This is a genomic window from Paenibacillus tepidiphilus (genome assembly GCF_008635795.1).
Classification (GTDB): Bacteria; Bacillota; Bacilli; order Paenibacillales; family Paenibacillaceae; genus Paenibacillus_AQ; species Paenibacillus_AQ tepidiphilus.
The window spans coordinates 115,017-230,359 of the sequence record NZ_VWRQ01000003.1 but is presented as its reverse complement, the minus strand read 5'-3'; the positions used below and the strand labels follow the sequence as shown (position 1 = coordinate 230,359).

Annotated in this window: 79 protein-coding genes (2 of these 79 cut by a window edge); 65 read left to right on the top strand and 14 right to left on the bottom strand. The window is 54.3% G+C overall.

The features are described from left to right. From F1379_RS05150 to F1379_RS05115, 8 genes are all read left to right on the top strand, one after another. Positions 1 to 1,298: the 3' portion of an ABC transporter ATP-binding protein gene (locus tag F1379_RS05150; RefSeq protein WP_150267077.1), read on the top strand. It extends 490 nt beyond the left edge of the window; 1,298 of the gene's 1,788 nt are visible here — the last part of the coding sequence; its start codon lies off the left edge, out of view; it ends in the stop codon at positions 1,296 to 1,298. 21 nt (positions 1,299 to 1,319) lie between these two features. Further along, the gene (locus F1379_RS05145) at positions 1,320 to 2,000 is read left to right on the top strand and encodes a thioesterase II family protein (RefSeq protein WP_150267075.1); all 681 of its coding nucleotides are present in this window, start codon (positions 1,320 to 1,322) and stop codon (positions 1,998 to 2,000) included. 42 nt (positions 2,001 to 2,042) lie between these two features. Beyond that, on the top strand, positions 2,043 to 2,726 hold the full coding sequence (locus F1379_RS05140; RefSeq protein ID WP_150267073.1) for an HAD family hydrolase: 684 nt from the start codon (positions 2,043 to 2,045) through the stop codon (positions 2,724 to 2,726). A gap of 3 nt (positions 2,727 to 2,729) precedes the next feature. Then, entirely contained in the window at positions 2,730 to 3,836 is a 1,107-nt protein-coding gene (locus F1379_RS05135) for a Gfo/Idh/MocA family protein (RefSeq protein ID WP_150267071.1), read from the top strand. Positions 3,837 to 3,840: 4 nt separating this feature from the next. Continuing rightward, positions 3,841 to 4,794, top strand: coding sequence for an ROK family protein (locus F1379_RS05130; protein ID WP_150267069.1), 954 nt, complete (start codon positions 3,841 to 3,843; stop codon positions 4,792 to 4,794). Between the two features lie 34 nt (positions 4,795 to 4,828). Next, the gene (locus tag F1379_RS05125; protein ID WP_150267067.1) at positions 4,829 to 6,034 is read left to right on the top strand and encodes a DegT/DnrJ/EryC1/StrS family aminotransferase; all 1,206 of its coding nucleotides are present in this window, start codon (positions 4,829 to 4,831) and stop codon (positions 6,032 to 6,034) included. A 9-nt stretch (positions 6,035 to 6,043) separates the two neighbouring features. Next, positions 6,044 to 7,126, top strand: a complete 1,083-nt coding sequence (gene aroB / locus F1379_RS05120) for a 3-dehydroquinate synthase (RefSeq protein ID WP_150267064.1) — start codon at positions 6,044 to 6,046, stop codon at positions 7,124 to 7,126. A gap of 122 nt (positions 7,127 to 7,248) precedes the next feature. Then, positions 7,249 to 9,153: a hypothetical protein gene (locus tag F1379_RS05115; RefSeq protein ID WP_150267062.1), complete on the top strand. Its 1,905-nt coding sequence runs from the start codon at positions 7,249 to 7,251 to the stop codon at positions 9,151 to 9,153. Between the two features lie 42 nt (positions 9,154 to 9,195). On the opposite strand, the gene F1379_RS05110 is transcribed toward F1379_RS05115, so the two are convergent. The 3 genes from F1379_RS05110 to F1379_RS05100 all read right to left on the bottom strand — a co-directional run bounded on the left by F1379_RS05110 (position 9,196) and on the right by F1379_RS05100 (position 12,197). Next, positions 9,196 to 10,188: a DUF4003 family protein gene (locus F1379_RS05110; RefSeq protein WP_150267059.1), complete on the bottom strand. Its 993-nt coding sequence runs from the start codon at positions 10,186 to 10,188 to the stop codon at positions 9,196 to 9,198. A gap of 129 nt (positions 10,189 to 10,317) precedes the next feature. After that, positions 10,318 to 11,091, bottom strand: a complete 774-nt coding sequence (locus F1379_RS05105) for an ABC transporter ATP-binding protein (RefSeq protein ID WP_150267057.1) — start codon at positions 11,089 to 11,091, stop codon at positions 10,318 to 10,320. Beyond that, positions 11,091 to 12,197 (bottom strand): FecCD family ABC transporter permease, encoded by a 1,107-nt coding sequence (locus F1379_RS05100; RefSeq protein WP_150267055.1) that lies wholly within the window; start codon positions 12,195 to 12,197, stop codon positions 11,091 to 11,093. Before F1379_RS05100 ends, F1379_RS05105 begins: the two co-directional genes overlap by 1 nt. A 193-nt stretch (positions 12,198 to 12,390) precedes the next feature. Here F1379_RS05100 and F1379_RS05095 point away from each other — a divergent pair, with 193 nt between their 5' ends. Beyond that, positions 12,391 to 13,476 carry an ABC transporter substrate-binding protein gene (locus F1379_RS05095; protein ID WP_150267053.1) on the top strand — a complete coding sequence of 362 codons (1,086 nt, stop codon included), beginning with the start codon at positions 12,391 to 12,393 and terminating at the stop codon, positions 13,474 to 13,476. Between the two features lie 284 nt (positions 13,477 to 13,760). Then, positions 13,761 to 14,816, top strand: coding sequence for an LLM class flavin-dependent oxidoreductase (locus F1379_RS05090; RefSeq protein ID WP_150267051.1), 1,056 nt, complete (start codon positions 13,761 to 13,763; stop codon positions 14,814 to 14,816). A gap of 887 nt (positions 14,817 to 15,703) precedes the next feature. Here F1379_RS05090 and F1379_RS05085 read toward each other — a convergent pair. Further along, entirely contained in the window at positions 15,704 to 17,692 is a 1,989-nt protein-coding gene (locus F1379_RS05085; RefSeq protein ID WP_150267049.1) for a beta-galactosidase, read from the bottom strand. Positions 17,693 to 17,924: 232 nt separating this feature from the next. Between F1379_RS05085 and F1379_RS05080 the strand changes: the two genes are divergently transcribed. The 10 genes from F1379_RS05080 (at position 17,925) to F1379_RS05035 (ending at position 32,420) form a co-directional block, all read left to right on the top strand. Further along, the gene (locus F1379_RS05080; protein ID WP_150267046.1) at positions 17,925 to 18,890 is read left to right on the top strand and encodes an ABC transporter permease; all 966 of its coding nucleotides are present in this window, start codon (positions 17,925 to 17,927) and stop codon (positions 18,888 to 18,890) included. Between the two features lie 33 nt (positions 18,891 to 18,923). Continuing rightward, a complete protein-coding gene (locus F1379_RS05075) occupies positions 18,924 to 19,808 on the top strand; it encodes a carbohydrate ABC transporter permease (RefSeq protein ID WP_150267044.1) in 885 nt (294 codons plus the stop codon). A gap of 61 nt (positions 19,809 to 19,869) precedes the next feature. After that, positions 19,870 to 21,486 carry an extracellular solute-binding protein gene (locus F1379_RS05070; RefSeq protein ID WP_150267042.1) on the top strand — a complete coding sequence of 539 codons (1,617 nt, stop codon included), beginning with the start codon at positions 19,870 to 19,872 and terminating at the stop codon, positions 21,484 to 21,486. Positions 21,487 to 21,591: 105 nt separating this feature from the next. Next, positions 21,592 to 23,955 carry a helix-turn-helix domain-containing protein gene (locus F1379_RS05065; protein ID WP_338046058.1) on the top strand — a complete coding sequence of 788 codons (2,364 nt, stop codon included), beginning with the start codon at positions 21,592 to 21,594 and terminating at the stop codon, positions 23,953 to 23,955. A gap of 109 nt (positions 23,956 to 24,064) precedes the next feature. Then, positions 24,065 to 26,749 (top strand): exo-rhamnogalacturonan lyase family protein, encoded by a 2,685-nt coding sequence (locus F1379_RS05060; RefSeq protein WP_239004563.1) that lies wholly within the window; start codon positions 24,065 to 24,067, stop codon positions 26,747 to 26,749. Continuing rightward, positions 26,730 to 27,494: a DUF1961 family protein gene (locus F1379_RS05055; protein ID WP_150267038.1), complete on the top strand. Its 765-nt coding sequence runs from the start codon at positions 26,730 to 26,732 to the stop codon at positions 27,492 to 27,494. Before F1379_RS05060 ends, F1379_RS05055 begins: the two co-directional genes overlap by 20 nt. Positions 27,495 to 27,689: 195 nt before the next feature. Further along, positions 27,690 to 28,490 carry a polysaccharide deacetylase family protein gene (locus F1379_RS05050; protein ID WP_150267036.1) on the top strand — a complete coding sequence of 267 codons (801 nt, stop codon included), beginning with the start codon at positions 27,690 to 27,692 and terminating at the stop codon, positions 28,488 to 28,490. A gap of 124 nt (positions 28,491 to 28,614) precedes the next feature. Next, positions 28,615 to 29,814, top strand: a complete 1,200-nt coding sequence (locus F1379_RS05045) for a hypothetical protein (protein WP_239004575.1) — start codon at positions 28,615 to 28,617, stop codon at positions 29,812 to 29,814. 317 nt (positions 29,815 to 30,131) lie between these two features. Continuing rightward, entirely contained in the window at positions 30,132 to 31,559 is a 1,428-nt protein-coding gene (locus F1379_RS05040; protein ID WP_162551079.1) for an RCC1 domain-containing protein, read from the top strand. 201 nt (positions 31,560 to 31,760) lie between these two features. Continuing rightward, positions 31,761 to 32,420, top strand: a complete 660-nt coding sequence (locus F1379_RS05035) for a hypothetical protein (protein WP_150267024.1) — start codon at positions 31,761 to 31,763, stop codon at positions 32,418 to 32,420. 152 nt (positions 32,421 to 32,572) lie between these two features. Here the strand turns inward: F1379_RS05035 and F1379_RS05030 are convergent, their stop codons facing one another. Next, on the bottom strand, positions 32,573 to 33,097 hold the full coding sequence (locus F1379_RS05030; RefSeq protein ID WP_150267022.1) for a hypothetical protein: 525 nt from the start codon (positions 33,095 to 33,097) through the stop codon (positions 32,573 to 32,575). Between the two features lie 284 nt (positions 33,098 to 33,381). Here F1379_RS05030 and F1379_RS05025 point away from each other — a divergent pair, with 284 nt between their 5' ends. The 8 genes from F1379_RS05025 (at position 33,382) to F1379_RS04990 (ending at position 39,759) form a co-directional block, all read left to right on the top strand. Next, positions 33,382 to 34,095: a glycosyltransferase family 2 protein gene (locus tag F1379_RS05025; RefSeq protein ID WP_239004562.1), complete on the top strand. Its 714-nt coding sequence runs from the start codon at positions 33,382 to 33,384 to the stop codon at positions 34,093 to 34,095. Positions 34,096 to 34,238: 143 nt separating this feature from the next. After that, a complete protein-coding gene (locus F1379_RS05020; protein WP_150267017.1) occupies positions 34,239 to 34,631 on the top strand; it encodes an iron chaperone in 393 nt (130 codons plus the stop codon). 177 nt (positions 34,632 to 34,808) lie between these two features. Continuing rightward, on the top strand, positions 34,809 to 35,597 hold the full coding sequence (locus tag F1379_RS05015) for a helix-turn-helix transcriptional regulator (protein ID WP_203457041.1): 789 nt from the start codon (positions 34,809 to 34,811) through the stop codon (positions 35,595 to 35,597). A gap of 110 nt (positions 35,598 to 35,707) precedes the next feature. Next, complete coding sequence (locus F1379_RS05010; protein ID WP_150267014.1) at positions 35,708 to 36,157, top strand: DUF1801 domain-containing protein; 450 nt, start codon at positions 35,708 to 35,710, stop codon at positions 36,155 to 36,157. A gap of 319 nt (positions 36,158 to 36,476) precedes the next feature. Further along, complete coding sequence (locus F1379_RS05005; protein WP_150267011.1) at positions 36,477 to 36,743, top strand: CD3324 family protein; 267 nt, start codon at positions 36,477 to 36,479, stop codon at positions 36,741 to 36,743. 228 nt (positions 36,744 to 36,971) lie between these two features. Further along, positions 36,972 to 37,868, top strand: a complete 897-nt coding sequence (locus tag F1379_RS05000) for a GNAT family N-acetyltransferase (RefSeq protein ID WP_150267010.1) — start codon at positions 36,972 to 36,974, stop codon at positions 37,866 to 37,868. A 145-nt stretch (positions 37,869 to 38,013) separates the two neighbouring features. Beyond that, positions 38,014 to 38,784, top strand: a complete 771-nt coding sequence (locus F1379_RS04995; protein ID WP_150267007.1) for a MerR family transcriptional regulator — start codon at positions 38,014 to 38,016, stop codon at positions 38,782 to 38,784. A gap of 84 nt (positions 38,785 to 38,868) precedes the next feature. Beyond that, positions 38,869 to 39,759 (top strand): diguanylate cyclase domain-containing protein, encoded by an 891-nt coding sequence (locus tag F1379_RS04990; RefSeq protein ID WP_162551078.1) that lies wholly within the window; start codon positions 38,869 to 38,871, stop codon positions 39,757 to 39,759. Between the two features lie 79 nt (positions 39,760 to 39,838). Here the strand turns inward: F1379_RS04990 and F1379_RS04985 are convergent, their stop codons facing one another. Beyond that, on the bottom strand, positions 39,839 to 40,732 hold the full coding sequence (locus F1379_RS04985) for a helix-turn-helix domain-containing protein (RefSeq protein WP_150267003.1): 894 nt from the start codon (positions 40,730 to 40,732) through the stop codon (positions 39,839 to 39,841). A 117-nt stretch (positions 40,733 to 40,849) separates the two neighbouring features. Here F1379_RS04985 and F1379_RS04980 point away from each other — a divergent pair, with 117 nt between their 5' ends. The 5 genes from F1379_RS04980 (at position 40,850) to F1379_RS04960 (ending at position 47,544) form a co-directional block, all read left to right on the top strand. Further along, positions 40,850 to 41,755: a nucleotidyltransferase domain-containing protein gene (locus tag F1379_RS04980; protein ID WP_150267001.1), complete on the top strand. Its 906-nt coding sequence runs from the start codon at positions 40,850 to 40,852 to the stop codon at positions 41,753 to 41,755. Positions 41,756 to 41,776: 21 nt separating this feature from the next. Next, positions 41,777 to 44,650 carry an excinuclease ABC subunit UvrA gene (uvrA, locus tag F1379_RS04975; RefSeq protein WP_150266999.1) on the top strand — a complete coding sequence of 958 codons (2,874 nt, stop codon included), beginning with the start codon at positions 41,777 to 41,779 and terminating at the stop codon, positions 44,648 to 44,650. A gap of 72 nt (positions 44,651 to 44,722) precedes the next feature. Then, complete coding sequence (locus F1379_RS04970) at positions 44,723 to 45,661, top strand: aminoglycoside phosphotransferase family protein (RefSeq protein ID WP_162551077.1); 939 nt, start codon at positions 44,723 to 44,725, stop codon at positions 45,659 to 45,661. 503 nt (positions 45,662 to 46,164) lie between these two features. Beyond that, complete coding sequence (locus F1379_RS04965) at positions 46,165 to 46,950, top strand: nucleotidyltransferase domain-containing protein (RefSeq protein ID WP_150266995.1); 786 nt, start codon at positions 46,165 to 46,167, stop codon at positions 46,948 to 46,950. 144 nt (positions 46,951 to 47,094) lie between these two features. After that, positions 47,095 to 47,544: a GNAT family N-acetyltransferase gene (locus F1379_RS04960; protein ID WP_150266993.1), complete on the top strand. Its 450-nt coding sequence runs from the start codon at positions 47,095 to 47,097 to the stop codon at positions 47,542 to 47,544. Between the two features lie 58 nt (positions 47,545 to 47,602). Here the strand turns inward: F1379_RS04960 and F1379_RS04955 are convergent, their stop codons facing one another. Then, complete coding sequence (locus F1379_RS04955; RefSeq protein ID WP_150266991.1) at positions 47,603 to 48,859, bottom strand: S8 family peptidase; 1,257 nt, start codon at positions 48,857 to 48,859, stop codon at positions 47,603 to 47,605. Between the two features lie 163 nt (positions 48,860 to 49,022). On the opposite strand from F1379_RS04955, the gene F1379_RS04950 reads away from it, so the two are divergent. From F1379_RS04950 to F1379_RS04915, 8 genes are all read left to right on the top strand, one after another. Next, positions 49,023 to 49,436, top strand: a complete 414-nt coding sequence (locus F1379_RS04950; RefSeq protein ID WP_150266988.1) for a hypothetical protein — start codon at positions 49,023 to 49,025, stop codon at positions 49,434 to 49,436. A 1,140-nt stretch (positions 49,437 to 50,576) separates the two neighbouring features. Continuing rightward, positions 50,577 to 51,464 carry a phosphotransferase enzyme family protein gene (locus tag F1379_RS04945; protein WP_150266986.1) on the top strand — a complete coding sequence of 296 codons (888 nt, stop codon included), beginning with the start codon at positions 50,577 to 50,579 and terminating at the stop codon, positions 51,462 to 51,464. 103 nt (positions 51,465 to 51,567) lie between these two features. Continuing rightward, entirely contained in the window at positions 51,568 to 51,816 is a 249-nt protein-coding gene (locus F1379_RS04940) for a hypothetical protein (RefSeq protein ID WP_150266984.1), read from the top strand. Positions 51,817 to 51,889: 73 nt separating this feature from the next. After that, positions 51,890 to 52,282: a hypothetical protein gene (locus tag F1379_RS04935; RefSeq protein WP_150266982.1), complete on the top strand. Its 393-nt coding sequence runs from the start codon at positions 51,890 to 51,892 to the stop codon at positions 52,280 to 52,282. 214 nt (positions 52,283 to 52,496) lie between these two features. Next, positions 52,497 to 53,918, top strand: a complete 1,422-nt coding sequence (locus tag F1379_RS04930; RefSeq protein ID WP_150266980.1) for a flavin-containing monooxygenase — start codon at positions 52,497 to 52,499, stop codon at positions 53,916 to 53,918. A 1,083-nt stretch (positions 53,919 to 55,001) separates the two neighbouring features. Next, entirely contained in the window at positions 55,002 to 56,837 is a 1,836-nt protein-coding gene (locus tag F1379_RS04925) for a UbiD family decarboxylase (protein WP_150266978.1), read from the top strand. A 112-nt stretch (positions 56,838 to 56,949) separates the two neighbouring features. Further along, positions 56,950 to 57,507: a GNAT family N-acetyltransferase gene (locus F1379_RS04920; protein ID WP_239004561.1), complete on the top strand. Its 558-nt coding sequence runs from the start codon at positions 56,950 to 56,952 to the stop codon at positions 57,505 to 57,507. Positions 57,508 to 57,609: 102 nt separating this feature from the next. Then, the gene (locus F1379_RS04915) at positions 57,610 to 58,113 is read left to right on the top strand and encodes a GNAT family N-acetyltransferase (RefSeq protein ID WP_150266976.1); all 504 of its coding nucleotides are present in this window, start codon (positions 57,610 to 57,612) and stop codon (positions 58,111 to 58,113) included. Positions 58,114 to 58,269: 156 nt separating this feature from the next. On the opposite strand, the gene F1379_RS04910 is transcribed toward F1379_RS04915, so the two are convergent. Both F1379_RS04910 and F1379_RS04905 read right to left on the bottom strand, forming a co-directional pair. Continuing rightward, entirely contained in the window at positions 58,270 to 59,436 is a 1,167-nt protein-coding gene (locus F1379_RS04910) for a glycosyltransferase family 4 protein (protein ID WP_150266974.1), read from the bottom strand. A 395-nt stretch (positions 59,437 to 59,831) separates the two neighbouring features. Further along, entirely contained in the window at positions 59,832 to 60,812 is a 981-nt protein-coding gene (locus tag F1379_RS04905; RefSeq protein WP_150266972.1) for a zinc dependent phospholipase C family protein, read from the bottom strand. Between the two features lie 539 nt (positions 60,813 to 61,351). Between F1379_RS04905 and F1379_RS04900 the strand changes: the two genes are divergently transcribed. From F1379_RS04900 to F1379_RS04870, 7 genes are all read left to right on the top strand, one after another. After that, positions 61,352 to 62,428 carry a zinc-dependent alcohol dehydrogenase gene (locus tag F1379_RS04900; protein WP_239004560.1) on the top strand — a complete coding sequence of 359 codons (1,077 nt, stop codon included), beginning with the start codon at positions 61,352 to 61,354 and terminating at the stop codon, positions 62,426 to 62,428. Positions 62,429 to 62,457: 29 nt separating this feature from the next. After that, positions 62,458 to 64,395, top strand: a complete 1,938-nt coding sequence (locus F1379_RS04895; RefSeq protein WP_150266970.1) for an alpha-amylase family protein — start codon at positions 62,458 to 62,460, stop codon at positions 64,393 to 64,395. A gap of 43 nt (positions 64,396 to 64,438) precedes the next feature. Next, the gene (locus tag F1379_RS04890; protein ID WP_150266968.1) at positions 64,439 to 65,602 is read left to right on the top strand and encodes a sugar ABC transporter substrate-binding protein; all 1,164 of its coding nucleotides are present in this window, start codon (positions 64,439 to 64,441) and stop codon (positions 65,600 to 65,602) included. 15 nt (positions 65,603 to 65,617) lie between these two features. Next, a complete protein-coding gene (locus tag F1379_RS04885) occupies positions 65,618 to 66,277 on the top strand; it encodes a RibD family protein (RefSeq protein WP_150266965.1) in 660 nt (219 codons plus the stop codon). An 18-nt stretch (positions 66,278 to 66,295) separates the two neighbouring features. Further along, entirely contained in the window at positions 66,296 to 67,657 is a 1,362-nt protein-coding gene (locus F1379_RS04880; protein WP_150266964.1) for an MATE family efflux transporter, read from the top strand. A gap of 319 nt (positions 67,658 to 67,976) precedes the next feature. Further along, positions 67,977 to 68,381, top strand: coding sequence for a VOC family protein (locus F1379_RS04875; protein WP_150266961.1), 405 nt, complete (start codon positions 67,977 to 67,979; stop codon positions 68,379 to 68,381). A gap of 191 nt (positions 68,382 to 68,572) precedes the next feature. Continuing rightward, positions 68,573 to 70,387: a methyl-accepting chemotaxis protein gene (locus tag F1379_RS04870; protein WP_150266959.1), complete on the top strand. Its 1,815-nt coding sequence runs from the start codon at positions 68,573 to 68,575 to the stop codon at positions 70,385 to 70,387. Here F1379_RS04870 and F1379_RS04865 read toward each other — a convergent pair. Together F1379_RS04865 and F1379_RS04860 are read right to left on the bottom strand one after the other, a co-directional pair. Next, a complete protein-coding gene (locus tag F1379_RS04865; RefSeq protein ID WP_150266957.1) occupies positions 70,370 to 71,260 on the bottom strand; it encodes an NAD-dependent epimerase/dehydratase family protein in 891 nt (296 codons plus the stop codon). The two genes, F1379_RS04870 and F1379_RS04865, sit on opposite strands and share 18 nt — an antisense overlap. A gap of 111 nt (positions 71,261 to 71,371) precedes the next feature. Further along, positions 71,372 to 72,118: an RNA polymerase sigma factor gene (locus tag F1379_RS04860; protein WP_162551076.1), complete on the bottom strand. Its 747-nt coding sequence runs from the start codon at positions 72,116 to 72,118 to the stop codon at positions 71,372 to 71,374. 153 nt (positions 72,119 to 72,271) lie between these two features. On the opposite strand from F1379_RS04860, the gene clpP reads away from it, so the two are divergent. Continuing rightward, positions 72,272 to 72,874, top strand: coding sequence for an ATP-dependent Clp endopeptidase proteolytic subunit ClpP (gene clpP / locus F1379_RS04855; protein ID WP_150266953.1), 603 nt, complete (start codon positions 72,272 to 72,274; stop codon positions 72,872 to 72,874). Between the two features lie 84 nt (positions 72,875 to 72,958). Beyond that, on the top strand, positions 72,959 to 73,174 hold the full coding sequence (locus F1379_RS04850) for a PhzF family phenazine biosynthesis protein (RefSeq protein WP_150266950.1): 216 nt from the start codon (positions 72,959 to 72,961) through the stop codon (positions 73,172 to 73,174). Between the two features lie 665 nt (positions 73,175 to 73,839). On the opposite strand, the gene F1379_RS04845 is transcribed toward F1379_RS04850, so the two are convergent. Further along, a complete protein-coding gene (locus F1379_RS04845; RefSeq protein ID WP_150266948.1) occupies positions 73,840 to 74,316 on the bottom strand; it encodes a DUF5680 domain-containing protein in 477 nt (158 codons plus the stop codon). 327 nt (positions 74,317 to 74,643) lie between these two features. Here F1379_RS04845 and F1379_RS04840 point away from each other — a divergent pair, with 327 nt between their 5' ends. From F1379_RS04840 to F1379_RS04800, 9 genes are all read left to right on the top strand, one after another. Further along, a complete protein-coding gene (locus F1379_RS04840) occupies positions 74,644 to 75,264 on the top strand; it encodes a TetR/AcrR family transcriptional regulator (protein WP_239004558.1) in 621 nt (206 codons plus the stop codon). A 45-nt stretch (positions 75,265 to 75,309) separates the two neighbouring features. After that, positions 75,310 to 77,859 (top strand): MMPL family transporter, encoded by a 2,550-nt coding sequence (locus F1379_RS04835; RefSeq protein ID WP_239004557.1) that lies wholly within the window; start codon positions 75,310 to 75,312, stop codon positions 77,857 to 77,859. 452 nt (positions 77,860 to 78,311) lie between these two features. Continuing rightward, a complete protein-coding gene (locus F1379_RS04830) occupies positions 78,312 to 79,958 on the top strand; it encodes a helix-turn-helix domain-containing protein (protein ID WP_239004556.1) in 1,647 nt (548 codons plus the stop codon). A gap of 148 nt (positions 79,959 to 80,106) precedes the next feature. After that, complete coding sequence (locus F1379_RS04825) at positions 80,107 to 81,114, top strand: FecCD family ABC transporter permease (protein ID WP_150266946.1); 1,008 nt, start codon at positions 80,107 to 80,109, stop codon at positions 81,112 to 81,114. Beyond that, entirely contained in the window at positions 81,111 to 82,154 is a 1,044-nt protein-coding gene (locus tag F1379_RS04820; protein WP_150266944.1) for a FecCD family ABC transporter permease, read from the top strand. Before F1379_RS04825 ends, F1379_RS04820 begins: the two co-directional genes overlap by 4 nt. 46 nt (positions 82,155 to 82,200) lie before the next feature. Then, positions 82,201 to 82,995, top strand: a complete 795-nt coding sequence (locus F1379_RS04815; RefSeq protein WP_150266942.1) for an alpha/beta hydrolase — start codon at positions 82,201 to 82,203, stop codon at positions 82,993 to 82,995. Positions 82,996 to 83,550: 555 nt separating this feature from the next. After that, positions 83,551 to 84,750 (top strand): saccharopine dehydrogenase family protein, encoded by a 1,200-nt coding sequence (locus tag F1379_RS04810; protein ID WP_150266940.1) that lies wholly within the window; start codon positions 83,551 to 83,553, stop codon positions 84,748 to 84,750. Between the two features lie 19 nt (positions 84,751 to 84,769). Next, positions 84,770 to 85,906, top strand: a complete 1,137-nt coding sequence (gene nspC, locus F1379_RS04805) for a carboxynorspermidine decarboxylase (RefSeq protein ID WP_420850476.1) — start codon at positions 84,770 to 84,772, stop codon at positions 85,904 to 85,906. 348 nt (positions 85,907 to 86,254) lie between these two features. Continuing rightward, positions 86,255 to 87,253: a phosphotransferase enzyme family protein gene (locus F1379_RS04800; RefSeq protein ID WP_150266936.1), complete on the top strand. Its 999-nt coding sequence runs from the start codon at positions 86,255 to 86,257 to the stop codon at positions 87,251 to 87,253. 559 nt (positions 87,254 to 87,812) lie between these two features. Here F1379_RS04800 and F1379_RS04795 read toward each other — a convergent pair. Together F1379_RS04795 and F1379_RS04790 are read right to left on the bottom strand one after the other, a co-directional pair. After that, the gene (locus F1379_RS04795) at positions 87,813 to 88,358 is read right to left on the bottom strand and encodes a dihydrofolate reductase family protein (protein WP_150266933.1); all 546 of its coding nucleotides are present in this window, start codon (positions 88,356 to 88,358) and stop codon (positions 87,813 to 87,815) included. Between the two features lie 136 nt (positions 88,359 to 88,494). Then, positions 88,495 to 90,126 (bottom strand): stalk domain-containing protein, encoded by a 1,632-nt coding sequence (locus F1379_RS04790; protein WP_162551075.1) that lies wholly within the window; start codon positions 90,124 to 90,126, stop codon positions 88,495 to 88,497. A 220-nt stretch (positions 90,127 to 90,346) separates the two neighbouring features. Between F1379_RS04790 and F1379_RS04785 the strand changes: the two genes are divergently transcribed. From F1379_RS04785 to F1379_RS04760, 6 genes are all read left to right on the top strand, one after another. Then, positions 90,347 to 90,970: a deoxynucleoside kinase gene (locus F1379_RS04785; protein ID WP_150266928.1), complete on the top strand. Its 624-nt coding sequence runs from the start codon at positions 90,347 to 90,349 to the stop codon at positions 90,968 to 90,970. Next, a complete protein-coding gene (locus F1379_RS04780) occupies positions 90,967 to 91,605 on the top strand; it encodes a deoxynucleoside kinase (RefSeq protein WP_150266926.1) in 639 nt (212 codons plus the stop codon). The genes F1379_RS04785 and F1379_RS04780 overlap by 4 nt, the downstream gene beginning before the upstream one ends. Positions 91,606 to 91,850: 245 nt before the next feature. Then, positions 91,851 to 92,285, top strand: coding sequence for an immunity 26/phosphotriesterase HocA family protein (locus F1379_RS04775; protein ID WP_150266924.1), 435 nt, complete (start codon positions 91,851 to 91,853; stop codon positions 92,283 to 92,285). Between the two features lie 987 nt (positions 92,286 to 93,272). After that, the gene (locus tag F1379_RS04770) at positions 93,273 to 98,330 is read left to right on the top strand and encodes a DUF5011 domain-containing protein (protein WP_150266922.1); all 5,058 of its coding nucleotides are present in this window, start codon (positions 93,273 to 93,275) and stop codon (positions 98,328 to 98,330) included. Positions 98,331 to 98,360: 30 nt separating this feature from the next. Then, positions 98,361 to 106,085, top strand: coding sequence for an S-layer homology domain-containing protein (locus F1379_RS04765; RefSeq protein ID WP_150266920.1), 7,725 nt, complete (start codon positions 98,361 to 98,363; stop codon positions 106,083 to 106,085). An 83-nt stretch (positions 106,086 to 106,168) separates the two neighbouring features. Continuing rightward, positions 106,169 to 115,343, top strand: the 5' portion of a protein-coding gene (locus tag F1379_RS04760) for a chitobiase/beta-hexosaminidase C-terminal domain-containing protein (RefSeq protein ID WP_150266918.1). It continues 92 nt past the right edge of the window; only the first 9,175 of its 9,267 coding nucleotides appear in the window; it begins with the start codon at positions 106,169 to 106,171; its stop codon lies beyond the right edge, outside the window.

The window sequence follows — 115,343 nt, the reverse complement described above, 5'->3', positions numbered from 1 at the left end:
TGGTGATATGCTCGCTTGTTTTTTCCAGTGTCATTTTTTTTAGCAATGCGGCCTTTACCAACATCTTAAGAGCTCTCAGTCAGAAGAATCAGGAGCAGCTGTCGAAGGTAACTCAGGCTTTTGTGAATGTTTACAACGGCGCTGCAACTGCCAAGATTTTTGCTAAACAAGAGAATCTTATGTCACAGTTCCAGCGCGAGAATTCGTTATTGGCCGGTGTGGCCAAGAAAACGGCAAATACAAACGTAAAGAAAAGCTCCTTGAATTATGCTATTTCCTTCGGAAGCCGGGTAGGCGTGTTGTTGATTGGACTAATCCTGGTCTCCCGTAATCAGCTTGACATTGGTTCGGTTATAGGAATTGTAACGCTGCAGACAGGTGTGACCAATATGTTTGTTTCGATTGGAGGATTCCTGGCTACAATGCAAGGAAATCTGGCCGGTGTTTCACGGATTTTTGAAATATTAGATACGAAAGCAGAACAAGAACGATATGCAATACAGGCGGCTTCTGACCCGGAAAAGGATGACATGATCGTCTATGAAAATGTTTGTTTTTCATATGATCATGAGAACTATGTGCTGAATCATATCAACCTGAGCATGAAAAAGAATAATGTATATGCCTTAGTGGGGACGAATGGAAGCGGCAAGTCAACATTAATGAAGCTGTTATTGGGCTTTTACGAGCCCGAGGGCAGAGTCAGCCTGTTGGGGAGAGCCTTCGGTGATTATTCCTTGCAGGAAATACGAGACCGGATTACTTATGTAGAACAGCATCCTGTCTTGTTCAGTACAAGTATATTAGAGAACATCCGGTACGGGAAATTAGACGCTTCTGAGACGGAAGTAATGGAGGCCGCTAAGCTTGCGGGGATTCATGAGTATATCGTTAGCTTACCTGACGGATATGGCACATTTGTAGGTGATAACGGAGCCTTTTTATCAGGTGGACAGAGACAGCGGATAGTTATTGCCAGAGCATTGATCAAAAATGCGCCTGTCATTATCCTTGACGAAGCTACTTCATCATTGGATACGGAGAATGAGCTGGATATCATTAAATCGCTGCAGCAACTCGCCGACAATCGGATTGTTATTATTATCGGCCACCGGCTGAGTTCGATTCAGAACTCCGACTGGATTTATGTATTGGACCGCGGACAGATCAAGGAGCAGGGCACTCATGGACAGTTGATGGAGAAGCAAGGTTTATACTGCAAATTATATAGGCTTCAGCTGACGGAATCAGACACAATAAGCTTGGGTTACGGACAGCCCCTGGGAGAGCTGATATAAAGAGTTGGAGAGGTCTTGGACATGAAACTGCTGTGTATCCCCTATGCCGGGAGTTCTGCCTACCATTACTGGGTATGGAAAAGGCATTTGCAGACCGACATTGAGCTTGTTCCCTTGGAATTAGCCGGACGCGGAAGCAGGTACGGAGAACCGTTCTATACAACCTTTGCCGATGCGGTGAATGACCTTTACCAACAAGCAACAGAATGTGTACAAGGGTCGGAATATATTTTGTTTGGTCATAGTATGGGAGCCTTACTGGCTTACGAGTTGGCTGTCATGCTGCATAATCAGCAGCTGCAGCTTCCTGTAAAGCTTATTCTGTCAGGGAAAACACCCCCTATTTATGCACACTCTCCAGTGCCTGTTGACGAGATTGTCAGTAGAACGAGAGAATTGGGGGCTACACCTCCGGAGGTATTAGATGATTCTGAATTATTTAGAATATTCATGCCGATTCTGGAGGCGGACTACAGAATACTTAATGATTATAAGTTCAATGTAATGAATGAAAGACTGGATGTTGACTTCTCTATTTTCTACGGTACCCGGGATAAAAGCACACCACCTGAGCATATGGCGAACTGGAAGACGTTAACCCGCAGATCCTGTGAGCTTTATTCATTTCAAAGCGGTCACTTCTTCATCAATGATGACATCAAGCAAACGGTTCAATGCGTACAACAGGTAATTTTCTCTTGAGCAGGGTACAAAGGACAGATCCGGGAGGTAGAATACAATAATATGGAAAAAAACGTAATCTTCGATTTCGACGGAGTCATCATTAACTCTCATGAGGTGCAGGTTAAAGCTTTACAGCAATCATACAGGTTAATATGCGGAGAAGGAGAGCCGCCGTTTCAGGAATTTTTCCGCAATAGCGGCGATAGCCTGCAAAGAATTTTTGCCAAGCTGGATTTACCGTTATCCATGATACCGATCTATCAGCAAGTCAGCAGGGAGAATATCGCATCCATCCAAATTTATCCCGGGATGAGAGAGCTGCTGCAGGAAATCCGAAATTATGGTATTCCTTGTGCTTTATGTACCGGAAAGGACCGCAGCAGAACCTTGGAAATATTAAAACACCACCGGCTCGGAGAATACTTTGATTTTATTGTATGTTCTGATGATGTTCATCATCCTAAGCCCCACCGGGAAAGTATAGATCTGATTCTGACACACTTGCAGCTCGCCGGACAGGATTCAGTTATGATCGGTGATGGAATTAACGATATTGTATGTGCAAGGAATGCCGGAATTCAGTCGATTGCAGTTTCATGGGGGGATGTTTCAAAGGAAGAACTTCGGCTTCAGCAGCCAACGCTTCTGGTTGAGACGGTAGAGGAACTTAGAGATGCCATTTTTAATGGCGGTTGTCTGCCTGAAAGAATCCCTGTAAAGAATTCTGTCCTAAGGAATGTGTGATCTATGAATACTATTAATATCGGTCTTATCGGGTGTGGCTGGATTATGGAAAAAGCGCATGTTCCGGTGCTTGCAAGCATTGAAGGAGTAGAGATTAAGGCGGTCTACGATATCCCTGATACTAACGCAGCGGAGTTTGGCAATAAACATGGAATTCCACATGTCTTTACAGATTTCGATGAATTTTTGGATTCCGATATCACTGCTGTGATTATTGCGTCACCTAATTATACGCATGTTGACTACACAAGACAGGCATTGCTAAAAGGAAAGCATGTATTATGCGAAAAGCCGGTTGCCTTCCTAGAAGCGGAAATCAGAGAAATCGTTGAACTGGCTGAGCAGAATGGCCTGATTTATTTGCCGGGCTTTGTAAACAGGTTTCGCTTAGACGTTAAGAAGTTTTATCAATTATTTACGGAGGGAAAAGCAGGGGAGCTGGCACATATTGAAGCTTCTTGGATCAGAAAGTCGGGTGTTCCAAACCCGGGAAGCTGGTTTACTAACCGCAAGTTTTCTGGAGGCGGAGTATTGACCGATTTAGGTTCTCACATCGTTGATATATGTACTATGTTTACGCAAGGAAAGGAAGTTTCGGAAGCTTCGCTGACTACCGTTAGGACCGGAGGGGGGGAGGCAAAGGACAGTGCCGGATGGTTTCAAACCAGCTCAAGCGTTCTTAAGGCTGAAATAGATGTCGAACGAACGGCCGTAGGCCAGGTTAAACATAGCGATGGGACTACAATGATTGTTAAGGTCAGCTGGGCGGAGGATGTAGAAAATGATTATACCCATATCGTGTTAACCGGTACAAAAGGAAGGTTGGAGATGAAAACGCTTTTTGGATTCAGCAATCAACGCTTATGGGATAAGGATGAAATAATGCTCATGGATGACCGGAACAGTGAAACTTTAGTCCTGAATAGAGAAACTAACCATGCCTTCCAGGCCTTCTATGCTTTGGGGCAATATTTCATTGACCAGATCAGAGACCGGTCGGGTACATATCTTTCAGCGAAGGATGCCATAGCTTCGGTCGCATTGATAGAGAAAATGTACAGCAACGAAACTGTGGTCGAGTGCTTTCCGGCCGGTTATTTTGACAGGTGAAGCTATGAGTGAATTTATTCTGGGTGTAGACATCGGGGGAACATCAATAAGATTTTGTATTTATAATGTTGCTCAGGATTGTGTCGAAGGGTCTCTTGTAAAAAGGACGTTTATCCATCTGGAGCATGCCGCAGCAGAAGTTGAGGCGAATTTATTTCAACCGATTGATCAAATTGTGCAATCTTATGAGACTGCCGGAATAAGGTTAAGGGCTATAGGCGTTTCTTCAGCTGCCCTATTTGACCGTAAGCATGGAGTGATCACTGTATGGCCCAATAATCCACTATGGAACGGATTTCCTTTACGGACCTGCCTCGAGCAGCGCTATCATGTCAATGTGTATATGGAAGATGATTCCAACTGTGCGGCATTAGGGGAACAATGGAAAGGAAGGGGCGCCAGGCTTCACTCCTTCATCTATATTACCTTAAGCACAGGAATCAGCTGCGGCATCATTACTGATGACCAATTATATCCGGGAAAGCACGGGTGGGCTGGTGAGATTGGCCATATTGCAATGCTGGAGAACGGGCCTACATGTGTCTGCGGAAAAAAAGGCTGCCTGCAAGCGCTCGCCTCCGGGCCTGCTATCGTATCTGCATACTGTGAGCAATCAGGTATTGATCCCGCGTTGATTTCCTTGGAGGAGCTGGCCAAACGCGCATCCGCAAACGATATCGCGGCCTTAGAGGCATTCCGGAAAGCGGGACACTACGTTGCGAGAATGATAGAAATACTGGTTGCTGTGTTAGATATAGATTCGATAGTGATAGGGGGCGGGGTTCTGAAGGCTGGGGAATTTTATAAGGCTATCCTTGAAGAAGCTACAGATAACTTATTAGGAAACACCAGAAAAGTGGATATATTATTCTCGGAGCTTCAGGATCTTAACGGCATTTACGGTGCCGTAAAACTGTGCATGGATAAGGATATAAATATTAATCACTATCAAGATTAATATTTTTTATATTAATAATATGGAGGTTACGCAAATGAGTGAGACATTGGTAATTAATGGAGGAAGTCCTTACAAAACCAAACCCTTTCCGCAGTGGCCCATTTCCGGAGAAAGAGAGCTTGAGCTGATCACTGAAGTAGTGAAAAGCGGGAATTGGTGGAGAATGACCGGGACAATGGTCGATGAATTTGAAGAGAAATTTGCCAAAATGCACGATACTGAATATTGTCTGGCCGTCACAAACGGAACACATGCCATAGAGTTAAGCCTATCTGTTTTGGACATAGGAAGAGGTGATGAGGTAATCGTTCCGGCGCTTACATTTATCTCCACAGGCTCCGCGGTTATTTATTGCAATGCAACTCCAGTATTAGTGGATGTTGATCCGGAGACTTTCTGCATGAGTCCTGAAGCATTTGAGAAGGCGATAACCCCAAGAACGAAAGCCGTTATTCCAGTCCATATGGCTGGACATGCCTGTGATATGGATCGGATTTGTGAGATAGCCCGGAAGCATAATATTAAAGTAATTGAAGACGCTGCCCATGGACACGGAGGAGAATGGAAGAATAAAAGAATTGGCAGTATGGGAGATATTGCGATATTCAGTTTTCAGAATGGGAAATTAATGACCTGCGGTGAAGGCGGGTGCATTGTAACGAACAGCAAAGAATTCTATGATACCGCATATTTGATGCATGGAGTTGGCAGACCGAAGAATGATAGAACCTATCAGCATCTGGTTATGGGCTCCAATTACCGGATGAGTGAATTTCATGCCGCAATCCTGCTGGCCCAACTGGAGCGGATTGAGCATTTGAACGAAGTACGGGAGAAACACGCTTTGTTTCTGGATAACCTTCTGGAAGATGTCGAGGGCATTACGCCTCAGGGCCGCAAGGAAGGCTCCACCCTTAATCCGCATTATATGTATATGTTCTACTATGATTCACTGTATTTCAACGGAATGAGCAGACAACAATTTGTAGATGCTTTGATTGCGGAGGGCATTCCCAGCTTTATATCGTTTCCTGTCTTATCCGATACGAAGTTTTTTAAGGAGCAGAAATTCGGTAGACGGATTGAGGGGTACGACTACTCACAAGAAGCGGATTTAAGTAATGCCAGAAAAATTGCCAGCGATGTGATTTGGTTACCACATTATACCCTTGAAGGGGATACAGAAGATTTAAAGGACATTGCCGGTGCGATCAATAAAATTAAAAATGCGGGTCGATAAGGTGAAGAGATGCATTCATTAACGGTGGAATTAAAGGAAAGGCAATACCCTATTGTCATATCGGATGATATCAATGATTTCACCTCGTATATTCAAAGCGCATGCCCCGGGACAAGAGTGGTGATTGTTACAGATAGCACGGTATCGGAGCTGTATCTTGATGCTTGGATGCAAATGTTCTCCAGGCTTGGTTATTCTGTTCTTCATTATGTATTTCCGGAAGGGGAGCAGTCTAAAAATCTAAAGACAGTGGAAGCGATATACGGGTTCTTGTGCAGCCATAAAGTTCAAAGGCATGATGTAATGATAGCTCTGGGCGGAGGCGTCGTGGGAGATGTAACCGGATTCGTGGCCTCCACTTATCTGCGGGGAATTGGATTCATACAGTGCCCTACAACATTGTTGGCACAGGTGGACAGCAGTGTGGGAGGCAAGGTTGGAATCAATTATCAGAACATAAAAAACAATATAGGCTCTTTTTATCAGCCGGATCTGGTGATCATTAATCCGGGATTTATCAGGACGCTGCCACGGAGATATATCAACGCAGGGATTGTGGAAATTCTTGTACATTGTATCATTGCCGATAACAAGCTGTTTGAATATGTGTCTGCTCATATTGAAGATATATATTCCTTTGATAATGATGTTCTAGAATATTTGATCCATGAAAACTGCACAATTAAAAGTGAGATTGTATGCAGTGATGAGTTTGACCGCGGAATAAGAGCCGTCTTGAATTTCGGCCACACTATCGGACATGCCGTTGAATCCGTATCCGGGTTTTCGTTATCTCACGGGGAGGCTGTTTCGATAGGCATCGCGGGTGCTTTTAGATTGGGTGAAGCCCTCGGTCTGACGCAACAAGGAGAGAAGGAGAAAGTTGTAGCTTTACTGGTAAGCATCGGTTTACCTGTTACACTGGATGGATTCGATATCGACCAGGTTTTTGAAAAAATCCTTTTGGATAAAAAAAGCCGGGGAAATGAAATTGAGTTTATCATCCCTATCGCTGTCGGCCATGTCGAGCGGACCTCTATCAGTGATAATGGGCTGATCTACTCCGTCTTGAAGGAGCTTTACACTCATTAATGAAATATACCATAGCGGGTACTTCCAATAAGGATAACGTCACTGCAGTGTGAAGGATTCCTGCTGGAATACCCGTTTTTTTAGTAGAAGCAAGAAAATTTAACTGAAAGGAGAAAGTATGATTGAAGAAAATACTGGAGTATAACCCTTCAACGGTGACCTCCTATCCCCATACGGCTGTAATTATGTCCCTATTGGAATCCCGTAAGCCACTACTGCCCCGGCTGCTCACACACTATATTCAGTTGGCCTATTATAGAGCGGAGCGGCTGGACTTTAATATATGCTGGGATATTACCGAATTCATCAAAAATTACCCGCTCGTTGAGTACAATAAAATTCATCGGGGCATAATTCATAAATTGGGAATCAGCCCCGAAAAATTCATTACATCATCCATTGATCTCGGCTATTACGTTTATCTGTTAGTTGATCATTTTAATATAAAGCTCTCTAGCGAGAATTATAAACAAAAGCATCTTTACCACGATCTTCTAATATTCGGATATGACTCGGAGAGAAAAGTATTTTATATTGGTGAGTTTTTCAATGAAAACCCTTATTCTGTATTTGAAGTTTCATTTGAAGAGATTCTGGGCAGTTTTGAACATCCGTTTTTTGACTGGTTTGAAGGTGTGCATTTAATAAAATTAAAAGACGACATCTTTGATGAAGTTAACTATAATACTTTCTTTATAAAAAATCAGCTGTATGATTATGTTCATTCAATCCATACGTACAACGTTTCAATGCATGATATGAACAGAAGGAATGTATACGCTGCTGAGTTTGTCTATGGAATATCCATATATGATGTAATGATAACTATGATGAATAATGCGGGAACAAACGACGGTTATTTGGATATCAGAGCGTTTTATATCATATATGAGCATAAATTGATCCTTCTGAAGCTGGTGCAGGATTTATATCTTATCGGAAAATTAAAGAGGGCAAATCATTATTACATTCTGCTGTCAGAACTAAAGCAAGAAATACTGGCGTTCAGAAACTTGGCGGTAAAATATAACGTTGCGAAGAAGCCTTTAACTCTGGACAGGTTAATTGCAAAATGCCCCGAAATAAAAGAGCGGGAATATGAGCTGTTCGTTGAACTGGAGCGTGACATATTAGATCATTCCCAGGCTGAAGTCGTACATAATCAAAGCAAAATTAAGGCTGGTGATATAAACATTGAATCTGTACAGGGCGAATATGCCCTTGTACAAGACCGGTATGGTGGATATATTGGAGTGTTAAAGAAGCATTCAGAGATGCAATTTATTTTTTTCGGAACGGACCTCAGGATTGTTTTGAGGGAAACTAGCACGGATCAGGACTTTGAAATATATATTGATAATAAGCTGCAGCCTAAGCGGATTGAGGCTGACCAAGGCGTTACGGAAATATGCTTCGAAGAATTGGAGCGGGGTTACCATCTCTTCAGAATATGTACTCATTATGATGAACTGAAATTTCAGTACTGTGAAGTAAAGGTTCGTAAGGATGCCAAGAATATTGGGACAAGTGCAGCCTTATCGGGGACTGATTTAGTTACTCAGGGGGAATGGAAAGAAAGTTACGGCAGATGTGGCTATTATATCCCGGGAAGCACAGAGAAAATGCCCCCCTATTTAGTGAGGCAGGGAATGATCGTTAGAGACGCGGATATGGTCGTTCTATCGTATTGCTATTCCGATGACCGTGCGCTTGCGCCTGTACAAAGCAATAACAGACTGGGCTCCTATCTTTTACATACAGAAAAATTTGAAATTGAATTATTTATAACGGGAAACGAAGCCAGGAAGGTTTCTTTTTATTTTGTAGATTATGAGAAATTCGGACGAAGATTCACCATTGGAGTCTGTGACGCTGAGAACGGGAGTATTCTTACTGAATGTCATTTCAATGAGTATGAAACGGAAACGGGAATTTACGTAAGCCTATATTTAAAGGGTCATATCAAGGTGAAATTTGTTAAAAATTCAGGTCCTGATGTTACATTATCCGGAGTGTTTTTTGATTAATGGAAAAGGGCAGCGGAAGCCCGGGAGCCGCTGCCCCAACCCTTAATCCGAAGAGGATGAAGATGCCGCAGCGGCTGCAGAGGCCGCTGCGGCGGCGCTTGCAGATTGCTGGGCTATGACGATGCTGGTTAGGCTGGTGGAGAGTGAGGCGGTCAGCAGGCCCTTCTGAATATCCTCAATTTGCTTGTAGGCTGCCAGCGCAGCCGAGTACAGCAGGACTTCCTGCTTGGTGAGCCAGAAGCTGCCGAATCCTTTCTGTTCCCGCAAAAACTCGTATGTCTCTTCCACCGTACGCACAACTGTCTCCCGTTCAGCGGGCAGCAGCGACAGAATACCAAGCGAGGTTAAGGTATATTCCTTGTCCAGCCGGAGGCCCCGTCGGCGGAAATCCTCCTGCAGCAGCAGCAGCCGGCTTGCCGTTTCCGTGCTGTCTTCCCCTAGCACCAGTACCTGCGTCAACGCCTGCAGACGGTTACTGGCCCCGAACTCCGGCTTCAGCAACGAATAGAGCTGCTCCATACGTTCTACACTGCTCTCGACATCCAGCGAGGATAAGCCGAGCAGTGCAGCGTAAATATAATCATCCTGCCCCGTAAGAAAGTAATGCCGGGACTTCATCCGGTCGTAAAAGATTTTGGCCCGTTCAATGGCTGTACCGTAATTTCCGTCTGCCGAATGGGCAGCAATCTGGTGGGCGGCAATAACCAAGTAGTCGGAGGCTCTGAATTTGGCTTCCTTCATCTGTTCATAGACGGAGAGGGTATCGTTAAGCTGCTTGGAGGGATCGCCGGAGAGGGCCAGCAGAGCCGCGATGCAGACACCCAGATTTCCTCTGAACTGCGAGAAGAACCCTGTCTTCTCCTTAAGCAGATCGTAGCAGTAGCGGATTGCCTGCGCGTCCGCATTCCGGTTCTCCGCCGTATACAGCAATGCTGCAAGCCGGTTGATCTGGGCGTTGTGCCAGCTGAACTCTGATTTGACGTTCTGGGCATTGGCGGCGAACAGTTCGAGCTTTGCCTGGTAGGCTGTTTCCATTGCATTCTCTCCCATCTGCTGCGTATCAGCATGTACTCAGTTGTCTTGCTCCTACAAGTGTACTATGGATTGCAAGAAAAAAAGGGGTGAGCCAGATTTGCGTCTGTTCACCCCTGCAAATATTCTATTCTACATCCCGCCTGCCTGCAGATAGGCAATGCCCAGTCCGCCGGTGACGGGATTGCGGTAAATCTCGCAGTCGACGTCGAATACCTCGGCGATCAGCTCCTTGGTCAGAATCTGCTCCGGTTCACCCTTGGCCACGACCCGGCCTTCCTTCATGACATACAGGTAGTCGCAGTATTCGGCAGCCAGTGTCAGGTCATGGAGCGCGGCGAGAATGCCGATGTCCAGCTTACGCACGATGCTGAGAATCTGCAGCTGGTATTTAATGTCCAGATGGTTGGTTGGCTCATCAAGGATCATGAACTCCGGCTGCTGTGCCAGGGTGCGGGCCAGGATGACCCGCTGCTTCTCGCCGCCTGACAAGGAATTATAGCTGCGGTTCGCGTAGGAGGCCAGATTGACCTTGGCCAAAGCGGCCTCGACAATGCGGTAATCGTCGCTGCTGTCGGTTTCCAGCAAGCCCTTATGCGGAGTGCGGCCCATCATGACCATCTCCTGCACCGTGAAGTCAAAGCTCAGTTCATTGAACTGGCCGACTACCCCCAGCTTGCGCGAGACCTGCTTGGGATTCGCTTTGATGACATTGATATCGCCGAGAAGTACCTCGCCCTCGCGGGGTTTGATTACTTTGTAGATACTCTTGAGCAGGGTGGACTTGCCGCAGCCGTTGGGACCGATCAGGCCGACAAATTGCTTGTTCTTCACCTGGACGGATACTTCATTCACGATATGGGCATCGGCGAAAGAGACACATAACCGGTCGACATTTAAATTCATCAGGATTTCCCTCCAAACGCGTAGCCTTTTTTGACAAGCATATACATGAACAGCGGTGCACCGATCAGAGCGGTGATAATACCGATAGGAAGCTCTACATTCGGCACAATGGTACGGGCGATCACATCCGTCCAGATCAGGAAGATCGCGCCGCAGAGGACGGAGGTCGGCAGCAGCCGGCGGTGGTCGGAGCCTACGAGCCCGCGGACCATATGGGGGATAATCAACCCCACGAAGCCGATCATACCGCAGCTGGCGACCATTACACCGGTAATCAGTGCAGAGACAACCAGGTAGGCCCGGCGGTACACACTAAGGTTGATCCCCAGTGTAACGGCTGCCTCATCGCCGAGGAGCATGGTGTTAAGCACCCGGGACTGCAGCAGGAAGAAGGCCACGGACAGCACAATAACGATAGAGATCAGCGGCAGCTTGTCCCAGCTGGCAGCGGCCAGACTGCCCATGGTCCAGAACGTAACCGTCTTGATGCCTTCGGCGTTGTTGGCAAAATAAACGATAAAATTGGCGAAGGCCGTACATAACGCATTGATGACCATGCCGGCGAGGACAAGCTTGACGGAGGTCATTTTGCCGCCGGAGCTGGCCAGCATCAGCACGAGCAGCGAGGCGCCGACTGCACCGGCGAACGCCCAGAAGGCGATTCCCGTCTGCCCCAGGAAGCCGATCGACCCGAAGCCGACAAGGATGGCGAAGGTTGCGCCCAGCGAGGCGCCGGAGGAAATGCCAAGAATGTAAGGATCGGCAAGCGGGTTCTGCACAGCGGCCTGCATGATGGTTCCGCACAGCGTCAGTCCGGCGCCGATGAACATGGCGAGCAGGACGCGCGGAAGGCGGATTTTCCAGATGATATCTACGAATGAACCGGAGGCCAGATCCGCTGGGTCGCCGATTTGAATGCCTGTGATTTGATGAAGCAATATGCGGTAGGATTGGGAAATCGGAATTTCCACCTGCCCGAAGGATACGGCGGCGCCGGCCGACAGCAGCATAATGATCAGGAGTACACCGGTCATCGCTAAAAATCCGGAGCGTGTATGTATTAGTGATTTCTTGGGCTCGTTGCCGGTTAAGGTCGCAGTCTGCATGGCGATTATCGATTCTCCTAGCGTGTAAAGTTATTATCTAAATATATTTCTCTTGAGAATGATTGTCAATGATAATAATTCTCATTGACATGACGTTTAAATTTTAATATTCTACGTTTGTACCAGGCAGCACCGTAATAGCATTGCCTGCGGAACAAATTCATAGTTTACATAGAGGAGAGGGTCTGAAATCATGGGTAAAAGATGGAGAGGTTTGTTGCCGCTGCTTGCGGTATTAATGGTGGTATTGATGATTGCCGGCTGTTCTTCTAACAACGCCGGAAATGCAAATAACTCGGGCGGGACAAGCAATGCAGCCAATCAGGCGGCCACTGCAGAGCCTTCGGCTACAGCAGCTGCGGAAGAGACGGCGGCAAGCGCCAAGACGGTATACCCGCTGACGATTGAGAATTATACGAACAATGGAGAAGGAACGGAATGGACGTCTAAGTCACAGACATTTGACCAGGTACCGCAGAAGGTGGTTGCCAATACTCAAGGCGCTGCCGAGCTTATGATCAAGCTGGGTCTGACGGATAAAATTGTCGGGGTAGCAGCACTTTATGGTGACGGGGATCCGGCGGTAGCGGAGGAATTCAAGAAGCTTCCGGTGATTACCGAAAATTACGCCAGCAAGGAACTGGTAGTCGGCGCCAGCCCGGATCTGGTGCTCGGACGGGCGGACCTGTTCGCTGATGCCGATTGGGGTGTCGGAACAGTCGAAGGTCTGAACGGGCTGGGAATCAAGACTTATCTGCAGAATACCAGCGTGAAGGGCGCGACGCTGGACAGCCTGTACAAGGATATCGAGCAGATTGGACAAATTTTTGACGTACAGGAACAGGCGGCTGCCTTTACAGAGGAACTGAAAGCACGTGCCGAAGCGATTAAAGCCAAGTCTAACGGTGAGAAGACCTTCGCGTATGTATCGGACGGCGGAAACGGTGCAATTGCCGTCTACAGCGGAAACATTGACACTTTTGCCGGCGATGTACTGGGATTGCTCGGACTTAAAAACAGCTTCGGCGACATTACCGGCGAAATCAGCAAAGAGCAATTGCTGGCCACGAACCCGGATGTGATGCTGCTGTCCGACTATACAGGAGGCCCTGATCCGCAGGCCACCATCGACACCTTCTATGCCGATCCATCGCTGCAGAGCCTGAATGCGATCAAGAACAAGGAAATCCATGTCATTGATTTCAACCAGTTCTGGGGCTACAGCTACTCCATCTTCGACGGAGCCGAGAAACTGGCTGCTGAGCTGGCAGGGAACTAAGGCGAGAGACTTTGAGGTTTATGGAGTGGGGTTGTAGGAAGATTGGTAGAAGTAGCAGGATGATCGGAACGATATTTTGGCCTACGGAGTCAAGTAGTCGAATGATAGGAAGAGTAACAGGATGATCGGAACAGTATTCAGGCAGCCGGGTAAGCCCGGTTGCCTTTTCTTTTCCTTATGGATCAAAATTAAACCTTTGAATATTTCATATCGAAGATTTAAGATAAATGAATTAGCTTATTATGCATACGAACTATGCAATCCGATTGTAGGAGGAAATAATTGTGGAAATAGGTGTAAGCACCTTTGTCGAGACAACGCCCGATCCGGTAACAGGAGAGACAATGAGTCATGCGCAGCGGCTGCGCGAGGTGGTGGAGGAGATTGTGCTGGCGGATCAGGTGGGGCTTGATGTGTATGGTGTAGGCGAACATCACCGTCCCGATTTTGCCGCGTCTTCGCCTGCGGTAGTGATGGCTGCGGCGGCATCGCGGACAACCCGGATCCGCTTGACCAGTGCGGTGATGATCTTATCGTCCTCCGATCCGGTGCGCGTGTTTCAGGATTTCGCCACGCTGGACGGGCTGTCGGACGGACGGGCCGAAATCATGGTGGGACGGGGGTCTTTTACCGAATCGTTTCCGCTCTTCGGCTACGATCTGAAGGATTATGAAGAACTGTTCGAGGAGAAGCTGGATCTGCTGCTGCAAATCCGCGCTGCGGAGAAGCTCAACTGGAGCGGCAAGTTCAGACCGGCGATACATAACCAGACAATCTATCCGCGTCCGGTGCAGCAGCCGCTGCCCGTATGGATTGCCAGCGCCGGAAGCCATGCATCTGCCGTACGCGCCGGTACACTTGGCTTGCCATTCGCCCTTGCCATTATCGGCAATGTCAATCCTTCGGATTACGCTGAGCATGTTCGGCTCTATAAGGCAGCGGCGGCGAAAGCGGGCCATGATGTATCCAAGCTGCCGGTTGCCACGCATTCGCACGGCTTCGTCGCCGAGACTGAAGCGGCTGCTGCCGAGCGGTTCTTCCCTTCGACCTACGCCCGCACGAATTTCCGGGCCGTCGAGAAGGGATTGCCGCCTTATACCCGTGCAGACTATGACGCGGCTTGCAGCTGGGACGGCGCACTGTATGTCGGCGACCCGGCAACCGTAGCCGCCAAGATCATTCACCTGCGCAAGCATGTGGGGGTTACGCGCTTCCTGCTGCATGTGCCGCACGGAACGATGCCGCATGCGGAGGTCATGGAAGCCATCCGGCTGCTGGGAACCGAAGTGGCACCGCGCGTGCGGGAGGAAGTTGCGCGCTGGGAGAAGAGCGGGGAATAAGTAAGGCACGCTGGGAGAAGAGCAGTGAATAAGTAAGGCAAAGAAGAGCAGGAGTAGGTAAGGCTGTATGATCGAACGCAGAAGCGTAGGTTTAAGTACAAAGCACTAATTAACGTTTGTTCTTGCTCTTGCATATGCGATTCTATGCGTAAGAACGGATTAACAGCGGTTCTCCGATATGAGCAGCGGTTCTCTGTTATTGGAGAACCGCTATTTTTATTTTCGGGTGATGTATTTAGCGTTCTGCCGGTCTAATTGGAAAATCGCAAACTAATTTAGGGTTTTTAGCAGTTTTACAGAATCTAAGTGGAAATGAGCAAACTAATTCGCGGGTTTGGGCCGCCCAACCGCAAAATGGGGCAAATTAGTTTGCTGTTATCCACTTAGATCTCTTCCGCAAGCTTTTTTGGTTAATTTAGTTTGCGAAAATCCACTTAGTACCTTGAGCGTGCCGAGTATTAAAGGTTCCATACATGAACGTAGCCAGCCCTATGACAAGCTAGAAGTTATGCATAGCTGTGTTAGCTGGTAAAAGCAGAGTTAGTTTGGTGTATAGCTGCGTTAGATGTTGTATAGCAGCAGTCAGTTAGTAGCAACAGTTAGTAGGTACATAGCTGTGTTAACTGGCGAACAGCTGCAGTTAGCTGGTGTGTAGCTGAGTTAGTTGGTGTAGGGCTGCGATTAATTGGTGTACGGCTGGGTTAGTTAGTGTATGGCTGCGATAAATTAGTGTAAAGCTGCGTTAGATGTTGTATAGCAGAAGTAAGTAGTGTAGCAGCAGTTAGCTGGTGTAAAGCAGTAGTTAGACGGTAGCAGCAGTTAGTCGGTGCATAGCCGGGTTAGATCGTGCATGGCGAAGCTGCGTTGAGCCGGCACACGGGCAGCGACTACAGTTGAAGCAGCCTGTATTCATAGGCTGCGAGCGTGAAGCGGCCAGCGGGTACCGCGGCGCCGCTCAGCGCGTCCCGGGCGGGGCGCGGCAGGGTAACCGCGCCGCCGCGCCCGTCCATGTTGACGAGGGTCCACACCTCGTCAACCTCGCCGCGCCGCGGGCAGACCAGTGTGCCCGCGCCCGCGTCGGTGCGCAGCGTAACGCCCGCCCGCTGCGCGTAATGATCGATCAGCGCGCGCAGCAGCGCATCGCCGTCTTCGCCGGCCGGCAGCGAGCCGAGCATGACCACCGCGCCGCGGCCGTAAGGCTGCTCGGTGAGGAAGGCAAGGCCCGGTGTCCGGCCCTCCGTGATCTCTCCGATCACGGAAGCGCCCCCGGGCAGCGGCTCGAAGACCGCGCTCCACAAGGACAGAGGCGCGGACAGCCCGAAGGCCGTGCCGATGCTGCCGGTGCCGTCCATGGGGTAGACGAATTTGGTCTTGACCCCGGCGGCATGCTCAAGAGCGCCCAACGCGGCATCCGTATGCAGCGTATGCTCTGCCGTCCGCCCGCCAGTCAGCGGGCCGGCGATCCAGATGCCGCCCGCCTCCGTGAAGGCAAGCGCCTTCGCCAGGAACTCCGGCGATAAATAATGCACGAACGGCGTAAACAGCAGCTTATAGCCGTCCAAAGCGCCGCCCTCGGGCACCAGGTCGCGGTGAATGCCCATGTCCAGGATCCGCTTGTAGAAGTCGCCCAGCAGGCTGCGGTAATTCAGCTTGCGGTGAGGTTCCGTGGCCAGATAGGCCTTGGTGCGGTCCGAATAGGTGATGGCTACCTCCGCCTGCATGGGACGGGTCGCAAGCATCACCGGCTCGATGGCCAGCCGTGCCTGCGAGGCCAGCAGCACCTGATCGTAGCCGAGCGCAGGCTCGCCCCAGGCGCTGAGCACCGAGCCGTGCGGCTGCTCGCTGCCGCTGCGCTGCTGCCGCCACAGCCAGTAACAGAAGGCCCCGGCGCCCAGCGCATACGCAGCGACCGCTTCGGCCGCCACGTAGCCGTCCGGGTGCGGCACGGCATAGCTCTGCAGCGAGCCCGCATACGACGGGCTGGTCTCCATCACCCAGAAATCCTTGCCCGGCTTCAAATTCCGCCATAGGTCGCAGTTCAGCGTGTAGGCATGCATATTGGCCTGCGATGCATAGGTGTCGTAAGCGGCGAAGTCCAGGCCGCGGAACAGCTGCTCGTTGTCGAGATGAAAGGCGACGCTGCTGTTATGCGTAACAGGCGCCAGTGAATACCGCCGCAGAATGGCCGCCTGCTCGTCCGCGAATTCCGCGATCTGCTCCGCCTGGAACAGGCGGTACATGGTCTGCAGCGAAGAATTATGCAGGAAAGGGGTGGCCACAGGCTGCGGCACCTGGTCGAACCGCTGGTAGGTGTGACTCCATACGCCCGTTCCCCATGCTTCATTCAACTGTGCAACCGTTCCGTAACGCCTCTCCAGCCACTCATGCCATAGCGTCCGGCAAGTGCCGCACATACATTCCGCCACATGCGATTTGAATTCGTTGTCGAGCTGCCAGGCAACAAGGCCCGGCAGCCCGCCAAGCCTGCGGCCGAGGTGTCCGGCAAGGAGCGCAGCACGCTCCCGGAAATAAGGATTGTTCGTGCAGACATGCTGCCTTGATCCGTGTCCCATGACGTGCCCGTCCCTATCGACAAAGAGCCGTTCGGGGTGCCCGTGCGTCAGCCATACCGGCGGGGTCGCCGTCGGTGTGCACATAATCGTATCTATTCCATGCTTATGCAGTTCGGCAATGTACTCGGCGAACGGACCGGCGTCGATCCGGCCCTCCTCGGGCTCCAGCACCGACCACACGAACTCGCCCATACGCACCAGGTTAATCCCCGCTTCCTTCATCAGCAGAAGATCCTGACGGCGGACCTCTTCCTCCCACAGCTCGGGATACCAGGCCGTGCCGTGATACAATTTGCTTTTCATTTCGCTCTCCTTCCCGGGGCTACGCTTAAAGGTTATTAAGGCATCATAGGGGCTGTATCTTGCAGGGGCAATAGTAAACTTTTGCCGGCTTTGCACTTTCTTGATCCGGTGTCCAAAGCGGCGGAAAAGGCGCTGCCGCCAAAAAGTCCGATTGCCGGAAAAAACCGGCCGCAGCATAATAGGAATCGCAGCCGGGCTGTCGGGCTGCAAATTACAACGGAGGTGAAACACAATGAAGCAAGGAGCGGCTTTGGAGGCCGGCATCCGCCCCCCTGCGATGAGGGATTCCAGGCGATCACAGGTGCTGCGGCGCCTGAAGCGGGACAAATGGCTTTACATTTTATTGACCCCGGGCCTGCTGTATTTTCTAATCTTTAAATATGTGCCCATGTGGGGCGTGCTGCTTGCTTTTAAAGATTTTCAGCCCTTTGTCGGCTTCTGGAAAAGCGAGTGGGTAGGGCTGGAGCATTTCCGCACGTTTTTCCAGAATCCCGATTTCTTCATGCTGCTGCGCAATACGCTGGTGCTGTCGCTTTATAATCTGGTGTTCTTTTTCCCGGCGCCGATTATTCTGGCACTGCTGCTGAATGAAATCCGCTTGTCCTTCTATAAACGGACGATCCAGACGATGATTTATGTGCCGCACTTTATCTCCATGGTTATTGTGGCCAGTATCACGTACGTGTTCCTGACGACGGAGGGCGGTGCGATCAACGAACTATTGTTCCAGATCACGGGAAGAAAAACCGATTTTCTGGCCAATCCGGACTGGTTCCGTCCGCTGATCATCCTGCAGACCATCTGGAAGGAATGCGGCTGGGGAACGATTATTTTTCTGGCGGCGCTGGCAGGTGTGGATGTGGAGCAGTATGAGGCTGCCGTGGTCGACGGCGCGAGCCGCTGGCGTCAGATTTGGCATATTACGCTGCCGGCGATCCGGAGTACAATTGTCATTCTGCTGATTTTGCGGATGGGGACGATTCTGGATAACGGCTTCGAGCAGATTTATCTGATGATGAATGCGCTTAACCGCGAGGTGGCCGAGGTATTCGATACTTATGTCTATCAGCTGGGAATTACCCAGGGGGCATTCAGCTACAGTACCGCCGTTGGCCTGTTCAAATCGGTAATCGGCGTAATCCTGGTGCTCGGCACGAACTGGCTGGCCAAAAAAACCGGTGAATCCGGATTGTACTAAAAATTCATTTATTGAAGAGGGGAGGAGACAAGGATGACTAAACATTACCGCAGCGCCGGAGAGAAAGCCTTCGATGTGTTCAACTACATATTTCTGGGGATTATCGGCATTGCTGCGATTCTTCCGTTCCTGTTCGTGGTTGCCGGCTCGTTCGCCACGGAGGCGGAAATTACAAAGCGAGCGGTATTTCTGATTCCGACGACGTTTACGCTGGACTCGTACCGCTTTATTTTCTCGACGGATACAATTGTGCGCAGTATCGGGGTATCGCTGTATGTCACAGTGATCGGCACGATCGTCAATCTGTTCTTTACCGTTACGATGGCTTATCCGATGGCCAAGCGCCATTTAATGGGGCGGAATACGATTCTTAACCTGGTTATCTTCACGATGCTCTTCGGGGGCGGGATGATTCCAACCTATCTGGTCATCCGCGACCTGCATCTGCTGGATACCCTCAACGCCTTGATTCTGCCCGGGGCGATCAGCGCGTTCAACCTGATTATCGTCAAGAACTTCTTCCAGGAGATGCCGATTGAGGTCGAGGAGGCTGCCCGCATTGACGGGTGTACCGAACTGGGGCTGCTGTGGCGAATTGTACTACCGCTGTCCAAGCCGGTGCTGGCCACCTTCACACTGTTCTACGCGGTAGGGCACTGGAACAACTTCTTTTCTGCACTGCTCTATATCAACGATCCGACGAAATGGCCTTTGCAGGTTATGCTGCGCCAGATTGTCATGCTGTCCCAGACGGCGGCGGGCGATCTCAGCTCCATGGACCCGAATTTCGTGCAGCCTCCGGAGCAGGCGATCAAGATGGCGGTTATCGTAGTTGGCACACTGCCGATTATGTGCGTATATCCGTTCCTGCAAAAGCACTTTGCCAAAGGGGTGATGCTCGGCTCTGTTAAGGGGTAATTCATTACGCAGGAAGCACCGATGAAGTAGTATTAAAGGGAATATAAAAGGGAGGCACATGATGAATATCCAACGAACACAAGGTGACAAACGTTTGAAACAGTGGTTGATCCTGCCGCTAGCTGCTATTATGGTTGTAAGCGCATTAACCGGCTGCGGGGGCAATAACGGGAACGGCGGGAAGAATACGGCGAATTCCTCCAATGCTCCGGCAACAACGGCAAGCGGCGGGGCGGCGGCCGGGACGGAAGAGCCGCTTGAGCTGACCCTGATGCTGCCGATCTTCAAGACCAATTATCCGAAGGACGGCAGTCCGGTCGCTGCCGAGCTGGAGAAGCTCACGAATACCAAGATTCATTTTGAATGGGTGCCGAACGCATCCTATGCCGATAAATTCAATATCACTCTGGCTTCCGGCAAGCTGCCTGACATTATCTACGTGGGCGGCACCAAGGAGACCAGCTTCGTCAACGCCGTCAAATCCGGTGCCTTCTGGGAGGTCGGACCTTATCTGAAGGATTATCCGAACCTCAGCCAGGCCAATCCGGTGATTCTGGGCAACTCGGCAATCGAAGGCAAGAATTACGGCATTTACCGGGGCAGAGCACTCGGCCGTAACGGGGTAGTCTTCCGCCAGGACTGGCTGGAGAAGGTTGGGCTCCAAACACCGGAAACCGTTGACGATTTCTACAATATGCTGAAAGCGTTTAAAGAGCAGGACCCGGACGGCAACGGCAAGGACGATACCTATGGTATGGTGCTTGTAAAATGGACCGGAGGCTGGGCCAGCGGCTTCGATACGATGAAGCTGTGGTTCGGCGCACCGAACAAATGGGGCATTCAGGACGGCAAGCTGGTGCCGGAGCATGAATATCCGGAGTACTTGGAAGCGCTTAAATTTATGAAAAAGCTGTACGACGAGAAGCTGATCAACTCCGACTTCGCCGTCATGGACAGCTCCAAGTGGAATGATCCGGTTGTCAACAATAAAGCCGGCGTAATCGTCGACGTCGTGGACAATGCAGCGCGTCTTGACGACAAGATTCATGCCGCACTCCAGACCAGCGGCACCGATGAGCCTGACCGCCATTACATGGATGTGATCGGCGGAGTGAAGGGCGCGGACGGACAGCTGCACACACTGCCTACTTCAGGCTTTGCGGGTATGCTGGCCATTCCGAAATCCTCGGTCAAGACCGAAGAGGAACTGAAGCGGGTACTGACCTTCCTGGACCGCCTGAACGAGGAAGACCTGCAGACCATGCTGAACTACGGGCTGGAAGGCAAGCATTATACCCTGGTAGACGGCTATATCGAACGTTCTTCAGATACCGTGCTGCTGGAATCGGAAGTGGAAGGCCTGAACCAGATGCTGCCGTTTATTCCTCAGGACAAAGCAAAGCAAGTGAAGCAGACGCCGCTGCGCGTGAAGCAGCTTGAAGTTCAGAAGGCCAACGAAGCAACGATTGTCGTCAATCCGGCTGAAGCACTGATCTCTACTGTATATACGCAGAAGGGCTCCCAGCTTGATAACGTCATCAACGATGCACGCATCAAATTCATTGTCGGACAGATTGACGAAGACGGCCTGAAGGATGCCTTCAGCGTATGGCGCAAGACCGGCGGCGATGAACTGGTACAGGAAATGAACGAACTTTACGCAGGCACGAGCAAATAGCAGCCGGTCCGCTTCATGCTGATTGCCGGCGCTGACCGTCCGGGGCCGCAAGGGTAAGGTTCCAAACTACGGATGTGGCTGGTGATCATCATGGAAGAGGGTATTGTGGCAAAATGGAACCGGCGGTTAACCGGCTGGAGGGGAAGGAAAGGGAGATATTACCGGAAAAATCTGATTATCGTCCTCATTGTCTCCTCCATCCCGGGTTTTATTATCGGGGCACTGGTCTATTGGATGGCCGGCGGACGGCTGGAAAAGGAGCTGCTCGATATGCACAACCGGCAGATCGAGCAGCGTGCCGCCAATATTAACGAGCAATTGTCCAATCTGGAGCTGATGCTGGCCCATTGGGCTTTTGATCCGAAGTTTGACTACAGCCTGAGCGGCATGGATTTCACGCTGAATCATGAGCGGGCCTGGGATATTACGAAGACTCTGCTCGTCATGCAGGGCTCGAATACGATGCCCCGCAATGTAGAGCTATACCTGTCGGGAGAGCAGCCGGTATTGTTCGGGCCGGAGTACGGTACCGTAACTGTCGGGGAGGCGTCCTTGGTCTATGACAAGCTGCTGGAGACCGAAGCCAGCACCTATTGGACAGAATGGGCCTTTGATTCGGCGGCACCTCAGCACAAGGAGCTGACGCTGGTGCATCAGATTCCGGGCGGCAGCCAGAAGCCGTTCGGGGCGCTGCTGCTGCGGATGGATCCCGAGAAGGTCGGGGCCATGCTGCGCACGATGACGCCGTACGATAGCGGAGAGGTCTTTATGCTGCAAAAAAGCGGCGGCCTCTTCGTTTCCGGCAGCGGCAGCGAAGAGGCTGCGCCGTTTGTCGAGACGCTCCGCCAGGCGATCGCCGGGCGCGGCAGCGGCGGCGGTTCGTTCCTGTACGACTGGGGAGGGGACACCTTTGCGGTCACATACGGTGATTTCTCACGGATTGCCGACGAGTGGATGTATGTATCCGCTTCGCCTATTTCCAGTATTACCGCGCCCGTGGTCGCCATATCGCGTCTGATCTTTCTGGTCAGCTCCTGTGCACTGCTGCTGGCGGCAATCCTGTCCTGGATCGCTTCGCGCAAAATCTACTCGCCTGTCGGACGCCTGATGCAGACGCTGCTGCCCGAGAATTCCGAGTATGGCGGCCGCGAAGATGAGCTGACACTGATCGAACGGCATTGGCAGAATCTGCACGGCCAGCGGCATGCCCTGCAGTATACGCTCACCGAGCAGCTGCCCCATGTGCAGCAGAGCTTCCTGCACCAGTTATTCCAGGGATACTTATACGCTTATTCGGAAGAAGACCTGCTAAGCCGGATGAAGCAGTATCAATGGGAGGCAGAAGGCTGTCTGTACGTGGTTCTGTATATCCAGCTTACCGGCATCTCCAGTCTGGAAGGGAAATTCCGCAGCGGCGACGAGAGCCTGGTATCGTTCGCGGCCGTTAACATTATCGGCGAGCTGGCAGCCGAGCATTTCGAGCAGGCGGAGACGGTCAATATGCATGATCTCAGTGCGGGACTTCTCTTAATGGAGCCCGGTGCAGGTCCCGCTGCGGCAAGAATAGAAGCCTTCTGCGAGGAGCTGGCGGCTACGGTCAACCGGATGCTGAAGCTGCAGGCTACGGTAGCCTACAGTGCTCCGCTGAGCGCCGTTACGGGTATCCCCCGGGCCTTCGAGGCCGCCAAGCAGGCGGTCAGCCACCGGCAATTCGGCGGCGGGAACCAGATTATCAGCCTGGAGCGCCCGGACCGTGAGGGCCAGAGCGGCTGCATCCCGCAATATTCCTTCTCCCTGGAGCGCGGGCTGATTCAGGCGCTGCGCACCGGAGAGACGGAGGAGTCGGAGCGTCTGCTGGAGGAATTCCTGGAGACACTGTGCGAAGGCGGTGCCAAGGTTATCGACGTGCAGCAGGGGATGCTGCAGCTGCTCGGTTCCATACTGCACGCCGTAATGGTGGCCGGGATTCATCCGAACCAGCTGTACCAGGGGCGCAATCTGTACGCCGAGCTGTCGCAGATTCACGAGCCGGGGCTGATTCTCTCCTGGTTCCGCGGCAAGGTCGTCGCACCGTTCCTGGCGGAGCTGTCCGAGCGCTCCGATGCCGGTATCCGGCGCACGATTGAGCAGGCGATGCTCTACATTCAGGAGCACTACATGGACAATATCTCGCTGGACAGCTGTGCGGATTATATCGGCACCAGCCCGTTCCTGCTCAGCAAGTCGTTCAAACGGGTGACGGGCGATAATTTCATTGATTATCTGACCGGGCTGCGGCTCGATAAAGCCAAGGAACTGCTGCGCGATACAGACCTCAAGATGAATGAGGTTGCCCAGCAGGTAGGCTACCAGCAAAGCTATTTCAACCGGATATTCAAAAAACAGGAGGACATTACGCCGACGCGTTACCGCGAGCTGAGCCGGCAGGAGGGCGTGAAGCAGCCGCCGGGCCGGGACGCCGGTCTTTAATGAAATACTGGCTTGCGGCAGGCGGAGTCACCGCCTGCCGCTTGGCGTACGCCAAGCATGGCTTGCGGCTCACGCGCCGGGGATGTCAGCCATTTAGGAGATGAAGGGGATGTCCTCAGTCTTGCCGATTCAACTGCAATGGTTACACCAGCCTGCCCGGGCTGCCGGGGTCACATGGGGTGTACCGTGGCCCAAGGGAGAGCTTATGCGCGGAGCTTTGTCCTCCCTGGCACTGCAAGGAGCGGAGGGCGAACCGCTAATGCCACTGCAGAGCCGTCCGGCTGCATACTGGCCTGACGGCAGTGTGAAATGGTCGTTCCACACAGCGGTCTGCAAGGAACCGGCCGCAGAAGCGTTTGCGCTGGTCCGGGAGGATGAAGCGCCGGCGGCGTTCGCGGATACGCTTGCGGTCCGGGAGACAGATGACGCCTTCCTTGTAGATACCGGCGCCATCCTCTGTACGGTAAGCAAGCGCGGCGGAGACCCGATCTCCCGCATTATCCGCAGGAGATCGGGGCCGTCCGCCGCAGAGGGACTTGCAGAACAGACGGTCTGCTCCGGCAGTGAGCTGGTCTGTCTGCGGGAAGAAAGAGAGACGCTGAACGGCGGACGGACGCTGCGCGAGGAGCGGTTCGCCGGTAACACCCTGCGGGCCTGTCTGGAGCAGGAGGGGCCGCTGCGCGCCGTCATCCGCCTGGAAGGGCGGCACCGGAGCACCGGCGGGACGCGCGAATGGCTTCCTTATACGCTGCGGCTGTATTTCCATGCCGGATTGGAATCCATCCGGCTCGTCCATACGTTCCATTACGACGGCAATCCGCATCAGGACTTCATTAAGGGGCTGGGCATCCGCTTTAAAGTCCCGCTTGCCGGACCGCTTTACAACCGGCATATCCGCTTCGCCGGGGACACGGGCTTCTTCCGCGAATCGCCCAAGACGCTGCATACGCGGCGGACCAAGGGCAGGTACCGCGAAATGTTTGAGCAGCAGCTGGAAGGCCGGCCGCTCGAATTCGATCCGGAGGCAGATGCTTATTTCGAGGGACTCCTGCGCGATTCGGCTGTCTGGAACAGCTTCAAGCTGCATCAGGATTCATCCGAGCATTATACGGTACTGAAGCGGACGGAGGAGGGCTGCGTCTATATCAAAGCGGCGGAAGGCCGGAGGGCCGGAGGCTTCTGCTATATCGGTGACACTGGCGGCGGCTTGGCCGCAGGCGTGCGCAATTTCTGGCGGAAGCATCCCGGCGCCCTGGAGGCGGACGGCATGTCCGGGGAGGAAGCAGCCCTTGCCGTGTGGTTCTGGTCACCGGACGCACCGGCGATGGATCTGCGCCACTATGACACGAAGACGCATGTGGAGTCTTCCTATGAAGGCGCGGCGGAGCTGCGGGCTACGCCGTACGGCATCGCCAACACCAGCGAAGTGACGCTGTGGTGTACGGACCGTACGCCGGACTCAGCTGATCTTGTGCATATGCGTGGGGAAGCCGACGAACCGGCGCTGCTGGTGTGCGAGCCGGAGTATTATCACCACTGCCGGGCATTCGGGCTGTGGAGCCTGCCCGACCGGAGTAGCCCGGCCAGGGCGTACCTGGAGGAGCGGCTCGACGGCATTCTGGAATTCTACCTGGCTGAAATCGAGCAGCGCAAATGGTATGGCCTGTGGGACTACGGCGACTTCATGCACAGCTATGACCCGGTCCGCCATGTGTGGAATTATGACCTGGGCGGCTGCGCCTGGCAGAACGCCGAGCTGGTGCCGAACATGTGGCTGTGGGTCAGCTTCCTGCGCAGCGGGCGGGCCGATGTGTTCCGCCTGGCGGAAGCGATGACCCGGCATACCGGCGAGGTGGATGCGTATCATTTCGGCGAATACGCCGGTCTCGGCTCACGCCACAATGTGGTGCACTGGGGCTGCGGCTGCAAGGAAGCGCGGATCGCCATGGCCGGGCTGCACCGCTATTACTATTACCTGACCGGCGATGAACGGACCGGCGATCTCATGGACGGGGTCGCGGATGCGGACTACGCCACGGTGACGCTGGACCCGATGCGGGCTTATTTTCCGAAGGATGAATTTCCGACGCATGTGCGGGTGGGCCCGGACTGGGCGGCGTTCAGCTCCAACTGGATGACCCGCTGGGAACGGTATGAGGATACGGCCTACCGCGACAAAATCCTCACCGGCATCAATTGCATCAAGCAGGCGAACCTGCGGCTGATCTCCGGACCGACCTACGGGTATGACCCGAAGACGGGCATTCTCACTGGCATGGGCGACGACAACTGGGGCCGGCATCTGGCCATCTGCATGGGCGGTCCCCAGGTCTGGTTCGAGCTGGCCATGATGCTGGAGGACCCCGAATGGGAGGATATGCTGGCGGAATTCGGCGTCTTCTACAATCTGCCGCAGGAGGAGAAGGATGTCCTCAGCGGCGGCGCGATTACCGGGAAGCTGCGCTTTGAGCATCCGGTGCTGAGCGTAGGCATTGCTGCCTTTGGCGCTTGGTACAGAGGGGATGCAGCGACGGCAGCGCGCTGCTGGTCGATTCTGCTGGAGAACCCCTTCGGTCTGGTCGATCTGCAACGGGAGCAGCAGCAGGTGACGTACATGGAAGAATTGAATGAGATCGACTGGATGAACACCAATGAGGCTTCACAGTGGTCGCTGAATACCATCATTGCGCTGGAGCTGATCCCTGAGGATCTGCCGGACCGGCCGGGCAGCGGCACGACAGGGGAAGCGGCCGTTGCGGAAGGAGGTGCGGCGGATGGACTTCCCGCACGATGAGAAGGCGCGGACGTTAAGCGGCTCTGAGCAGAGTGCAGGGGAGCTGGACCCGTCCGCGCAGGGCGAAGCATCGCTTATTCCGGCGGGGTGGACGCCCATTTACCGCAATCCGCTGCAGGCTCCCGGCGATGTTTCCGGGTTCGTCCTGGAAGGCGACGGAGCGGCGACCTTCCCGCAGGGGCGGCTGAGACTGGAAAGTACCCGCAGTCCGGAGGAGGGGCAGAAGGCGAATATCGTCTTCTGGTGCCCTGAGGCGTTCCCCGCCGATCATGCGGTATCCTGGAGCTTCCGGCCGCTGCGCGAGCCGGGCCTGGCCATCCTGTTCTTTGCAGCAGCAGGGAGCGGCGGACGCGATTTGTTCGATCCTTCCCTGCCGCGCCGGACGGGAGAATATGATCAATACCATCACGGGGAGATGGATGCGCTGCATATCTCATATTTCCGCCGGATGTGGGCTGAGGAGCGGTCTTTCCATACCTGCAATCTGCGGAAGAGCTACGGCTTCCATCTCGTCGCCCAGGGAGCGGACCCGCTCCCCGGCGTCATGGACATGACGGAGCCGTACCGGATGCTGCTGGTCAAGCAGGGGACTGACGTCGCTTTCGCCGTCAACGGGCTTCCGGTGCTCCGGTGGGAGGACGACGGCGTGACCTACGGACCGCTGCTTGCAGGCGGGCGGATCGGCTTTCGGCAGATGGCGCCGCTGATCGCAGAGTATAGTGATTTGACCGTATATGCGCTTTAAGGCGGAGACCCGCGCAGGGTATGTAGCAGCGGCTGGTTTAGCTGCAGTCAGATTAGTACGGCAGAATAGGAAAATTTATCCGATATTGTGCCCTTTACTGCCCTTCTACTGTAAGCCCGTCAGAACGACGGAATGGACAGTAAGGGCGGTATGGGCGGCATGGGCGGCATGATGTAATTAGGAGGAGAGTAACCTATGGCAGGTGTGTATTATTGCTATCCGCAGGGAAAGCACAAAGCGCTGACGATGAGCTATGATGACGGCCGGCGGGCGGATGAGCGGCTGGTCGGGATTTTTAATCAGTATGGCATCAGAGGGACCTTCCATATCAACTCCGGCCTGCTGGGGGAAGGCGACCGCATTACGGCGGAGGAATTGCCGCAGCTCTACAAGGGGCATGAGGTAAGCGCGCACACCCGCCGTCATCCGACGATTGCCCGTTGTCCGCAGGAGTATATTGTCGAGGAGGTCATGGAGGACCGTAAGGCGCTGGAGCGGCTGATCCATCAGCCGGTGCGCGGCATGTCCTACCCGAACGGGTCCTACAGCCAGGAGATTATCCGGCTGCTGCCGCATCTGGGCATTGAGTATGCCCGGACGGTGGAGAGTACGGGGGGCTTCGGACTGCCGGAGGACTGGCTGGAATGGCGTGCCACCTGCCATCACAACCGCGGGCTGCTGGAGCACGGGGAACGCTTTATCGGCCTGCATAAGCGGCAGTACCTGTATTTAATGTATGTCTGGGGCCACAGCTATGAATTCGACAATGACGATAACTGGGAGCTGATTGAGAAATTCTGCGCTATGGCCGGCGGCCGTGACGATATCTGGTATGCGACCAATGTGGAAATCGTGCACTATATGAAAGCGTGCGAGCGTCTGGTGTTTGCCGCCTCCCGCGATTTTGTGCATAATCCGGGTGCTGCGTCTGTCTGGCTTGAGGTGGACGGCCGCATCGTTGAAGTGCCCGGAGGCCAGACCGTTGATCTAATATAACACACCGGGGCGGAGAAACTGTCCGGCCGGTGTTCACCCAGGAGGAACAACTGTGCAAACGATAAATCAACAAGTGTACCGGTTGGCCGAAATCGACATTTCGGCCGCCGGTGCCGGCTGCAAAATGCTGATGGGCGATCTGGACGGCGACGGCCGGGCCGAATTGCTGCTGGTGCAGCCGGACAACCGCCAGGATGTCCGCTATATTCCGCATCAGGTGCAGTGCCTGACCGCTTATGACCTGGAGGGAAGATTGCTATGGCAGACCGGGAATCCGGACCCCGGGGCAGGCAGCCAGGGCTCGGATTATCCGGCGCAAATATATGATATTGACGGTGACGGCGCCCTTGAAGTGCTCTGTGTGATGAATGACCGGTTCCACATTCTGGACGGGGCTACCGGCAGTATCAAGCGGGTGCACCCGCTGCCGGACAAGGAAGCGCATGACTGCATTATTATCGCCAATCTGTCCGGGAAGGAGCGGGCCTCGGACATCATACTCAAAGACCGGTATCACCGTCTGTGGGCACTGGACAATGATTTCCGGCTGCTGTGGACCCATGAAGGCAACGTCGGGCATTATCCCTGGGTCTTCGATCTGGACGGTGACGGACGGGATGAGGTTATGGCCGGGTATGATTTGCTGAGTGCGGACGGGAAGCGGCTGTGGAGCTGTCATGATCTGGAAGACCATGCCGATTGCCTGTGGGTCGGAGATGTGAACGGCGACGGAGAGCCGGAGCTGGTTATTGGAGGCAGCGTGACGGTAATGTACGACCGCAGCGGCCGGGAGCTGTGGCGCTATGAAGGCTCTATCGAATCTCAGCATCTGGCGCTGGGCCGTTTTCGTCCCGAGCTGCCGGGGCTGCAGATCGCCGGTCTTGACCGGATGGTCCGCGAGGATGACGGCAAGGGGCTGAAGGGCAAGGATGCCTTGTTCCTGCTGGATCAGTCGGGCCAGGAGCTCTGGAAGGAAGAGCGCACCACGGACGGCTGGCTGACGATTGCCGAGACGGTCAGTAATTTCCGTGCAGATGCTCCGGACTATATTCTTGCCTACCGCCGGGGCGGCGGCGTGCTGCCCGCCTTATATGACGGCTATATGAATACAGCCGTGCAGTTTGATACGGAGGGCTATGCCGTGCACGGCGATCTGCTGGGCACCGGCACCGAACAGGTTGTCATTTATACGCCGGAGACGGCAGTCATATACGGCGGTGAGCCGCTGCCGCTGACTGCGGCGCACCCGGGCCAGCCGCTGCCTCAGCCCAAACGCCTGTACAGCTCGACGCTATATCCCGGAGGAGAAGTATCGCTTCAATGAACCCGCCCCGACACGGGCATATTTATTCATACTGCAACATTATTGGTACCTCAACACACGATTTCGCAAGCCCGCCTGCCGTTAACGAAAGTTACAGTGGGCGGGCTTGCTATGTTCAGGGCCAATAATGCCAGCGGTCTTAAATTGGGAGTTTAGTGCAACTAAATTTATCCAGCTGCGTCAAATTAATAGCATATTCTATGCCTTGTTGAAATTCAGTTGTTAAAACTTATGGCGTTTGGGGGATCAGGAAGATGAAGGCTCTCTCATGGAAAAAAGCAAGAATACAGGCAATCCTTATAGCAATCGGTAGCCTCTTGTTAGTATTGCCGGACATCGGTGCTGCTGCGGAGGGAGCAGGAGCAAGTACGGAGACGGGCGTAGATGAGGTGCGCTATCTGGCAGCAGCCCAGATTGAAGCCGGCGACACCTCGGCGTATGCCATCGGCACAGACGGCACAGTCTGGGCCTGGGGCGGAGGCTACAGCTCACTGGGACATGGAGCGACGACGCCGGCTTTTCTGCCGGTGCGGATAGCTATCGATCATGTCCGGCAAATCTCTGCGGGGTACCGGCACACACTCTTCCTGAAGGAGGACGGGACGGTGTGGTCCGCAGGCGGCAATGAACATGGACAGCTCGGGATCGGCAAGCAAAGCGGCGGCGAAGAAATCTGGACTGCACCGGAGCAGGTGCCGGGACTGACGGATGTCATCCAGGTATCGGCGGGAGACGATCACAGCCTTGCCGTCAAGCGTGACGGGACCGTCTGGGCATGGGGCGGCAATGAGCACGGACAGCTCGGGGACGAGTCCCGCAAGAACGGGCTGCTTCCCAAGCAGGTGGCCGGCTTGCCTTCGGTGAACAAAGTAGCTGCCGGCAAGCATGCCTCGGTTGCACTGGGCAACGGCGGCGAAGTCTGGGTCTGGGGTTACCGGGCGCTCAATAAGGACGATGTTTTTCATGGCTATATCCGCAAGCCGACGCTGCTTCCTGGCGGAAGAGAGTGCCATGACATCGCCGCCGATTCTTACCTGGGAGCTGCGCTTGACTTCAACGGAAAGGTTTGGGTATGGGAGAACTACAGCTACTTCCATACGGAGGGGGTGCTAGTGCCGCACCAGATGCCCAATATCAGTAAGGCGGTCTCTTTTACTACCCACTCTGCGGTGGATGCTGACGGTTCAGCCTGGCAGTGGATATTCGATGACGGTAAGTTCAGCCAAATCAAGGCTCTTGGACTGCCGGTTAAGGTAAAAGCGATCTCCGAGGGAAGCCGCAACCTTTATGTGCTTACCGCGAACGGAGGCGTGTACTCGGCAGGCTACAATCAATTCGGGCAAACCGGCCAAGGCACGACCGCCATTGAGCTGCAGGAATTTAGTCCCGTCCGAAAAGCTGCAACGATCCGACTGAACGGAGTAAAGCTGGAGCCCACCGTGCCGCCGCTTATTGTGAACGGAGCGACCTATGTCCCGCTGCGGGGCGTTCTTGAAGCTATGGGAGCGGATATCCGCTGGGACATCCCCAGCAGATCTGTAATCGCGGTGAAGGACGGCAAGCGCATTGTCTTCAATACGGTAAGCGGGCAAACCACCGTTGACGCCAAAGCCGTAACCCTGGCAGAGAAGCCTTTCTATGCACATAACAGCCTGCTGGTCCCGCTCCGCTTTATATCCGAAACGCTCGGCGCCAAGGTCGAGTGGAACGGTACGGATTATGCGGTGGACATCAGGACACAGTAAATTATTGCTTCCCCCGGTAAGAAGGCAGACGGGCATTATCCATTGAAACCATAGGGTTTCGCAAAAATAGTCTCCTCCCGCGCAAGCTTGGTTCCGCTCACAAATTCGCCGTTTTATGGCTGAAAAAGCGGATCACTATAAATATACATTTTTACCTGAGAGCGCTAGGGTGGTATGATAGGAGTCGGGGTGAATTTAATCATGACAAATGAGACAACCAATGAAACGACGAATGAAGCAACGAATGAAGCGGCGAATGGGCCGGAAACAGCCAATTCGGAAAAGATGACCGAAGAGAACTGGAACGAGCTGATCCGCGCTGTCCACCACAATGGCATGGTGGCTCTAAAAATGAAGTTTGAGAACGTGGAATCGCAGATTCTGAATCTTGCGGCATACGGTCCGATATTTGTATATCATGTACACAATGAGGCGAATGAAGTGTATTCCTGCGGCTTCTTCCTGCGCGAGCTGATCGCCAGATTCCAGTCGGGCAACGATCCGTCGCTCTGGATGTCCTCCTTCTTCTATGAACTGATGAAGACAGAGGGCGGCAAGCCGCTGCCGGATCTGCCGGCCAATGAGGAAGGCGCCAAGAAGGTGGTTGACACGGTGCTGGTGCCGCAGCTGCTGGAAGCGATCCGCGAGGAATTCGCACCTCAAGAGCTGCATGCGGGACTGGCCTTCAACGAAGAGCATGGCCCGGTATTTGAAGCGGGCTTCCGCGAAATTACGGACGGACCGAATGTGTGCGCAGTTCCTCTGCACATGCTGCTGACCCATTTGCAGCTGAACCGTGATCCTTCCGAGCTGATTATTCAAGGGCTGTACAACATCCGCAAGCAGCACGGACTGGAATAGCCAGCAGGCAAACATGAGCCGGGCAGCAATTCTCCAATCTCAGGAGAAACGCTGCCCGGCGTTTATGTTGGGAAGACTGGATTCATTTATTTAGCGAGAGTACGAATAATACCGTTTCAGCTGTCGTATTTACTGGAAAATTTCTCCTAATTTTATGCAGTTATTCCTTGCTTTCTGTTAGCGTCATCTAAGTTATAATCGATGTATATTCTCTGAACCGTCTTATTATCATTACTCATATAGAACTGCAGCTTATGTGTGTCAAGCTCATATATATACGAGTCTTTAATTAATTCACTGTTCCCATATGCCTCAAATAATTGATCAACACTATCCCCTACTTTAATTCCTCTATGAGTAGCTATTTTATTTAGCTGAGTGAAGATGATTTCATCTTCTAAAAAGATTATTGAGATATCAGCGTCTTCCTTATTGGGGTAATTTAGCCCCCACCTGTTATATCCATTTCCTTGGCTGATTAGTCCATAATTATTGTCTTCGAATCCTTTTTCCGTTCCCAATTTATTAATAATGCTATCTGGGGCCAGTTCTGCATTTATGAGCACGTCCTTATATGTCACTTCAAAATCTTGTTCGCTGAGTGGTGGTATTGACTTTATTGGATTACAAGCAACCAGGAAAATACTCATGAGAAATCCTAAATATATAAGACGCAACAAAAAATCCCCCCTCAGATTTCTACAACATCAATATAGCTAATCCTACTAGTACACATCAATAATACCTTTTTAATCCATGTAAGGAGAGGACTTTTCTCTCTCTGATAAATCTTCATTAAGCTAACCTGTTTGTTAGCTTAATGAAGCATCATCTGTCTTCTATTTTAGTATTGATTTGGGAAATTATTTTCCTTTGACAACTTCCTCCTAAGAGGGCAGCCCGCACCGCCGTTTGTCCCTCCTCATATCTTGAAGGGATGACAGGAGAGGAGAGAACGGCTGTGAAGCAGACTGTGGGCGCAAATGGCGTGTCCATTATCGTGTGCACCAACCGACCGCGATTTTTTGACCAGCTGGTCGGCAATTTCCGGAACCAGCAGTATAAACACAAAGAACTGATTATTATTCTGAACAAGGACAGCATGAAGCTCGGGCAATATGCCCGTAAGGTGCGGGCTTATCCGGACATCAGAGTGTTTCAGGTGCCGGAGAAGGTCTCGCTCGGGCAATGTCTGAACTGCGGAATCACCAAGGCGCGTTACCCGCTGATCGCCAAATTCGACGATGATGACTATTATTCGCCGTACTACCTGCGGGAGCAGGTACGCATGCTGAACCGTACAGGCAGCGACATTGTCGGGAAGCATGCCTGCCTGGTCTACCTCACGGCTACCCGGCAGCTCATTATCCGCTCACCGCGGGAAAGAGATAAACCGGTTGTCTTCATACAGGGCGGGACCGTGCTCTTCCGCAGGCAGGTCGCAAAGCAGGTGCTGTTCCCGGACCGTTCCATCGGCGAAGATGTCGCTTTTCTCCGCAGATGCAAACGCAAGGGCTTCAAAGCCTATGCCACTTCTCCTTACAACTACGTTTACATGCGCAGAGCAAACAAGCAGACCCATACATGGAAGGCCGGAGACCAATTTTATCTCAAGGGCAGCATTCCCGTTGCAGTGACGGATGATTACCGGCGTATTGCGACCCGTAAAATGTAAAACGATCAGCAGCCATTCCCGGCAGCGGGAGTGGTTTTTATATCATCAGGGTTGATTATTTCCTGGGTAATGACAGGGCTACTGCACTGGCCTTTAGCGGAGTGGTATGTTATATATGAAGGAAAGAAGTAAAGGAGACTGTCATGGATACCAACAAGCCCGTATTCACTTCGATCAGCGAATATATTGCAGCCGCACCCCCAGAGGTGCAGGAGACGCTGGAAGCAATCCGTTCGGTCATCCGGGAAGCTGCACCGGAGGCCGCCGAGAAAATCAGCTACCAGATGCCGACCTTCGAACTGAACGGCAATCTGGTGCATTTTGCCGCATTCAAGAAGCATATCGGGTTCTATCCTGTACCCAGCGGCATCGAAGCATTCGCCGAGGAACTGTCTCCGTATAAGAGCGCAAAAGGCTCGGTGCAGTTCCCACTCGATAAGCCTATGCCCTATGATCTGATCCGCAGAATTGTTGAATTCCGGGTGGAAGAGAACAAACGCAATGCAGCTGAGAAGAAGGCGGCCAAGAAGAAGTGATCCGGATTGTTGAATCCATATCTGGGATACCCATATTAATCACGGCGCAATCTGCTTTTGCATGCTAGGATAACGTTAGCTTAAAGGCTGATGCAACCTGTAGTTGACAAATTGTCAGCTCTGTTTGGTAGCCGTAGACAAGCCGGTGCGCGTAAGCTTGGCATGAGGTGATGAGAGATGATGGAGTTTGCGGAGAAGCTGCAAGGTTACAGGAGACAAATGGGGATGTCCCAGGAGAAGCTGGCGGAAATGATCGGCGTATCACGGCAGGCGGTCTCGAAATGGGAATCCGGGCAGACCTATCCGGAAATGGATAAAATGCTGTCGTTAAGCCGGTTATTCGGAGTCAGCCTGGACCATCTGGTAATGGATGGCCCGAACCTGGAGGGAGCGGACAGGGCGACGGCTGCACCGGAGAGGGTGGAGCACCGGCCTGCCTATCGTTATGAGTATAAGAGCAGGACTACTTGCTTCGGGCTTCCGCTGGTACACATTAACCTGGGCCGCGGCATATATGTGGCCAAGGGAATTATTGCTGTCGGCACGGTTGCCTTCGGCGTTCTGCCGGTAGGAATCATCGCCATAGGCGGGCTCTGCTTCGGAGCAGTATCGCTGGGACTGATCAGTCTCGCCGGGCTGGCCTTGGGTCTGCTGCTGGCGGTCGGCGGCCTTGCCTGCGGAGCGTTGGCAATCGGAGGAGTGGCTGTGGGGCTTGCGGCCGTTGGCGGATTGGCGTTGGGACTATATTCATTTGGCGGCTGCGCCGTTGCTTCGCACATCGCTATCGGGGGGTATGCCAGCGGGCATATCGCCGTCGGCGACAGTGTTCACGGAGCGTATACCTGGGCGGTCGAGAACGGTTCCTTCGGCAGTATCCCGGGCGATGAACTGAAAGAAGCCATTAACCGTGAATATCCGCGGCTATGGAAGCCGTTACTCCATGTAATCCTGTTTATTTTCAAGTAAGAGAATCTGCTGTACACGCCGCTTTCTGCTGGGAAGCGGTTTCTTCATGTCCATCTCTATCTGTGGTATAGTTGCTGTGTAGTGTGACAAATCACTCCGCAGGAGGCTCTATGAAATACGAAGCGAATACCCCTGAACAGTACATCGCCTTGCTGCCGGAAGAGCGCAGAGCTGCGGTCGCCATGCTTTATGAGACAATCCGGAAGAATCTCCCGGAGGGCTTTGCAGAGACGATGGCCTACGGCATGATCGCCTTTGTTGTTCCGCACAGCCTGTACCCTGCAGGCTATCATGTCAACCCTGCCGAGCCGCTGCCGTTCATCAGCATTGCTTCCCAGAAGAATTACATTGCGCTGTATCACATGGGGCTTTATATGAATCCGGAGCTGCTGGAGTGGTTCAAAGCGCGGTATGCGGAAGAAGTCTCCGGCAGACTGGATATGGGCAAATCATGCATCCGTTTCAAAAAAGCCGCAGCGATTCCTTATCCGCTGATTGGCGAGCTGTCCCGCAGCATCACGGCCGCGGAATACATTGCCGTCTATGAACGCAGCAGGTGAAGGGCTGCTCCGGCGGACGGCTCATCCGGCCGGAAGCTGCCGCAGTACAAATGTCGCAGCCGTATCCGGCGGCTCCGGTTACAATTCATGTTAATGAAATGCGCATATCCGTTCCTCAAGGAACGCTGACCGGGAGGTGGATGAGTGTGTACTGGGTTATTGATTTCGTACTTTCTCCGCTCCATGCAAAGCCTGTGGAATAAACAAGGCGAGGCTTGCATGGAGCAGATTGGAATTCGCCTGATTCTCTGAAACGGGATGTTTCTTTCCCAGGCTTTGCCCTTAAAATATCCAATTTATTTTAAGGAGCGAGCCCAATATGGAATATATTAAAGCGACAGAAGTGTTCCCGGAGGAATTGCTGAAGGAAATTCAGCGTTATGTCCAAGGGGAACTGATCTATATCCCCACACGTACGTCCGAGCGGCGGAAGTGGGGACAGAATTCGGGGGCGGCGGATTATTACCGGACCCGCAACAGCGCCATCCGCGAGGCTTTCCATTTAGGAAGCGGCATCGGGCAGTTGTCCGAGCAGTTCAGCCTGTCTGTGGACAGCATCAAGAAAATTGTCTACTCACGTTCCTGAAGCAGTGACAGTAGGTCGAAGAACACGAATGAACAAGCCGGGCTGTAATTCTACCGTATGGGGGAATTACTGCCCGGTGTTTTTGTCTTCCCGGGAGCAAAAATGAAAAACAACGGCGCCTGAGCCCGTTCAGTTATAGGGAAGACTTTATTATGAAGAGAACTTGGCATATTCCCGGTGCTCCTGAGGCAGTAGTATAAAACTAACAAGAACAGGAGGCTGATATTCATGACCATACGCTGCAGGGCATATACATCGCAGGATTTATTACAAGTACGGGACTACATTTCATATAGCTATTCCAAATTGAACCGGCCGGGCAGCTGGCTGATTGCCCGTTTCGAATTTGAAATTTTCTTCTACCAGCTACGGGCCGGCCTGCTTCCCGGCTGGGAACGCAATATCGGCATCTGGGAGGAGGACGACGGCCAAATTGCCGCGATGGTGCTCCGGGATGGGGACTTTTATTTTCAGTTACATACCGAAGATCCGGAAGAAAGCCTGCTTCAGGAAATGTTTCAGTTCATTGAGAATATAGGCGGACAGGAGGAGCAGCGTGCCTGCAAGCTGGCCATCCCGCAGCATTGGACCAAGGTGGAGGCCATCGCGGCCGGGCGGGGGTATGCGATTGTGCCCGGGGAGAGCGACAATGCGGTATCCATTTCCCTGGATCGCGAGTTCCCGGTGGAGATGCAGGGGGGCTTCCGGATTGCTGCCGGCCGGGAGGTCAGCGATAGGGCCAAGGCGCTGGGGCATATCATGGCTTTTGACTACGCGGGTACGGAGAGAGCGGAGCATATGCTGCGGTTATACGGAGGATTGCGTGAAGCGCCGGATTATCGGTCAGATTTGGACCTGTCGGTCTTGAATGAAGCGGGGGAGGTGGTAGCCTTCTGCAACATTTTTGTGGATGAAGTGAACAGGATCGGAGTGCTGGAGCCGGTCGGTACGCATAAAGATTACCGCTTGCAGGGGCTGGGCAAAGCAGTGATCTACGAGGGATTAAACCGGCTGCGGGAGAAAGGTGCACGGAAAGCCTATGTGGGGCCGATGCAGCCTTTCTATGAACGAATCGGGTTCAGGCTGGAAACCGGATTCTCCGTCTGGCGCAAAGAATTGAAGTGAACGCTAGATGACGAAGCATAGCAGACCGTTCTCTTAGGAGAAGGTCTGCTTGTGTGTGGAAACTATTGTATAAAGAAAACGAAAACGACTATTGACCCTCCTCCATGGGGAGGCCTTACGCTTAGAGCTGAAAGGAGGAGAGAAGATGTTGTATACCGTAAAGGAAGCCGCCGGATTGGCGGGCATTACGGTCAAAACTCTGCATCATTACCACCGCATCGGCCTCCTGCTGCCTGCGGAAATTAGCGGGGCCGGTTACCGCCTGTACGGCGCTCCGGAGCTGGAGCGCCTGCAGCAGATTCTGCTGTACCGGGAGCTGGATTTCCCGCTGGACCAAATCGCACGGCTGCTTGCGAAGGAGCCGGACCGGGAGCGGTTGCTCACCGAGCAGGAGCAGCAGCTGCGGCGGCGGAAAGAGCGGCTGGAGACGATTATTGCAACGATTCACAATACCCTTGCCGGTATGGCGAAAGGAGAACCTATGGAACCGGAAGAATTATTCAGAGGACTGGAAAGTGAAGAGGCGTGGCGGAAGGCGCTGCAGCCGCAGAAGGAATATCTGCGGGAAGCCTATCAATATGAACTGCCGGAGCCGACAGCGGCCGAGGTGCCGCGGCTGAACGAAGCCGCCAGGGAAGCGGCGGCATTCATGGCGGAGATGGCAGAGTTGCTGCGGGAAGGCGTGAGCCATAAGAGTGATGGCGTATTCGGACTGCTCCAGAGACATCTGGCCTTTCTAACCGACTACGGTGCCGCCGTTACGGCAGAAGCTTTTGCAGTGCAGAACCGCTTCCTGCTGGGCGATGAGTTTCACCGGAGCATGCTGGAGAGCCAGCAGACGGGGCTTGCCTACTTTTTGGCGGCGGCAGCAGATGCCTATGCTGCGGAGGGTGGCTACCGGCAAGAAAGGAGTTGACTTTCCCCTTACAGGAAGGTTTATGCTTGATTACGAAGGTTGTTCCGGCCGGATCACTTTGTTGAACATGGAGGACAGATGGGCTTGAAGATCAGTGAATTTGCCGCGCGCCATCAGGTAACGACCAAGATGCTGCGCCACTATGACGAAATAGGCGTGCTTAAGCCGTCGGCCATTGACCCGGTAACCGGGTACAGGCAATATGAAGAACATCAGGCCGCTGTGCTGAACTGGGTGCTGATTCTGAGAAGCCTCGATTTCTCGCTTGCCGAGATTAAGAGCATCGTCAGCGGCCCTGTCCTCAGTGCGGAATTGGCTCAGCGGTTAAGGCGCAAACGTATCGAGATTGTAGCCGGGATGAATGTGCAGCTGCAAAAGAACTATCTGATTAACCGTCTGATTCAGATTGTGGAGCAGGAGGAGTTCAGGATGGAACAGCTTGGTGAGCTGCTGAAGCTGAAGCAGGACAGTGTTCATGAATTGAAAAAGAATATGCCGAATATGGAGGTGTTCCTGGAAACGGCGCTTGAGATTATTTCCGGGAGCACAGAGGCGGAGGAGATTGCGGTCCTGCGCTTTGACATCCGCCATTTTAAGGGAATCAATGACCGGTACGGCTTTGAGACAGGGGACAAGGTGATTTTGGCCTGCTTTGAAATCATCCGGCAGTGTCTGGAGCGTACAAGCTGCAAATCATGTATCGGCAGAGCGCACGGCGATGAATTTGTCGTATGTATCCAGGCCGAGCAAGCGGTGGTGGAAAGATTGGCCGCAGCGGTCCTGGACAGTCTGGAGAATCTGGATTACCGGGCCCTTGGGTGCGGAGAAGCCATCGGCGGGCGAATTGGCTACCTGTATGCAGAGAAGCGCAGAATTGACGACATCCGCAGAATGATTGAGAATTCTATTGAGGCGGTGCATGAGGCGGCAAGACAAGACAGCTGCTATGCGATCTATTCGGAACGCTACGCGTAACGGCAGCTGCTGATGAATGCCAATAACGGGTGCAACAGAACCAGGCTCTTGATGAGGGCCTGGTTTTTTGTATGCTGAATTACAGCCAGGTGATCGGATAATAGAAATCGCATTCGCAATACTGCCTGCTGCATTTGGAATAGTCGATATACTCAAAGCTGAATTTATCCCGCAGCTCCATCTGCACGGTGGGCATCCAGCGGTTGAAGACAACGTTCCAAATGCTCTCCAGGGCTTGCGGCGAGAGCTCCTCGGGGCGGTGGGTGCCTATATATGTAAATACGCCGTACTTATGGGGGCGGACATGGCGCTGCTTCATCTGCGGCGGTACGATGCTGCTCTGGTCAATCTGGAGCGAGGGCTGGTAGCTGGTATAACCGGCATAAGGTTCCGGAACGGACGTGAAGCCGTAGTAGACATTTTTGCGGACCGGGTTGACGATCTCAAGTCTCTGATTAAAAAAGAAATCAACGCCGCGTTTAATCGCTGTCCCGTTTAACTGGTTCTCCTCGGCGTCTATTCTGTATTCCGGCCCGGCCAGCGAGAACGCCGGCAGGATGCGGATGGCGCGGAAGAAGACCAGCCCGTCTCCGGCCGTGCCCATGAAATCCGCATTGAAGCGGTCCAGAATGTTCAGCGGCGAAGGCGTTTTGCGCCATCTGCCCGGTGTACAGCCGAATTCCTCCTTGAAGACGCGGTTATAGCTGCGCTCGCTGCCAAAGCCGTATTTGTCCGAAATCCAGGCAATCCCGCTCCCCGGCCTCAGCAGGTCTCCCAGCGAATCGGCAATCCGCCGCCTGCGCACATACTCCATAATTCCTGTGGAGGTGGCACCCTTCCAGATCCGCAGCAGATGAAATTTGGAGACATTGACATGACGGGCGATTCTGTCCAGGCACAGGTCTTCTGCCAGCAGATGCTCCTCGATAAAGTCGGTCGTGCGTTTAATGGTTTCCAGCAGATAGTGATCCATAGGCCCGCCCTTTTCCGCAATATTTGTCCTATTTAAAACATGGATATCCCGTATAATCTTACCACACGCCCCGGAATCGGCAATGATTTCCATACGGTGGGCAGGGGAGGATACTAAATGGACAACACGGTTAAGCGGGAGCTGCAGGCTCGTTACCACGCGGCGGTGGAGGACTTTGTGGACAAGGTCAGGGATGATCCGAACGTCATCGCCGTTATCATCTGCGGCAGTCTGGCCTATGATCAGGTGTGGGACAAAAGCGATATCGACATGGCGCTGATTGTCAGGGATCAGCCGCTCAAGCTCCATTATTTTCGTCTGATTGAAGACGGAATTACCATCAATGCGGAGCTGTTCACGCGCAGCGGCTTCAAGCGGGGAACGGAGCGGCTGATCGGCGGCTCGCTGCCGCAGTCATATTTCGCCAAAGGGCGCATTGTGTACAGCGCCGATGACAGTCTTTACGAGTACTTCGAAGAATTCAAGCAGCTAGGCGGCCGCGACATTTCGCTGACGCTGCTGACTCTTGCCTGTGAGCTGGTGGATCTCTGCCACAAATGCCAGAAGTGGATGATTTTGCGCAAGGATCTAATGTATGCGCAATACTATCTGCTGAAGGCTGCCGACCTGATTGCCGCCATGGAGCTGTGCGCTTCCGGCGAGCCGCCGATCCGCGAATCGGTGCTGAAGGTGCTGGAGCAGGACCCCGAGCTGCTGGCCCCGTATTATCAGCAGCCGATGTCAGGCCGCCTGGGCGAAGTAGAAATTCGGGAAGCCATTCAGCGGATGGAAGAGACGCTGGACCGTCATATGGACCTGATGAAGTGGCCGGTCCTGGAATTTATGTCCGATCAGGAAGTGAAGACGGTGACACATTTCCTGAAGCATTTTCAGCTGCCGATTGCCGGAATTCTGGAATATATGGCCGATAAGGGCATCATCGAGAAAGTGTCGCAGCCGCTGGGCATCACCCCGAAGAGCAGGCCGGCGGTGCAGGAGATGGCTTTTCTGTATATCCCCTAGTTCACAAGGAGGTCCTTAAATATGACGATTCGTTCAACCATTGAAATCACGGGAGCCAGGCAAAATAACCTGCGCAACATCTCGCTGGAGATTCCGCGGGACAAGCTGACCGTCATCACCGGCGTCTCCGGCTCCGGCAAATCCTCGCTGGCCTTTGATGTGCTCTACGGCGAGGGCCAGCGGCGCTTTCTCGATTCCATCTCCAACTTCGCCAAGAGCCGGATCAGCCAGATCAAGAAGGCGAAGGTCGATGCTGTGCGGGGGCTATCGCCCGTCATCGCCATCGAGCAGAAGAAGGGGAATCACAATCCCCGTTCTACCGTGGGTACCGTAACTGACATTCATGATTATCTGCGCCTCTTGTTCGCCACCGCCGGCACCGGCCACTGCCCGGAGTGCAGCCATCCGCTCCGCCAGCTGTCGGCCGCCCAGATTGCCGAGCAGGTCTCGGCACTGCCTGAAGGCACAGTTATCGAGCTGCGGGCGCCGGTCTATAAAATCTACGGCGAGGATTACAGCTATACCTTCAGCGAGCTGCGCAAGAAAGGCTTCAAACGCCTGCTGATCGACGGCGCACCTGCTGCTCTGTCCGAGGAGCTGGAGCTGGATGAACGGCGTTCATACGTAGTCGAAATCATCATTGACCGGTTCACGCTGAAAGCGGACACGTACATACAGCTTACCAAATCCATTGAAGCCGCAATGCTGGCCCTGGATGAGGATATTATGATCAAAGTAGAAGTGATTGGCGGCGCGCCGCAGGGCTTCTACGAGCGTTTCGGCTGCCCGGAGCATCATGTCTTCCTGTGTGATATGCAGCCCTTCCACTTCTCGTTCAACGCCGCCGGCAGTGCGTGCCATACCTGTCTGGGTGTAGGGATGTCCTATGTGGTAGAGCCGCGCTTCCTGGTTGTAGCACCGGAGCGGAGCATTAATAAAGGCGCCCTGAAGAGTACCGTGTTCAGTCCTGTCAGCAAGGACACCTACCGATCGGTCATTATGTACAGCCTGTCGCAGAAATATGGCTTCAGTCTGGATACCCCGTTTAACGAACTGCCGAGTGAAATTCATGACCTGCTCTTCTATGGCAGCAAAGGTGAGCTAGTCCCGATGGTGCAGCCTCCGGATGCCGGAAAGCGCAACTGGATCACCGGCCGCGACCGGCCGTTCGGCGGGTTCGTGCACGAGCTGGAGAGCTGGTACAAGCACTATATCCGTAAATCCTCCTCCGGCGAAGCATCGGAGCCGACCTTCATCAAGGACTGCATGATTGAGAAGGTATGCCCGGAGTGCAGCGGGGCGCGTCTGAAGCAGCAGCGTCTGCAGGTGACGGTTGGCGGGCGGAACATCGACCAGCTCAGCCGGATGCAGCTGCAGGACCTGCTGGCGTTTCTTGACACGCTTGCCTTTGCCGAGGAGGACCGGGAGGTGGCGGAATCCATTGTCCGTGAGCTGCACGGACGGATCTCCCTCCTGATCGAGATCGGGCTGCATTATATCAGCCTCGGCCGGCGCAGCGACAGTATGTCTGGCGGCGAAATGCAGCGCATCAAGATGTCGACACAGATCAGCAGTGAGCTGATGGGCATGCTCTACATTATGGATGAGCCGAGCATCGGCCTTCATCCACGGGATACCGGGAGAGTGATCGATACGATGAAGAAGCTGCGTGATATCGGGAATACGGTCATCGTGGTTGAGCATGACCTGGAGACCATTGCCAGCGCCGATTATATCGTGGAGATCGGACCGGGTCCAGGCGTACACGGAGGCAATATTGTCGCCAGCGGCACGTATGAGACGCTAATCGGCGATCCGCAGTCGCTGACGGGACGGTATCTGTCCGGCAAGGCGCATATCCCGGTACCGCAGCAGCGCCGCAAGCTTGGAGACACCTTCCTTTCCATTCAGGGCGCACGCGAGAACAATCTTAAGGATGTCGATCTCGACATTCCGCTGGGAGTGTTCATCTGTGTAACCGGCGTATCCGGCTCCGGCAAAAGCTCACTGATCAACGAAATCCTCTCCAAGCAGCTGAGGATCGACAAGACGGGCGCGCGGATCGTGGCGGGTGAGCATGATTTCCTGTTCGGCTCCGATCTCCTGAATTATGTCATCAACATCGACCAGACGCCGATCGGCCGCAACAGCAAATCCAATCCGGCCACCTATATCGGCATTTATGACCGTATCCGCGACCTGTTCGCCGCGCAGCCGGAAGCAGCCGCACGGGGATATCAGGCCATTGACTTCAGCCTGACCCATGCCGGTGGCACCCGCTGCGAGCACTGTGCGGGCGAGGGAATGATGGTTACCAGCCTGCAGTTCATGGCCGATATCGAATCGGTCTGCCCGGTGTGCAAAGGCAGCAGGTTCTCGGAAGAGGGGCTGGAGATCAAGATCCGCGGCAAAAGCATCGGCGATGTGCTGAAAATGACGGTGGAAGAAGCGCGCGAGTTTTTTGCGGACAACAAATATTTGAAGCATAAGCTTGAGATTATGAACGAGCTGGGCCTCAGCTATATGACTCTGGGGCAGAGCTCGACCACGCTCTCAGGCGGGGAAGCGCAGCGGGTGAAGCTGGCCTATGAGCTGGCAAAAATCAAACGGGGCGCACATAACCTCTATATTCTCGATGAGCCGACCACAGGACTTCACCTGGCGGATATCGCGAAGCTGCTGGTGGCGCTGAACAAGCTGGTGGACAGCGGACATTCCGTCATCGTGATCGAACATCATCTGGATGTGATCAAAGGCGCCGACTATATAATCGACATGGGACCGGAGGGCGGCAATGCGGGCGGCTATGTAGTAGCCGAAGGCACTCCAGAACATGTGGCCGGGGTGGAGGCCTCGCTTACCGGACGGTATTTGCGGGACTTGCTTAAGCAGTAAGACGCTGTGGGCCGGATGGAACCGCGATAACGGGCGGACTATATTAAAATCAATGAAAGCGGGGCGTTGACTTTGGAATCAGAACCACTCGTGCCGGAAGCATACTGCGAACCGATCAGGGCGCTGATCGGTCCCTTTCAGGTTCTGCAGGATCATCGAAGGGGCAGCTCCCGGACCGGAGTCTGGAAGCTCCAGGCTCTGGACAGCGGCAGCTGCTACTATGCCAAGATATTCACCCGCAAGCAGAGATGGCACCCGGAAGTCTACGCGTATACCCGCTGGATGCCGGCGCTTAAGCCGCAAGTGCCGGAGCTGGTCGGGGTGTTCGAGGGCGACGGCTGGCAGGGTATCCTGATTACTGCGCTGGAAGGAAGGATTATGAGGGCTGCCGATCTGGAGCCCGCCGCCAGATATGCGGCTTACCGCAAGGCGGGGGAGTGGATCAGGCGGCTGCACGCTTCGGCAACGGGGGAATGGTTCGGGCGTCCGGATAAGGATGGCAACCCGCTGGAGCTGTTCCACCACCGCGACCCGGTGGTGTATATCCGGCACACCCTGGAGGAGCTGGCGGACGGGTGCAGGCAGGAAGAGCTGCTGCAGCCGCAGGAGCAGAAGCTGGCCGATTGGGCGCTCGCCCACGTGGATGTGTTTGCGGGCGCGCAGCCGGTGCCAATCGGCTGGGACTCCACACCCGGTAATTGGCTGGTGGGCAGCAATGGCGAACTGACGGGCATGATCGACTTCGAGAACATGCTCTGGGGCGTTGACGCCGACCATTTCTCGATCTTGTTCGAGCGTTATTTCATCGAAGATCCGCAAGCGGAGCAGGCCTTCTTCGCAGGCTATGGCCCGGACTTTCCGCTGGCGCACCGGGAGCGGCTCCGTATCTGCTGCATCAAGCTGGCGCTAGGCGATATCTATTGGGGCACCCGTCACGGGATGCCCGCCGTCGCTGTGTATGGGCGCAGACTGCTGGCGCAGCTGTGGCGGGAAGATGCCGTGCTGTGCTAAGCACGGCGTCGCGTACGGGAGGGGAAGGGGACGTGTTCGGCAGCAGCCCGGCGGTCGTGCTGCAGGGGTGAAGGGACTGTGCTCGGCAGGAGCCCAGCGGTGCGTGTGCGTGAGGGGAAGAGGCGTGCGGGGCGTAAGCCGTGCTGTGCGCGTGGGAGGCCAAAGGGTCGCAAGAAAAGAGCCGGGCGGCTGAGTGCAAGTGTGCCGGGAGTTAACGCTCCAGCGTCGCATGTAACCCATAACGAGCCGGAGCTTGGAATTCCCGCGTGGGGGCGGCATGCCGGGATAACCCGCAGACATGCCGCCATGACTCGCAGACATGCCGCCAGACTCGCAGACATGCCGCCGGATTTGCGGACTCTGCCAATGATTATGCACAAATATGCTTGCCGTGCAGCGGCAAACGGCCTATTTTCAGACTCGCTGGATTGTGCTATGCTTCGCTTATGTTTATTAATCTATTAATTGATTAATATTTTTGTTAACTAAAGGGGCGAAGCTGGATGTATCAACACCATCAACAAGCGATTGCGGCCATTACTGCCAAGCTGCAGACAAGAGAGGATGTGCTCGGAGTAATCATCGGGGGCTCGGTGGCACACGGATATGCCAGCGAAACTTCCGATCTCGACATTATGCTTGTGCTATCGGAAGCGGATTATGAGCGGGCGCTCGGGAGCTATGAGGTCGGATTTTTTGAAACGGAATCTACGCCTTATGAGGGAGGGTACGTGGACGGAAAATGTGTATCTGTGGATTACATCCGGCAGGTGGCTGCCGCAGGAAGCGAGCCGGCGAAGTTTGCCTTCAAGGATGCCTGGGTGAGCTACTCGCGCATTGAGGGTCTGGATGAACTTGTAGCTGCGGCCTCGGCTTACCCTTCCGCAAGGCAGGATGAGAATCTGGCCAGGTTCTATGCACAATTCGAAACCTGGAAGTGGTACTATTACGAGGGGTTGAAGCGGAACAACCTGCTGCTGATGGATTACTCGCGGACCAATTATGCCTATTTTGCCGGCAGGCTGATTCTGACGTTGAACGGGATGCTGTTTCCATCCTATAAGTGGTTCCTCAAGGAGCTGGAACGGGCTCCCCGCAAGCCGGACGGGTTCATGCAGCTGATGAAGGGCGTCACCGAGCAGAGGACCGCTGAGCCCATCGAGGCTTTATATGCCAGTCTGATGGATTTTCACCGCTGGTCCAGCTCGGACAAGCATTGGTCAGTACAGTTCATGCTCGACAGCCAGCTGAATTGGTTGGACGGCAACGTGCCGATTCTGGATCTTTAAGTCTATGGAAGCCCTCTAACCGGACGTTATGGTGCTGTGGTTGGACGGGAGGATGGCATACTCTGGTTTTTAAGTTAATGCGGTACTCTGTAATGTAGAGCGTTGTTGATTCTTTTCTGTGGCCGCAGAAACGGAGGGTGAAGGATGGAAGTCCGAAAAGCAAATCTGCATGACATGGATCAAATGCTGGAGAACCGGCTGAAATTCCTGGAGGAGTTTAAAGGCGAGCCTGTCCCGGGTCATCTCATAGAGAGCACGCGAAATTATTTACAAGAACATCTCGCCGACGGCACGCTGATCGCCTATCTGGCCGTTGACGGGGGCCAACTCGTATCCAGCGCAATTCTTAGTGTATACGGGGTTCTGCCGACACTCGGAAACCCCGGCGGACGGACCGGTTATCTGTTCAATGTGTACACGCTCTCCGGCTACCGCAGAAGAGGACTGTCCCGGACTGTATTGGAGCAGCTGATCGGCGAAGCCAGAGAGAGTGGACTGGGTAAAATCTATTTGGAATATACGGCCGACGGGCGGCATCTTTATGAGAAGCTGGGCTTTGAGCAGCTTCCCAATGAAATGGTGCTGAAGCTGTAGCAGTCGCAAAATATAGACGCGAGGCCCTGCCTCGCGTCTTCGCTCTTGTTTATGCCATTCACTTGCGGAGCAGAAACCTTACATTAACCTCACCGCTGCCCGCGGTGTTGCGTTTATACCCAAGCCTGAGCGCATTGCGTTGTAATCTTGCTTTGACTTCGCAGGGCTTGAGGCACGGATTGCGCTGCAGCAGCTGTGCGGCGGCGCCGGAAACCACAGGGGCGGAAACGCTGGTACCCGACAGCACAAAATACTGCTTGTCGATCTTCATATACGGATACTGTCTGGCGAGCTCCGAGCGCGGTGCCAGCAGTGAGATCACGGTCTCTCCCGGAGCGACGATATCCGGCTTGGGCCTTCCGCCCGGCGCTGGGCCGCGGCTGGAGTACCATGTGATCCGGTCATCGCTCTGCCGGACGGACCTGCGGTCGTCCACGGCCCCGACTGTAATGGCCAACGGGCTGATGCCGGGGGATTCGACGGTGCGGGGCGACGGGCCGCTGTTTCCGGCGGCGATGACGCAGGTCAGCCCGGCTTTGACGGCCTTCTCTACCGCCTGGCAGAGCGGGTCGTCCGCGCAGGAGGTCACGGCTTCTCCGCCGAAGGACATGGACAGAATCCGCAGCTTCAGCCGCTTGCGGTTGCGGATGCACCATTCAATGCCCTTGATGATGGTGGAGTCGAAGCCGTCGCCATTTGCGTCCAGTACTTTCACACCGACAATTCCCGCCTGCGGGGCAGGTCCACGGTATTTGCCCTTGCTGGCCCAGCCGTTCCCGGCGGCGTCGCCGGCGATATGGGTGCCGTGCCCATTGTCGTCGTAAGGCTTGCAGCGGCCGTTGACCAGATCCTTGAAGGCGACGATCCGGTTCACCGGCCGGGTCAGATCGGGATGGGGATAGACGCCTGTATCCAGCACGGCAATGTTGATTCCCTTACCGGTCAGCCCGCATCGTTTCTGGACGGCAGCGGCTCCGATGGAGGGAGTGACGATATTCAGATTCGCTTTTTTGACAGTGTCCAGATAAATCTTACCGACCTCGCGGCAGCCGCAGAGCTTCTCCAGACAGGCCGGAGACATGGCGGCCGACACCGCGTTAATGAGGGAGAGTCTCTTTTTTACCCGCAGCATATGTCCTCCCCCCAAATGCTTCCGCACATTGGCCAGCCTGGAGGAGGTCACGGGACGCTTTAATTGTACGATGACCGGTATTGCCGCAGCGGTGCCGCCTGTATTGCGGGCGGAGCGGATCTGCCGGGCCAAGGGCAGATTGACGGCAGCCTTATGCGGTTCATTCCGGGACTTTGCTTTCATATGATAGATCACCTCTTGCAGGCAGTGTATGCAGCACCGGGCGTAGGCGTACACCAGAGTAAATCTAGGACACTACCACATTTCTGAATTGATAGGCAAGCATAGTTTCGGTGCAGACCGAACATGCATTTACTGGAGTATCCTATCAGAAAGTGGTGAGTATATGAGAACTGCAAGAATAGCGAAACCTGCAAGAATAGCGAAACCTGCAAAAACCGTAAAAGCCGCAGACCGCAAAACCCTGATGGCCCGCCGTGCCCTGATGCTGAAGAAACAGGCACAGGCTGCCGCTGCCAGACGGAGAAGACGTAGAATCAGACAGACGCTTGACCGCCTGGTGGTCATCGTGACAACAACAGGAGGAGCACCAAGAACTACTGTGGGCTGGACAGCCGTTCTGTCTGGAGGCCCGTCTCCGGTAACAGCTGAATTTGACGATTTCGGTGTAGTCCGCTTCCCGACAATTACAACTTTGACCGATATTGAATATCAGGTCAGAATCAGAGACGGGAACAATAACACGGTCACCACACGCGTCATTCCGGCGAACCGTGAATATTTCATCGTCAGAGCTTAAGGAAAGCAGGTAACGAAGCAGTAAGCAGCGTGCACCGTATCGGCGGTGTACGCTGCTTTGATATGGAACTATATAAGTTGAACTTAAGATTAAGATTAGGCTGAATAAGGCCGGAAAGTGAATTAAAGTTATGGACTCCCGCATCCTGCTCATTCCCGATCTCCATATGAATACCGCTAGTTGCTGTTGAATTCGCTGGCAGCAGGCTCTATCCGGCTCTGTTTAGGTATGATGAACATAGGAACCCCCTATTCAACAAGGATAAATGTATTTCGTACAACTATTTGTTAGGTATGCACCCATCTTTGAAGGATAGATGTATTTTGTGCAACTAAAATCAGCATATAGGGATCAAACTTCCTTAAAGCAAGAAAATAGATGTACGAAATGCAACTATAGCCGGGAAACGGCCTGTTTAGGTGGATATAGTTGTACAAACTGCAATTAGCAGCTTAGCAGCTTAGCAGCGGGTAGTGAGGTCATTAAGAGCAGTAGCTGCTGTCCCCTTTAGTCATGGGTGCTCTTGGCCTTCCTCATCTATTTTATTGATTTGACCTGTGTGGAGGATAATCACGATCTACCTTTCAGCAGCTTAAAACGATGACAGCCCGTGCTTCGCCTATCCGCTTTACTGTGGAAAGCCATCAGGCGGAGGCCGGGACTGCAACAAGCGGTATAAATCAAGAAATCTACGGACGGGAAGTGGCCGGAAGTCCAAATCTTTTCTTGCGTCATGGCTAATCCCAACACAAATATAAGTTGAACAAAAGAAAAAAACAAAGAGATGGAAGTGCGGAGGGGAAGTTTGGAACTGTAGGAGCGATAGCGGTCGCCTTTGTCACCGGATTTCAACCGCTAAGAGCGGTTTGAATTAAGAAATCTGGGGACAATAGCGGCCGGAAGTCCAAACAATCCCTACAGTTACGACCCAATCTATGTGACTTTCAAAAGTTCAACTTATATAGTTAGACTTTTTGCTGAGGAGTGTTTGGATGAAAAGCTATTTTGTACATAATGGCGATGTGGCTTTGCATGTCCCCGATGAAGAGCAGAAGAAGTATATCGAGGAAGTCGAACGCTTTATGAAGCGGTTCTCGAAATAAACAGGCGCAAACGGCCCGCGCAGGAAAGAGGGGATAAATGAACAAGTCCATCCAGCCGATCATTACGGCGCTGAAGCTGAAGGTGCAGCGAATCGAAGGAGTGCCGGAATCCTACAGCTCAGAGGTGTACAAGCTTCTCTTAACCGGCGGCGAGACAGTGTATTTGAAAATTCCGTTTAACAAGCACAAATGGATGCGGGAGCAGCGGATTCTCCAGATGCTGCAGGGCGTCATGCCGGTCCCGGAGGTTCTGAAGGTCTGGCCCGGTGACGATGCAAGACCCGGAGCACTGCTGCTGTCCGCCATTCCCGGAACCGCTTGTCCGGAGACGCCGGACCGGGAGCTTGCCTATCAAATAGGCATGCTGCATGCGACTATGCATCAGGTGCAATTACCTGAATACGGCGTGCATGATGCGGATGGCTTCAAGGCATTGCCGCACAATGATTGGCGGCTTTACCAGCAGGGCAATTTTGCAGATTGGCAGCAGGTGTGCCGGAATATTCTGGATCCCGATTTATTTGAAGCGTGCCTCGAATATTTCGCAGCCGCTTTTGCAGCATTGCCGCAGCCGGACGGGCCATGTCTGATCCATATGGATTTCCGGCCCGGCAACATTCTCGTGAACGGGCAAGCGGTAACGGGACTGATTGATTTCGAAAGCGCCCGCAGCGGAGCGGCTGAAGCGGACTTTACCAAGCTGAACCGGTATATCTGGTCCGGACATCCGCAGGCCCGGGAGCATTATGCCGCAGGTTATGAGGCGGTCCGTCCGCTGCCTGATCTGGACCGGGTGCTGCCGTTCTACGAATTCTATGATGCCTTCAGCGGAGTAGCGTGGTGTGTGCGGAGAGGCATCGGGAAGAACCGGGATTTTTTGGAGGAGAATATTGCAGTATTGAGGAGTGCTGTACGGCCCTGCTGAAACGGACAAATGCATATGAGGACCAAAATACCATTGCTGGCGCCGGGGCCGATATGAGAGTATTATAAATAGACAAACTAAGATAGGAATAGAGGCACGAAACATGCTGAAAGCGATTTTTAAAAATTATCCGCTCTGGTTTATGCTCGTCTGGGGCTGCGTGATGATCGGATTTGTGGTGGTCTTTATCGTAGGCCTTAATTTGCCGGTGCTGATGGGCTTGATGGCTGTATTTTACGGAGCGAATGCGATCCGTTCCTGGAAGAATGAGCGGAGCTACGCCTACATTGCAATAGCCTTGACTATCGTATTTGCGGCCGCCGCAGTGATCACGCATAACTACACAAGCTGACAAGAAAATGGACATCCGCCGGATTAGGTGCGATGTCTTTTTTTGTACATTAGGAGTTTAAGGAGGCTGTTGAATGAAATATTACGGTATTGTTATTGAAGAGTCGTTGAGGAGTTCCGCTGTATTGTCCGGATTCGATATTGTAGCGCACAAACGCCAAGGCGGCTGGAGATTTCTGCTTGTTGCGTTATGCGAGGCAGACCTTGGGCACCAGATTGAGCGGCTGCAGCAGGAGATGATTCCGGTTGCGGAGGACTGCTGGTATAACCACTTTTTTGCCGGAGAACGGCTCGTTGTCGTTTATCAGGACAGGGTATTTCACACAACCGTCAACCCTGCGGATGGAGCTGAAGTGATTCAATATGGGTTGTCGCATGGTATTCCCAGGGAGCAGCTCGACTTCAATCCTTGCTCCTTGACAGCGGCTGCAGCGTTGTTCGGAATTGATAGTTTATCTGACATTTGAATTTGTGTGAAAAAGAAATTCCGGGATATTGTCAACGATTTTCCCTGATTAACCATGAATATTAGGTGTTATATACAATCCAATCGTGAATTTTTGGCTATTATGACAATAAACCTGCCATGAGCGTTCAAAAGGCGGCGGGAACAAGATATAATATGGCAAAACAAACACGGGAAAGTATAACAGGGGGTTGCCCGGAAAGGTCTGAGGAACGATGAGCCTGGAAGCTTTGACTGAACAAGTGCATACCGATCTTTCCTATCTGGCCTACGGCGGTCCGGACTGGGTGCGGCCGCTGGAGCATCGTGAAGGCCATGTATATGATGTAGTCATTGTCGGCGGAGGACAAAGCGGCCTGGGTGCCGCCTTCGGCCTGCTGCGTGAGCGGGTGTCCAATATTCTTGTCATCGACGAGAATCCGGAAGGGCTGGAGGGACCTTGGGAGACCTATGCCCGGATGGTTACGCTGCGCACGCCCAAGCATCTGACTTCGATTGATTTGGGGATACCCTCGCTCACCTTCCGCTCCTGGTATGAAGCCCAGCACGGGCCTGAAGGCTGGGAGGCGCTCGGCAAAATCCCCCGCGGAGACTGGATGAACTATCTGCGGTGGTACCGTCAGGTACTGAGCCTGCCTGTGCTGAACGAAGTGGAGCTGCAGCTGATCGAGCCGCTGGCGGAAGGGGTTCACCGGCTGCATATTGCGGGGGAAGGTGCCCGGCATGAGCAGCTGCTGGCGCGCAAGGTGGTGCTGGCGACCGGCATCCAGGGCGGCGGTGAATGGCATGTGCCGCCGCTGATTGCAGACCATGTGCCGAAGCATCTGTATGCGCACACTTCGGAGGCCATTGATTTCGGCGCGCTGCGGGGCCGGAGGATCGCCATTCTGGGCGGCGGCGCCTCGGCATTCGACAACGCAAATTATGCGCTGTCTGCAGGCGTGGCCGAGGCGCATGTCTTTGTCCGCCGGGAGCAGCTGCCGTGCATCAATCCGATCCGCCAGATGGAGGTATCGGGGATGATCGAGCGGTTCCACACCCTGAGCGATGCAGATAAGTATGCGGTGATCGCCCATTTCTTTCAGTACAACCAGCCGCCGACCGACGACACCTTCAGCCGTGCCGCAGCCTGGCCGGGCTTCCGGCTGCATCTCGGCTCGCCGTGGCTTCAGGTGCAGACGCAAGGGGAGGGGGCGGTAGTTACGACGCCAAAGGGAGACTTCAGCTTTGACTTCCTGATCATCAGCACCGGGCTGCTCAGCGATCCTGCCCTGCGGCCGGAGCTGCGGCTGCTTGCAGGGGATATTGCCCGCTGGAGTGACCGCTACCGGGCTCCGGCGGATACGGCGAATGCGCTGCTTGACGCGCATCCGTATCTGACTCCCGGCTTTGCGCTGCAGGGCAAGGACGAAGCCGGACAGGGACGGCTGCATGGGCTGTTCGTCTTCAACTACTCCGCGCTCGCCAGCTGCGGGCTGTCGGCTTCGGCGATCTCGGGCATGCGGTGTGCCATTCCGAAGCTGGCGGCCGGGGTGGCCGACCAGCTCTTTACAGATGACCGCGAGGCGATTCTGCAAGCATTTTTTGCCTATCAGGACGTCGAATTTACCGGTACCTGGCCGGCGGTGAAGGTTTAGACGCCAGGATTGGCTGATTTTGTTGATGTTCGATGCTGTACAGGAGGAGCTCTGCCTGCGGACCCGTGGGCGGGGCTTTTTTTAATCCAGGGTATAAGTGGATTAGTTTCGTTTCACTTCCCACGCAGTCACTTCTTGCTGGAGCCGTTCTAAGCAGCCAATTAGGCGATGCAAACTAACGTACAGGTGAAATTAGGGAGCGATTTTCCACTAACCCTGCAAAGGAGCTAACATGTAAACTTTAAGGTACTGTTCTGCTTTTCGTGAGGTGCGCTTGGTTTGTGGTTTATGGTCGATTTTTCGCCTACGTTTGCCCTGTCTACCTTCACTGCAGCCCATTGTGGTCGGTTTTTCGACTACAATGGGTCTGTTTTCCTCCACGGCAAGACATTGTGGTCGATTTTTCGCCTACAATTGGCTCGTTTACCCTCGCGGCAGCCCATTGTGGTCGCTTTTTCATCTACAACAGGATTGATTAGCCGGACTGTGCTGATTGTCGGCCTGTTCACGGGAAAGGGATGCAGGGGCGGACGTCCCAGCCTTACTCCCAAATAGGTGATTCATAGCTACAATTTGATGCGGTCAAGGTGCTAGCAGGTAGTGGCTGCCAAGAATCCGATATTTCAGGTTCAGCACTCTACATTTCTGCAGTTGCGACGTCTGGGCCTAACCAACAACTGCTTTGCCTGCACCTAATCTGGTATCTGCCAGCAGTATCTTACTAGATAGCAGCTGATTCCTCTCCTATCGAAATAGATTGGTTTACTGAACGCAGGCAAGCAACTCGGTTTATTCGTGTGCCGACTGTAGGGGAGCAACTCGTCCTATATACCGCCGCCAGCAGCGAGCGTCTCGTTATCGGTATACTACACGCAGCTGAACAACTCGTTATTTCGTTATACTGCACGCAGGCGAGCAACTCATTATATCGTATACCACCGCAGGCCGAGCAGCTCACCCCATATCCGTGTACCACCCGCGCACAGCCCAGCCTCCGCTTCCGCAGGGGCTCCCGTTGACCTTGGCTCCGCTCTCATTGATAATAAAGAGGTTCATATTTCTTCTGCAGATTGGAGCAAGGTTATGGGATACCGCAATTTGGAAGAATGCATTATTGATTTGGAGAAGCACGGGCATCTGATCCGGATTACTGAGGAAGTGGACCCCGTTCTTGAGATGGCGGCCATTCATTTGAAGGTATATGAGGCCGGAGGGCCGGCTTTGCTGTTTGAAAAGGTGAAAGGCTCGAAATACCGTGCGGTGTCAAATCTGTTCGGAACGGTGGAGCGCAGCAAATTTATTTTCCGGGATACTTGGGATTCCTCGCAGGACGTCATTGCATTGCGCAGCAATCCGATGAAGGCGCTGAAGCAGCCGTTCAAGTATGTCGGTACGGGACTTGCCGCCAGAAGGGCGCTGCCGCTGAAGAAGTCGGGCGGGCTTCCATCCGGCTTCGAAGAGGTTAACATCTCCGACCTGCCGCAGATCAAGTGCTGGCCGATGGACGGTGGCGCCTTCGTCACGCTGCCGCAGGTGTATTCGGAGGACCCGGACAAGCCGGGGATTATGAACTCGAATCTGGGCATGTACCGGATTCAGCTCAGCGGCAATGAGTATGTGATGGACAAGGAAGTCGGCGTCCACTACCAAATTCACCGCGGGATCGGCATCCACCAGTCCCATGCTGTGAAGCGCGGCGAACCGCTCAAGGTGAGCGTCTTCATCGGCGGCCCGCCCGCGCATACGCTCTCGGCCGTCATGCCGCTCCCGGAGGGGCTGCCCGAGATGACCTTTGCCGGACTGCTGGCCGGGAGACACTTCCGCTACAGCTATGTGGACGGCTATTGCATCAGCAGCGATGCCGATTTCGTGATTACCGGCGAGATTTATCCGGACGAGACCAAACCGGAGGGGCCGTTCGGCGATCACCTGGGATACTACAGCCTAACTCATCCGTTCCCGGTGATGCGGGTGCATAAAGTCTACGCCAAGCAGGGGGCCATCTATCCGTTTACCGTCGTGGGCCGGCCCCCGCAGGAGGATACGGCGTTCGGCGAGCTGATTCATGAGCTGACCGGCGGAGCGGTGAAGTCCGAGGTTCCGGGCGTGAAGGAAGTGCATGCGGTCGATGCAGCCGGTGTGCATCCGCTGCTGCTGGCAATCGGGAGCGAACGCTACACGCCTTACCAGACGCTGAAGCAGCCCGCCGAGATTCTGACGATTGCCAACCGGATTCTCGGAACAGGGCAGCTCAGTCTGGCAAAATATCTGTTCATTACGGCCGAGGAGGATCAGCCGGTCAGCACGCACAACATTGCCGACTTCCTGACTTACATTCTGCAGCGGATGGATCTGAGCCGCGACATCCATTTTCAGACCAACACTACAATAGATACGTTGGATTATTCCGGTACGGGGATCAACAGCGGCAGCAAAGTGGTGTTCGCAGCGGTCGGCGAGCCGAAGCGGACCTTGTGCACGGAGGTGCCGGGCATCTTTACCGGAGTGCAGGGCTTCGGGCCTGCGGCGCTGGTGATGCCGGGCGTGGTAGCGCTTCAGGCTCCGGCATTCACGGATTACACGGCAGCCGAAGCAGAGATCGGGCATCTTGCAACGGACATTGCGCAGCAGGGGCCGCTCGATTCCTGTCCGATGATCGTGCTGTGCGACGACAGCCGGTTCCTGAGCGCCAGTCTGGGTAATTTCCTGTGGGCGACCTTTACCCGCAGCAATCCGTCACATGATATTCACGGGGTGAACAGCAGGACTCTGCACAAGCACTGGTCCTGCGACAATGTGATCATCGACGCGCGGATGAAGCCGCATTCGGCTCCGCCACTGATTCCCGATCCGGCGGTCGAGGAGCGTGTACAGCGGATGTTTGCGTCCGGAGGCAGCCTGAGCGCATTGAAGCGTTAAGCGGGCAGCGGCAAATTATAATTATAATCAATCATTCCATTGTCTGCCCGAATGCCGTATGGCTACGATCAATGAGGAAGCAAATTGCCTGTTGACGGGAGATGCAACAAAGATGGTACCGATAACTACGCAGCGGCTGCTGCTGAGAGCTTTCCGGCCGGAGGACGGCCCTGAGCTGTATGAGTATTTGTCGCAGGAAGAAGTAGTACACTATGAGCCTTACGGCGTGTTCAGCCTGGAGGACAGTCTGGCGGAGTCGCGGCGCCGTGCCGGTGATCCGGCCTTCATTGCGGTCTGCCAGCGGGAATCCGGCAAGCTGATCGGCAATTTATATTTCCAGCGGCAGCAGCCGGCAGAATACCGGACCTGGGAGCTGGGGTATGTGTTCAGCGGCAATGTTCAGGGGCAAGGGTACGCGGCTGAAGCTTGTGCGGCTCTGCTGCGGCACGCATTCACTCAGCTGGAGGTCCGGCGGGTGACCGCCCAATGCAATCCGGAGAATACGGCGTCGTGGCGGCTGCTGGAGCGGCTGGGGCTGCGCCGGGAAGGCTTCAGCCGGGAGACCGGATACTTCAAGACGGATGCGGCGGGGCAGCCGAAATGGCATGATACTTATGCATACGGCGTGTTGGCCCGGGAATGGCTGGAACAGGACAGGCCAATGGAATAGCATGATGCAGAGACCTTTTTGAGAGATCAAGGAGGTCCTCTTTCAAGTCTCAAATGAGTACAGCTTAATGTTAATTACTGGAGGGACAGAGGAGGTGCAGAGATGGAAATCAGGCTGCTGGACAGTAACGACGTGGAATGGTATCGTGCTCTGCGGCTGAAGTCGCTGCAAGAGAGTCCGGAGGCGTTCCTGACCACTTATGAATTGGAGGCGGCCAAGCCAATCGGGCAGCTGCGGAACAACCTTGAACCGGCAGACGGCAAGTTCACCCTTGGAGCTGTGGAGGGCAATGAACTCGCAGGCATGGTAACTTTTATCAGAGAAAACAATCCCAAAACCCTGCACAAAGGAAATATCTATGCAATGTACGTCTCACCGCAATTCCGCGGGAAAGGTGCAGCCACAGCATTGCTGCAAGAACTGCTCAGAAGGGCTGCCCGGCTGGAGGGCCTGGAACGAATCAATCTGACGGTGATGGCGGATAATACCGCCGCTATGCGGTTGTATGAACGCCTTGGATTTACAGTCTACGGAACAGAGCGGAATGCATTGAAGGTTGGGAACCGGTATTGGGATGAAGTGCTGATGGTGCTGAGATTGAACTGAAGTAAGAGACAACCGTATTTACATGCAATGTTAAAATAAGCTGCGCAATCACGAGCATATGTGAGGAAGGACCGGGCAGGCGCCCGGTCCTTCTCTGCGTCCGCCCAGCGACAGCGCGTGCAGCTGTGCCGGCCGCGCAACCACGGCGGCTGCGCCCTAAGCCGTATGCACCCCGGCCGGAAGCTCTGCCGCCGCAGCGCTCCGCCGCTCGATCACGTCCGCATAATCTTCGATCAGCCCGTCGAAGATGGACTCCCATGAACGGCCGAGCGCCAGGCGCCGGCCTTCCCGGCCCATGGCGCTGCGGCCGGCAGGATCGCCCGCCGTGCGCAGAATCGCAAGCGCCAGCGCCTGCGGGTCCTGCGGCGCGAAGAGCCGGCCGTTCACGCCGGGAGCGACGAGCTCCTGCGTAGCCCCGCCGGCTGCGGCAATGACGGGGAGGCCGGAGGCCATCGCCTCCAGGACGACGTTGCCGAAGGTCTCGGTGCTCGACGGGAAGACGAACAGATCGGCCGAGGCGTACAGCTCCGCCAGCTCCTCGCCGTACATGGCTCCGGTAAAGGTGACATTAGCCGGCGCCTGGGCCTGCAATTCATGCCGCAGCGGGCCGTCTCCCGCCACGAGCAGATGAAGGTCCGCTGCGGCGGAGGGAGGGAGCAGGCGCATGGCGGCAAGCAGGGTGGCGAGATTCTTCTCGGGGGCGAGCCTGCCGACATAGAGCAGCACCAATGGGGCTGTCAGCGCATAGCGCTCCCTGATGCCGCCGCTGCGTTTCTCCGGCGTGTACAGGCTGCAGTCGATGCCCCGGGACCACAGCCGCAGTCCGGTGAACCCGTGCGAGGCCAGGGTGCTGATCGTCTCTTGGGATGGAGCCAGGATGGCGCTGCAGGAATGATGGAACCATCTCATGTATTTCCAGTAAAGCGGGACCAGGCCTTTCATATGGTAATAGTCAAGATAGCGGTCAAAATTCGTATGGTAGGAGGCGATATGCGGCAGCCGGAGCTTCCGGGCGGCGTGCAGGCCGTATAATCCCATAGTGAACGGAGTAGCGAGATGGACGAGATCGGGGCGGAAGGCCTTCATTTGGCTCTGGATGGAGAAGAGGCCCGGCAAGGCCAGCCGGCATTCGGGATACAGCAGGAAAGGGATGCTGGGGATCGGACGGACCGGACTGTGACAGAGCGGCTCGGAGACAGGCCCCGGCGCGAACAGCAGATGCTCGATGCCTCTTCGGTTCAGATGGCCGGTAAGCCGCTCCAGTGTCCGTGAGACACCGTTGGTTTGCGGAAGATAAGTGTCCGTAAACAAAGCTAGACGCATAGTGAACCCCTCCCGGTGATCATGGTATTGTCAGGTTCATCTTACCTCCGGATTATTCGGACCGGGTTAACGCTGGGTTAAGCCGGATTTACAGTTTGTGCGGGGACACGGCCGGTTTTACACTGGGCTGATGGAGACGGGCTGCAGAGAGCCGTGCATAGTTCCTGTCAAAAAAGAGCCCCGGCGGGCTCTTCGCTTCTCTCTGCTTGGTCAGCTTACGCACGAAATGGTCAGCTAACGCACGACATGGACAGCTAACGCACGACATGGACAGCTAACGCACGAAATGGTCAGCTTACGCACGAAATGGTCGGCTTACGCACGAAATGGTCAGCTTACACACGAAATGGCCAGCTTACGCACGACATGGACAGCTTACGCACGAAATGGCCAGCTTACGAACTGATGCCGCTCTCCCAGATCGGTTCGGCATAGCGGTTGCTGAGATTGCTGCTGCACTCCTTGCCGGTGTCGTACGAGCGGTCGCCGAGAAGCTGGATGAACAGCTCCCGCTTGCGGGAGGCTTCTGCCGGCACCGCGCTGTTCAGCCAATCGGCCAAGGCCTGCAGCACGATCCGCCCTTCCGCCAATGCTGCCTCCCACAGATCCATGACGCTTTCCGTCCGGACCTCGGAATACATCGCGGAATGCCGCCACTGCGCATGGGCCGCATTCAGGTAATCCAGCCGCTCTTCTGCGGCGGTTGGCGGATGGTAGAAGAGATGCTGCCAGCTCCGGGGCAGCAGCCGCTGTTTCCACCCCTTGGGATCGTGCAGCCACTTCTGGGCCAGCACCATGTCAAGGTAGGCTTCATCCCAGATGTCCTCGGGCAGCCGCTTCGCTTCAGGGTACCAGGCCGAGGCCGTATCGTGCAGGATGTGGCGGACGCTGCGCGGAAGGCCCGAACCGATACTGATCCTGGACCAGGCGGGATGCTGCCAAGTCGCGAATTGCCGGTGGCTCTGCATGAACACCGTATCCAGCACAAATTCAAACCGCTGGTGATCCCGGTTCCGGTAGCCTGCCTTCCAGTTAATGTAGGGATGAAGGTTACGGTCCAGCAAGTGGTGGGTCAGGAATCCCAGGAAATACTGCTGTGCCTCCCGCTGCTCTCCCGGGGGCAGGGCCAAGGTCCGCTCCCAGAACTCCAGCAGCACCGGTCCGCAGTGCACCGCATGCATCTGATCGCCGAGGCGGATCGCCCGTGTATCCCTGTTCCACGGCCAAAAGCTGTGGTACAGCAGGAAATCCGGCCCCTGGCAGCCGAGCTGGTACAGCCCGTTCCCGCTCCCGCCGCCGTCCCGCCAAGCGAAGCTTCCGCCGAACTCCTCCTCCAGCAGGCGGCCATACTCCAAATGCATCCAGATACCCGGCATACCATCCACCTCTTTCACGGATTGTTGTGAACTCAGAATAACGCTGGTAAGTCAACGCAGTATTTAAATGATTCACCGGATTTGTAATGCTTTGGTTTAAGGGTACTCCTGCCGGGGGCTGATTTCAACTGGCCGGCAGATTCATGACGGGCTGGACGGGGATACGCGATAAAGGACTGGAGAAAATAACCAGTTTATTCTCGAATTGCTAAGTGGGACTTTAGACTCATGAAATACCGAAGATCGGCTCGAAAACAACCAAAAACCAATTACTTAATATGGTTAATGATTACAGTAAATAACTATATAATATAAGAAATAGAATTTAAGTTAATAAAAATATTTGTACGACAAAATATTCCTTACATATTCAAAAAAATATGCTAGCATTAAAAATGCAGCAAGACAAACGTTTGCACAACTGCCGATCCATTTACTTTTCAAATATTGGAGGCGAAATTGAATAGTTTGCGAGGAATAATGATTATTTTTGAAAAGTAAAGAAAGATAATGTAAGGAAATGGAAGGAGTAATAAGCAGTGAAACCAGAAACTGATAAAATCATAAAGCCGGACAGAATGCCTGCATTGGTCTGGGATTCAGAGCGATTACAGCTGGCGGAGCTGAACATCCCGGAGATCACGACTTCAACGGAGGTCAAAGTCAAAGTTCACATGAGCGGAATCTGCGGAACGGATCTGGCTGTGATCACAGGCAAGGAGCATGGGGTCCCGGGCGTGATTCGCGGTCATGAAGCCGTCGGCACGGTTATGGAAACCGGGAGCAAGGTGGACGGATTGAAGATTGGTGACAGAGTAGTGATCGATCCCAATCAAAGCTGCGGCGAATGCCGGTTCTGCCGTCAAGGCAAGCTGCATCTCTGCATCGGAACGGATGGGCAGGGTATGCCCATTGCAGGCTTGAACCGGAACGGCACCTTTGCGCCCTGGTTCGTAACAGAAGCCAAGTTCCTGCATAAATTGCCTGAATCCATGAGCTGGGAAGCCGCTGTAGCTGTAGAGCCCCTCGCCTGTGTGCTTCATAACTTCCGGGAAGCGGGCATAAGGGACGGTGACCCAGTATTGGTTCTTGGCTCCGGTCCAATGGGGTTATTGTGCCAGATCGTCGCCAAACGACTGGGCTGTATCACTGTATCGACGGAGATTCAGGAGGGACGGCTGGCCAAGGCAGCACAAATAGCCGATGTTGCCTGCACCCCGGCGGAACTGACCCCGCAGCGGGTGTCCGCGATTCTGGGGGAGCAGAAATTCAGCGCCGTCATCGATACGGTCGGCACACAGATGAAGCTGGCGGAGCAATGGGTGGAGCGCGGCGGCACCATTATCCCTTTTGGCATAAACGGCAGCTATGAGTACACGATCAAGCCGACTTATTATACGCAGAATGCGGTACGTCTCCTGGGGGCAGGCGAATATCTGCATACCTTTGAAGAGGCGCTGCAGTTTGCAGCAGAGGTTCCGGAAATAGCTGGATTGATTACCCGCAGAGCCAGCCTGGACCAGTATGAGGCCGCAATCGGGGAACTGACGGGGATCGGACCTGATTCCACGGCATCTGCCGGAATTCCGGGGCTAAAGACGGTATTTGTATTCTAAAGTCATCTGAGACAAGGGAGGTGAGCTTAATGAGCAGACAATGCCAAGAACTAAACCGGATTCTGGAGTATTTCAGCGGCCGCCAGCAGTTGACTATGGAGCCGATCTGGCTGCCCGCCTTGTGGAACGAATGCGGATATTTGCCGATCCAGAACAACAAGGAAGGCGAAATCCTCGTGAATCCGGCACGCTTTATGGTCAAGCATCTGCAGTATTTGCTGGAAATGTCTTCGGACTATACCCACCATGAGCAGACCGATCTGGATGATAGTGTCATCTACTGCTCTTTGCTCCGTTACTCCGCAGCCTGGGATTATACCCATTCGGGCCAAATCCAGTCGGGGACATTCTTAAGGTTCATGATCCTGCTGCCCCTGCTCAAGAGAATGAATGTCAATATTTTATATTTGCTGCCTGTAACCAGGTATAGTGACTTGAATCTCAAGGGGGATATAGGCTCGCCGTATGCGGTGTACAGCCTGTTCGATCTGGACCATAATCTGCATGATCCGCTGCTGGATGATATGGAGGAATGGACGATTCACCATGAGCTGGCAGCTTTGGTCGAGGCCTGTCACCTGCTGGACATCAAGGTCGTGCTGGATTTAATCCCGCGGGTCACTGCCAGGGACAATGCAGTTTTGGCGGAACATCCGGATTGGTTCTATTGGATTGATCTCAAGGCGCTGCCGGGCTTCAAGCCCCCGGAGATTTCCGGTCTGCCGTTCTTCACGGAATGCACACCGGACAGGCTGGAGGCCGTCTATCGCAGCAATGAGACGCTGGCGTTTCTGAACCAGTTCCGATTGCCGCCGAATGAACTGGATGCTGAGCTGTGGAGCATTTTGCAGACGCGGGCACAGACTACAGGGGAATCGATATTGACTTTGATCGAACAAGAAATGGGCATAACACCGGCGCCCGCACACTCCGATTGGATTAATGATGTTCAGCCCATCTGGACAGACATCGCCTTTTACAAGCTGTATAAGGACCCTTCTCCGCTGGTACGCTCATATTTACCTGAAGGACAACCGCCTTATGTCCTCTTCGATACGATCAAGTGCAATGTATATCCGGGTGATGAGCCGAACCAGGAGCTGTGGGACATGCTGGTTGAGGCTGCTTGCTTCCAGCTGAATACCTATAATATTGACGGCTTCCGCATCGATATCGGGCACACGCTGCCGCTTCCCCTGCAGACAAAGATGTTTGGCGCCATCAAGGAGATCAAGCCCGCAGCGATTCTGATCAGCGAGGACCTCTTCAACCGCAATCACCGTGAAGCGGCAAAAAGCGGATATAACGTCATGCTCGGCAGCGGCTGGAATATCATGACCGATATCACCGCAGAGCGGCTGCAGGATTATTTGCGGGGGCTACCGGACCTGCAAATCCATGTCTTTGCCTGCGCGGAGACGGCGGATACCCCGCGGATTACCAGCCGGGGCGGAACCGGACTGTCCCGGCTGATGGCGGTGTTCAATTACTTCCTCCCGAACGGTATTCCTTATCTGACGACAGGGGTGGAGGTGTATGAGCAGCAGCCGCTCAACTGCGGGCTCGCGGATAATACCGGCGGCGCGGACATCCCCAAAGCCTTTTTCAATACGATGGCGATCGACTGGGTTCATGAACCGAACCTGCTGCCGCTGCTGGAGCAATTAAAGCAGGTCAAGCGGCAATACGCCGATCTGCTGAAGCCCGGAAACTTCTATCTGTCCGAATCACAGGGCGATGTGATGATCTATTCCTATTATATGAAGGACAAGCTGTTCAGCGCCTGCTTTAATTTGAATCCGGACCAGACTCAGCTCCTGCGGACCGGACTCATTTGTCCGGGCCTTCAAACGGTGAGCACGCTGATTGAGAGTGAGCCGGGCAGATGGATCTCCGGCGGCAGCGGGGAGACTTATGAGCTGCGCCCTTACCAGGCGCTGGTGCTGGGTATGGAATTAATAAGCTGAACCGGATAGAGGGCTCAGCCCATACAGAAGGAGGAAGGGACTCATGGAAAGCAAGGACATCAAAGACGGTAAAGACACCGTGCAGCCGCTGACGATCTGGCATGAATTCGATGGACAAGGGGATACCTCGATTGAGGTGCTGGAGCAGCTCTGCCGGACCTATACCGCCGAATCCGGTACGCCTGTCGTCCCGGAGGTAATGAATATTACCGTGCTCACCGCCAGATTGCAGCAAGTCAAGGCTTCAGGCCATGGTCCGCAGATGGCTCTGGTGCCGGCAGATATGGCGGGGTACGGGGAAGCGGCGCTGTATTCGGAGATACCGGAGAAATTCTGGGCCATGAGCGGCCTGAGCGATCCTGAGATTATTCGCTCCATGCGCTCAGGCGGCCGGCAGTACGGCATCCCTGTTCTCCAGGGCAATCATCTGGTGCTATACTGCAACACGGATATCTACCCGGAGGCTCCCTCTGCCTGGGAAGCGATTGAAGAGCGGGCGGCACAGCTGGTAACGGATGCTGTCCTTCCCGTTGCTGCTGATCTGGCTGACCCGTACTGCTTCATACCGTTTCTGACCGCCTTTGGCGGCTGGCCCGTGAAGGACGGAGAGCCCGATCTGTCTACGCCTGAAATGGAAGCGGCGCTCCGGTTCGTCCAGCGTCAAATAGAGCAGGGGGTGCTTGGCAATCTGCATGGACCTACGGAGCTGCTGGACCGTTTTATTGCCGGGGAGATCGGTGCCATTATAAGCGGAGAGTGGATTTTTAATTATCTGGATCTGCATATGCGGGATAAATTACTTGTCGGCGCACTGCCGCCGATTCACGGTAAGGCAGCGGTCTCCATGGCTTCCTCTATTGGCCTGGTATTCCCTAATCAATCCCTGGAAACAGAGCAGGCGGACAGGCTGCTGGACTTCGCTGCATATCTGCTGAGCGAACGCAGTCAGCGGCAATGGGCAGAGCGGGTGCAGCGGATTCCGGTGCATTCCCGTGTATTGCCTGGCGTCAAGGCTGCAGCCTCACCGGTCAGGGCCAGTCTGATCTCCTGCCTGGAGACAGCGCGTAACATGCCGATTGAGCCGGTTATGAGGAGTGTTTGGGAGGCGATGACCGCAGGACTCAGGGATTTGACGACAGAAGATGCTGCGGAATTAGCTGCGTTAATGCAAGAGCATGTGAAGACAAACGTTCAGACCACTCTGTAGAGAAGAGGGATAAGCATGAAAGCGACTATTTTCAGCCAGGTGTCCATCGACGGTAAACTTACACTCGGAGCCGGACAGTCCAGCAAACCGTTATTCAGTCTGTTCGAGGAGTCAGATCTTGAATATATTCATAAATTCAGGGGTCTGGTTGACGCAATTATGGTAGGCAAAAATACGATTCAAACCGATGATCCCATGCTGACCAACCGCTATGAGGAGAACAAAAATCCGCTGCGGATTATCCCCACCTCGCAGATGGATATTCCGCTCGACAGCCATGTGCTTGCCGACCAAGGCCGGACCCTGATCGTGACCACGGAGAATGGCCAGGATGCCCACAAAATCAGAGTGCTGCAAGAAAGACATAAGGAAGTACTGATCTGCGGGGAGAACAAAGTGGACTTTGCAGATCTGTTCCATAAGCTGGAGAATGATTATAATGTACACAGCATAATGATCGAGGGCGGAGGCTTTCTCAACTGGAATGTGTTCGATCAGGATCTGGTGGATGAAATCATCCTGATGCAGCTGCCGATTATTATCGGGGGCGAGAACAATATCACGCTTGTTGACGGAAAGGGATACAATGACCTGAGCTTTGCCAAGAAATTCAAGGTTGTCGACGTCCTCCCGCGCAAGAACTACACACTGCTTCATTACCGGAAAGCGGTATAGCCAGGGAGGGGTTCACGGATGCTGAAAGATCCGAAAGCGGACTTTTATAGCTCGATTTATAAAATTGCGGTTCCAGTGACACTGCAAAGCTTGATTATGGCGCTTCTGACTCTAACTGACCAGTTGATGGTCGGACAGCTCGGGGATGTGGCCATTGCTTCCGTAGGCATATCTGTCAAAATCTACGGAATCATCAGCGTAGTCCTGGCCGGCCTGGCAACCGGCGTATCCATCTATGCCGCACAGTTCTGGGGCAAGAAGGACGAAAGAAGCACTGGCGGGCTGCTGGGCCTGGGTCTGCTGTTTGGCATGACCATATCCGTTATATTCACGGTGCCTACGCATTTCTTCCCGCAGTTCAGTCTCAGTCTGTTTACTAAGGATCAGGTGCTGATTACCGAAGGCTCTGCCTTTCTGGAAATCATCTCGCTGAGTTATATCCCGGTGATGCTGACCATGATTTACTCGGCCGTTTTGCGGGCTACCGGGTATGTGAAGCTCCCGATGACGGCAAGTATGGTTGCCGTGGGAATTAACATTCTGCTGAATTATCTGCTGATCTACGGGAATTTCGGGTTTCCGGAAATGGGGCTAAAGGGAGCAGCAGTCGCTACACTTATCGCCCGGTTGTTTGAATGCAGCATGATTATTGTGGCCGCCTACAAGCTCCGCCTGCCTGGAGTGACCAATATCCGTCTCTGGTTCGGAGCTTCCAGGGCGCTGCTGGTGAAGTTTCTCCGGACCACCTATCCCATTGTGCTGACCGAGCTGATCTGGGTGCTGGGCGAAACGGTGTATGCGATCATTTACAGCCGGATGGGTACTGCGGAAATTACCGCGATGACCTTAACCTACCCGCTGCAGAGCCTCAGTATCGGCCTGTTGTCGGGGCTGTCGAGTGCGGCCGGCATTATGATCGGGAACAAGCTTGGGGCAGACGAGCAGGATGCGGCGCTGGATTACTCCAAGCGGTTCATTAGGCTTGGCATTCTGGTCGCGCTCGGAACCGGCGTGCTGCTTGCGGTCATTGCTCCTTTCTATGTATCTATCTTTCAGGTGTCGGATGAGGCGCATGTCATGGGAACCCGTCTGGTGTGGGTATTTGCCGCATTCCTGTGGGTTAAGGTGGCGAACATGATCCTGGCAGGCGGGATACTCAACAGCGGGGGCGACAGCAGATTTGTGTTCGTCATGGAATCCTCGGCGACCTGGCTGATCGGCGTTCCTTCCGGCTTACTGATGTCCTTTGTCTGGAAGCAGCCGCTGTTCCTGGTGTACATGGTATTGTCCATGGAGGAGGTCGTCAGACTGGTCATCGGGCTCATGCGGATCTCCTCGCGAAAATGGATGAAGAATCTGGTCGCGGATCTGTCCGCATAAGCTTGGCTTTATAATTGAACATTTGTTTTACTCAACCGGCTGTATAAGCAATTGCGGTGAATGTTTGGACTTCCGGCCGCTGTTAGATTTAGATTTCCTGGATTTAACCGCTTTTCGCGGTAGAAATCTAAATCTAAAGGCGGACGCTTCCGCTCCTACAGTTCCAAACTTCCCCTCCATTGCTCTAGCCTCTGAGATATTTTTTTAGTTCAACGTATAGACTCCACACCGCTCTCGGTGTGCGCTATGAACAAGGTGCTGTGCTATAATCTTACCGGTTGCAGATTTTAAATCTAACTTCCGGAAGGTGGCTGAATGTATGGGATTTCAGGCAGGCCAGGTGTTTATTAATTTACCGGTTAACCAGCTGCAGGCGTCGATTGACTTCTTTACCGCTTTGGGCTTTGAGTTCAATCCGCATTACACCGACGAGAACGCAACCTGTATGATTATTAATGGCAATACGTATGCCATGCTGCTGACACGGGAGTACTTCCAGACCTTTGTCACGAAGACGATAGTGGATGCTTCCAGCCAGGCGGAGGTCATCATCGCGATATCGGCATCGAGCCGGGCGGAGGTGGACGAGCTGGTGAACAAGGCGCTGGCCGCCGGAGGCAAGCCCTATAATGATCCGGTGGACCACGGCTTTATGTACAACTGGAGCTTCCAGGACGTTGACGGTCACCTGTGGGAAGTCATGTATATGGCGGAGAACGGCTAGAAACAGCAATAGCAAGGACGAGCTTCCGTACGTGGTACGGGGGCTTTTTTTGATGCTGTTAACATTATTGCAACACATTCTTTACACTATCCATACAAAACTTGTGAGGATATTTAATATCCGGCTCCTAGAATGAAGGTGCTAGTCAATTATACCTATCAAAAGTTGCAACCTACTCGGGGGGAATTCTGTTGAAGAAGAACCGGTTTCATCTGTCGATGAAATGGAAACTGATCGCTAGCTTTACCGCCATTACCCTTATTGTTATGGGAGTGGCGCTGATTCAGGGGCAGAAGATCAATCAGGTGAAGCAATCCATGGAACGGCAGAAGACGGAGATGGAGAATAGAATTGCAGTCTCAACACTCGGAGGTCTCCTGCAGGAGATCAACAATCTGGAAACGGCGCTGGCTGAATCCAGCGATGTGGAGCTGGCCGGCGGCCTGACGGACAAGCAGTCGCAGATCGGCGAAGAGCTGGCCAAGGTATCCTTTGCGGAAGGCAGCCCGGCAGCCGGACAATTGCAGCAGCTGCGGGACCAGAGCGGGGAATATGCCGGATACGTTGAGGAGCTGACGGCAACGATGGAGGATGTCAGCTTGGACCCGTTGACGGTGCTTGAAACCATTGACAACATACATACTCAGGCGTTGATACTCAATCAGGAGATGCTTGCCGCCAATGAACAGCTGTATGCCGCAGCTAAAAATAATGCCGAAGCGGCGCAGGACTATTCCTTCCTGCAGCTGGAGCATACCGTTTCGGTGATCCTGTACGCCGCCGGTGCCGTGTTCCTGTTCACCCTGGCCTTGGGCTGGGTTCTGATCAGCTCCTTCCTCTCACCGGTGGGCAAGCTGCAAGCCGCAGTGTCGCGTATCGCGGAGGGAGATTTGCGGCAGCAGATCAATTCGCCGTACAATGACGAGCTGGGGCGGCTCAGCTTTCATTTCGACCATATGGCATCCCGGGTGCGCGGCATGCTGGGCCAGACCCGCTCAGCGGCCCTGGCGCTCGCGGAGTACTCGCGGTCTTTCCGCGAGGCCTCAGCCGTGACGGCGCATACGAACCGCGATATTGTGCGGGCCATTCAGGAAATCTCGGCAGGCGCAGACGAACAGGCGATGCTGTCCGAGCGCAGCTCGGGGCTGCTGCAGGAAATGAAGGCGGGGGTCGACAAGATCGCGCACTATACGGAGGACATGCTGGCGACCGGCGAAGCCGCAGGCCGCAATACCCGCAAGGGGGCAGAGACCGTAATGGCTCTGCGCGAGCGCTCCCGCAGCTCCCGGGAGTCTGTCGGACGGGTGTATGCGGCGATGGAGAAGCTGAGCGTACAGTCACATGACATTTCGCGTATCACCGGCACCATCACGGAGATTTCCAAGCAGACGCATATTCTGTCGCTGAACGCGGCCATTGAAGCGGCCCGCGCCGGAGCATCCGGCAAAGGCTTCGGTGTCATTGCGGATGAGGTGCGGCATTTGTCTGAGGAAACAAAGCAATCCTCCATACATATCAGCGGCATCATTCGGGAGCTGCAGGAAGGAATGAGTGAATTCCAGAGCTATATGCTGGAAACGAAGCAGGACCTGGAGGCGCAGGAGACCCAGGTGACAGAGACGCTGACTTCCTTCGAGGCGATTGACGCCTCTATATCTGAAATTGGCGGGAGGATCGGGCGCATTCACAACAAGGTGGAGGAAGCCCGGCAAATCAATGCCAGGCTGGAGCAGTCGATTCAAGATGTGGCAGCTGTAGCCCAGCAGACAGCGGCTGGCGTAGAGGAGGTCAACGCCTCCAGCACGCAGCAGGATTCTGCTATCCATGGTATCGCCGGACAGGCGGCGGAGATCAGCGAGATTTCGCAGCGGCTGTTCCGGGAGATTGATGTATTCAAGATTGGAGAAGAAGACGGAGCGGAGCCGCAGCCGGGACAAGTCCTGACGCTGGATCAGCTCCGTACCCCGAAGGAAGAGGAGCCCGTTCTGTTAGCGATGGCGGAGTGAGGCGGCAAGTTCATCGACCAGCTGCGGGAACCATTCCGCCAGCTGCAGGAAAGAGTAGCCCGCCTTGCGGGCTTTTTCCGTATCCATGTACCAGGATTCCCGGATGCCGAACGGCGACATATCCTCATCGGCCGTCTGCGGTTGGATACTCGCCTGCGTACCGGTTACTTCCTCTATCATGGAGATGATGCCGCCGATGGTGAGCGTTCCGTCCGAGCAGGCGTTGATAGGTCCCGTCAGCCCGGAGAAGCCGAGCCAGTACAGGAAATCGGCTGCTTCATCGGAGCGGATCATCGACATCTGCGCCTGCGGATTGGGGATGCCGAGCGGCTGGCCCTTCAGAATATGCTCGATGTGAAAATGCAGCCGCCGCGTGTAATCGTCCGTGCCGAGCACAATGGGGAACCGGACGGCGGCCGCCGGGAACTCCGTTTGCTGCAGCAGGACGGCTTCGGCCAGGCGTTTGCCCTCCTGGTAGGTGAACTGCTCCCTGCCACCCGGCTGCGGGGGAAGCTGAAGCGGATTGAAGGCCGCTTCCGTGAGTGCCTCCGGGCTGGTGTCATATACCGACATGCTGGAGGTCAGAATATAGCGCCCGGCAGAGCCGGCAAATACCCGCACTGCGGCCAGCGCCTCATCGGGGGAGTAACAGATGTTGTCATACACCACATCAAAGTGCTTGCCATGTACCGCGGCTGCAAGCGCGGCTTCGTCGCCCCGGTCGGCGGTGAGCCGCTCCACTCGATCTCCTAAATCATCCTCCGCTCTTCCTCTGGTCAGAATCGTTACTTCCGTATCCTTATCCTGAAGCAGCCGCTCCACCAGGCGTTTGCCGAAGAAGCGCGTTCCCCCCAGTACCAGAATCCTTCTCATTGTTCACCCTCCTGTGAAATTAAATTGGTGGTTAACCCGCTATCGTTGTTCTCTGCACAGTTTGTACCCGAGCAGACCGGCAACCCGGTATTACGTTTATACTTAGCGGCATTATGCCGCCATCCGCAGTTCCAGGTGTGCGCCGGTTCTTCCGGCGGAAGGGGCGCTGGCGACGGTGCCGGTATGCACTCCCTGTACAGTTCCGGTCGCTATGGCCATGGTCACGCCTGCCGCTTCTTCCTGGCGCAGCAGCTCCAGCATGACAGGCACCTGACCTGCTTCATAGGCTTTGGCCAGCGCGGCCAGCAGCTCCCGCAGGTCTGCTTGCTGCGGCGCCGCCGGACCCTCTGCCGCCGCCGGCTCCTCCCGGACCTCCTTCAGCGTCTGCCGGGCCCGGTGCAGTGCGGCTTTGACTGCGCCTTCACTGGTGTTCAGCCGCCCGGCAGCCTCGGCTGCCGAATAGCCGAGCACGTCGCGCAGCAGGAAGACGGTCCGCTGCAGCGGCGTGAGATGCTCCAGCAGCAGCTGGAAGGCCATCTCGCTCTCGGTCAGCCGGAGCTCCCGCTGCTCCTGCAGTGGCGGTCCGCTGCGCTCCAGCACCCGGCGCAGTGAGGTTCTCCGGCGGGCCAGATCAATCCATGTATTCCTGGCGATCCGCAGCAGCAGAGCCTCCGGATTGGGGTTTACGCTGAATTTCTCATATCCGAGCGCCTTCACCCAGGTATCCTGGGCCAAATCCTCGGCATCCTGGTTCGAGCGGGTGAGCGACAGGCAGTAGCGGTTCAGGGCGGCTGTGAGCAGCCGCAGGCGGGGCTCATCGCTTTGCAGTACGGGGGTCTGGCGGTTGGCGTGCTCCACGTTGGCGCATCTCCTTTCGGTCATGCAGAATGTTCCTTTTATTATACAAACGAACACGCTGCAGCAAAAGATACGCTTCTCCCCGCAAGTATTTCTGCAGACTAAAGCCGTATCCTTTTCCGCCGGCGATGCGTTTACCAAGTGCAACAATCAATGACACAGGAGGTAAGGACAATGAATGTGATTCCATATGTAGTTGACCAGACGGACAGAGGCGAGCGGTCCTACGATATTTACTCCCGGCTGCTGAAGGACCGTATTGTATTTGTGGGGGCGGCGATTGAGGACCAGCTGGCCAACAGCGTCATCGCGCAATTGCTGTATCTGGCCGCCGAGGACCCTGACAAGGACATCCAGATGTTCATCAACAGTCCCGGGGGTGTTACAACGGCAGGCTTCGGCATCTATGATACGATGCAGGTGATTAAGCCGCAGGTCAATACGATCTGCACAGGCATGGCCGCTTCCTTCGCGTCGCTGCTGCTGCTTGCCGGGGCTACCGGCAAAAGATATGCGCTCCCGAACAGCGAGATCATGATCCATCAGCCGCATGGCGGTGCCCAGGGGCAGGCCAGCGACATTGCCATCAGCGCGAAACGGATTCTCAAGCTGCGGGAGAAAATCGTGCAGATCTCTGCGGAACGCACCGGCCAACCGCCCGAGAAGATTGCGCGGGACATGGACCGTGACTACTTCATGTCTGCCGAGGAGGCGCTGGAGTACGGGATTATCGATAAGATCGTCACGCAGCTATAAAAGAACATGCTGTGTAACTGATGGACCACCGTCCTTTGCTGATGACCATACCGCTCTCAGGGAAGAAGATCACTTCACTGTGGGATGACACAAGGCCTTCCCTTGGGCGCATATCTGGTGGAGCACGGATTGGCGACGCATGACGGTTCCCTATTTTCTTTTCAAGGGGAACAGGGGACGGCAATCGGACGCAGCGGCCGGGTCGGCGTTACTGTCGATATTCGTGACGGCGAGCCGGTACGGGTACGGATTTCGGGCAGAGCCGTTATCGTGTTCAAGACGAAGCTATGTCTATCCTAGTACCTTGACCAAGCCAAATTTCAGGATGGGTATACACCTACATCCCTTTCCCGTGAGCAGGCCGACAACCAGCACAGTCCGGCTGATCAATCCTATTGTAGTCGAAAAATCGACCACAATGGGCTGTCGCGAGGGTGAACGGGCCGATTGTAGTCGAAAAACCGACCACAATGCGCTGTCGCAAGGGTAAACGGGCCGATTGTAGTCGAAAAATCGACCACATTGGGCTACCGTGAAGGTAAACAGGGCAAACGTAGGCGAAAAATCGACCACAATGCACAAACCAAGCTCACCTAACGAAAAGCCAGACAGTACCTTAAAGTTTTCATGTTGCTCTTTTGCAGGGGTAGTGGAAAATCGCTACCTTTGCGAAGCGGCAGGAGATTTACACCCCCGAACATGGAAGCTGGCTTAACATTGCTGAAATTGGATTAAGCGCCCATTTAAGCACCCACTTGAAGCACTTAACCCTGGAATTTGACTTGATCAAGTGCAGCGCTTTTAGAAGGTGAATTTGAGCCTCCGTCATTAGCAAGTCACTAATGAATGTGTAAAAGAAACTATATCCTATTGGTTGGTAGCGGGTTAACCCTCCATTACACCAAGGGGTGGTTTCTTTTTTGTTGTTGGCTCTTTTTCATCAATACTATTGTTAATAGGGGTGGTTATCGAATTATCCCGCCGTTGTAATGCAATTCATATACCTTGTGACCGTCTCTAAGAATGATTTCCTTCCCGTAAAAGCAGTCAAGCGTACCTCCGTACTCATTGTTGAAAATGTAATTCCCCGTTTCAAAATGCTTTGGACCACGATATATGGACGTTGTATCCACCAACCTTAACGCTTGTCGAAGGAAACCATAAATCGGGCCAAGGATATCCCAATTTGCCTCCGGGATAATGACACCGCCTGAATAGACCATTGACCAAACCGGACGATTCCCCAATTCAACCGTTTCTTGTCCAATAAAGAATGCCGACCCAAAGTAAATATCCCGATAAAAATAATCACCACTGCAGTATTCCAGTTGTTTTGAACCGTTTAGTAAAGGTTGAACCGATGCATCATCACCCTGGGATGCGTAAGTGCTTCTTTTGGCATCCACAAGGAAGTTGATAAGATGCTCGTGGTTAATAGACATATCAAAACCCCCCATTACGAATGCTCTTCCGGACTATAAAACTGTTCCATTCATGCAAACAAATATTCCTGTTCCAGTATAACAGAAGCCTATTTTAGCAACAATCTTTTAGAGAAGAGCCTTGTTTTTGTGCGACACAAATAAATGTTAATGCCGGTAGACAGGGAGAGGTAACGGCAAGATATAGATGTAAGCGTTAAACTAAATTTTGCCCATTGCGCAAATTTGCATTTTGGGCAATAATATCAGCGTGGGCTAATGCCTGATGGTTTTTGATCATTGATGGTGAAGCTTGTTATCAGGTGAAAGAAAGGAGGAGAACCCGGCTTGTACGATAAGCTAGGCTTGCGTGACAAGAAAAGAATAGCTACTGCCCATGCTTTGGCCGAGGCGGCCTTTGAGCTGGCGCTGGAGCACGGAATGGACGGCTTCGTTGTCGACGATATCGTGCAGCGGGCGGGATATTCGAAGCGGACGTTTGCCAATTACTTTTCCTGTAAGGAAGAGGCGGTGGTTACAGCGGCAGTTACTGCGGAAAGCGACCGGCAGGAATATGACGATTTGGTTGCAGGTTTGCCGGAGGATACTTCGCCGCTTGATATTTTGTACCACCTGCTCCAGATGCAGCTTGCTGCCGAGATTCTGCATAAAGTCCGCCGGCTCGTCTCTTTGTCCAAGAGCCACCCTGAACTTGAACCGTATATCCTCAGCGTGTTTCGCGGTCTGCAGGATTCGGCGCAGGCAGTGCTGGAGGAATTCTCGGGCGGGCGTTACCCGGAAGGCTATACTCATCTTCTGGCGGGCGCAGCATATGGAGCGTTTGTGCCCATCCTCGACGGCAGCCTGAATGTGCTGCTTCCGGGGGAGACGGAGAATGGAGATTCCCGGGCCGTCACGTTTGATCAATATGTGGATTTTACGTTCAATTACTTGCGTAACGGCTTCTGAGCCTATTTGTAATCTTCATATAGAAAAGGGAGAGAGAACCGACTTATGTCAACATTATTGTATAAATTGGGAAAAAGCGCCTACAACAAGCCATGGGCTTTTCTCTTCGGCTGGATCGTAGTTCTGGGCGTTGTCATTGCGATGCTTGGCGTCAACGGTATCCATTCCAGCTCTGAAATGAAAATTGAAGGCACCGAAGCGCAGAAGGTGCTGGATCAATTGGCGGCAGAGCTTCCGGCCGCTTCCGGCGGGCAGGCCAGCGTGGTGTTCACGGCACCGGACGGTGAACGTCTGGATACGCCGGAGCGCCTTGCTGCACTGCAGAAGGCTGTGAACGATGTATACAGCCTTGAGAATGTCATCAACCCTGCCGAGCTGGCGGCCGCTGCCGCAGCTGCAGCAGGTGCTGACGAGAGCGCCCAGGCAGGCGCCGCAGCCGGCGCTGATGCAAGCGCCCAGGCAGGCGCCGCAGCCGGTGCTGACGCAAGCGCCCAGGCAGGCGCTGCTGCAGCCGGTGCTGACGCAAGCGCCCAGGCAGGCGCTGCTGCAGCCGGTGCAGACGCAAGCGCCCAGGCGGGCGCCGCAGCTGGTGCAGACGCGAGCGCCCAGGCAGGCGCCGCAGCCGGTGCTGACGCAAGCGCCCAGGCAGGCGCCGCAGCCGGTGCTGATGCAAGCGCCCAAGCAGGCGCCGCAGCGGCGGCTCCGTTCGGCCCGCTGATGGCGGACGGCGTGCCGGTGACAGGCGTGATGCTCTCCGCAGACGGCGGAACCGCGCTGTTCCAGTTTCAGTTCACCGAGCAGTTAACTGCTCTTCCTGAATCCGTTCTCGATTCTGTCCTCGATGCCGTTAACGCCACCGAAGAGAATGGCACAGGCATTAACGCCATTCCGAGCGAATCGCTGTCCAACCAGATTGCGATCGGTTCAACGGAAGTGGTGGGCATTGTTGTCGCCGCTATCGTACTGTTCATGACGCTCGGCTCGGTCGTTGCTGCAGGACTCCCGCTGATTACCGCGCTTCTGGGCGTAGCCATCAGCGTCGGCGGAGCTTTCGCCATCTCCAAATTTATTAACCTGACCGATATCACACCGATTCTGGCGGTTATGATCGGGCTTGCCGTCGGCATAGACTACGCGCTGTTCATTGTGAACCGGCAGCGGCGGCTCATTCTGGATGAGAAGCTAAGCGCACGCGAAGCCGCCGGCCGGGCAATCGGAACAGCCGGCAGCGCCGTCTTCTTTGCCGGACTAACGGTAATTATCGCCTTGTGCGGTTTGCTGATCATCGGTATCGAATTCTTGTCAACCATGGCTCTGGTCGCTGCAGCCAGCGTATTTGTGAATGTCCTGCTGGCGCTAACGCTGCTGCCGGCGCTGCTCGGCTTCATCGGCGAAAAAATCGTCTCGCAGAAAATCCGCGACAAGAGCAAAGCCTCTTCCAAAAACGGATCGCATGGCGGATTCTCGCTTCGCTGGGCGAAGGGGACGGTTAAGTACCGCTGGCTGATCATTGCCGGCACAGTAATCGTGCTGGGGACGGCAGCCATTCCGGCGACGGAAATGGAGCTGGGTATTCCGTCCGGCGCCTCTGCGAATCTGGACACTACGGCCAGACAAAGCTATGACGCCATTACCGAAGGCTTCGGTGAAGGCTTCAACGGACCGCTGGTTCTGGTTGCCGAGCCAAGCGACCCCGCCGGTCATGTTACCGCCGAAACGCTGGGTATTCTCGCACAGGGACTTCAGCAGCATGAGAATGTGGCGATGGTTACTCCGATGGGCATCAACGCTACGGGAACCATGGCAATTATCAGCCTGACGCCGAAGACGGGTCCGACCGATACAGAAACGAAGGACCTGGTGCATGACCTCCGTTCCCCGGATTACGATCTGGCACAAGCCGCGGGCGTCTCCATCGGCGTGACCGGTTTTACCGCAATCAATATTGATATGTCTTCCAAGCTTGCCGATGCCCTGCCGATTTATGTCGGTATCATCGTCATTCTCTCCCTGATCATTCTGCTGCTGGTATTCCGTTCGGTTATCGTGCCGATTAAGGCGACCATCGGGTTTGTCCTCAGTATATTGGCCACCTTTGGCGTAACTACCGCCGTGTACCAGTGGGGATGGCTGCATTCGCTGTTCGGATTCGACACCGGCGGCCCGCTGCTCAGCTTCATGCCGATTCTGGTTACCGGCATCCTGTACGGGCTGGCGATGGATTATCAGGTCTTCCTGGTCAGCTCGATGCGTGAGTCTTATGTTCATGGACACCGCGGAACGGAGAGCGTCGTCCACGGCTATGAGCTGGCCAGCCGCGTCGTTCTGGCGGCGGCGGTTATCATGGTATCCGTCTTTGCCGGCTTTATCTTTGCGCCGGATGCCATGATCAAGCAGATCGGCTTCGCCCTTGCCTTCGGTATTCTCATTGATGCCTTCGTGATCCGCATGACGCTCGTTCCGGCTGTTATGGCGGTCTTCAAGGACAAAGCCTGGTGGCTGCCGAAATGGCTTGACCGTCTGCTTCCGAACCTGGATGTAGAAGGCGACAAGCTGATCGCCAAGCTCAATGCTAATGAAGGCGCTAAGAAGTAACCGAAGACGAAATAGATAAGTCCGAATTCATATTTCCATTTGTACGATAATTCGAGAGGTCCCGGCAGAGCTATTAAACGCTGCCTGGGACCTCTTGTTGTATCAAGTGTTCCATATCTCTGCCTAGACTAATTGGATAATCGCCAACTAATTTCAGCGATTTGGTGGATTTGCAGAATATAAGTGGAAATGAGCAAACTAAATTCCAGGTTTTGAACGTTCTGCCTTACTATCGTCCGAATTAGTGTGCTGTTATCCACTTAAATCACTTCTCCAATTGATTTTGGCTATTTTAGTTTGCGGAAATCCACTTAAAGCGAGCTTGTTCAGCAGACATGCGCCTGACGGCTGCGAATTCTATCTGCTCCATCAATTCGTCATTGTAATTGAGAATGATTATCAATTATACTGTTAAAAAGATCTTAGCTCAGCGATGGTGGTGTAATCAGGCGATGGAACAAATGCGAACGGCTGTTGAAGCAGAGGACTGGCTGCAGAAGTGGGAGCCGCTGTCTTTCAGGTTATTGTCGGTTCAGGTGCTAAAGGGAGAGCATGAGGTGCGGCTGCCGCAGCAGCTCAACTTCTGCTACGCCCTGATTCTGGTAGCCGGAGGTACGGTAGGGCTCATCGTGGATCACCGGCAATATGAATTGTCTCCGGGCTCGGTATGTCTCTGCTTGCCCGAGCAGACGATTGGAACGGCCGCACCGGCCGTTGGACTGGATATGTATATTTTTTATTTTGAAGTCTACGCTGCGGGAGGTGCAGGGGAAGAGGGCTATCATCCCGTAAAGGATGCCGACCTGTTCCCGCCGGATACACTGCTGCCCGTATTTCCCGCCAAGCAAATCTCCGCGCTCTTCACCGAGGTTTCCAGACTTCCGGAGGAGGGCAGCCAGCGGATCAGCTTCCGCGCACAGATTGAGTTTCAGGAGCTGCTCTACACAATCTGTGTGAACTGCCGCCGTCAGCCCCGGAGCACAGGCACTGCGCTGGAGCAGGCCAAGCAATACATAGAAGAGCATTACATGGAGCCGGTGACGACACGGCAGCTGGCGCAGGCCGCCGAGCTGAGTCCGAAATATTTTCTGGATCTGTTCAAGAAAAAATACGGCAAAAGCGCAGTCGATTACATCTCCGAGCTGCGGCTGCAGGAGGCCAAGCGGCTGATGGCCGATCAAGGCGTCAAGCTGAAGGACATCGCCCACCGCGTGGGCTTTGCCGATGAATTTTATTTCAGCCGCAAGTTCAAGAAGGCGACGGGCGTGGCTCCGGCCGTCTATATGAAGCGCCGCAGCCGCAGGCTGGTCGCCTATACTCCGGCGGTGCTGGGCCAGTTGCTGCCGCTGAACATTGTCCCTTATGCGGCGGCGCTGCATCCCAAATGGACGGAATACTATTACCGGAGGTACCGCAGCGATATCCCGCTGCACATCAGCGCCTACCGTAACAATCAGGAATGGGAGGCCAACATCGAGCTGCTCAGCCGGGTTCCGGCCGATCTGCTGATTGCGGGGGAGGAGCTGGAGGCCGAAGAACGGGCAGCGCTGGAGGAGCTTGCGCCTGTCTATTACTGCGGCGAGGCCGGGGGGGACTGGCGCGGGCAATTTGTACGCCTGGCCGCCTATCTCGGCGAGAGCTGGCAGGCGGAGCGGTGGCTGGAGCATTACGACCGGGAGATTGCCGCAGGCCGGGAGCGGCTGCACGGCCTGCTTGCCGGAGAATCGGTGGTGGTTGTCCGCATGCTGGGTCCGCAGCTGTATCTGCACTGCAATCAAGGCATGGCCAGCATGCTCTACCGGGAGCTGGAGCTGAAGCCCGGCTTCAGGAACGGCGCCGAAACCTACGATATTCCGGTAACGCCCGGAGAAATTGCCGCACTTTCCGCCGATCATCTGCTGATGCTGATCCGCAGGGAGAGCGATACGCTGACAGAATGGGCGAAGCTGCAGAATGATCCGGTCTGGATGCGGATTCCTGCGGTGCAGAGACACCGGGTGCATTACCTTAGCTCAGACCCGTGGCGTGAGCATTCCGCCTATGCCCAGCTGCGGATGCTGCGGCAGACCCTCCAGCTGCTGGCCGCCGATTGTCCATAGATTTTCCGTGTTTTGTCCATGGAAGCGGAAAGTGCCCTTCACTATAATCGTAAATGAGAATCATTTTCATTGGTGCGGCAAGTCACGGATTGCCGGTACGGAAGGGGAACTACAGTAAGATGGACAGACCCGAGAAAGAGCGGACGGCATGAAGATAAACACACAAGCCAAAACGGCATTCCTGCTTCTGGCGGGAGTGGGCCTGATCATTGTTGAGTTCGTGCTATCCATCCTTTATGGCTCCAAAGACATTACATACACTACGGTGTGGAATGCCATATTCCATACCGACCCGGAGAACATTGACCATATTATCATCCGGACCTCGCGGATTCCGCGGGTAGCGGGGGCGCTGCTGATCGGCGCGTTCCTGGCCGTATCGGGGGCGCTAATGCAGGGGATGACCCGCAATTACCTGGCCTCGCCGTCCATTATGGGCATCAGCGACGGCTCGGTATTCGCCGTCACGCTGTGCATGGTGCTGATGCCCGGCGCATCGTCCATGTCCATGATTGTGTACTCGCTGCTGGGCTCGCTGCTGGGAGCCGTGCTCGTCTTCGGAACGGCGAAGCTGCTTCCCGGCGGCACCTCCCCCTTGACGCTGGCGATACTCGGGACCATTATAGGCACCTTTCTCGGCGGGGTATCCCAGGCGCTGTCGGCCTATTTCCAGGTATCGCAAAATATCAGCTACTGGTATAACGCCAGACTGCATGCGATGGACCCGGAGATCATTAAGCTGGCAATACCATTCGCCGTCGTCGGCCTGACACTGGGCCTTCTGATGGCCCGTCCGGTAACGATGCTGTCGCTGGGCGAAGAGACCGCTTCGGGCCTCGGGCTGAAGGTGCCGCTCGTGAAAGGTCTGACGATGCTGAGCGTCGTGATCCTGACGGGTATCTCTGTAGCCATCGCCGGCAAAATCGCTTTCGTCGGCCTGATTATCCCGCATATCACCCGCTTTCTTATCGGACAGGATTACCGCAAGATTATTCCCTTCGCCGCTTTCTTCGGCGCATTGTTCCTGGCAGCCTGCGATTTGATCAGCCGGTTCGTGAACTATCCGTTCGAGACACCGGTCGGGGTCGTCACCGCGATCTTCGGTGTGCCGTTCTTCCTCTATTTAATCAAGACGAGAGGAGGCGGCAAGGCATGAATAAATATCCTTTATCGCCGCCGTCCAAGGCACCGCGCTTCTGGATGCTGTTCCTGGTCATCTGCGGCCTGACGCTGTGCGCTGTGTACATCAGTCTGACGAACGGTACCTTCGACATATCGGCCGGGGATGTGGTCCGCACACTGCTGCGGATAAGCCCCGTGGAGGATTATGATCTGGTGATCTTCGATTTCCGCCTGCCGCGCATCGTGCTCGGCGCGCTGGTGGGCTTCGGTCTCGGCATCGCCGGCGCAGTGCTGCAGGGAATTACCCGCAATACTCTGGCAGATCCCGGTATTCTCGGCATACATGCCGCCGCGGGGGCATTCGTCGTGATCTTTATGTTCTTTGCGGCCGGTTCGATGGAGGCTCCGGGTTGGGTCTCGGTGCTGTCAATGCCGCTCCTCGGCTTCATGGGCGGACTGGTTGCCGTGGTTCTGCTCTATATGTTCGCCCGGCATCAGGGCGAATTCCACCCGCAGCAGCTCATTCTCGTCGGCATCGCGCTTGGTTCCGGCTTCGGCGCGGTGACACTGTACGTGTCGCTGAAGATGGACCCGCAGAACTTCGAGATGGCCACCGTCTGGCTGTCCGGCAGCGTGTATAATGCCACCTGGCAGCAGGTGCTCTCCACCCTGCCGTGGCTGCTGATTCTCACGCCGCTGATCTGGCGGCGTGCTGCCGTGCTGGACCTGATGCAGCTGCATGAGACCAGCGTCAAAGGGGTCGGCGTCAACGTCGGCCGGGAACGCCAGCTGCTGCTGCTCTGCTGCGTCGGCCTCATCAGCGCCTGTGTATCGGTGTCCGGCAGCATCGGCTTTGTCGGCCTGATCGCCCCGCATATCGCCCGGCGGCTGATCGGCAATACCTACAAATATATCGTTCCGCTATGCGGTGTGATCGGCATGCTGATGGTTGTCGTTGCTGATTTCATCGGCAAAACGGTATTTGCTCCGGTAGAGCTGGCCGTCGGCATCGTCCTTTCCATTATCGGGGTGCCTTACTTTATCTGGCTGCTGCTGCGCACACGGGCCAGATGATGCGCAATACTCGGCCGGGCAAGAGGAATGAAGGAAGGTTGAAGCAATGAACGGGAGATTGAAGCGGGAAGAGGTTGAAGGACGCAGAATGGTAGTCTATACACCTCCGTCCTATGGGCTGCCGGGAAGACGTTACCCGGTGGCGTATCTGCAGGATGACGGCGATGTTATGATGGATACCTTCAATTATCTGGAGCATCTGTTTCTGTCGCAGCAGCTGCCGGAGCTGATTCTGGTCGGCGTCTGTCCACAGGACCGGAGCCATGAGTATACGCCTTGGCCTGCGCCGTCCCTGCGCCCGGGGGCGCCCGGCTTCAGCGGGGGCGGGGCGGATTACGTGAAGGAGCTGGCACTCACGCTAAAGCCCGCAATTGACGGGCGTTATGCTACCCTCCCGGAAGCGGAGCATACAGCTGTGATCGGCGGCTCGCTGGGCGGGCTGATCGCACTCTATGCGGGCTATCTCTACCCGGAGGTGTTCAGCCGCCAAGGGCTGCTGTCCGCATCCTTCTGGTACGAAGGCATCCTTGAATATATGGACAGCCATACCCTGCAGGGGCACGACCGGCGGCTCTATATGTATGTAGGTGAGCTGGAAGGCTGCTACAAGTCCAATGTCCAGAAGGAAATGGTGCCGAATACCCGCAAGGCGCATGCGCTGCTGCAGCAGCAAGGCTTCGGAGAACAGAGACTGCGCTTTGAGACTCATCCGGACGGCACGCATGATACTTTATTTTTCAGCATGCATTTTCCGCAGGCACTGAAGTGGCTGTTCGGCCACGGCGGCGGTGCGGCAAGCGGGACTGCGGACGGGATCACGTCAGGAGTCCGCAACCAGTAAATACAAGGGTCTTTGACTGCTGTATGGCAGCCGGAGGCCTTTTTGTTATAATTCGCGGCAAGCCTTCTATTACATGGCTCCTTGGTTAATGATCGGCAGCGAAACGGGACAACCTATAGACATCCTGACGATTGAGAACCAGCGGAACGGGTAAAAGGGTATTGCAGAGCTTCGGCGGTCCGGCGGTATGCATCCAAGTTCCGGCTGAGTGTTCCCACAAAGATTTTAGTATGAAGCCTGTCTCGCTTGTGCTACAATTGTCTAGTTGTCCAAAAACCGGGATATGACCGGATATCTGCCGGGACCGATGCTGAATATTCTCTTAGAAATCGAAGGAATACAGAGCATTTCAGTGTATTTTTATGAGTTCAAGAGTATTAAGTGGAAAAATCGCAGATTTTACAGTCTCGTCAGCATTTTTTGTCGGTTTTTATTGATTTATTGCGAAGCAGGCTGTATAATCAGCCTTGTTGATTTTTGCAGAGCGGAATTGGCAATCCTTGCCTGAACCCCGTTTTTGCATGAAGGATTTCTTAATTTAGGGGGTTATCAATTTTGGGAAAAGCGTTAATTATTGGCGCTGGCGGTGTAGCTAGTGTTGTTGTGCACAAGTGCTGCCAGAACCCGGATGTATTTGAAGAGATTTGCATTGCAAGCCGTACGCTTGCGAAGTGCGACGCTCTGAAGGATAAATTGGCCGGTGGCCAAACGAAGATTTCCACTGCTCAGCTCGATGCGGATAATACGGACGAGGTAATTGAACTGATCAAGAGCTTCCAGCCGGATGTCGTGATTAATGTCGCTCTCCCATATCAGGACCTGACCATTATGGATGCTTGCCTGGCAACGGGAGTGCACTATGTGGATACTGCCAACTACGAACCGCAGGATACAGCGAAGTTTGAATATTCCTGGCAGTGGGCTTACAAGGAAAGATTCGAGAAGGCCGGAATCACTGCGCTGCTCGGCAGCGGGTTTGACCCAGGCGTAACCGGTGTATTCACCGCCTATGCGCAGAAGCATTATTTTGACGAAATCCATACGATTGACATCGTTGACGCCAACGCCGGTGACCATGGTTACCCGTTCGCAACCAACTTCAATCCGGAAATCAATATCCGCGAAATCACCGCCAACGGACGCTACTTCGAGAACGGCGAGTGGATTGAGACTGCACCGCTGTCCGAGAAGAAGGTCTACGATCTCCCGGAGATCGGACCGAAGGATATTTACCTGCTGTATCATGAAGAGCTGGAATCCCTGGCCAAGAATATTAAAGGCGTGAAGAAAATCCGCTTCTGGATGACCTTCTCGCAGAACTACCTGACCCACCTGAAGGTGCTGGAAAATGTCGGCATGACTTCAATCGAGCCGATCCAGTACGAAGGCAAGGAAATCATTCCTTTGCAGTTCCTGAAAGCGATCCTGCCGGACCCGGCTTCCCTTGGACCAAGAACCAAAGGCAAGACGAATATCGGCTGCATCATTCAGGGCACCAAAGACGGTCAGCCTAAGACTTATTATGTGTACAATGTCTGCGATCATGAGGAATGCTACAGAGAGGTTGGCTCCCAGGCCATCTCTTATACAACCGGCGTACCTGCAATGATCGGAGCTATGCTGATTATCAAAGGCATCTGGAAGAAGCCGGGCGTATACAACGTCGAAGAATTCGATCCGGACCCATTCATGGATGCCCTCAACAAACACGGACTGCCTTGGCAAGAAGATTTCTCGCCGACGCTGCTCGATTAGGACTTAAGTGATGAAAGATATCAATATCGACATCAGCAACCTGCCTTCGCCCGCCTATCTGGTGGATGAACGGCTGCTGAAGAAGAACCTGGAGACGCTGAATTACGTTCAGGAGAAGAGCGGGGCCAAGATTCTGCTCGCGCAAAAAGGGTTCTCCATGCATGCCTTGTATCCGCTGGTCGGACAATACCTGCATGGCGTAACCTCCAGCTCCCTGTTCGAAGCGCGTCTGGGCTTCGAGGAAATGGGCAAGGAGGTGCATGTCTATGCACCGGCCTACATGGACCGTGAATTCGACGAGCTGCTTGGCTACACGGACCATATTGTCTTTAATTCGTTTGACCAGTGGAACCGGTTCAAGGACCGGGTGCAGAATGCCGGCAAGCCGATCAGCTGCGGCATCCGCGTCAATCCGGAATATTCCGAGATTGAAGTGCCGCTCTATGACCCTTGCTACAACTTCTCGCGCATGGGCGTGACGCTGCCGAACTTCCGTCCGGAGGAGCTGGACGGGATCGACGGCCTGCACTTCCATACGATGTGCGAGCAGAACTCCGATACGCTGGAGCGCACGCTGAAGGTTGTGGAAGAGAAATTCGGACAGTACCTGCACGGCATGAAATGGCTCAACTTCGGCGGCGGCCATCATATTACCCGGGATGACTATGACCTGGAGAAGCTGATCGCCTGCATTATTCATATGAAGGAAACCTACAATGTCGAGATCTACCTGGAGCCGGGCGAAGCGGTTGCGCTGAATACCGGTTACCTGGTGGCAACGGTGCTCGACACCATGCATAACGGCATGGACATCGCTATCCTCGACACGTCGGCTGAATGCCATATGCCGGACGTGCTGGCGATGCCTTACCGCCCGAACATCATCGGTGCCGGCCAGCCCGGCGAGTTCGCCTACACCTACCGGCTCGGCGGCATGACCTGCCTCGCCGGGGATATTATCGGCGATTACTCCTTCCCGGAGCCGCTGAAATACGGCGACAAGCTGGTCTTCCTGGACATGGCGCATTATTCCATGGTCAAGAACCATATGTTCAACGGCGTGAACCTGCCGGCCATCGCTTCGTACAATGACGAAGAGGGCCTGAAGGTCATCCGCGAGTTCGAATTCAGTGATTTCAGCGGCCGGCTGTCTTAATACGGCCCGACTGATTATATAAACGCCCCGTCTGTCCCTGTTTGGGATGACGGGGCGTTTTGTAGTATACGGGCGGGTGGCGAGCTTAGTACCGGGCTTCGGCGGTGGTAAAGGATGCTTATACCCGTATTGTCCATTGCCGCCAGGCGGATGATGCTGTTACCATGAATGAGGTCCCTGCATGCCGCCTGTTGCTGCAAGAGGTATGGCGCTGGTGCACCAGAGAATGTAAGTCACGACTTTGAAGGGAGTGATCGGCATGAAACGCCGGGCTAATCTAACAACTACCACAATGAAGGTGCACTGCAATCTCTAATCTTTCAAAGGGTAGGAGTGTTTAATAAGAGAATGTTGAATTTAAAATATTTGTTTCATACGCCGGATCTGGCCGAGATGCTGCTGGGTAACTTCGAATATGATCCGGCTTCGCTGCATTTATTTCAGTATTACCGGATCTCTTCCAACGCCGTGTATCCATTTCAATCCGGCGGAGAGAGACGGCTGCTGCGCTTCGCGCCGAAGGGTGAGAAACGCAAGGGAAATCTGCTCGCCGAGCTGGATTTCCTGGCCTACCTGCGGGCCCAACGCTACGCAGTGATGGAAGCGGTGCCGGTGGCCCGCGCAGGAGCAGGCTTGCTGGCTGAAGCGGAGACGCCTTGGGGAGCGTACTATGCTTCTGTCTTCAAGCATGTTCCGGGTGTGCAGCTCGGTCAGCTGGAGCTAACCGGGCACATCGCCCGCCGGTATGGCGAGGCACTCGGGAAGCTGCACAAGCTGTCGCGGGAGTACCGCCCAGAGGCGGAGCAGAGATGGACGCACAACGAGGTGCTGGAGTGGATCAGGGACACCTTGCAGCCTTGCTTGCCGGAGCCGGAGGCCATGGCGGCACTTGAAGAAACCAGGCTGCTCACAGAATATTTCGCGCAGGTTCCGCTTACGCCGGATAACTACGGCCTGATCCATTATGATTTCGAGACCGATAACGTGTTCTATGATTCGGCCGCGGATGGATGCCATGTCATTGATTTCGATGATGCGATGTACCACTGGTACGCTCTTGATCTGGAGCAGGCGCTGGACAGCCTGAGCGATGCGGTAGCGCCGGAGCTCTACGAGGAACGGAAGGACCACTTTATGGAAGGTTACCGGAGCTGCTTCACGCTGCCGGAGAACGGTCCGTCGGCCGAGGCCTGCCGGCGGTTCGCCGATTTGTACGGATATACCCGGATAAGACGGGCTTCCGCAGAGGCCTGGGCGCATGAGCCGGAGTGGCTGACCGGGCTGCGCGGCAAATTAGCTGCCGCCCGGCAACGTAAGGCGGCCGGATTCGGCAAGCCGCTTGGCTAGCTGCTGAGCAAGCGACCGGTCAGGCCATCGGTCAGGCCACTGGTCAGGCCAACGGTCAAGCGACCGATCAAGCCATCGGTCAAGCGACCGGTCAAGCCACTGGTCAGCTACTGGGAAGCTACGTAGCAAGCCGCTGGTCCAGCTGCACACGCCTAAGACTGTAACCTTGCTTACGGATTATAATTGCATTCCGTACAATTATAATCCGTATTTATAAGGTCAAAAGCCGTATAATTGCACTTTGTACACTTATATGGTAAGAAAAGCTGTGATGGTGGCTGGAATCACATTTTTAGTTGTACAGAATGCAGCTATCTGCCGAAAAGTGCGAATCTCTGCCTGTTTAGTTGTACGAAATACACTTATTCCCTCGGTTGTGTGGGACAACTGGAGGCGTAGGCACTACTTTATAGGCAAAGCAAGGCGCTGTCCTTCAGGCTGGAGAAGGACAGCGCCAATTTGCTTACTCTTAATAGCCTGTAATCCGGTTAAGCAGCGCTCTCGATTTGACCGCATTCATTCTGCCGCCTGCCGCCTGCCGCCATACTACTTTCATGGGCTAGCGGTAAATCAACTGCACAACGCCGGAGGCGAAAGCTCTTGTATTAACCAACATCAGATTAATCCGCTGCTTGATACCCGAGAACAACGGCTTGCCTTCTCCCAGGACAATGGGGTGAACCGATAATCTGTATTCATCAATAAGTCCTGACTGGACAAAAGTCGTAATGAGACTTGCTCCGCCATACAGCCAGATATCTTTACCGGGCTTATTCTTGAGTGCAGTTACTTCTTCGCGTATATGATCATTTATAAATGTTACTTTAGGGTCGCCCGTACCCCACTGCGTTCTTGAGAACACAACCTTCTCCTTGCTGTGGATGGACGCCCAGATCTCCTTTTCATCATCCGTGTCATCCATCTTGGGAGTGTATTGTCCCCATAAGTCATAGCTTGTTCTTCCATATAAAATAGTATCGATTTCATCTAAAAATTGATTAAATTTCATCTCAGGGTCCATAATACACCAATCCGTTTCCCCGTTCTTCCCTTCAATGAAACCATCCAAGCTAACGGCTAAATCCAAAATAATTCTTCGTGCCATAATCAGCGGCCCCTTTCGTTGATATACCACTTATTATAGGGCATAAATACGTCACCTTATGTCATATTAAATAAGAAAGGGGATGTTCGCCGTCAGCTTCAGAACATAATAACTTCCGAGCCTGCTACACCGCAGCCTACTTCATCGTCACCGCAATCCGCTCCTCCTGCGGCAGCCACTGTACGCTCGCGCCCAGCTTCTCGCTGATGAAGCGCAGCGGCAGGTATACGATGCCGTTCGCAGTAGTAAAGGGCAGGTTCTCCAGCTTGACGATCTGGCCGTTCAGCCTGGTCTCGCCGGTCTTGGCGTTCACGCTGATGGACAGCGCCGGCAGGCTGGGGTCCTTGCGCGTCACGGTTGCGAGCTTCTTCGTGCCATCGAAGCCAACCTCGGCGCCCAGCTTATCGAAGAAGGAACGCAGCGGCACGAAGTTCTGCCCGCCCCGGCTGATGACGCCGCTGCTCAGCGGCACATTCTCACCATTCAGCGAGACGGAGATTGGTTGTTGGACCGGGACGGGCGTATCGTGCTTGAACTCATAATCTCCGTTGCCGAGCTGGGCGTTCTTATTTACGCCCCAGCCCCAGAGGCTGCCATCCGCCTTCTGCATGATCATATGTCTGGCCCCCGGGACAATGGTTGTCACCTCAGAAGCCAGCAGCTTGAACTCCGGACTTGACGGCATGCTGCTGCGGGCGATGGAGGTCTCGTACACTTTATTGTCGGCTGTCCATACAATCAGCGAGTGCTCGACGACAAAAGCGTCCTTGACGTTCTGAATACTATTGATCAGCACCGGCTCGGGATGATTCTCGTAGACCCAGCCGTCGGAATAGCCGGCCACCGTGCCGCCCCAGAACCACAGCCGCGATTGACTGTCAATCGCCAGGGTGGAGTTGTTGTCATGCTGAATGCTCTTAATCTTTGGCAGCGCCGGGAATTTGAAGGCGATGGTGCCGCCTGCCGGGAGATCGTAAGTGTAGCTATCCGGCCAAGTCCAGACGGTGCCGTCTTTGTCCAAAGCATAGTTCTCAGCGATCTGGACGATGTTCTTCAAGTTACGGATGGGCATGAAATCCTGCAGCTCGCCATTGTCCACCCAGACCGTGCCGTCGGACTTAAGGAAGGTATATCTATAGTTGTTCAGATCGGAGCGTGTTTCTGTAAAACCGTTGATGTCGGTGACCTGGTCAATGCCTGCCACTGGTGTGAAGAATAACCCCTCTCCGGGTTTCGGCTCGGTATCTGCAGCTCCAAGCTTCGTATACACTGCACCGTTGCCATCGGCGACAAGCGGTGTTGCCCGCCACATCTCCACATCCGCAATGGAGCTGATGCCGCTGACAGGCTCAATGGTTACAGCAGGGCTGTAGTCGTCATTTTGCCAGTGCTTGATGGAGCCGTCGTTCATGACCACTAGTCCCAGAGGAAACGAAGCAGTTACCCCTGTCAGCGCCTCCACCTGTGTCGGAACGGGCTGATTATAATCCCAGACCCAGTAGCCGCCATCCCTCTTGAGCAGCCAGTCCGCTCCAAAGCCGACGATGCTTGAGCCTGACACCACATTGGCGGGCGACGCAGGCGTGGTAGCCGGAGGTGATGCCGAAGTCTCTGCGGAAGCGGAGCCTGTCCCGGCAGCCGTTGTTCCTGTTACCGTTGTCCCTGTTACCGTTGTTTCCGTACCCGCAGCCACAGCCGCACCTGCTGGTAAAATACCGGACAGCAGACCAAGACTGAGCAGCGTGCCGGTGATCCATGTTTTGTTCATCGTTTGAAATCCTCTCTTTACACCAAGTTTATATTTCTTATGGAAAAAAGAACCACAGCATCCAAATAGACGCGCCTGCATCATGAAAAGTTTCGCAAAATGTTCCGCCTATCCTGCTGTCTCTGTGATACAATGATTTAGTCTGTTTTTTGAGCGGGTCTTCAGGGTAAGTCCGGGGTCCGCCGCCTGAACGAAAGACTTGAGGAGGAAATCAGCTTTAATGACACATGCACCGTTTATCGCCGTCGAAGGACCGATCGGCGCCGGCAAAACCACACTCGCCACCATGCTGGCCGGCGAATACGATTTACCCCTGATTAAGGAAATTGTCGATGAGAACCCGTTCCTGGACAAGTTCTATCAGAATATGGACGACTGGAGCTTCCAGCTGGAAATGTTCTTTTTGTGCAACCGCTATAAACAGCTGGAGGACACCGTTAAAGAGTACATAAGCCAAGGAAGACCGGTGATCTCGGATTATCATATATACAAGAATCTGATCTTTGCCGAGCGTACACTAAAAGGGACCTTGCGGGAGAAGTACCGCCAGATTTATCAGGTGCTGACCGGCGATCTGCCAAAGCCGAACATTATCCTCTACATCCGGGCCGATCTGGAGACGCTGCTGGCACGGATATTCAAGCGCGGGCGTTCTTTTGAAGAAGAGATTTCGCCTGCTTATCTGCAGCAGCTAATCGAAGATTATGATACGGCGATGGCCTCGCTCGCCCTGCGTGAACCCTCCACCGTAATCGTAACCATTGACGGGAACCGGGTTGATTTTGTCGAGAACAAGGAAGACTATGCTGCAATTGCCGCACAACTAAAGGAGCTTATGAAATGAACTCATACCATATTCCGGACAATGCCATTATCACCGTTGCAGGCACCGTAGGGGTCGGCAAATCGACGCTGACCGCTTCTCTGGCGGAGCGCCTGAATTTCCAGACCTCGCTGGAGCAGGTGGACCATAATCCGTACCTGGAGAAGTTCTACCATGATTTCGAGCGGTGGAGCTTCCATCTGCAGATTTATTTCCTGGCCGAACGGTTCAAGGAGCAGAAGAAGATGTTCGAGATGGGCGGCGGATTCGTGCAGGACCGTTCCATTTATGAGGACACCGGGATTTTTGCCAAAATGCATGCCGATCAAGGCACGATGTCGAAGACCGACTACGAGACTTATACCAGCCTGTATGAGGCCATGGTGATGACGCCGTATTTTCCCCATCCCGATGTGCTGATCTATATTGAAGGCAGTCTGCCGTCAATTCTGCGCCGGATCACTGAACGCGGGCGGGAGATGGAGATTCAGACCGATGTTACCTACTGGGAGCACATGCATGAGCGCTACGCGCAGTGGATCAAGGAATTCACCGCTTGTCCGGTGCTGCGGCTGAACATTGACGATTATGATGTGAACGACCCCGGCTCGATGGCCGATATTCTGCGTCAGGTAGGGCAGACGATTGTCCGCTAAAAACGGTGCCGGGAGGCACCGTTTTTTTGTGAATTCACAAGCTTCTGCAACAAGGTTAGTTTGTTACAAAATATAGACATCTGGCCCTGAAGGCCTGCTTTAATGGCTTGAAATCGCTCATTTCATTCAATTGTTCAGTGATTATTCAGTGGCGGATGGTATTTTATTGGACATATAAGGAAAAATAGACTGATATTTATGGAAATACATAACAGTTATAAACAGGATAAGGAGTTTGGTGAACCATGCGAGTCAAAAAAGCGACGATACAATTGGGAGATGTACTGGCGATTCCGCTGCCTGATGGAAAATATGCTTTTGGACGAGTGCACCGGGACACATCGCTCAGCATCTATGATTATGTGGGAGCATCGCCCGAGGATTTGCCGGAGGAGAGCGGAAGCGAAGCCCAATTTACCGTAGCCGTGGAGGAAGCGGCGCTGCAGTCCGGTCACTGGCCGGTGGTTGACCATCGCCCGTTCAATAGTGCTGAAGAGCAGTGGCCGCCGCCAAGCCATATTTACGATGAGCGGTCGGATAAATATTTTCTCTATGACAAGGGCATTATCACCTCCTCAACCCCGGAGGAATGCGCAGGCCTGGAGCCAGCTGCAGAGTGGGAAGAGGAGCAGGTGGTGGCTAGGATTGTGGGGGAGGGGCAGGTGAAGGGGAGTAACTGAGTTGAACGGCGAAAGTATCGTAATTGTGACCGCATGCCATGAAGCATGTGGTTTTTGCTGTAAACAGAATTAAGTCCGTATATTGCTCTTTTACGGGCAATCGGCATGATGACTTGCATTAAAATCAAGCTTTTGAGTCACACGTTTGGATAACAAACATGTGGCTCTTTTTGTATATCAAATAAAAGATATATGAATGTTTAACGGGCGGGAAGCAGGTTACTGAAAATTTTTTTGCGTTTTGTCGAAATTAGTACCTATTTACTAGTATTTTGTCGAGATTTGTTAAGAGTTTGTTTAGAGTGGACTGATAGAATAAATCGAAGCTATCACAAATTAGGTATTTAGAATTTAATTATTGTCCGTCAAACCGGATGGAAGGGAGCGAATGCGGGATCGTGGGCAGAGAGAGATGACAGCGGAATTTGCGATTCTTGGTGACGGCGGACGAAGTTGAACGAAAGAATAAGGGGGAACATCAAGTTGCTGAACAGCAGGAAGGCGAAGAAATTCACCGCTATCAGTGTGATCTTGAGTATGTTAATAACGTTGCTGCCAACATCATGGGCAGGACAGGTGGAAGCCGCGGGCGCGGGCGATCAGCAAGTCATGGTTGGTGCGGCCAGGGTAGGTAATGCATCCTATGAGGCCCAAAACGCTTTGATTAACTTTAATAACAATCGGGAGGCAGGGTTTAAATCTAATTCAATCGACAACATGCAAGTGAACTGGATTGATGGAGATATCCTGGTTCCTAATGATGACGGCGGTTCAGTAGAGTTTCAACTGAATATTGCGGACAACGCTGCTCTTAGAAATATGGCACTAAGTGGTCATACCGAAGTCCTGGTCGGGTGGAGATATCTTAACTACGATGAAGGTTCAGTCCTTGGGATTACTACTTGGACACGCGTAAGTGGAGCAAGTGTTAATCTTGACGGAAAAGTAATTCTGTCTGATAGCTCACACGGCGATAGAGAACGGGCAATGAGCACTTCAGCCATTATCAATCCTAATTCACGGATCACCATCAATGTCTCTGGTGAGGGTAATAAAGGTGAGCCTACAGGCGCATATGGTTTCTATCTCAAATTCCAGGACAAGCAGCGCCCGGTGCTGAACAGCTACACCTTTACCGGAAATGGTGCTGAACGTCTTAACACTAATATTAACCAGAAAGAGCTATATGTGAAACGCGACGAGAATATTACACTGTCCTATAATTTCTCGGAGCCGGTGCGGCCGACTACGCTGAATTCAAGCAATGCCGGCTACTTCCTGCAGCATAAGCTGTTTTTGAATGATCCGGATACATTATTGCCGGCAGCCGGTCAACAGCAATATTTGACGAATACAACCTTTACGGCAAGCAATCTGGGCACTTATCACGATAAGATCGCTTACCGTTATACCGGGGTACCGTTCCATAACAGCAGCAATCTTCCATTGCAGCCTCTGATAACTGGCGGAACAAGCGGTGCGGCCCAGATGGACCTGTCGCTGGAGAACAAGTTCATCTCAACTGAACTGCGCGACGCAGCTGGCAACCTGGCTACGGTAAACTTCAATAACCTTCCAAGCTCAGGTAGTAATACCTGGCTCAGCGGCAAAAATATCAATCCGTTTGATTTCGACAAGGGCGGTTTCCGCGTCATCGTCGATGCGGTGCGGCCGAAGTACAGCAAGACTGCCAATGGTATTCAGCCGGAGATTCTTACCGGAGTCACGCTTAACAAAGGAGACGTAATCGACTTTACGCTCCAGATGACTGAGGAAGCCATCGTCAAGACCGGCTGGGAAGTGAAAAATACTTACATTTTATTTAATAACGGAATGAAGGCCTATTATGTTGCAGGCTCCAACACACGAAATTGGACCTTCAGCATGACTGTGCCGGATGGCGTCAAGGTGGAGACTCCGCTTTTGAAAGCTATCGCCATCTCTAATGATGCGAAAACCGGTACTGAGGTGGATAGAAACGTCATTCAGGACTATGCAGGGAACCTGCTGATCCAACCCGCCAACTTTGACGGGACCTATACAGATGAGACCCCGCCGTATGGCAGCGATATCTCGCTGGTCAACTCCAAGATTGACTGGGCCAATCTCTTTATTGACAATACAAAGCCGCTGATCAGCTACAGTTTTGAAAACGGCGGCGCCAGCGATGTCACTTATCAGAAGAAAGGCAAAGTGACGATCGACGCTAATGATCCTTCCATTAAGGTTCCGGATCAGGATCCGGTTGTTGAAGACCACAACAAGGAGCGTCCAAGCCGCGGCATCTACCGTCCTTCCAATATGTCGGCCGAGGCATCGCCTTCCGTGGGTCTCGTGTACTACATGTGGAGCCAGGACAAGGCCGATCCGTTGGCTGGAGACAAGAACTTTGCAGCACTCAAGCGCTATGCGCTTGCCGCCAAGCAACCGTCCGAAGAGCTGTACCCCGGCAAATATGAGGATGTGCAGCTGCAGGTCGTCAACAACAAGACCAACCTGCTCTCGCCGCCTCCTGAAGCATTCACTTCAGAGAACAGCGGTGAATGGTATCTGCATACCTGGACTGCGGATATGACCTGGGATTCGGCCAAAGAGCTGATGCAGTATGAGAAGATGCTCGACTATAAAGCCGACCATCAGGATGTATACGATGCCTGGGTCGCCGAAGCGGCCGGCTCGGACGCAGACAAGGTATTCTACGCTGACAATCAGGCGCTTGCCGCTGTAGGCCAATATGGCGATACGAGCGTATGGCCGCTCGAAGATTTCATGCAGGAAGATTCCAACTGGACTCACGAAATCGGTGTGCTGAAGCTGGACAACCAGGTTCCTTCGGTCACTTTGGCCGCAGTGGATAAATCCACTGTTCAAGCCCTGGTGCAGGACCCGCACAGCGGAATCCAGACCGTCCAATATCAATGGGTCAAGGACGGCGGAGCGCCGACTGATGTGGAGTGGAAGCCGGCCAGCTATTCCGGCACCACGGTAACACAGTCCGCTACTGACGATATCGACGAAGACGGAGCATATTGGCTGTATCTGAAGGCGCTCGACAAAGCAGGCAATGAAGTGGTGAAGACGCCGATGTCCGAGCCGCTTGCAGTCAGCTCGCAGGAGAGCATTCCGACGACATTCTCGCCGGAAGCCAATCCGGAGTATGTGCAGAGTCATGATGTGAGCTTTGAAATCGGCGGAACAAAGCCGGAATATGTCGGTTATACCGTCAGCGGCAGCTCGCTGCGTCCGGCGGAAGGAGCATTTACCGCATTGGAAGCTGTTCAGCAGGACGCTGCGCCAGCCGCACTGGATGGTATTGAAGGGGAAGGCACATTGCCGGCACCGGAAGAAGGCGTTGAGCCTGAAGTTACAGCCGAAGTCGGCCCGGTGGCGATTCTTAAGCTTCTGTCCTCCGGTGCCATGGAGAACAAGCTAGCTTCACTGCAGCCGCTCGATGCTGGAGCGCCAGTGGAAGGCGAAGCGACTCCGGAAGCTACAATAATTCCGGAAGCTACAACAACTCCGGCAGCAACGGCAACTCCTGAAACAGCCCCGACACAGGAGGCTGCGGCGGAACCAATCGCTGAAGCGGAGACCGTAGCGGATAACGCAGCCAAGACGGCGGCAGTTACCGTAACTGGAGCGACCTACAGTTATGTGATTCCTGCTGATGCTTCATTCAGCGGCACGCAGTATATCCATCTGATCGTGAAGCACAGCGACAAGACATATTTCTATTCCAAGGCGTATTATTTCGATAATGAAGCACCTGGCGTGACCTTCAGCATCAACGAAGTGGCTTATCCGCTGGCGGAACAGGATACGAAGGTCACAGTGTCGGAGCTCTACAGCAAGAACAATCTTCAGAGCTACTACCAATGGGTCAAAGCAGATGCGGATGCACCGACCGCTTCCTCCGGAGGCTGGCAGGCACTGCCGGCAGGCGGAGTAGTGACCATTGACGGCAAAGTGCTGAAGCCCGGCGAAATCGCCGACTACAGATTGTATGTTCAGGCTGTAGACGGCGCCGGGAACAGCGGGATCACCGCAACGGCAGGCATCTTCAAGGTGTCAGCATCTGCGGATAAGGATGCGCCTCCGGCAGACGCGCAGTCGTCGCTCGTGTACCTGTCTGGCGACGAAGAGGACGGCTATACCGCTATTCTGAAGCTGAGCCTGGAGACGGAAGATAAATCGGGATACGAGTATTCCGTATCGCCGGATAACGGCGTGAGCTGGCAGAACTGGCGTCCGTATACGAACTTTGTGGCGGTAAAGGTGCCTTCGGGCGATCCGAACCTGCTGCAGGTTCAGGTGAAGTACCGCACACCGGGCGGTAAGATCAGCGAAGCAGCGAAGCTTGAATTCAGCGCTGAGGCGCTGGAAGACCAGCCGGTGTACGCGCTGGCAACACAAGGAACTAGCGGACCGGTAACGGCAGCGGCCGGCGCAGATATCGACTTCACACTACCTGCGGGAATCCGTGTACAGCCGTCGAAGATCAATCCGGCCGTACCGTCCCGGACCGGCAACCGGTTCAATGTGAAGGAGAACGGCTTCTACAGCTTCGATCTGACGGATCAGGCGAACAAGAACCGTACCGATACGCTGTACGTTGTGGTGAAGAACATCGACAACACAGTACCGCAAGGAACCGTGGAATACTCCAATGCGGCATTCACCAACGGCAATGTGACAGCTTATCTTCAGAAGACTTCGGAGCCTGTCGTCATTACGAACAATGGCGGCAAGAACGCCTATACCTTCAAGGAGAACGGCAGCTTTACGTTCGAGTTCAAGGATGCGGCCGGGAACCCGGGTTCCGTTACGGCAACCGTCAACAACATTGATAAGGAAGCTCCGGCAGTTAAGGTAGTTCGGACTTACAACTACGGTAAAGACAACAAGTCATTTGGTACGATCACGGACGGCGGCGGCAATGTGCTGTTCTCGACCGGAGTGACGCTTACTGTAGAGAAGGCAGACGGGTCTGCCAAGGAAATCATACCGGTGAGCGGAAGCCAGACCGTAACGCTGACCGAAAATGGCACAGCATCATTTACGGTTGCCGATAAATTTGGCAATACAACCGTAGTCAAAGAGAAGGTTGGCAACATTGTCACCGCTGCGGCGCAGCCGGAAGATATCGTCTACACCTTCGTGGATGCGGACGGCAAAGAAGTCGCAGCGGATAAGATTGTGACAATTGACGGCAAGAAATACGCCAGAGGCAAAGTTCAAGCAACCATCAGCGGCAAAATTGCATCGCCGAACAAGCTGTTCTCCGGCGCAAAACCGATTGAGGGCGGTTTGGGCTATACGAACCAGGTCAGCAAAGCAGACGGAACCTTCAGCTACTCCAGAGTATTTGAGAACAGCGGTTCGACCGTGATGACGATCTCAGACCTGCTGGGCAATGTGAACAAGGTGCCGGTGACGATTTCCGGCATTGACAATACCGCGCCCGAGCTGACGCTGAACAAGACGGCCGTGGGCATTGTGCAGAACAAGAAGGACTTCAAATTTACAACGGATCTGGGCGGTTATACAGCAACGGACAATGTTTCGAAATCAGCCAATATCAAGGTATCAATCGAAGGTCTGGACTTGACCAAGCTGGGACGCCAGAAGGTAACTTACAAGGCGGTGGACCAGGTGGGCAACGAAACCGTGGCCTACCAGGATGTCATTGTGGTCAAGGACGGCGGACTGCTGATCTTCGGCGATGACACGCTGATCTCGGCTTCGTCCGGTGAAACGGCATTGTTCAATACGAACACCCTCACCTTCAAAGTATCCGGCTATAACGTGATGAACGTAGGCGGAACGGAGAAAGTGAACCAGGCCGGTACGTTTGACATTCTGTATTACTCCGGTTTGTACCGTGAAGGTCAAATGAAGGTGCTGCAGCAGAAGCTGACCTATGACCAATTGGTGAGCAGCCAGTTCAAGGTTACCTTCCCGAAAACGGGCTGGTATACGATTATCGTCCGGACCCAGGAGCGGGACCGTGAATTTGCCACATTCTTTGTCGGCAACGTGAAATAGAGAGAATGAAATGAACAGGGGGAACTCACGGTGAAGCTGCTCAAACGCGCAACGGCGTTGATGCTCACATTGATTATGGTGTTTTTGTCCACCTCCGAGAGTGTGCATGCCTTGGCGGAAGCCATTACGGCTCCGGATACGACGACCATACAGAATGAATTCATCAAGGTAACAGTGGACAACAAGACTGGCCGCTACGGTATTCGTACCGTAGACGGCCAGCCGATCCGCAAGAATGACGACAATGTTAACCTGCTGTTCCAGGGCGACGACCCGGAAACATCGTTTACAACGTTCCGGATCGACGGAACAGACTATATTTACGGCAATAGCTACAAATTCGACAGCAGCCATTATTCCGAGACAACCGCACCGAAGGTTGTAACTAATGCGGATGGCACGCAGCAGCTCGAAATGGTATGGAAGATCAAGGGCGTAGAGATCAAGCAGATTCTGATGCTCTACACCGACAGTAAGGACGCGGCCAATTCAGGCAACGTCAATATCCGCTATGAAGTGAACAACAAGAGCGGGGCGCAGGTCATGGTCGGCAGCCGTATTCTGCTGGATACGATGGTCGGCGGCAACGACGGCCCGCAGTTCCAGATCGGCACGGGCTACAAATCCCCGCTGCAGGTGGAGCGGAAGCTGGTGCACAACCCGGAGGACAATGCTTCCATTCCGGAAGAGGACCGCAATTATTTTAAAATCCCGGCATACTGGGTTATGCGCGACAAGCTGGATTTGACCAATCCGCTGGCCACGAATGTGGTGGCTTACGGCTTCAACAACTTTGCAGAACAGAACATCAACATCGTGGATGAGATGATTGTCGGACACTGGAACGGTCTCGCGAACACCAAGTGGGACTATACCGTGCATCCGAACCTGGATTTTACGCGGAACACCAATGATTACGGGACGGCTGACTCCGCAGTGGCCTTCTACTGGAATCCGGAGAATATTGCCGCAGGCGGCTTCCAGAGCTTCGAGACCGTATACGGCCTCGGCGAGATCGTCGCTCCGGACAAGGTGTTCTCCATCCGCTATCTCGATACGGTGCAGCAGCTTGCTACCGAGCTTGCTCCCGGCGAGACGGTACCGGAGAAATATGTGGACAATGGCGTGTTCAATATCACCGCCGAAATCGAGAATCTCCAGGCTTACAATATGGAGCACTCCAAGATTGAAGTGGAGATGACGCTGGAAAGCGGGCTCAGCTTCGTCAAGCAGGATGAGAAGGGCAACGACGTGCTCGATGCGAACGGAAACCCTGTGCTGGAGAACACACGCAGCAAAATGCTTGAATTCAAAAAGGCGGCGACGCCGGAGGAAGCGGCTCAGGGTATTCAGCCGAAGTACAAAGCGGGTGACGCCATTACTGCTACCTTCCGGGTGCAAGCCAAGGGCAGACCGTGGCCGACTACGAGACAGTATATGATTTCAGCCCGCAGTCCGGAAACGCAAAGCAAGGTTCAGGGCGTTGAGGACGAAGGCATCAAGGCGCAGTATGAATCGAACAAATCCAACTTCATCCTGCTGCCGCCAATCGGCGAAGCGACACCGACGTATTCATATTCGCTGGCGCCGGAAGAGCTGTACAGCACCGATGTGAAGTATGTGACGGTCAACCTGTCCAATCTTGAAGCATACAATACGGGCAATGAGACTACGCAGCCGAACTTCGATTTATATTTCAAAAATGTGGCCGACGGCAGCCGGTACAAGGTTAACGTGCAGGATGGCATAGTAATGCAGCCTACCGATGACGGGTTCTCCGGCGCTATGCGGATTACGTACAGCGGCGGTGACCTGGTTGACGAAGGCGGCAATGTCATTGAAGCCGATCTGGGTCCTGAACTGCCGCTTGGCGAATATCAGGTGGAGATCGATTATAAAGGCGACGCCGGCGGCGATGAAGAAGTGGCGGCGATGTACGATCTGTCGACACCGCAGACCTTCCTCGTTACGGACAACGACGAATCGCGGATCCGTGAAGCCGGAATTATGGTCATTTACAAGGAGCTTGTGGACGTCAGCGGCGTGGCGAACGGAACATCAGTCAGCGGAGACCTGCTGGAGCAGCTGAATTCACTGTATCCGGGCGAGCCCTTTGAAGACGGAGCGTTCCTGTGGAGCGCAGTGACGGAGTATAAGAAGACTAAAGCGTTGTTCGGCATGGCCAGCAAAGCGGTCGATCCGGATTTCGAGCTCAGCGAGTTCATGGATGATGAAGCGCTGGAGGAGACTCCGATCTATAACTACATGCTGTTTGAGTCCGAAGAAGACTTCGAAGCCTTCCAGGAAGAAGTCGAAGATGAGGATGCCGACTATGAACGCGAGATTTTGGTCACCGTCCGCGGGATGATCAAACAGGTCGGCAGCGGTGCGGATGAGCAGGTCATCGTTGATACGAAGACCGAACCCGCCATCATTAACGACGCCGTAGCCTATACAGGCAAGGATTTGGCTTTTGTCCGCGGTAAGCTGGAAATCTTCAACACAAAGGTTCCGGACAATATGCCGTTCCTGGACACCTTGTTCGTGAAGGGCGACGGCACGCTCAGCGTAGCCAGCAGCGGTTTTGTCTTCCATAAAGGCGAATGGACGCTGGATTTCTTCAACGGCTTCGCCAAGTCGCTTGGAGACGAGAACTTTAACATTCCGAAGGCGGAGACGCCGGAGGATGAGGAAGAAGAGGAAGACGAAGAACAAGAGCCTAACGACAACCCGGAAGACGATAGCCTGAACGGCAGTCTGAAGTGGGCCATCGGCGGCGTCGGCGACCGGCTTAATCCGCTGCGCCAGGTTATGATCGAGGACGTGTACTTTAACAAGCAGTCACTGTTTGGTGCACCCAGCTTTGCGATTGACGGCTTTGGCTTCTCTTTCAATGATTTTATTCTCAGAGAAGGCGGAATTTCCTTTGGCGGCTCGCTGTCGCTGAAGGTAGTAACAGCTGAAATTCAGAACGTTATCTTTAATAATAAAGGCTTCTATGGTGTGGAAGCATCGCTCGGCTTTGATCTGAACGAGGACATGGGCCTGTTCGGACCGGAGGAAGACAAATCGGACGATGAAGGTCCTGACGCTCCAAGCGGCGAGATTACCATTAATCACGTGGTACAGGGCTCAGGTGAAGGCAATGAATATGGCCTGGCATTCGGAGCCCAACTGAAGAACATGCTTGGTGTGGAGATCGAATTCTCACTGAAAAAAGTGGCCGACGGCCGCATCCTGCCGGATGTCATCGGCTTTGGCGCCGAGCTTCCTTCTCCCGGCATTCTGGTAACAGGTGCTACTTATTTAACTGCAGTCCGCGGCGCAGTGCGCGAGCTCGCCGACACGATTGCCGGCGGTACGGATGAAGATCCGTTCCCGTTGACCATTGAAGCAGGTGTGGGCATGCGTTTCGGTATTGCTCCGGCCTATTTCTTCGGCGATGTGGATCTAACGGTGAAACGGACCGGTCTGAAGGTGGAAGGCAAGCTTGACTTCTCCGCCGATGCAGACGCTGAAGAAGATGACCGCCTGCCGATGCTTACCCAGGCACTGCTGGAGACCCAGTGGGTAACGCCTTGGTTCGTAAGAGTCGCGACAGAGGTTGATATCGGCGGCTGGGACATTGTTGTCGGTAAAGCGGGTATCTTCGTCGGGCAAAATCTGGAGAAGAACCGGACCGATTTCGAAGGCTACATCGGCTCGAAAGTACAAATTCCGAACGATGTGCCCATTGTCGGAGGGATGCCGCTGTCCAGTGTATTCTTCGGTGTCAACAACGACAAGGTATGGGGCAGCATCAGCGTATTGCTGATTTCCCTTGGCATTACCTATTACTGGAACGGTGGCATTGAGTTCGGCACATCGGCCGACGATCTGCCGGAAGGCATGATTCACCTCGTCGTCGATGATCCGGAGCGGGGGCCAACCCTCATGGTCATCGGTGAAGGCGTGGAGACTCTGGCGACATCCCGGGTTGTAACCGAGGAAGAGAACCAGGATATCATCTACCGCGAAGTTGCCGAAGGTGTGAAGTATGTGGAGAACGGCTCCATGAATGTCGGCACCGGCGGCATTACTGTGAAGAACGGCGGCCGCATCCATGAGATTCCTATGGGCACGACCACCGGCAATGCCATTATTGAAGTACAGTATGACAGCAAGGACATGCCGAAATTCACGCTGCAGGATGCAGCGGGCAAGGCGTATCCGATCAAGTTCGATAACACGAATACCGATCCGACGGCCAATGCTTTTACCCAATACGTTCCGGCAAGCTATGTTTCACCGGATAAGGATAAGCTGAACGACGAAGTCGATATCCGCAGAGCTTACGTTATTATTCCGGAGGCTCAAGCCGCGAAGGGCGGTACCTGGAAGCTGACGGCGGAATCGGCGGTAGAGACGAAGCTGCTGAACATTCCGACGCTGCCTGAACTAAAGGAAGTCAATCTGGCCAAGGACAGCGTGAATGTGAACAAGTTCAACGCTTCCTGGAAAGTATCGAACGCTCAGGAAGGCGATACCGTCAACCTGTATCTGGCTGAAGATGCAGTTACCGCCAAGACAACGGTAATCGACGGCAAGGAAGTATTGGAGCCGGGAGATCCGGGTCTCCTGATCGCCAAAGACGTACCGGTTAATCAGAATGGTACGGTTAGCAGCGGTGTGACCAGCGGCAGCACGGTTATTGACGTAACCAATGTAATGCTGATGAACAATCCGGAGGATATCCGCGGACTGCTGCGCCAGGGCAATTATTATCTGCGTGCAGAGCTGAAATCCAGCGCGACCTTCGGAACGAAGACTTCACCGCAGAAATTTGAAATAGTTGACCCGCTTGCGCCGCAAGAGGTCAGCAATGTAGAAGTAGAGCCGGCCGGCAACGGGCTGTTCGCCCTTTCGTTCAAGCCTGGCGCGGAGAAAGCCGGACATGAGGCTTACGAGCACAGCTATGTGATCGATGCCAAGGTAGCCACAGCTAGCGGAATGGAAGAATACGCTCCGTTTGGCGAGATTCTGTATACCGCAGAAGAACTGCAGCCTTACTGGAATGCAGGCAGCGGCAAGTATGAGGGCATTCTGATCGGTGGCTGGAAAGCACTGTCCACCTCGGATGAGGTGAATACAGACAGCCTTGAAGGCACTGTCGTAGATGTCCAGAAGATTAAGTACACCGGCCTTGAAGTGAACCGTGAGTATACCATCGGTGTTTCCGCCGCAACGGTTCCTACTGAACAGGACGACAAGAATCAGAATTATCATTATGCAGAAGCTGCAAGCAGTCCGAAGACACTGCTTCCGGCGATCAGCAAGCCGAAGCTGACGGTGAGCTCCTCCGGCAAGGTGGAGGATACAGGCAATTACATTAACCTGTTGACCAACCAGACGGAGCAGACGCTGACGATTACTTCCAATCAGAAGGATGTCACTGTAGAAGCCTTCTATGCCGAGGAATCCATCGGCAAAGTGGCGCTTGCGAATCAGACGGCCGGCGGCAGCAAAGGAACCCTGAAGCTGGACCAGTTCCAGACCGACGGACCGTTTGCCATCGAGCTGAAAGCCAGAAACATGAAGACCAAGGATGTCTCGGTAACGATGCTGTATCTGACCGTCGACACCATTGCTCCAGTGCTGTACATTGACTCTCCGGTAACGGGAGACAGAACGGCGCTGACTGGCGGGCAGGAGCTGATCCAGGTTGCCGGAACGACAACAGCCGGAACACTGCTTACTGCGCAATATACGGTAGACGGCAAGACCGTATCGGCACCGATAGAGGTGCAGGATAACGGCGCGTTCAGCGGAACAGTAGCCGTCAAATCCGGTGATTCCACCGTTGCCTTGACCCTTATGGCTGCGGATGAAGCCGGCAATGAGAACAGCGCCGTGGTGAATATCACCAACAACGGCTTTAAGGCTCCGGTGGCGCTGATTGTGAAAGGACCGGACGTGCTTGAACCGGGCGAGAGCGGCAACGTGACAGCTTACTTCAAGTATGCGGACGGCAAGGATGAGAACGGCAAGACGAAATTCAAGGAAGAAGCGTTGACTGCAGAACAGCTCGCCAAGATCACTTATACAGTGGCCGCTGGCGAGGATGCGGTGGCGTTGACGGGGGCGGGCAAGCTTTCAGCCCTTTCTGTTGGAGCGAGCCTGATTCAGGCAGAGTATAAATTGTCGGAAGAAGTGACACTCGAAGGAATGACCGTTGCAACGGTTGAGGTTCCTGAGCCGACGGTGCTGGGAACGCTGAAAGTGACCGCGTCGCCTATCACATCGGATTATCAGCATACCCGCTTAACGATAACGGAGACAGGCGATATGACCGGACAACAGCTGGCATACAAAGTGTTCACCTCGGAAGTCAAGCTTCCGGCCTTCAAGGAAGATCTGAGCACTTGGGAGCTGCTGCCGCTGGACGGCATTATTAGTGCAGCTGCCGGCTCAACAGTAGTTATCGCCAAGCGTACATCGACAGACAAGCTGGCCACGGGTGCCGGCCAGGCGGCTGCAAGCATCTGGAGCGGCTCAAGCAGCGGAGGCGGCTTTGGCGGCGGCGGTGGCGGCGCATTGCCGGCACCGACCGAAGAGCCGGGACAAGCCGCAGCGGTCACTGTTAACGGGCAAGCCGTAGAGGCACAGTGGAATGGCCGCACTGCGGTTCTGCATATTACGGATGAACAATCCGCAGGCGGCAGCGACATGGTGATTCAATCTGCGGATACCGCTGCTGAAGGCTTCAGCATCCGTGTAGACGCAGCAGTGATTAAACAACTGCAGGCTGCCAAGAAACAGATCAAGCTCGAATTGCCGATGGGAACGCTGGTGCTCACTGCGGCGAACCTGTCCGGCGTAAACGGGGAGCTGCAGCTCCATATCGGACTGAACAGCAGCGCCGATCAAGAAGCCATTCAGCAGATTGCTACGCAGCAAGGCTTTACCGCTCTGGCATCCGGAGCAGGCCTCACCATCTCCGGTAATCTGCCGAAAGGCAGCTGGACACCTGCGCTTAAGCTGAAGGCAAGTATTCCTTCACCAATTGCAGCGAATCAGCTTACAGCGGTGGTGCTGAAGGATGAAGCCGGACATTGGACTACGGTGCCTTGGAAGCTGGACGCTTCCGGCAAGGCCGTCGATGTGCAGCTGACCGGAGCAGGCGCACTTTACTTCATCCATAATGACAAGAGCTTCAAGGATATGCCTGCGGGCTGGGGCCGGGAAGTGATCGCAGCGGCATCGGCCAAGCTGTTTGTACTTGGCAAGGCAGACGGTCGCTTTGATCCGGCCGGCCAGGTTACACGGGCCGAGTATCCGACGATCCTTCTCCGTGCAGCAGGTTTGATGAACACAAATGCTCCGGCATCCGGCTTTACGGATGTGGCGGGTACCAGCTGGTATAACCGCAGCGTGTCTATCGCTTCCGGTCTGGGCATTGTTACCGGACTGGAAGGCGGCCGCTATGCACCGCAAGCGGCATTGACGCGGATCGAAGCGATGACCATGCTCGGCAGATTGCTGGCCCAGGTCAGCGCAGGCTCCGAGCTGAGCGATGCCGAAGCGGATAACATCCTCGCGGGCTTTGCTGACGGGGCGCAAATTCCGGCTTGGGCACGCAAAGCAGTTGCAGCCAGCATCAAGAACGGAATTATTCTCGGCGAAGGCGGCAAGGTGAATCCAGCCGCACAGCTGACGCGGGTACAGGCAGCAGCGATTGCCATCCGTCTGGAACAGCTGATTACCGACAATCAATAGCAGAGGATGCCCGCAGCGCGCTTCATCACTGGTGCTGCGGGCAACTTCTCTGAGCTTCACAAATTTCCTGGGGTGGTGTCATCATGGCTTCAAAGCGGAAGGCTTTAATAGGATATTTAATCGCGCTGGCCGTCATTGCCATTGCTGGTGTTGCCGGGGGAATCATCGCCAAGGCCGATCCGCAGACGTGGTCGGGCGCAGCCGAGACAGGCTGGTATGATTCCACCTACGATACCTTCAAGATTAATGACGAGAAGATGCTGGCAGGTGTGGCCAAGCTAGTTAATGAAGGAATGGACGACGGGCTGAAGGGTAAGATTCTGGAAATCACCCGGGATTTAGACCTGTCGGAGTTTACCTGGGTTCCCATAGGGACAGGGGAGCATCCCTTTAGAGGTACGCTTATTACCGAGAAGGGTGCGATCATTACAATTTCGGGGATGAAGGTCGTTCCGAATGTTTCCTATCAGGGTCTGGTAGGGAATATGGAAGGCGGTACAGTAGGCCGTCTGACGTTCACCGACACAGGTTCGCTGTCAGTAACAGGCGTTACGTACGACGTTTATGCCGGGTCTGCCGTAGGTAAAATGAGCGGCAGCAGTATTGTATTTGACATTACGAATAACCTTGATATCACAGTTAACGCAGCTCCTTATCCGGCTCATGCAGGCGGAATTGTCGGAATGGGCGAAGGCATGATTTCGAACTCTTTTAATAACGGTGATGTCACCGTCAATGGTACCGGCGAAGTCGGCGGTATTATCGGCTATGTGGATTCCCGGGGCAGTATAGTGAAGAAAGTCGGCAACGCCGGCAATTTGCTGGCCCAAGGCTCAGCGGATTCCGCCTTGTATGCCGGAGGTATCGCCGGCCGTGTCAGCGGCGCGTTGTCCATGAATGACGAGAACACGCCGATTGTCAACAGCGGCAGTGTCAACGTCAATGATGGAGCTAAGGCGGTTGCCGGCGGGATTGTCGGCCAAGCTGATGCTTCAATCATCTTCTCTAATGCAACCAGCAACCAGGGCGCGGTAACCATTTCGTCGCCCGCAGCGGCATTGTCAGCTGCCGGCGCACTTATGGGAGCGGTTGGAAATGCAATCATTCCGGATATTCAGATTGATTTTGCCAATACGGCTCCGGTAACCAATTATGGGGGCACTGATGTATATACCGGCGGGATTGCCGGATATTCCGTTACCCGGTTCACTTGGAGGGCGGACTACAACAATGCCGTAACCATTTCCGCATCGGGCACGCAAAATATTTATACCGGCGGGATTGCCGGTTATACCCCTGCGGGATTGGTACTGCCGGAATCTGCAGCATATACCCATACTGGCGAGCTGCAGGTAACCGGCGGTAGCCGAGTGTACACGGGCGGGATCGTCGGTTATGATGTCGGCGGATCGCTCGGCGGCGTGTCCTTCAAGGGCAGCTTGAACGCTGCCGGTACAACCGGCGTATATTCCGGCGGGATTGCCGGATACGAAGCAGGCGGCACCATTGCCGGCGCTGCGGCGGGGAATACAGCTGAAGCCCATGCTTCCATTAGTGCAGATGGAACCATCGGCGGAATCGCCGGTTATCTGGACGGCACCCTGAGCGGTGCCCAGGTGCAGGATCTGACGCTGCAGGCTACTGCAGCTGGCGGCGTAGTCGGCGGGATCGCCGGTAACGCGCAGGGTACTGTCACCGGCGTAACTTCCGGCGATGCCGATTCGGAAGATTATGCTACTGTTATCTTCAAAGCGGCCGGCCAGAACGATGTCACTTACGGCGGCCTTGTGGGATTGAACGAGAAGTCGCTCCTGCTGACGGAGGGCCGGGTTAGCCGGACAGCATTCCTCACGGAAGCCGGAACAAGCGGCTATACGATGGGCGGAGCTGCCGGCAAGCTGGCGGACAATGTATTGGCAGGGACAGCGGCAGCTCCACTCGAAGTGCAGGATATCCGGGTGGAGGTGCAGGCTGACAGCACAAGCTTTGGCGGTGCAGTCGGAAGCAATGCGACAGCTCAAATCTATGCGCATGTCAACATGCTGGAGATTGGTACAACAGGAAATTCGGTTCAGGCCGGCGGATTGCTGGGCCTCAACCAGGCTGTAGTGCCGCATAACGTTGCGGAGAACGTGACGATTGCCGCGCAAGGCGCAAACAACCGGGTGGGCGGCTATGCCGGGACTAATACAGGAATGCTGATCGACGCAGTCGTGAACCGTCTGTCCATTGAGGCCAGTGGCACCGGCGCCGAAGCCGGCGGGATCGCCGGGCATTCGGAAGGCAGCGGTATGCGGGCGGTTATCTCGAAGCCCATCCTGAATGTTGTGGATGAGACTAACCTGATTACCGCATCCGGTGCGGATACGGCTGCCGGAGCCATTGTTGGCTCCGCGCTCGCGACGGATATTACAGTGCCGGAAGTGAATGCGGTGACTCCGCTGCAAGCGATGATCATCGTGCAAGCCGACAAGGTGAAGGCCGGCGGACTTGCCGGAGCGCTGCAGAATACGGTTATCACTGGTGACACTAAAACGGAGAATCTGGAGAATCTTTATCTCCTGGTTGAAGCAGATGCCGAAGACACATACGTCGGCGGACTCGTAGGCTATAACGAAGAGTCTACACTGGACAAGCTTGTCGGCACAGGCATCAACATGGTGCTGAATGGACCGAGAGCTACAGCCGGCGGGATTGCAGGCTATAACCGCAGCAGTTCTTCCGCCATCATTGTTAACACATATTTGACCGGGCTTGCCCTGAAGGCAAATGCCGGTGCAGCGTCCTCGGTCATCGGTGGAATCGCCGGTCTGAATGATGCACAGTCCAGCGATCCGGTGCTGAATCCGGCTATTGCGGTCAGCACCATGCAGAATACCCGCACGCTGGGAACGGTTGCGGTAACCGCACCGTTGGCGACGGTCGGCGGAATGGTCGGCGAGAACCGCAGCCTGATCGCCAACAACAGTATTACCGATAAGCTTCCGGTCAGCTCCAAAGGTGCTAACTCGGTCATCGGCGGTCTGGCCGGATTGAATACAGCATCCGGAACGCTGTATTATACGTATTCCAATGCCAATCTGACGATTGAAGGAGCCGGAACGCTGGGCGGAGGCCTTGTAGGCGAAAACGCCGGAACGGTCAAAGGCTCTTATGTCGATATTGATGTGACGGGCAAGGCGACAGGCACATCCAGCCAGCCGGTATTTCTGGGCGGGCTGATCGGCCGCAACAACGGCGGAACGGTTGAGCTTTCTTACTCCGCTTCCAATGTAAAAGCCGATGGCGTCTATACCATTGTCGGAGGTCTTGTAGGCGAGCATGCCGCAGGCAACATCAAGAACTCTTATGTGGCCAAGACCGTCTCGGCAAACAAGGGCAACTCCTATGCCGGGGGATTTATCGGTCGGATCACGAACGGTAAAGTGTCGAACGTATACTCTGCGGCGGAAGTCAATACCGTCTCGGGCAGCTACGCCGGCGGATTCGCTGGACGTTATGACAATTCCAGCAAAGAGCTGCTGTACAAATCCTACTATATTAAAGACGCTTCACTGAATATTAATAAAGACTTGCCTGATTTCGCCGAGGGCAACCATCGGTGGCTGAATGTGCATGTGCGCCTCAGCACGATTCTCTCGGAGACCTTGAAGGACCGAGAGGAATTCCCGGGCCTGTCCGGCTGGGATTTCACCGGTGCCTGGAAGTATGGCTCGCTGAATGCAACCTACCGTTATCCGGAGGTTAACCGCGAGGCCAATACCGGCGGAGAAACCGGAAACAATGTTAATGCGAACATTAACTGGTACATGAAAGACAAGGACGCGATTTCCTTCCAGATTACATCCGAAGCCGAGCTGGCCGGACTGGCGGCAATTGTCAACGGCACAATTGCGGGTGTGGACAAATTCAATTTCGCGGACAGAACCATCGCAGTATTGAACCCGATTCATATTCAATCGAAGCTTTGGGTTCCAATCGGCGACAGTGAGGAGAACGCCTTCCAAGGAACTTTTGACGGCGGCAATCAGCTGATCGACGGACTTACGTTGCAGCCTGTATATACTTACTCCGGCCTGTTCGGGGTTATCGGGAAGCAAGGGGCTGTGCAGCACATGGTGCTGGAGCCGGTAGCTGTCAGCGGCAACAAGTTTACGGGAACATTGGCCGGTCTGAATCTCGGTAAGGCGGCTAATGTGGATGTGAAGCTGCTGAATGGCGCAAAGATCAGCGGCGGCACCGTAGGCGGCATCATCGGCAAGAACACAGGTGAGATCACCGCGCTGAACCTTACCCTGAACGGCGGCGGAATTGAAACTGTAGGTAATGAAGGGACTGCCGGAGGCATTATCGGTGACAACACCGGCGACATCATCGCTTCCACCTATGCCATCACGGCTGTGGACGGCAGCATCGGGTCCGCAGCGGACGGAGCCATCGTAGGCGGAGTTATCGGCACACAGTCCGGCAATGTGACCGGTCTGGAGATGAATGTAACCTCTGCATACAAAATCGCTGCAACCGGTATGGAGAGCAAGGTTGGCGGATTAATCGGCTACTATAGCTCCGGAACGGCAAGCGCACTGAGCCTGTCCTTTACGGACGGAACGGTGGAAGCACGCGGACTGGATTCTGTGCTGGGCGGTGTGATCGGCCAGGCAGCAGCCGGAACCGTGCTTAGCGGAATTCAGGTGGACGCTCCCGGAACCGGGGTACAGTTGACCGGCAACGGCACTATGGGAGGTGTAGTCGGCGTCAAAGAAGGTACGCTTGGCGGACTGTCACTGCTGTCAGCCGGCAGCGGAAGCAGCAGCTTTGATCTGGAGCAGCTGTCAGCCCGGAACCTTAACCTGGCAAGCACAGCGGACAGCATGCAGGCCGTTATCGGCGGGCTTGCAGGCGAACTCTCCCAGGCTGCGCTCAATGCCGGCTCTTACCAAGGTGCAATTCAGGCTGCGGGAGAAGCGGTCATGGCCGGCGGGATCGCCGGACAAGCAGGCAACAGCGTGGTATATGACGTGAAAGCCCAGCCTGAGCTTCAGGCCACGGGCAAGAGCGGGGAAGCATGGGCCGGCGGCATTGCCGGAAGTCTGGCTTCGGATCATCTGAATCAAGGGTTTGATTTCGGCAAGGCCTACCCGCTGTACAACGGGATTTACCTCGCAGAGGTAACCGGCGGCAGCATCGGCGCTTTCGGTACAGACAATCAAATGGATGTGTATGCCGGCGGATTGGCTGGCCGCAACGATCAGGCATCCATTTACCGTTCAGCCTCGGCCGCAGACATATCTGCCGGCAGCGGCAAGACGGTAAATGCCGGCGGCATTGCCGGTTACAGCAACGGCATCATCGTTGATGCGGCAGCAGCTGGAAGCATCAACGCCGATAACGGCATCGTATATAATGTCGGCGGTATTGCCGGCTGGGCGGAGGAAGGCGAGATTCACCACAGCAAGGCCACTGCTTCCGGCGTACAAGCCATAACAGTCGGAACTGCGCTGACTCTGGGGGATCTTCTGCCGGCAACGCATGCAGGCGGCATAGTGGGAATGGGCGATAACGTCAAGATTACCTACACGCGTGCAGGCATTCCGTTGAACATTAAGGACAGCAATCAGGACAATACCATTTATACAGGCGGATTCGCCGGTCTTCTGGGCGAGAATAGCACCAGCAAGGGATTGATCAAGAACTCTTATGCTACCGGAGCCGTTACGGTCAGCGGTAAGCTGGGCTCTTATACCGGCGGATTTGCCGGATCGGTTGATCATTTTGAAATTAGCGATTCCTATGCTTCAGGCGTTGTAATCAATACGGGTCTGGATACCCGCACCGGCGGTTTCGCGGGTTCCGTAGACCGCGGCGCCCTGATTGAAAGATCGTACGGGCTGCAGTCCCAGATTTCAGCTACAGGCATTAAATCCGCGACCCGTTCCTATATCGGCGGCTTTGCCGGGTATAACGACGGAACGTTGTCCGGCATATATGCGAACGTAGCGGCAATTACAAACAATGTGCAAGGAGCCGATGCCTTCAAGGGGGCACTGGTCGGCTACAACTTCCGTGACGGGAAGGTGCTGGCTGCCCGGTTCACAGGCGATCTTGCAGCGGCAGGCCATAATGCAGGCGGTACAGTGGTGGCAGAACAAACAGGTCTGTACAATCCGCTGGACTCGGGATTGTGGAACATCGAATACGACACTTCCTTCATGGACGGTGCATTTGATGGCACAGTGACGCTGAACACGCCGCAGCAATTGCGCGGTGCGGCTATGATGTACAATCCGACAGGTGAAGCATACTATCAGCTGTACAACCGGACGGCTACTGACAAGCTGAATATCACTACGCTGCTTCTCGGCGCGGATATCGATCTGGCAGGAGCTTCCTGGATTCCGTTCAGTGATTTCACAGGCACTTTTGACGGACAGGGACATACCATCAGCGGACTTCGTATCCAAAACGCTGATCTGGAATTCGCGGGCTTTGTTTCCGAGAATCAGGGTCAGATCAGCAATATTAACTTTGCTGACGCCGTAATTGCCGGCGGAACGAATGCCGCAGTGGCGGCGGGTATCAACCATAACGGTGCAAGCCTCTCCGGCATCACGCTCAGCGGCAAGGTACATGCGGCTGAAAACGCCGGTGGCGCTGCAGGCGTCAATGACGGCTCGCTAACCGATGTTCAGGCAGAGGATATTGAAATCGTGCTCGAAGCTGATGCCGTTAATGCAGGCGGCATCGCCGGGATCAACAATGGCAGCATTGCCGCTTCCGGCGCGCAAGGCAGCATAGCAGGCGGGAAGAACGCCGGCGGTATCGCCGGAACCAACACCTCGGATATCAGCGGTGTAACCTTCGTCGGTTCGGTTGAAGGTGAAGAGACGGCAGGCGGTATTTCCGGTAAGAGCACCGGTGCCATCGCTGATTCGGAGAGCCGTGACTCCGGGAACAATGTATCCAGATCTTACATTAGCGCTCCGAACGCCGGCGGTATCGCCGGAACCAGTGAAGGCAGCATTACCGGCTCCAAGTCGGCCAGCAGCGTAGGTGGCTTGCAGGCAGCAGGAGGAATTGCGGGTACCAACAACGGTACCATTAATCTGGTGAGCGCAAGCGGTGCGGTTACCGGCAGCACGAATGCCGGAGGCATTGCGGGAGTGAACCAAAATGTGATCAGCACTTCGACTTATACCGGAAGTGTGGCTGGCCAGGAAACGGCCGGCGGCATCGCCGGGGTGAACCAAGGCGAAATTACGGATTCCAACAATTCCGGCGACACTATCAGCAGTGAGCAGGCAGCCGGGGGCATTGCAGGAATCAGTACAGGCACAATTGGCAGCTCGGATGCTCACGGTAACGTTACAGGCCCGGCTGCGGGCGGCGTCGCCGGTGTGAACAGCGGCAGCCTTAACGTGGTCAGTTTCGGCGGCAGCGTTCAAGGAGACAGCTCAGCCGGCGGTATCGCGGGTGACAACGAGGGCAATATTTCCGAAGCGGTCTCCTACGGGGATGTAAGTGTAACGGGTAATGAAGCGGCTGCGGGCGGCATCAGCGGTGTTAATACCGGTGATATTACCGACAGCCAGAATGCCGGACGCGTTGTGGCGGCTGGCACTGTACTGGCCCGGGCGGGCGGCATCGCCGGTTATGCCAAGGAAGGTCTGATTGCTTCCTCTCTGAATACCGGGGAAATCAAGGCAGGCATCGGCGGTATCATCGCACCGGGTAAAGCCTTCTTCGGCGGCATTGCCGGACAGAAGACGGGAGAGGCCACGATCAGCAATACGGTGTTCGCGGCCCAGATGCTTAAGAACAAGACGGCATACTTTAATGAATCCGGACAAGCGGTTGCCGGAGCTGCCGGTGAAGCCGTGGCTATGACATCAGCTGAGCTGGCCAAAGGCATCGTGCCGCAAGCTCTTGCCAGCAGCAAGTGGTCCGCGTTGTTCTCCTTCTATCCGGGCCTGAGCGCTTATAAAGGAACGGATGCCGGCTTGTTGAGCACCGCTGCTGTGCTTCTGGATCAACAGGATCTGATTAACCGGGTGAACTTTGACTTTGCTTTGAGCACGGGTACAGGCTTGTCCTGGAGTGCCGATCCGGCCGCAGCCGTCTTTCAGGGCGGGGCAGGATCGCTAGTAAACGGTTCAGCCGCCAAGCTGACCGTCCAAGCAGGAGCTATAAGCAGAACGATTGCTGTCAACGAGCCTGCGTTCCGCTATCCGCAAACAGCGGCAGCGCCGACGATTAAATCAATGAACGGCGAGAACATTCTCGTTATGCCGGTAGTACTGGAGACGACGGAGCCGGGAGGAATAATCTACTACACCCTGGATGGATCGGTTCCGACAGAAACGTCGCTGAAGTATACCGGCCCGATTGAACTGCAGGGTCAGACGACGGTCAAGGCAATCACCATTGCCGAAGGCAAAGAATACAGCAGCGTGGTCGGCGGAACCTGGACGCCTCAGGCCAGCGGTGGCGGTGGCGGCGGATTTGTGCCAGTGCCTCAGCCTGAACCGGCCATTACAGCCGTTGCGGGAACCGTAACGCAAATCGGCGACAGTGAAGCTCCGCTGAAGGTCGCTCGGGGCAGCAAGCTCAAGCTTAGCGCACCGGAAGGCCAAGTGATTTACTATACGACTGACGGAAGCGCGCCAACCGATAAGAGCACGGTGTACACCGGTGAGCTCCTGATTACGCGCAGCATGACGATCAAAATGATTACAAGTGAAGACGACACGGTAATTACCATTCAGTACGAGGTGGAGAATGCCCAATACCATCTCAAGGAGAATTCCGCAGAGATCAAGTATATGACCGCTGCTCCGAACGGCCTCTTTAAGCCGAATGCGACCATTACCCGCTTCGAAACGATCGGGGCGCTTGCTCCGCTGCTCGACATGGAGGAAGTGGACCTCGGGAGCCTGTTCAATGATGTTCCGGCGGAACATGAGGCGCTTACGTCGTTCTTTGCATCCGCTGGCATTGTAGAAGGTTATCCGGACGGGGGCTTCGGCGGTGAAAAGGGCTTGACCCGCGCCGAGTTCTCCAAAATCGTTGCAGTTATGCTTAAGCTCGACACTCAGACGCCTGGAGCCGCGAAACAAAGCGATCTCAAGGGTCATTGGTCCGAGGCTTATGTGAACGCACTGACCGCTGCAGGTTATATCCAGGGCTTCCCGGATGGAACGTTCAAGCCGAACGCCCCGATTACCCGGGCCCAGGCAGTCGTGCTGATCAACCGCATTGCAG

Coding starts and splice junctions, on each gene's coding strand:
- F1379_RS05145 (WP_150267075.1), top strand. CDS start 1,320: ATGAAACTGCTGTGTATCCCCTATGCCGGGAGTTCTGCCTACCATTAC.
- F1379_RS05140 (WP_150267073.1), top strand. CDS start 2,043: ATGGAAAAAAACGTAATCTTCGATTTCGACGGAGTCATCATTAACTCT.
- F1379_RS05135 (WP_150267071.1), top strand. CDS start 2,730: ATGAATACTATTAATATCGGTCTTATCGGGTGTGGCTGGATTATGGAA.
- F1379_RS05130 (WP_150267069.1), top strand. CDS start 3,841: ATGAGTGAATTTATTCTGGGTGTAGACATCGGGGGAACATCAATAAGA.
- F1379_RS05125 (WP_150267067.1), top strand. CDS start 4,829: ATGAGTGAGACATTGGTAATTAATGGAGGAAGTCCTTACAAAACCAAA.
- aroB (WP_150267064.1), top strand. CDS start 6,044: ATGCATTCATTAACGGTGGAATTAAAGGAAAGGCAATACCCTATTGTC.
- F1379_RS05110 (WP_150267059.1), bottom strand. CDS start 10,188: ATGGAAACAGCCTACCAGGCAAAGCTCGAACTGTTCGCCGCCAATGCC.
- F1379_RS05105 (WP_150267057.1), bottom strand. CDS start 11,091: ATGAATTTAAATGTCGACCGGTTATGTGTCTCTTTCGCCGATGCCCAT.
- F1379_RS05100 (WP_150267055.1), bottom strand. CDS start 12,197: ATGCAGACTGCGACCTTAACCGGCAACGAGCCCAAGAAATCACTAATA.
- F1379_RS05095 (WP_150267053.1), top strand. CDS start 12,391: ATGGGTAAAAGATGGAGAGGTTTGTTGCCGCTGCTTGCGGTATTAATG.
- F1379_RS05085 (WP_150267049.1), bottom strand. CDS start 17,692: ATGAAAAGCAAATTGTATCACGGCACGGCCTGGTATCCCGAGCTGTGG.
- F1379_RS05080 (WP_150267046.1), top strand. CDS start 17,925: ATGAAGCAAGGAGCGGCTTTGGAGGCCGGCATCCGCCCCCCTGCGATG.
- F1379_RS05075 (WP_150267044.1), top strand. CDS start 18,924: ATGACTAAACATTACCGCAGCGCCGGAGAGAAAGCCTTCGATGTGTTC.
- F1379_RS05070 (WP_150267042.1), top strand. CDS start 19,870: ATGAATATCCAACGAACACAAGGTGACAAACGTTTGAAACAGTGGTTG.
- F1379_RS05060 (WP_239004563.1), top strand. CDS start 24,065: ATGTCCTCAGTCTTGCCGATTCAACTGCAATGGTTACACCAGCCTGCC.
- F1379_RS05055 (WP_150267038.1), top strand. CDS start 26,730: ATGGACTTCCCGCACGATGAGAAGGCGCGGACGTTAAGCGGCTCTGAG.
- F1379_RS05050 (WP_150267036.1), top strand. CDS start 27,690: ATGGCAGGTGTGTATTATTGCTATCCGCAGGGAAAGCACAAAGCGCTG.
- F1379_RS05045 (WP_239004575.1), top strand. CDS start 28,615: ATGCTGATGGGCGATCTGGACGGCGACGGCCGGGCCGAATTGCTGCTG.
- F1379_RS05035 (WP_150267024.1), top strand. CDS start 31,761: ATGACAAATGAGACAACCAATGAAACGACGAATGAAGCAACGAATGAA.
- F1379_RS05020 (WP_150267017.1), top strand. CDS start 34,239: ATGGATACCAACAAGCCCGTATTCACTTCGATCAGCGAATATATTGCA.
- F1379_RS05015 (WP_203457041.1), top strand. CDS start 34,809: ATGATGGAGTTTGCGGAGAAGCTGCAAGGTTACAGGAGACAAATGGGG.
- F1379_RS05010 (WP_150267014.1), top strand. CDS start 35,708: ATGAAATACGAAGCGAATACCCCTGAACAGTACATCGCCTTGCTGCCG.
- F1379_RS05005 (WP_150267011.1), top strand. CDS start 36,477: ATGGAATATATTAAAGCGACAGAAGTGTTCCCGGAGGAATTGCTGAAG.
- F1379_RS05000 (WP_150267010.1), top strand. CDS start 36,972: ATGACCATACGCTGCAGGGCATATACATCGCAGGATTTATTACAAGTA.
- F1379_RS04995 (WP_150267007.1), top strand. CDS start 38,014: ATGTTGTATACCGTAAAGGAAGCCGCCGGATTGGCGGGCATTACGGTC.
- F1379_RS04985 (WP_150267003.1), bottom strand. CDS start 40,732: ATGGATCACTATCTGCTGGAAACCATTAAACGCACGACCGACTTTATC.
- F1379_RS04980 (WP_150267001.1), top strand. CDS start 40,850: ATGGACAACACGGTTAAGCGGGAGCTGCAGGCTCGTTACCACGCGGCG.
- uvrA (WP_150266999.1), top strand. CDS start 41,777: ATGACGATTCGTTCAACCATTGAAATCACGGGAGCCAGGCAAAATAAC.
- F1379_RS04965 (WP_150266995.1), top strand. CDS start 46,165: ATGTATCAACACCATCAACAAGCGATTGCGGCCATTACTGCCAAGCTG.
- F1379_RS04960 (WP_150266993.1), top strand. CDS start 47,095: ATGGAAGTCCGAAAAGCAAATCTGCATGACATGGATCAAATGCTGGAG.
- F1379_RS04955 (WP_150266991.1), bottom strand. CDS start 48,859: ATGAAAGCAAAGTCCCGGAATGAACCGCATAAGGCTGCCGTCAATCTG.
- F1379_RS04950 (WP_150266988.1), top strand. CDS start 49,023: ATGAGAACTGCAAGAATAGCGAAACCTGCAAGAATAGCGAAACCTGCA.
- F1379_RS04945 (WP_150266986.1), top strand. CDS start 50,577: ATGAACAAGTCCATCCAGCCGATCATTACGGCGCTGAAGCTGAAGGTG.
- F1379_RS04940 (WP_150266984.1), top strand. CDS start 51,568: ATGCTGAAAGCGATTTTTAAAAATTATCCGCTCTGGTTTATGCTCGTC.
- F1379_RS04935 (WP_150266982.1), top strand. CDS start 51,890: ATGAAATATTACGGTATTGTTATTGAAGAGTCGTTGAGGAGTTCCGCT.
- F1379_RS04930 (WP_150266980.1), top strand. CDS start 52,497: ATGAGCCTGGAAGCTTTGACTGAACAAGTGCATACCGATCTTTCCTAT.
- F1379_RS04925 (WP_150266978.1), top strand. CDS start 55,002: ATGGGATACCGCAATTTGGAAGAATGCATTATTGATTTGGAGAAGCAC.
- F1379_RS04920 (WP_239004561.1), top strand. CDS start 56,950: ATGGTACCGATAACTACGCAGCGGCTGCTGCTGAGAGCTTTCCGGCCG.
- F1379_RS04915 (WP_150266976.1), top strand. CDS start 57,610: ATGGAAATCAGGCTGCTGGACAGTAACGACGTGGAATGGTATCGTGCT.
- F1379_RS04910 (WP_150266974.1), bottom strand. CDS start 59,436: ATGCGTCTAGCTTTGTTTACGGACACTTATCTTCCGCAAACCAACGGT.
- F1379_RS04905 (WP_150266972.1), bottom strand. CDS start 60,812: ATGCCGGGTATCTGGATGCATTTGGAGTATGGCCGCCTGCTGGAGGAG.
- F1379_RS04895 (WP_150266970.1), top strand. CDS start 62,458: ATGAGCAGACAATGCCAAGAACTAAACCGGATTCTGGAGTATTTCAGC.
- F1379_RS04890 (WP_150266968.1), top strand. CDS start 64,439: ATGGAAAGCAAGGACATCAAAGACGGTAAAGACACCGTGCAGCCGCTG.
- F1379_RS04885 (WP_150266965.1), top strand. CDS start 65,618: ATGAAAGCGACTATTTTCAGCCAGGTGTCCATCGACGGTAAACTTACA.
- F1379_RS04880 (WP_150266964.1), top strand. CDS start 66,296: ATGCTGAAAGATCCGAAAGCGGACTTTTATAGCTCGATTTATAAAATT.
- F1379_RS04875 (WP_150266961.1), top strand. CDS start 67,977: ATGGGATTTCAGGCAGGCCAGGTGTTTATTAATTTACCGGTTAACCAG.
- F1379_RS04865 (WP_150266957.1), bottom strand. CDS start 71,260: ATGAGAAGGATTCTGGTACTGGGGGGAACGCGCTTCTTCGGCAAACGC.
- clpP (WP_150266953.1), top strand. CDS start 72,272: ATGACACAGGAGGTAAGGACAATGAATGTGATTCCATATGTAGTTGAC.
- F1379_RS04850 (WP_150266950.1), top strand. CDS start 72,959: ATGACACAAGGCCTTCCCTTGGGCGCATATCTGGTGGAGCACGGATTG.
- F1379_RS04845 (WP_150266948.1), bottom strand. CDS start 74,316: ATGTCTATTAACCACGAGCATCTTATCAACTTCCTTGTGGATGCCAAA.
- F1379_RS04835 (WP_239004557.1), top strand. CDS start 75,310: ATGTCAACATTATTGTATAAATTGGGAAAAAGCGCCTACAACAAGCCA.
- F1379_RS04830 (WP_239004556.1), top strand. CDS start 78,312: ATGGAACAAATGCGAACGGCTGTTGAAGCAGAGGACTGGCTGCAGAAG.
- F1379_RS04825 (WP_150266946.1), top strand. CDS start 80,107: ATGAAGATAAACACACAAGCCAAAACGGCATTCCTGCTTCTGGCGGGA.
- F1379_RS04820 (WP_150266944.1), top strand. CDS start 81,111: ATGAATAAATATCCTTTATCGCCGCCGTCCAAGGCACCGCGCTTCTGG.
- F1379_RS04815 (WP_150266942.1), top strand. CDS start 82,201: ATGAACGGGAGATTGAAGCGGGAAGAGGTTGAAGGACGCAGAATGGTA.
- F1379_RS04800 (WP_150266936.1), top strand. CDS start 86,255: ATGTTGAATTTAAAATATTTGTTTCATACGCCGGATCTGGCCGAGATG.
- F1379_RS04795 (WP_150266933.1), bottom strand. CDS start 88,358: ATGGCACGAAGAATTATTTTGGATTTAGCCGTTAGCTTGGATGGTTTC.
- F1379_RS04790 (WP_162551075.1), bottom strand. CDS start 90,126: ATGAACAAAACATGGATCACCGGCACGCTGCTCAGTCTTGGTCTGCTG.
- F1379_RS04785 (WP_150266928.1), top strand. CDS start 90,347: ATGACACATGCACCGTTTATCGCCGTCGAAGGACCGATCGGCGCCGGC.
- F1379_RS04780 (WP_150266926.1), top strand. CDS start 90,967: ATGAACTCATACCATATTCCGGACAATGCCATTATCACCGTTGCAGGC.
- F1379_RS04775 (WP_150266924.1), top strand. CDS start 91,851: ATGCGAGTCAAAAAAGCGACGATACAATTGGGAGATGTACTGGCGATT.
- F1379_RS04770 (WP_150266922.1), top strand. CDS start 93,273: ATGAGCACTTCAGCCATTATCAATCCTAATTCACGGATCACCATCAAT.